This is a genomic window from Aquimarina spongiae (assembly GCF_900141785.1).
Taxonomy (GTDB): domain Bacteria; phylum Bacteroidota; class Bacteroidia; order Flavobacteriales; family Flavobacteriaceae; genus Aquimarina; species Aquimarina spongiae.
The window spans coordinates 57,672-173,014 of the sequence record NZ_FQYP01000003.1 but is presented as its reverse complement, the minus strand read 5'-3'; the positions used below and the strand labels follow the sequence as shown (position 1 = coordinate 173,014).

The following is a 115,343-nucleotide window of genomic DNA, read 5'->3' as shown; positions in this document are numbered from 1 at the left end:
AGAGGGGTTTGGGAGTAAAATAGGTTTTTTATAAAGTGCTAGTTGTCAATGTGTAAACCGATTAATTTAGTTACATTTGCCATTTTTTTAACAATAATATAACTCGAAACCCGTTTTCGAGGTAACTAACCAAAACCAATATTTATGAACAAGCCAGCCGGGCGGTTGCATTTTCTAGATGCAATCCGTGCTTTTGCTATACTTATGATGCTACAAGGACATTTTGTTCATGCGTTACTAGAAGATGTGTCTAGGAACAAAAACAATCTTATATATTCTATTTGGGAGTATATGAGAGGTATGACAGCCCCCACTTTTTTTACTATTACAGGGTTTATTTTTACATATTTATTAATCAAACAAAAGACTTCGGGATTAGAAAATCCCAGAGTTATAAAAGGAGTAAAGAGAGCAGTAAAAGTTATTTTTTGGGGATATTTATTACGTCTTAGTTTGTTTGCTCTTGCAGAGGGAACACTTAATCCTTCGTTCTTTTATGTAGATGTTTTGCAGTGTATAGGAACTTCACTATTGTTACTTATTGGTGTGTATTTGATTTCGTGCAGAACTAACCAGTGTGCGTTCAAATACGGCGTATTAGGTATTGGGATAATAGTTTTTCTTTTGCAACCTATTTATAATACTTGCGTGTTGGCCTATTTGCCAGATACCATAGCCAACTACTTCACCAATAAAAATGGATCTGTTTTTACCTTATTTCCTTGGTTTGGATACGTTTGTTTTGGAAGTTTTATCGCTACAATGTTTTTAAAGTACAAAGACCATAAGATGTTTTACGTTTATGGCATTCTGATTTCTTTGTGCTTAGGAGTTTTTCTGATGTATTATTCTTCTGCGGTATTAATGGATATATATCACTTTACCAAAGTAGGGGTTTTTAAGGCAGTAGCTTACAATAATTTCTTGTTTATTCGATTGGGTAATGTGTTTGTTCTTTTTTCGGTGTTTATGCTTTTGAGAAATTACTTGAAACATCCTCTGATTAATAAAATCGGAGGTAAAACACTTTCTATTTATATCATTCATTTTTTTGTACTCTACGGAAGCTGGTTTGGATTAGGTTTGAGTCGCTTTTTTTACCATGATTTATCTCCTGTAGAAGCTGTTATTGGAGCTTTATTATTTATGATTGGTATTTGTGCATTAGTATTGAATTATTATCGATACGAAGACGATATCAAAACCAAGGTATATCCTTTGTGGGAGCAAGCGTATGCCAAAGTAACCTCTAATCCCTATTTCTTAGATCTAATTTCTGGAGTTAAAAGTAATCTGGTAAGAACGTTTCGTTTTTTTAAGCATGCTTTAAAAGGGTAAACGCTTTTTTATCGGTCTAAAAATCAGTATCTTATACTAGTCTAATCAATACTGTTTTGTTATGCCAACAATAAAGTCATTAAATAAATGGGCAAATGCTCATTCGTATTATCCGATAGACCTATTAAGAATTGCGCTTGGGGTGTTTTTGTTCATCAAAGGAATAAACTTCATCAGTAACAGTCAAATTCTTGTTGATTTAATTAAACCGGTTCAAAATCTTGCTGGTTCTATGATTGTTATTCACTATGTTGCTCCTGCCCATTTAATAGGAGGGGTTTTGATCGCATTTGGGTTATTAACAAGATGGTCTGTAACGGCTCAACTTCCTCTTTTGATAGGAGCGGTACTGATCAACTTTTTAGGAGAAATGAATCCTGCAAATCTTGTGATAGCAAGTGTAATATTGTTATTGTGTGTTTTCTTTATGTTTTATGGTTCAGGAAAACATTCGGTGGATTATTATCTAAAAATGCAACAGTAACATTAAAGTAATATAGCATAAAAAAAGCCGCTAATGAAGCGGCTTTTTTTATGTAATTTGTATTTGTTTATCTACCATCCAGAGATCTGTGATTCACGTCTGGGATCGATAGGTATATTAAGAAAGATAGTATCCATCACTTTGGTAGTGTGAATGCTATTTTGTTCTCCTAAGATTTTCTTTTTGTTTTTTTGGATTTCCTTTTTAATTTTTCTCCATTCTTTTCTGCTAAAAAACTGCTTATCCTTTTCAGTAATATTCGCTACTGGTGTAGTTAGTAATAATCGATCTACAGCAACCTGATCTGAACTGTATTTTTCATCCTGAAGTTGATTGTCAATAGTTTTAACCGAGGTTAAATCGTTTTTATACTCCTGGCCAAATGCAGTGCCAAGTATAAAACAAAAAGCGATCATTAAAAATGCTTTTAATTTCATTTCCCTGAATTTTAATTAGTAGTGCGTTTAATTTGTAAACCTATTCCACGTTTATAAAACACTTCAAAAGCCATTTGCCCTATGAATAGTGTAATAAACTTATTAAAAATACATAAGTTATTTCCCCCGAAACAGTAACCTTATGTATCTATTCATTAACGCAGTAAAAATAGTAATATTACATGAGTTTTATCTGCGGAAAAACCACATTTTTTTTGCAATAAGTCGTTAAATCGATAAAGCGCTATAAAGGTTCGGTGAACTAGATATTAAAAGCCTCTTTTACGGCTTCTACATAGTCTAATTTTTCCCAAGTGAACAACTCAACTTCTCGTTCAACATTACCAGAATATGGACTGTTAAATACCTTGGTAACTGTCACAGGTTCTTTACCCATATGTCCATATGCGGCGGTTTCCTGATAGATAGGATTACGTAGCTTGAGGCGGCTTTCAATTGCTGCCGGGCGCATATCAAAAATCTCACCAACTTTTTCAGCAATTTCACCATCGGTAAGTGCTAAATTGCTCGTTCCATAAGTATCCACAAAAATAGAGGTCGGTTCTACTACACCAATAGCGTATGATACCTGGACCAAAACTTCCTTAGCTACTCCTGCAGCTACTAGATTCTTAGCAATATGTCTAGAAGCATAGGCTGCAGATCGATCTACTTTACTAGGATCTTTTCCAGAGAAAGCACCACCTCCATGAGCGCCTTTTCCTCCGTAAGTATCTACAATAATTTTTCTTCCTGTAAGACCAGTATCTCCATGAGGCCCACCGATTACAAATTTACCAGTAGGGTTGATATGATATACAATATCATCGTTGAATAATTTTTGAATATACTCCGGGAACTGAGCGATAACTCTTGGGATCAAAATGGATACAATGTCCTTTTTAATTTTCGATAACATTACATTGTCATCCTTGTCAAAATCGTCATGCTGAGTAGATACAACAATAGCAACAATACGTTGCGGAACATTATCATCACTATACTCTATGGTTACCTGACTTTTAGAGTCTGGACGTAAGTAAGGAATTTCGTTCCCTTCTCTTCTTAGTTTTGCAAGTTCGATCAGAATCTTGTGAGATATATCAAGAGCCAACGGCATATAATTCGCCGTTTCTTTGGAAGCATATCCAAACATCATTCCTTGATCTCCAGCTCCTTGCTCTTCTTTTGTCTCTCGGTCAACTCCCTGGTTGATATCTTGAGACTGCTCATGAATTAGTGAAATCACGCCACAAGAATCGCCGCTAAACTGGTAGGCACCTTTGGTATATCCAATTTTGTTAATGACATCTCTGGCAATTTGTTGTACATCAAGATAAGTATTGGATTTTACTTCTCCGGCCAAAACTACCTGACCTGTAGTTACCAGAGTTTCGCAAGCTACTTTTGATTCTGGATCAAAAGCCAAAAAGTTATCTAATAAAGCGTCACTTATTTGATCTGCTACTTTATCTGGATGTCCTTCAGATACACTCTCTGAGGTGAATAAATATGCCATTCTTTGTTGTTTTGTATGTTTTAGATACTTCAGACGAAACTATCGTGATAAACTTTCGATTATCAGGCTAGTTTGTTGAATAGGTAAGGTGTTTTTGTGACCTAACTAACAAATCTACATGCTCGTAATTAACCCAATCTATTTCCAAAAATATCTCGGCAAAGGTAAAAAAAATGACAATATGCAAAAGTATTTAACGAATCATTAATTCTTCTGCAATGGGTAGCATTCAATGATTGAATATTTTCAAAATTCATAATTTTTTTGGAGATCATGTTGCAGTTCCAAAATAATTACTAGCTTTGTTGCGAAGTTTCTTATACATTTTAGTAAGTTATTAAGAAAGGTGGAGGGAATAGACCCTGTGAAACCTTAGCAACCCTTTAACTATTAAAGAAGGTGCTAAATTCTATCCTGAGATTCAGGAAAAGATAACTCGATGTAATTACTGTTTAGGTAATTCTAATATCCTTTCTTTTTAATTTTCTATATCTACTCAATAGTGTTTGAGTGTTTGATGTATTTGAATTTTAAATCAATATTAAAATTTAAAGTAGAAAATTATGAGCACACAAAAATTTGCAACAGAAGCTTTACATGCAGGTCATGATGTAACCGTAAATGGGGGGACAAGAGCAGTTCCGATCTATCAAACAACCTCGTATGTATTTAACAATGCAGATCATGCAGCTAATTTGTTTAACCTCTCTGAGTCGGGATTCATTTACACTCGATTAAATAATCCTACCAACGATATCTTGGAGCAACGCCTAGCAGCCTTAGAAGGAGGTATTGCATCGGTCGTTACTGCTTCAGGAACTGCGGCCATCAATACCACGTTGTTGACTTTGTTGAAAGCAGGTGACCATATTGTGGCGTCCAGCAGTTTGTACGGGGGGACCTATAATTTATTGAATGTCACGCTGCCTAGATTTGGGATTACTACCACTTTTGTGGATCCGTCTGATGCCAAAAATTTCAAGGATGCAGTACAAGAAAATACCAGAGTTTTTTTTGTAGAATCTTTGGGGAATCCCAAGTTGGATGTGTTGGATCTAAAATCCATTTCGGCAGAAGCCAAGGCATACAAAGTGCCTTTGATTGTAGATAATACAGTAGCTACTCCTGCTTTGCTGAATCCAATAGGGCACGGCGCCAATATTGTAATCCATTCTTTAACCAAGTATATAAGCGGTAACGGAACCTCTCTGGGAGGAGTAATTATTGATGCAGGTACTTTTGATTGGTCAAGCGGAAAGTTTCCAGAATTTACAGAACCTTCTCCGGGTTATCACGGACTGGTATACCATGAGGCATTAGGTGCTGCTGCATTTATTGCCAAAGTGCGAATTGAAGGATTAAGAGATCATGGAGCCGCACTTAGCCCATTTAATGCGTTTCAAATTCTTCAAGGGTTGGAGACATTAGAAATCAGAATTAAAAAGCATAGCGAAAATGCATTAGCACTAGCAAAATGGTTGCAAGAACAAGATGAAGTGACCTGGGTACGATATCCAGGCTTACAAGATGATGAGTACCATGCTTTAGCCAAAGAATACCTTCCCAAAGGACAAAGTGGAATTATCACTTTTGGAGTAAAAGGAGGATTCGATTCCGCAAAAACTGTGGCAAACGAAACTAAGATTTTCTCTTTGTTAGCTAACATTGGAGATTCCAAATCTTTGATTATTCACCCAGCTAGTACGACGCATCAACAACTTACGGATGAGCAACAGCAATCCACAGGGGTAACTCAGGATTTAATTCGATTATCTGTGGGATTAGAAGATATCGATGATCTTAAGACAGATTTGCAAGCTGCTTTTTCTAAAGTGAGAGAGACAATACAATAACTTAATAGAATACGTTTGCATGCTGCAAAAAATAGACATCTCAAATTTTACAACAGTAAAAGGGAAACATATCGATCATATTCCTCTGACCTACGAGGTTTTTGGAGAACCGATTCATCAAGCTCCCGTGGTACTGGTGAACCATGCGTTAACGGGTAACTCTACAATATGCGGAGATGATGGGTGGTGGAATGGCCTTATTGGGGCGGGGAAATGTATTGATACCAATAGATATACTGTGATTTCATTTAATATTCCGGGAAACGGATATGATGGAGTAGTAGAGAATTTGATTGATGACTATAGGTTGTTCAATGCAAGAGATATTGCTGTTCTTTTTGCAGAAGGGTTAGAAGCACTAACTATTCATGAATTATATGCGACAATAGGAGGATCTGTAGGAGGAGGTATTGCCTGGGAGTTGGCGGCACTGCGCCCCGATTTGATTAAAAATTTAATTCCCGTAGCTACCGATTGGAAATCCACAGATTGGTTAAAAGCCAATTGCTTGGTGCAAGAACAAATATTGCTTAATTCTAGTAATCCAGTTCATGATGCCAGACTTCATGCGATGCTAATATATAGATCTCCAGAATCCTTTAAGCAAAAGTTCGATAGGACCTATAATACAGACAAAGACATGTTTAATATAGAAAGTTGGTTATTGCATCATGGAGAAAAATTGAAGCATCGCTTTACTCTTTCGGCATACAAAGAGCTGAATTATATCCTTGCAAATATAGACATCACAGCATCAAGAGGAAGTTTTCTCGAAGTTGCTGGTAAGATTTCATCCAATATTCATCTGGTGAGTGTTAATTCTGATGTCTTTTTTACAGCAGCTGAAGATGTAGCTACCTACAATGAATTGAAGAAAGTGAAAAAAAATATTAGTCATAGTATCATTGACTCCGTACATGGGCATGATGCATTTTTGATTGAGTTTGAACAAATGAACGAATTGTTGAAAGAGATTTTTTAAAGAAAAGAAAAATGAAAGTTCTAAAATTTGGAGGAAAATCGTTAGCCAACGGAAAAGGAATTAAAACCGTGGTTACCATTATAGAAGATAAAGTCAAACAAGGAGAAAAGATCACCGTTGTTTTATCAGCAAGAGGAAATACAACCAATGAGTTGGAAAAAATATTAGAAAAAGCCAGAAAAAATGAAAGTTACAAGGCACAGTTAGAAGCTTTCAAGAAATATCAACTGGCAGATTTTGAAAATGTTCAGTTTGAGAATGAATTTAATACGCTGGATAAACTTTTTGAAGGGGTTTCCCTATTGGGTGATTATAGCAAACGGATAAAAGATCAGGTGTTGTCTCAAGGAGAAGTAATTTCAGCAAAACTGGTCACTCAATTGCTGAAGGCTAAAAATATCAATGCAAATTTTACCGATAGTAGAGAGTTGATTGTCACCGACGAACAGTTTGGAGATGCACAACCCCTGGATCGATTGTCGAAAGAAAATATTTTGGCACATTTTGAAAAGCACAACGGCAATACCGTTAATGTGGTTACCGGTTTTATTGCATCTAATGCAAAAAAGGAAACAACTACTTTGGGAAGGAACGGGAGTAATTATACGGCCTCATTGTTGGCAAATTACCTCGAGGCCGAAGAGTTGCAAAATTTTACCCACGTAAATGGAATTTATACAGCTAATCCTGACCTGGTTCCGGAAGCGCAAAAAATAGAAAAATTATCTTTTGCTCAGGCTAACGAACTGGCCAATTTTGGGGCTAATATTTTACATGCCAAGACGATTATTCCTTTGCTGGAAAAAAATATTCCGTTACGTATTTTGAATACTTTTGATCATGGTAACAAAGGAACTTTAATTACTTCAGAAGAAAGTGAAAAAGGAATAAAATCATTGTCTGTTCTTGATAATGTAGCTTTAATTCATTTGGAAGGTAGAGGGTTACTAGGTAAAGTAGGAATCGATGCTAGAATATTCAGAACTCTGGCACAACGCAATATTAGCGTAAGTATTATTTCTCAAGGATCTTCAGAAAGAGGGATTGGTTTTGTGGTTCAGGCGGATCAAGCCAATGAAGCCAAATTTATTCTCGAAGAAGAATTTGAAGCCGATTTTTACAAACGAGATGTAAGTGCCATTACTATAGAAGATCAAGTCGCTGTCATTTCAATTATAGGTCAGGATTTGAGTACTTTTCATAAACCTTATAACGCACTGATCAAGAATCAGGTGATTCCGTTACTGTTTAACAATACGGTTTCGGGAAAAAATGTAAGTCTTGTAGTCAAAAAAGAGCAGCTACATAAGGCACTTAATGTGATTCATGGTGAGATTTTTGAAATTTCTAAAAAGATAAATATTGCCATATTTGGACACGGTTTGGTAGGAGGAACTTTAATTGATCAGATCTTGCAATCTGCCAAGCAAATCGAAAGCAGAAAACATATCAAGTTGAATGTTTTTGCAGTAGCCAACTCCAAAAAGATACTACTAAAGCGAAATGGCATCGATGCCGGATGGAAACAAGAAATTAAAGATAGTGGAGAACCATATGCAATTCAGGATGTGATTGCTTTTGCAAAGCAACATCATCTGGAAAATTTAATAGCTATCGATAATACGGCTAGCCAAAGTTTTGTGTCTAACTATATTGAATTGATTGACCACGGTTTTGATTTGGTGTCCTCTAATAAAGTAGCAAACACACTGGAGTTTGATTTTTATAAAGATTTGCGAACAAAGCTTAAAGAAAATCAAAAGCAATACCTGTATGAAACCAATGTAGGAGCAGGGTTGCCACTAATCGATACCATAAAACTGTTGCATTTGTCTGGTGAGAATATTACCAGAATCAAGGGAGTGTTTTCTGGGTCATTAAGTTATTTGTTTAACACTTTTTCTGTAGAGGATAGGCCATTTAGTGAAGTATTACAAGAAGCAATTGATAGTGGATATACAGAACCAGATCCTAGAGAAGATTTGTGTGGTAATGATGTGGGGAGGAAGCTGTTGATTCTAGCTCGAGAATTGGATTTGAGTAATGAATTTGATGATGTGCAAATCCATAATTTAATTCCAGAAAATCTGAGAGAAGGAGAGGCTAGTGATTTTTTAAATCGGATTGCTGAGTTGGATGAGGAATATCAAAAAGTTAAAGAAGCGCAAAAGCCGGGTTGTGTATTGAGATATATTGGTGATCTTTGGGGGGATCTCTCTCAGGAAAAAGGGAATTTGGATGTGAAATTGGTTTCGGTTCCGGCAACAAGTGCGTTAGGACAAGTAAAAGGTTCCGACTCCATATTCGAGATTTATACCGAATCTTATGGAGATCAGCCGATCGTTATTCAAGGTGCTGGTGCCGGTGCAGCGGTTACCGCCCGAGGTGTATTTGGCGATATACTTCGATTGGCCGAAAAAGGAAATCATTAAAAAATTAAACAAATGAAAATACAGTTAAAAAGAATAGATAACGATTATCACTTCGAATTAAAAAACGAAAGAGGGCACGTTACCCATATCGATAGCAAAGCAGCAGTTGGGGGCCATGATCTGGCTCCAAGCCCAATGGAATATGTATTGATGGGAGTAGCAGGATGCAGCGCGATAGATGTGATTTCTATTCTGAAAAAACAAAGACAAGACATCACAGATTATAGAGCAGAGGTAGATGGAACGCGCGTAGAAATTGATGGAGCGAAGCCATTTAAAGAAATCGATGTTACTGTGTATCTGGAAGGAGATATTGCTCCAGAAAAAGCAAAACGAGCAGCGCAATTATCATTCGAAAAGTATTGTTCAGTATCGAAAACCCTGGAGCCTACGGCAACCATCAATTACAAGGTGGTTGTAAATAATAAAGAAGTATGAGCAAAAACAGCCAACATTTTGAAACACAAGCGGTAAGAACGCAAACGGAAAAAACACAATTTTTGGAGCATTCGACTCCCATGTATTTGACCTCAGGGTTTACTTTTGAAGATTCTGAAGAAATGAGAGCTTCTTTTGCTGAAGAGAAAGAAAGAAATCTGTATAGTCGTTTTAGCAATCCAAATACTTCAGAGTTTGTAGATAAAATTTGCAGACTGGAAGGTGCGGAAGATGGTTATGCTTTTGCAACGGGGATGGCAGCAGTTTTTTCCACTTTTGCAGCTTTGCTGGATGCTGGAGATCATATTGTTTCGGCTAGATCGGTGTTTGGTTCTACGCATACTTTGTTTACCAAATATTTTCCAAAATGGAATATAGAAACTAGCTATTTCAGAGTGGATGAACTGGAAAAGGTAGAAACGTTGATACAACCTAATACCAAGATCATTTATGCAGAATCGCCTACCAATCCTGGTGTTGATGTTCTGGATTTGGAAGCATTAGGTAAAATTGCAAAAGAACATAACCTACTTCTGGTTGTCGATAATTGCTTTGCTACACCATACCTTCAGAACCCAATTACTTTTGGTGCTGATTTGGTGATCCATTCTGCTACCAAATTGATTGATGGACAAGGGCGAGTTTTGGGTGGAGTTACCGTGGGTAAAAAAGAGTTGATCAGAGAGATCTATCTGTTTTCTAGAAATACTGGACCCGCATTGTCGCCATTTAATGCTTGGGTATTATCCAAAAGTTTGGAAACGTTGGCAGTTCGGGTAGAAAAGCATTGCGAAAATGCCCTGAAATTAGCACAATTCCTGGAGTCACATCCTAAAGTGAATTGGGTGAAGTATCCTTTTTTAAAATCTCATCCAAAGTATGATATTGCCAAAAAACAAATGAAATTAGGAGGCAATATCGTAGCTTTTGAAGTTAAGGGAGGTGTACAAGGAGGAAAAACATTTTTTGATAGCATACAAATGTGTTCTTTGTCTGCAAATCTTGGAGATACCAGAACTATTGTTACCCACCCAGCATCAACAACGCACAGTAAATTGGCACAAGAGGATAAGGCAGTGGTTGGAATAACGGATGGAATGGTTCGATGTTCTGTAGGGCTGGAACATGTTGATGATATCATTGCTGATATAGAACAGGCTTTGGCTAGGATATAACAAAAAAGAGAGGCAGTTCATCATCTGCCTCTCTTGGTGTAAATGCATTTTGTTACCTATACTATTGTTTGGTAAGCACAATAAATTGATCACCGGTTACGGCAACAGTAAGGTTTTCTATAGTACGTTCTTCATCAATAACAATTTTTAAAGTCATAGACTGCTCTGTTAATGAAGTAATTTCGTACGAAGTAGTTTCGTTTTGAACGGTAACCGTAAGTGTATTCCCAGATACGGACCATTCTCCGGCACCTATAAATTCAGGTATATTTTGTTCTACTTCAATAGGATCTTGTGTAGGAATCGTAACACTAGCGACAAGTGTAAATCCTCCAGATCCTGTAACAGTGTTGGGTTCGTTTTCTGCAGTAGCTTCCGCGAAGGTAACTGTAGCAGTATAATCTTTACCAGAAATACTGTAATCTCCACTTACCGGAACACCTTCAATAGTTGTAGAAGCTTTTCCATTTTCGGATCTGATCTCGGTCAAATTCCATTCTCCTGGGATTAGAGATTCGTTAATTTCAACTGCGTCATCATCGTCACCACATGAAACGAATAATGTCGAACCTGCTAAAAATAATAATAAGGCTAATCTTTTCATCTTGCTTTTAGGTTTTTTAAATATATACATTCATAAACGCTTTGTTTACAGTCATATTGTTTATAAAAGTACTTAGGTTTTGTTAATATAACATCTAAGATTTAACATAAAAGATAGAGAAGGGTAATAATATTCATGAATTTATATAGGCTTTGTTAGTAATTTCATAAAAATCGACCAAGGGTATGTACTATGTAAAATTTTATGTATACATTTGTTTTAAATCCTAGTATTCCGATAGGGTAATAGAATTGGCAAAAAAAAGTATGATTGTTGATCAAATGATATTAGATAAAGTAGCTTCCAAGAAAACGACCTATGACAGCGATAGGACATCAGAAAAGCCTATTCGTAGTATAGCAAAAGCGATTAGCTGGAGAGTTATAGGAACATTGGACACGCTTGTAGTTTCTTACTTGTTGACTGGAGAGATCGTATTGGCTACTTCTATCGCATCTGTTGATTTTGTCACCAAAATGATTCTGTATTTCTTCCATGAAAGAATTTGGAATCGTATCAAATGGGGAAAATAATTGTGATTTTGAAAAAGAAATAAGGTCCTGAATCAAGACGATAAAATGAGCTTTACAGAAAAAGAAATTGAAAATTTAAATAAGGAGCTTAAAGAAAAGACTCCTTTAGAAATAGCACAATGGGCTGTTGCGCAAGCAAAAAAAGCTGTGGTGACTACTAATTTTAGACCTTACGAGGCGGCTATACTTAATGTTTGTGTTGGTGCACAAAAAGATATGCCTGTGATTTGGTGTGATTCTGGGTATAATACTCCAAATACATACAGACATGCAGAGCAGGTAATTGAACAATTAGCGCTAAACGTCAAATTGTATGTGCCCAAGCAAACTACTGCGCATCGTGATGTTGTAATGGGTATTCCTGATATCGATGATCCAAAGCACAAAGAATTTACCGAGCAAGTAAAGTTAGAACCTTTTGGAAGAGCAATGGCAGAACATGCTCCCGATGTATGGTTTACCAACTTGAGAAAAGGACAGACTGCATTAAGAGATTCTCTTGATATTTTGAGTGTGGGGAAAGATGGAGTACTGAAAGTAAGTCCTTTCTACTATTACAGTGATGCAGAATTAGATGTGTATTTAGAAGAAAACAATTTGCCTAACGAATTTAAATATTTTGACCCAACCAAGGTGTTAGAGAACAGAGAGTGTGGGTTGCATACTAATTAATAATAACGAAGAACGAAGCATGGAAATACTAGAAAAGAAAGTAGAGCAACTAAACGGATTAAAAGAGGATTTGGGTAGTGCTTCATTGTTGAATGTAAATGCCTTAGAAAGTGAAGCGATTTATATTCTTAGAGAAGTTGCAGCTCAATTCGAGAAGCCTGTACTTCTGTTTTCTGGAGGAAAAGATTCGATTACCTTGGTGAGATTAGCTCAAAAAGCTTTTTATCCAGCAAAAATTCCTTTCCCACTTTTGCATATTGATACTGGTCATAACTTTCCAGAGACTATAGAATTCAGAGATAGATTGGTAGAAGAATTAGGAGTAGAACTTATCGTTCGAAATGTTCAGGATTCTATTGATCAAGGAAAGGTAGTAGAAGAAAAAGGAAAGTATGCAAGTCGTAATAGTTTACAAACTACTACGCTACTAGATGCGTTAGAAGAATTTAAATTCGATGCTGCAATTGGTGGAGCCAGAAGAGACGAAGAGAAAGCTAGAGCAAAAGAACGTATTTTCTCGGTTAGAGATGATTTTGGACAATGGGATGAAAAAAATCAACGTCCAGAATTATTTGATCACCTTAACGGGAAAATAGATTTAGGACAAAATGTACGTGTATTCCCAATTAGTAACTGGACAGAACTTGATGTTTGGAGTTATATCCAAAAAGAAGAGATAGAAATACCATCAATTTATTTTGCCCACAAAAGAAAAACATTTATCAGAGATGGTATGATCTGGTCTGCAGAAGACGATGTGGTATTTCGCGAAGAGGATGAAATTGTAGAAGAGAGAATGGTACGTTTTCGTACTGTAGGAGATATGTCTTGTACCGCTGCTGTATTGTCTGAAGCGGTATCTATAGACAAAGTAGTGGCAGAGATAAGAGAGTCAAAAATTTCGGAGCGAGGAGCGCGTATTGATGATAAGCGATCTGAAGCAGCGATGGAAAAACGTAAACAACAAGGATATTTTTAATGAGTTGATCATTTTAGACTGTAGATAAAATAACAGTTTTGATTTTCAAACATCAACCAAATATAGTAGGATGGAAGTACTAAAAATAGCAACAGCAGGAAGTGTAGACGATGGTAAAAGTACCTTGATAGGTAGAATTCTATACGATACCAAGTCATTAACGACTGATAAATTAGAAGCTATTGAGGCAAAAAGTAAAGCTAATGGATTCGATTATTTAGATTTCTCGTTAGCTACCGACGGATTAGTTGCTGAGCGTGAACAAGGAATAACAATCGATGTAGCACACATATATTTTTCAACAAAAAAGAAGAGCTATATCATCGCTGATACTCCGGGTCATATTGAGTATACTCGAAATATGGTAACAGGAGCATCAACTTCGCAAGCATCTATTATTTTGGTAGATGCCAGAAAAGGAGTGGTAGAACAAACCTATCGTCATTTTTTTATCAATAATTTATTGAGAGTAAAGGATGTGATTGTAGCGATCAACAAAATGGATTTGGTAGATTATGCAGAAGAAACTTACGAAGCGGTAAAAGCAGATTTTCAGAAACTTATTGATAAGAGCGAATATAAAGATCAAAATATCACCTTTATCCCTGTAAGTGCTTTACAAGGAGATAATGTGGTAGAAAAATCAGAAAGTACTCCTTGGTACGAAGGACAAACATTACTGGAACACTTGGAAAAACTAAACGCTCAGGATGTTTATGAAAAAGCGCAAGTTCGTTTCCCGGTGCAAACAGTAATTCGACCAAAGACTGAAGAATTTCATGATTTCAGAGGATATGCCGGGAAATTATACGGAGGAGATATTTCTGTAGGAGATGAAGTAACTGTACTACCTTCACTAACTTCTTCAAAAATAAAAGAGATTTATTTCTTTGATAAAAAGTTTGACACAGCAGGAAGAGGAAGTTCTTGCACCATAACTCTGGAAGATGATATCAACATTAGTAGGGGAGATATGATTGTAAAATCAGAAGAGCAACCAAAAGTTGAAAAACAATTAACGGCAACCGTTTGCTGGATGGATAGCAAAGCACTAAATCCGGGGAGCAATTATTTTGTGCAAAGTGGGAGCAATCGCATTTTAGCCAAAGTGAAAAACATAAGTGGAACTATTGCGACAGATTTCTCTGGAGAAGATACTTCAAAGAATACGCTTACACTTAATGAAATTGGTAAAGTGCAGATCCAGTTAAGTAAGCCATTGGCATTTGATTCATATAGTAAAAATAAAGCCTCGGGCTCTTTTATATTAATAGATTCACAAACCAATAATACATCAGGAGTTGGATTTATAGAGTAAAAATAGAGTCGATTTTCACAGAATAAAATCATAGGATTTTTGCGGTAAAAAATAGATACACAAAAGTCATAATTATGTCCTTTTTTGAAGGGCCGAAACACCAAAAAAGATGCAAAGTTTTAGAACTGAAATAGAAAACCCAGTTGTTGAGAAAGACATCATCGAATTGGCTAATAAAATAGAGCAATTCCATAAGGGTAAGATTGATGAAGAGAAGTTTCGTAGCCTTCGTTTGGCTCGCGGAGTATATGGTCAGCGTCAGGAAGGAGTGCAGATGATTCGTATTAAACTGCCGTATGGAAAAGTGAAATCCAATCAATTAAAACGTATCTGCGAGGTTTCTGATGAATATTCTAGAGGGCGTTTGCATATCACTACACGTCAGGATATTCAGATTCATTATGTAGATCTGAATAGAACTCCAGAGTTATGGGCAGAACTGGAAAAAGATGATGTGACCCTAAGAGAAGCTTGCGGAAATACAGTACGTAATGTAACGGCTTCAGAAACGGCTGGGATTGATGTAAATGAACCTTTTGATGTGTCTCCCTATGCACATGCAGTGTTTCAAAATTTCTTGAGAAATCCGATTTGTCAGGAAATGGGGCGTAAATTCAAAGTTTCCTTTTCTGGAACCGATGAGGATACAGGACTATCTTATATGCACGATCTTGGTTTTATTGCCAAAATTGAAAATGGAGTTAGAGGTTTTAAAGTAATGTTAGGTGGTGGATTAGGATCACAGCCTCGACATGCAGATGAATTATACAGCTTTTTGCCTACCGATAAAATTATTCCTCTAATGGAAGGGGTATTGAGAATCTTTGATCGTCACGGAGAGAGAAAGAGTAGAGCCAAGGCCAGAATGAAGTTCTTGATTAAGGATATCGGTCTGGAGGCATTCAAAGAGCTGGTAGAAGCAGAGCAAAAAGCAATTGTAAATAAAACGGTACCTATCGATGCAGAGGCGTACGAAGTTTCAACTCCAGTTATTGTAGAAGCCCCTCAGGTAGTTATTAAAGATCAAAAAGCCTTCGAACTTTGGAAGTCAACGAATGTTATTCCTCAAAAGCAAGAAGGATATGTTGCGATAGGGATCAAAGTGCTGTTAGGAGATTTTTATACAGACAAAGCAAGATTATTAGCAGACTTAGTAGAACAATATGCAGCTGGAGAGCTTCGATTGTCTTTACGCCAAAATATATTGATTCCTTTTGTGAAAGAAGATTTGGTTCCATTTTTCTATCAGGAATTAGGAAAACTTGGTTTCACCGAAGCGGGATACAACAAAGCGGTAGATATTACTGCATGTCCAGGAACGGATACTTGTAACTTAGGAATTGCTAGTAGTACTGGTATTGCCGATGAGTTGGAGCGAGTGCTTAAAGCAGAATATCCGCAATATTTGGAAAAAGAAGATCTAGTGATCAAAATTAGTGGATGTATGAATGCCTGTGGACAGCATAATATGGCTAATATAGGCTTTCAGGGGATGTCTATTCGTACTAAGGATAAGTTAGTAGCACCAGCACTTCAGGTATTGCTAGGTGGAGGGAATTTAGGAGACGGAAATGGTCGTTTTGCAGACAAAGTAGTTAAAATCCCAAGTAGAAGAGGGCCAGAGGCTTTAAGACGTATCCTTAATGATTTTGAAGCGAATGCCAAGGATCAACTTTTTGTAGATTATTATGCAGAAAAGGGAGAAAAGTATTTTTATGATTTGCTTACAGATCTTTCTGAAATAGATAACCTTACTCCAGAAGATTTTGTGGATTGGGGTAATGAAGAAAAATATGTAAAAGCTATTGGTGTAGGAGAATGTGCGGGTGTAGTAATCGATTTGGTAGCTACGTTATTTTTAGAAAGTGAAGAGAAAATCCAAAATGCCAAAACTTCTTTTGATAGTGGGGTGTATTCTGATGCAGTATATCACACCTATAGTTCTTTAGTGAATTCTGCCAAGGCATTATTAATTGCAGAAAACAAAAAGACCAATACGCATGCAGGAATTATCAGACAGTTTGATGAACTTTTTGTTGAGACTAAAAAGATAAACCTGGAAGGAACCTTTGCGGATCTGGTATATCAGATTCAGAAAAACGCACCAACAAAGGACTTTGCTTTGGATTATATCAAAATTGCACAGCAATTTTTGCAAAAAGTACAATCTTACAGAGCACTTGAGGTAGAAAGTGCTTAAAGCTATACATTTGCTTGATTCGTAGAGGGATAAACCTGTGATCAAGTAAGTATAAAAATAAAGAAAGGAATAAACGATGAGTATTCATAAAACACCAAAATTAACAGTAGTGGGAGCAGGCCCTGGGGATCCGGATTTGATCACGCTGAAGGCAATAAAAGCTATAGAAGCTGCGGATGTGGTGTTGTATGATGCACTCATTAATGAAGAGTTATTGAATTACGCTCCTAATGCCGAAAAAATATTTGTAGGTAAGAGGAAAGGGTGCTATGCCTACAGGCAAGAGCAGATCAATGATTTAATAGTGGCGAGAGCAAAAAGCCATGGTCATGTAGTAAGACTCAAAGGAGGCGACCCATTTATTTTTGGTCGTGGTGCTGAAGAGATCGATTATGTTAAACAATTTGGTATTGTAACGGATATGGTGCCTGGTATTTCGTCTTCATTGGCGGTACCAGCATACCAAGGAATTCCGTTAACCCGAAGAGGAGCTTCAGAAAGCTTCTGGGTAATTACCGGAACCACAAAATCCCACAAATTATCACAGGATGTTTACCTGGCGGCAAAATCAAAAGCAACTGTGGTAATTTTGATGGGGATGAGTAAGTTAAGCGAAATAGTTCGTATTTTTGCAGCCGAAAATAAAGAAGAGGTGCCTGTAGCGATTATTCAAAATGGAACTACAGAAAAAGAACAATTTGGTATAGGGAGCATACAAACAATCGAGCGGGTTGTTGCTGATCAAGAATTGTCTTCGCCAGCTATAATTGTGATAGGAGAAGTAGTTCGACAGAAAGTGCAACTGGCTTCAATTTATGAAGAGGTAAATAAAATAGAAGCATCTGGATCGTAAGGATGACAGTGATGGAAGAAAGAAATAATCTATATCCGGTTTTTTTGAAGGTTAGAAATCTTGAGGTGCTCATCGTTGGAGGAGGAAATGTAGCTGAAGAGAAACTAACATTCTTGACAAAATCCAGTCCTGATGCTAAGGTGACTATGGTGTCGCCTATGTTTAGAGAAGGAACCATTGCTCTGGCTAATAAGTTTGGAGTAAGAATGATAGAAAAGAAATATCATAGACGATTCCTTAAAGATAAACATATAGTGATTGCAACTACAGACGTGCCAGAAGTGAATATGAAAGTGTACAAAGACTGTAGAAAAAGAAGCAAATTGGTGAATGTAGCAGATAATCCCCCATACTGTGATTTTTATATGGGAGGAATCGTTACAAAAGGTAATGTAAAGGTGGCGATTTCGACTAACGGAAAGTCGCCTACAACAGCCAAAAGATTGCGTCAGTTTTTTGAAGAAGTATTGCCAGAAAACATAGACGACTTGGTAAAGAATTTAAATGAATATAGAAAAACAATAAAAGGTGATTTCGAAGAAAAAGTGGAAACGCTAAACGAATTCACAAAAGGATTAATAGGAAAAAAAGAAGTTGAACATGATCAAGACTGATATTTTAATCATCGGAGCTGGACCTACAGGGTTATTCACTGTTTTTGAAGCAGGATTATTGAAGTTAAAAACGCATTTAATTGATGCGCTTCCACAACCAGGTGGACAGTGCTCAGAAATTTATCCTAAGAAACCTATCTATGATATCCCAGGATTTCCTGAGATTTTGGCAGGACAATTAGTAGATAACCTAATGGAGCAAATTAAGCCTTTTAATCCTGGATTTACCCTTGGTGAGAGAGCAGAAACTATTGAAAAATTAGAAGATGATACCTTTTTGGTAACGACCAACAAAGGAACTCAACATAATGCCCCTGTTATTGCAATTGCAGGTGGTTTAGGTTCTTTTGAGCCACGTAAACCTCCTATTCCAAATATTCAGGATTTTGAAGACAAAGGAGTCGCCTATATTATTCGCGATCCCGAAGTGTATAGAGACAAAAGAGTAGTGATCGCAGGAGGAGGAGATTCTGCATTGGATTGGACTATTTTCTTGGCAGATGTAGCAAGCGAAGTAACGCTAGTACATAGACGTAACGAGTTTAGAGGAGCGTTAGATTCTGTAGAGCAGGTTGGTGAACTATCCAAATTAGGTAAAGTAAATCTGATTACAGAAGCAGAAGTTAAAGAATTAGAAGGAGGAGACCACTTGACAGCTGTTGGGATAAAACATAAAACCAAAGGTGATATCCGATTAGAAACCGATTATTTTATTCCTTTATTTGGACTATCTCCAAAATTAGGACCAATGGCTAATTGGGGATTAGAAATAGAAAAGAACGCTATAAAAGTTGATAATTCTTATGATTATCAAACCAATATCCCTGGGATCTACGCCATAGGAGATGTAAATACCTATAAAGGAAAGCTTAAACTCATTCTTTCTGGTTTCCACGAAGCTGCTATCATGTGTCAGAGTGCGTATCAAAGAATTCACCCAGACAAGAAATACGTAATGAAGTATACAACGGTAGGGGGTGTAGAAGGATTTGATGGTACCAAAAAAGAGGCAAAGAAGGAAGTTGTAAAAGCGATCATATAAGACAATTTGAGTTTTCTCTTTTCTGAAAAGAGAAGAGAAAACTTAAGTATATCTTAAATAATTCTTCAGAAACACAAACACCACTATATTTGTTGAATTTTTAAAGCATTAAGGACAAGAAATATGTCAGACGTTACCATAAAGATTAAGGATAGAGAAGGAGTAGTGCACGAAGTGCAAGGACCAACGGATATGAATATGAATCTGATGGAGGTTTGTAAAGCTTATGAGCTTCCAGTAGAAGGAACGTGTGGAGGAATGGCGATGTGTGCTTCTTGTCAATGCTACGTATTATCAGATCACGAATTACCAGAAATGAGTGATGATGAGGATTTAATGCTGGCAGAGGCTTTTTATGTAGAAGATAATAGTAGATTAGGATGCCAGATTCCAATCACCCCAGCATTGGATGGGTTGGAAATTGAGTTGGCTCCAGAATCATAAAAGTAGTAAATAAACTTGCATAACAAATGGCTATGCCTTTAATTTGTATGCAATTAATAGCAAAAGCTATTTAGTTCATAAATTCATGTAATTGTTATCAAGAAAGGTGGAGGGAGTAGACCCGATGAAACCTTAGCAACCCTTTATCTGTTAAAGAAGGTGCTACATTCTATCCTGAAATTCAGGAAAAGATAACCCAAAGAAAGGTCATGATGCCTGCCTTTCATTTTTCTTGATATCATAATTATTTAATAATGCATAGACTCTTACAAAAGAAGTTTATCGTTTTTGTTATGGGGTTCTCCCATGCAAGGATCTAATCTCTGGGAAAAGAGCACTATTTTGTATGATAAAAGATAATGAAAGATATTAGAGAAATATTAGAAGAACGAATCCTTGTCCTTGATGGGGCAATGGGAACCATGCTGCAGCGTCATAAATTTACTGAAGAAGATTTTAGAGGAGATCGATTTAAGGATTGGCAAGTTCCTTTACAGGGAAATAATGACTTATTAAGTATTACACAACCTGAAACGATTAAAGAAATACACCGTTTGTATTTTGAAGCTGGGGCAGATATCGTTGAAACTAATACATTTTCGGGGACAACAATAGCAATGGCAGATTATGAAATGGAAGAATTGGCGTACGAGCTGAACTATCAATCCGCTAAAATAGCAAAAGAGGTGGCAGACGAGTTTACCAAGGCCGAACCTCACAAACCTCGATTTGTTGCCGGTGCTATCGGGCCTACAAACAAAACAGCAAGTATGTCTCCTGATGTAAATGATCCTGGATTTAGGGCAATTAGTTTTGAAGAGTTGAAAATAGCATATAAACAACAAGTCGAAGGCCTTGTAGATGGAGGTGCTGATATATTGCTGGTAGAAACCATTTTTGATACTCTTAATGCCAAAGCAGCTCTTTTTGCTATAGAAGAAGTGAAAGATGAAAGGGGAATTGATATTCCGATAATGGTGAGTGGTACGATTACGGATGCTAGTGGTAGAACCTTGTCGGGACAAACTGCCGAAGCTTTTTTGATATCGGTTTCGCATATCCCAATGCTATCCGTTGGATTTAACTGTGCCCTGGGAGCGAAGCAACTTACTCCGCATTTAGAAGTATTGGCCCAAAAAGCACCTTTTGCAGTGTCGGCGCATCCTAATGCAGGATTGCCTAATGCGTTTGGAGAGTATGATGAAACTCCAGAACAAATGGCAGATCAAATCAAAGAATATTTGGATAAAAGTTTGGTAAATATTGTTGGAGGATGTTGCGGAACTACTCCAGAACATATCAAAGCTATAGCAGATTTGGTAAAGGACTACAAACCTAGATCTGCAAAAACTATTGAGACTATATGAGTAAAGAAGTACGGTATATGAAACTATCGGGACTGGAACCATTGATTATTACTCCAGAGTCTAACTTTATTAATGTTGGTGAGCGAACCAATGTTGCTGGGTCACGTAAATTTTTGAGATTGATCAAAGAAGAAAATTACGAAGAGGCCCTCACTATAGCACGTCATCAGGTAGAAGGAGGAGCACAAATCATCGATATTAATATGGATGATGGTTTGATCGATGGAAAGGAAGCTATGGTAAAGTTTCTACACCTGATTGTTTCAGAGCCAGATATTGCTAGGGTGCCAATAATGATTGATAGCTCTAAGTGGGAGATTATTGAAGCTGGTCTTCAGGTGGTGCAGGGAAAGTGCGTAGTAAATTCAATAAGTCTCAAAGAGGGAGAAGCCACATTTATAAAACAAGCTAGGGCCATAAAAAGATATGGTGCTGCTGTGATTGTTATGGCTTTTGATGAGGTTGGGCAAGCAGATAACTATGAGCGTAGAATAGAAATAGCAAAACGCTCTTATGATGTTTTGGTCAATGAGGTTAATTTTCCTCCAGAAGATATCATTTTTGATCTCAATATATTCCCGGTAGCAACCGGGATGGATGAACACCGCAAAAATGCTATAGATTTTATAGAAGCTACAAGATGGGTGCGTAACAACTTACCTCATTGCAGTGTGAGTGGTGGAGTGAGTAACGTTTCTTTTTCCTTTAGGGGGAATAATGTAGTCCGAGAAGCAATGCATTCGGTATTCTTATTTCATGCGATTAAAGCAGGAATGAATATTGGTATTGTAAACCCTGCTATGTTGGAGGTGTATGATGATATTCCTAAAGATCTTCTGGAGCATGTAGAAGATGTTATTTTGGATCGAAGAGCGGATGCTACCGAGAGATTATTGGATTTTGCCGAAACGGTTAAAGGAACCAAAAAGGAAAGAACAGTCGACCTTTCCTGGAGAGAAGAACCGCTTCAAGATCGTGTGACCAGAGCTTTGGTTAAAGGAATAGATCAGTTTATAGAAGAAGATGTTGAAGAAGCCAGGCAAAATGTGAGCAAGCCCATAGAAGTTATCGAAGGGCACCTAATGACAGGTATGAATGTGGTTGGTGACCTTTTTGGATCTGGAAAAATGTTCCTTCCACAAGTAGTAAAGTCAGCGCGTGTAATGAAAAAAGCAGTGGCTTATTTATTACCTTTTATAGAAGAAGATAAGGGTTCGGTTACTGAATCGAATGGTAAGATTTTGATGGCTACAGTAAAAGGAGATGTGCATGATATTGGAAAGAATATTGTTTCTGTAGTCCTTGGATGTAATAATTATGAAATTGTTGATTTGGGAGTGATGGTGCCTCCCGAAAAAATCATACAAACAGCAATTGATCAACAAGTGGATATCATTGGGCTAAGCGGACTAATTACACCTTCACTCGATGAAATGGTGTATCTGGCCAAGGAAATGGAACGTAAGAATTTCAAAATCCCATTGTTGATAGGAGGAGCGACCACATCCAAAGCGCATACTGCGGTAAAGATCGACCCTCAATACAAGAATGCTGTGGTTCATGTAAATGATGCATCCAGGGCAGTTACTGTAGTGGGGGACTTGTTGAATAAAAGGAATTCTGGGAAGTATGTGGGAGATTTAAAGGATGATTATGAAAAATTTAGAGAGGGTTTCTTGAAAAGAACGAAACAAAAAGAGTATTTGTCCATTGCTGAAGCCAGAAAGAATAAGTACAAAATTGACTGGTCAAAATCCAGAATTAAAGTTCCCAATGCTCTTGGAGTGACTGTGATCGAAGATTTTGAACTTGCTAAACTAATCGACTATATCGATTGGACACCATTTTTCAGATCCTGGGATCTGCATGGCAAGTACCCAGGGATTCTTACGGATGAAGTTGTAGGCGAGCAAGCCACTTCTCTTTTTAAAGATGCACAAGAATTGCTTAACAAAGTGATCGATCAAAAATTATTGAAGGCAAAGGCAATTTACGGTTTGTTTGAAGCAAATACGGTGAATGATGATGATATTGAAATCGTTCATCAAGACGAGATATTTACGTTTAGAACATTAAGACAACAATTAAAAAAACACGCAGGCAAGCCTAATTTTGCCCTATCTGATTTTATAGCTCCAAAAGAAAGTGGACTACAAGATTATATGGGGTGTTTTTGTGTAACTACAGGTTTTGGAACCCAGGAATTAGCAGCTCAGTTTGAAGCAGATCATGATGATTATAACTCGATTATGATCAAAGCATTGGCGGATCGATTGGCAGAGGCTTTTGCTGAATTTTTACACGAAAAAGTTCGTAAAGAAGATTGGGGTTATGCAAATAATGAACTTTTGACTAACGAGGAGTTGATCAAAGAGGAATATGAAGGTATTCGACCAGCACCTGGATACCCAGCATGTCCTGATCATTTGGAAAAAATAACGATCTGGGAGTTGTTACAAGTAAAAGAAGCTATTGGAGTCGAACTTACCGAAAGTCTGGCCATGTGGCCTGCCGCTTCAGTTTCTGGATATTACTTTGGGAATCGAGAGGCAAGATATTTTGGTTTAGGTAAAATCAAAGAAGATCAGGTTGAGGATTTTGCAAACCGAAAGAATATTGATCTAGAGTATGCTAAGAAATGGCTGAACCCAAACATAATTGAACAGTAATGGATATAGAAGATTGTATTTCACGTCTCGAAGAGGTTTTTGATGGTCAACCTTGGTTTGGTCCTTCGTTTTTAAGTAGTCTGAAAAAGATCCCGGTGGACTTCTGGAATGAAAAACCAAAGGGAGGTGTACATTCTATTGCAGAACTAGTTATTCATACCATAGATTGGAAAAAGTTTGTGGTAGAAAAATTACAGGATAATGAAACCTATAGCATAGAGATGAATTCAGACAAAGATTGGCGACCAGATATTTCGATTGCTAGTCAAGAGCAGAAAGATGAAATTATCGATCAGATTGTGGTATTGCAAGACACTATATGTCAGTTGTTAGAAGGTAAACGGGATTCCTGGTTATACGAATTTGTTTTAGGGAAAGATTACACCAATCTATATATGGTCAATGGAACCGTTGACCACGATATCTACCATTTGGGTCAAATTAATTTGATCTATAGTCAAGTAAAAAATAATCATCAATAAAAATATATACATCACTAATGAAAGTTACCGATCATATAAAAAGAGCAAAAGACAAAACCTTGTTTTCTTTTGAATTAATTCCACCGCAAAAAGGAAGAAGTATTCAGGAGTTATATGATAATATAGATCCATTGATGGAGTTTAATCCTCCTTTTATTGATGTTACGACCTCTCGAGAAGAGTTTATTTATATCGATAGAGATGGGCTTTTGGATAAAAAACTAACCCGTATGCGACCGGGTACAGTTGGTATCTGTGCTTCGATTACACACAAGTATAATGTGGATACTATACCGCATGTATTATGTGGCGGTTTTACCAAAGAGGAAACAGAATATCTGTTGGTGGATTGTCATTATCTGGGGATAGATAATGTGATGGCGCTTCGAGGTGATGCAATGAAGGAGGAAAAGTATTTTACACCTACCAAAGGGGGACACTGTTATGCCAATGAATTGGTGGAACAAATTGTCAATATGAACAAAGGACAGTTTTTACATGAAGTAATAGAAACTGATAATCAATCCGATTTTTGTGTGGGAGTAGCAGGGTATCCTGAAAAACATTTGGAAGCTCCTTCTATGGATTCTGATATTAGAAGGTTAAAGGATAAAGTAGATGCTGGAGCGGATTATGTAGTTACACAAATGTTTTTTGACAATAAAAAATATTTTGAATTCGTAGAAAAGGCAAAGGAAGCTGGGATTAATGTTCCAATCATCCCTGGGATCAAACCTGTAGCCGTAAAAAGACACCTTCAGTTATTGCCGCAAGTGTTTAAATTAGATATCCCAGACGAATTGGTGAAAGAAGTGGAAAAATGTAAAACCAATAAGGAAGTTCGAGAAGTTGGGATAGAATTTGCAATTCAACAGTCCAAAGAATTGATGGAATACGGAGTTCCTGTGTTGCACTATTATTCGATGGGGAAATCGGATAATATAAAAAAAATCGCTTCGGCAATTTTTTAGTTGTTCAAAACGTTTTGAACATTGTGTATTTCAGGTGTTGGTAATTTTACCAATATTACTACTTTTACCCGATGATTAAACGACTGGCTTTCGTATTATGCATTGTTAGCTTTCAACTGTATGCTCAAAATGAGTCTAAATCTTGGTATACAGTAGATGTTAATAATTTTTACGGGACCATTTTAAAACACAATCCAGATATATCTCACCTGATTACTGGACATCCTTCTGGGGTTATTTTCTCTTTTCAGAAAAAGACATTTGGAGACGAAGAGTGGCAAAGGTTATATAATAATCCAGAGTATGGTGTTTCATTTATTTATAATGATTTGGATAATACATACCTAGGGGAACATTTTAGTCTTTTTGCACATTATAATTTTTATTTTCTGAAACGACATCTCATGTTCCGTTTAGGGCAAGGGTTTGCGTATAGTACCAACCCCTATGACGAAGATGATAATTTTAGGAATGTAGCACATGGTTCGCATTTTACAAGTGCAACGTATTTTTTACTAAATTTTAAAAAGGAAAACTTACTGAAAGGCTTGGGGCTACAAGCTGGACTTGGTATTGTGCATTATTCTAATGGTAATGCCAAGGCCCCCAATAAAAGTACAAACACTTTGTTTTTGAATGCTGGGATCACCTATCAATTGGATGCAGATATCCCAGAATATCAGGAAAAAGAAAAAGGATTGGTAAAAGGTAGTGAGCCTTTTGGATATGGTTTTTTGTTTCGCAGTGGTATTAATGAAAGCGATGTAGTAGGATCTGGGCAGTTTCCATTTTATACGTTGGGAGCCTTTATAGATAAGAGAATCAACAAAAAAAGCGCCTTTCAATTAGGAACGGAAGTTTTCTTCTCCAAAGCGCTAGAACGATTTATAGATTTCAGGGCTAGTGGAGGTTTTAATGATGGTACCACTGGAGATGAGGATTCCAAGCGTGTTGGATTGTATGTAGGTCATGAACTAAGGGTGAACAAGGTGTCTGTTTTAACACAATACGGATATTACGTATATTATCCTTTTGATTTTGAAGGACAAACCTATTTACGTGCGGGGTTACGATATTATTTTTCCAAAAATTGGATAGGCGAATTTACTGTTCGATCCCATGCGGCCAAAGCCGAAGCAATGGAATTTACAATAGGGTATAGATTATGAAAAAGATAGGATACTATATAGGATTAGTGCTATTGCTGTTTGGTTGTGATACCGAAGATGCCCCTGATTGTTTTCAGCGAACTGGAGATATTGTTCGGCAAGAAGTGGAAATCCCTGATTTTTCAAGGATTTTGGTGAACCCAAATGTTGAGTTGGTTATTAGACAGGGAGAAAATAGAGCTGTTGTTATAGAGACAGGCGATAATTTGATTAACGAAGTGACTGCTGTTGTAGAAGGTGATCGACTAGTACTTCAAGACGATAATGATTGTGCTTTTTTTCGAGATTTTAATCAGACCAAAATTTTTGTTACCGCACCTAATATTACCGAAATACGAAGTGCAACCCAGTTTGACATTTCTTCTGACGGAGTTTTGAATTACCCAACACTACGATTGTTGTCAGAAGATTTTAATGAGAATACCGGAACGACAACAGGAACTTTTCATTTGAACATAAACTCTGACGATTTAATAGTGGTCGGAAATAACATTACTTCTTTCTTTATTTCTGGGAGGACCACAAATCTTAATGTAGGTATTTTTTCTGGCACAGGAAGATTTGAAGCGGCAGAATTAGTGGCAGATGATGTTCAAATTTTTCATAGAGGAACGAATAAGGTTATTATTAATCCTCAACTTTCTTTACGCGGTTCAATACGAAGTACTGGAGATGTTATCGCAGTAAACAGGCCTTCAGTAGTGGAGGTAGAACAGTTCTTTACTGGAGAGCTTATTTTTCAATAGAATTTTTACGGCATTAACATCTAAATACTGAGGTTTTGTAGCAGTAGGTTCTGTGAGATTATTTATAAATTTATATGTACCCCAGGTAAACACATCTCACAAAGGACGAAAAGATGAAAGAAGAACAAAAGATTTTAGAGGGTTCCTTGTTGGGTAACGAAGAAAACTATCTCAAAAAAGAATTATACGATTTAATTAGATCCGATACTTCTATATTGGATTTTTTGCAGGAAGCTATACTTGATGGTATATGGTTTTGGGATCTTGATAATCCCGATAACGTATGGATGAGTCCAGAGTATTGGACTACATTTGGATATGATCCAAAGAAGATGCCGCATAAATCCTCTTCGTGGCAACCCATTGTTTTTGAAGAAGATCTAAAAAACATATATGCCAATTTTGCTGCCCACGCCAAAGATCCAAAAATTCCATATGATCAGATCGTTAGGTTTAGACATAAGCTAGGGCATACCGTATGGATTCGGTGTAGAGGGATGATGTTTAGAGATGCCGATGGGAAGCCTTTGAAAATGTTGGGAGCGCATACAGATATTTCAAAGGTTAAAGAAAAAGAAGAGGAGTTACGATTGCAAAAAGCTTTTTTTGAACAAGTAATTACAGGAACTAATCTTGGAACCTGGAAATGGAACGTGAAAACAGGCGCAACTATTTTTAATGAGCGTTGGGCAGAGATCATAGGATATAACCTAGAAGAGTTAGAACCTGTTTCTATTGATACCTGGATGAAATATGCTTATGAAAAGGATCTGGAAAAATCGAATAAACTTTTAGAAGACCATATTACTGGTAAAACAGAAGTCTATGAGTATGAAGCTAGAATGCATCATAAAAATGGAAATTTGGTTTGGGTTTTGGGTAAAGGTAAAGTCGTGAGTTGGGACGAAGAAGGAAACCCAGAATGGATGGTAGGTTCTCATCAGGAAATTACAGATAAGAAAAAGGCATATGAACGCAATAGGCAATTTATCAAACAAGCGCCTACTGCTATTGCTATGTTTGACAGAAATATGGAGTATTTGGCGGCTTCAGAAGAATGGCTGAGTGTTTTTAATCTCGAAGGTCAACAGGTATTAGGGATGTCACATTATGAGGTACTGCCTATCATTGGTAATAAATGGAAGGTAAGTCATAAAAAGTCTTTGCAAGGTAATGTGATTAAAAATAGTGAAGAACGCATTGAGAAAATTGAAGGATCTATTCAGTGGTTATCCTGGGAGTTTCGTCCCTGGTATACTGATGAAGATGAAGTGGGAGGGATTATTATTCACGCCAATGATATTACAAAAATCAAGAAAAAGGAAGAGCTAAAATCCCTACTGGCGGTAGCAGAAGACCAAAATAAACGATTGAAAAACTTTGCACATATTGTTTCGCATAATTTGAAATCTCATTCTGGTAATTTTGAGATGCTATTGGATTTATTCGTACAGGAAAATCCCGAGTTGAAATACAACGAAATTGTCAAGTTGTTTAAAACCGCTTCCGGGCATCTTACAGAAACGATTTCTCATCTTAATGAAGTTGTGTTAATGAATACTTCATTAGACGAGAATTTGATAGGTCTAGATATTTATGATGCAACAAATAAAACTATAGAGGGCGTAAAGGCCATAGCAACCGAGGCTGAGGTCGAAATCAGAAATTATGTGACACCAGATATTAGAATTTTGGGTATTTCGGCTTATTTGGATAGCATCTTATTAAATTTGATCACTAATAGTATAAAGTATAGTGCAAAAAATAGAGATAGTTATGTAGAGTTGAGCACCAAAATTGAGAAAGGTTTTGTGGTTCTTAGCGTAGCAGACAATGGTCTGGGTATTGATTTAAAAAAGCATCGTTCAAAACTGTTTGGAATGTATAAAACATTCCATCATAATAAAGACGCCAGAGGTATAGGGCTTTTTATTACTAAGAATCAAATAGAAGCCATGGGAGGAAAAATTACAGTCAAAAGTGAAGTAAATCTAGGTACAACGTTTAAAGTTTATTTGAGATATGAAAAAAATTGACATTGCATGTATTATAGATGATGATCCTATCTTTATTTTTGGAGTTAGGAAAATAATGGACCTTATTGATTTTTGTAAAAGCCTAATGGTTTTTAGAGATGGAGAAGAGGCACTGCATAATTTAAAATCCATAATATCCAACAATGAAAAGTTGCCTGATGTTATTCTGCTAGATCTTAACATGCCGGTTCTAGATGGATGGCAGTTTCTGGATGAGTTTATCAAAATCCCATGCGATAAAAAAATCGTCATTTATATCGTTTCCTCTTCTGTAGATCCAGAGGATATGCATAGAGCAAAATCCTATGAGTTGGTTAGCGATTACATTGTGAAACCAGTTACCGTGGCAAAGTTAAAAGAAGTGCTAAATGATTTGGAAAAGGCAGTGTAAGTCAAATGTGAATTTTGGTAATGCAAGAAGATTTATAAAGGGCTAAAAAGAAAAACGAACCACAAAATCAGGAGTGAATCGCAAGGATTCACGCTGGAAACTTTCAATATATTCGGTTAAGTCTTGGGTGTCTGCTCTTCCCAGAAAACCTTGACTAATCGTGTTTTTGCGATCGTAGATGTTTCTTAAAGAAAAACCAACCATTCCTTTCCATCGGCTATCTTTATTAGGGTTGAACCGGTATAGCACTGAGGCATCAAGTCGATGGTAATCTTTAAATCTATTTCGATTGATTCCTTTTTTATCAATTCGTACCCCAAAAGCAAAGTTTTCTGGGTCTCTAACGATATTGGTAAATGGCCTTCCTGTGGCATAATTCCACCCCAAAGAAAACTCAAAGTCTTTAACTTTGAGCGTTTGAGAAATATTGAATACATGGCGTTGGTCAAAATTTCCTGGAAAGAAAGTTTCTTGTACATCTGGAAATTTAACTTCTGTATTACTAAGGGAATACCCCAACCAAAACCTGTAATTCCTAATTCGCTTTTTTATTAGAAGGTCAACTCCTATTCTATTCTCTTCACCGGTAATTACAAATTGATTAGAATCAGAAAGAGCAATATCGAGAATTAGGTTGTTGAAAGACGAGATGTTGCCTAATCTTTTGTAATAAGCTTCAACATCAAAGTTCCAGCCATTAATGGAATATAATGACCCAAATGTAAATTGAGAACTCCTAAATACAGGTAAACTAATATCGATAGATTCTAGAGTTCGATAACTTCCAGAATTTACCCAAAAATCATCTGCCACCGGTAAAAAACCAATATCAGCAGCAGTGCTATTAAAACTAAGGTATCGATTTAATTGTTGGTTTTTAAGTTCTGCGGAAGCTGTAATCCTAAAATTTTTAAAAACTTCAAAGGAGGAAAATATTCTGGGTTCCGCCAAAAACCGATTGGTGTTACTAAGCAATGAATTTCTAAGGCCAATGCTTAGGTATGATTTTGGGGTTTTGAAAAGATACTCTAGATATAACGTATGGCTATTGTTTTGATTTTTGATTTCATCCATGAATGGATTTTCAGTCCCATCAAATCGTTCATCAGTTATGGCTTCGTTGTCATTCTCATTATAAGTAAACTGATAACCAACACCTAACTGTTGATTGTTTTCAAAGGGTATGTTTATCGAATATTCTCCACCTATATCTTTTACGACTATATTTCGATCAAATTCCAAAAAAGTACTTGGATTTCTATCGTCAACATTTAGCGTGTATCTCTTGTCATAAAGAGAAACATAGAAATTAGCATATTGTTGTACTCCTCCCTTGTGGTTTGCAGTCCAATTGATACTAGAACCAAAGTTTCTAAGTTTTAAAACATCCTTTAAACGTAGATCACCTCTTGTCTCGCTTTCTACATCCCGAATAATATCTAATCTGTTTTCTACAAACAAGGTGCTTGCCTTAAAGATGTGATTTTCGTTGGGTTTCCAGACAAACTTGAAATTGCTATCCGAAAATGAGAAATCATCTTTTTCCATTTCATCGGTACCATTTTTATTGTTTTCAGGAATATTCGCTCTTGTATTCTGAAAAACTTTACGTACCAGATTGTTGTAACTAATATTTTGATAGATATCTGTTGAAGATCTACGGCCAGCAAGCATAATACCTACTTTTTCTGACAGCGGTACTTTTACAAAAAGATCTCCGTGGGTAAGATTAAGTCCTCCGCCGGTTTGAAATCTATCGGTAAGATCATTGGCAGATTCTATTTCAATAACCCCAGATAGGCGATCTCCGTATCGCACACTAGTCCCCCCTCTATATACATTGACACTCTCGACAATATAGGGGTTAAATGTCGAAATTTGATCAAAAAAATGACCTGTATGATACATCTTGATACCATCCCATAGTACAAGGTTTTGATCCGGTGTACCCCCACGGATATATAAGCCAGCTGGATCTTCGGTAGGGCTACTAATCCCCGGTAGGAGTTGTAAACTTTGTAATACATCGGGTTCGACCAAACCTGGTAAAATTCGTAATTCTTTTGTGGATATTTTTACAGAGGCGTCTTTATTTTTTTGAATCCCTCGTGTAAGATATTCTTTAATAACAACTTGATTTAAACTTTCGATTTTTGGTTGTAAACGAATAGTGTCACAAGTACTGGAGAACGTATTTGCAGCGATGGATTTAGAATAGTATCCTAAATGAGAAAGCGTTATCGTATCGCCAGGTCGTAACTGAATGGAAAATGCACCAGAATTATCAGTTAGTTTTACCGTTGTTTTATTTTTAATAACATCCGCTTGCACTAGTTCAAAAGACGTGACATCATCGATTACGATACCACAAACTTCAATCAAAGTGTCATTTTCAATCACGATATAACTCGTGTCATTGATCTTTTGTAATCTGTACTTTGTTTGTACTTCAATGATGCTTTGAAGTTCTTCTATAGAAAGAAGATTCTGGTCCACATCGATGGTAATATCTTTAATGGTATCCGCATCAAAGGAAAAGTTGAATTGATGATTCGTCTGAAAGCTTTCCAGAACTTTGGTTATCGGTATTTTTTTTTCAGAATTAGCAATAGTGATCTCCTGCGTGTATCCTAGAGATACCAGTAGCAGAAAAAAACACACTAATTTTTGATTAATCACTTATTTCGGAGTTCAATGGTATTATCATTTGTAAATGTATAATTAATATTCATGGGTTCAAAACAAGTTTGCAAGGCTTTTTTGATGTCCTGATGATCAAAAAATCCAGTAAACATACGTTGTGAATCAATGTTACCAGGTTTGATCTTAACGTCAAACTGTCGTTCTAATTCACTAATCACCTCTTTAAGTTGAACTTCTTTAAAATGTGTTATTCCATTCACCCATGAAGGGTTTTGATTCTGAATGTCAAACAATAGGAGTTTTTGCGCAGGAGTAGATTTTACCGCTTTGCCCCGGGTAAGAATTACTTGTTCCTTTTGTTGGGATACCTGTACTTTTCCTTCAAAACAGTGTACCTCCAGTTTTTGAGTTCTTGAAAACACATCAAATTGCGTCCCCAAAACTGCGATATCTCCATTTTTGGTTTTTACCACAAATTTTGATCCTTTGGCAACTTTAAAATAAGCCTGCCCTTTTAGGGTAAGTTCTCTTTTTTCTAAAAAAGATTCAGCTTCATAGGAGATAGAAGATTCAGCATTCAAAACTACTTCAGAGTTATCTGGTAATTTCAGGGTTTGTGTTTGAGCCATTTCGGTAGTAACCACTGTTTGATTCGGGTTAAATACTCTGATACTTACAATGACCAAAAGTATTGCTGCTGCGGCGTAAAGCCATGGCTTAAAAGAAATCACTTTTGTTTTTTTCTCCTGATACGTTTTGTTGTATTCCTTTTGCTTAATCAGGTTTTGTATGGTGTCAAAAGTAGGTTGATCAAAACGTTCAACGCCGTTAAGGATATCTTTGTAAGCCAAGTAATCTTTTGACTTCTCAAAAACTTTCTTTTCCTCTTCTGTAATTTCTCCCGCTAACCAACGTGCCAAAAAATTATTATCTTTTTTATAATCTGACATTGTATAGACTTTTATAGTGTTTTATTAACTTCTTTTGATGATACTAAATTTCTATACAGCTTAGAATTCTGAAAAGAAGTGAATTCTTCTGTAGATAAAGTACCATGTATCCATTTAATCAAAAATTCATTTTGTGAATATTTATCTGATATATTCATGATATAATTGTTTAAATATTTGGGATTGATTTTCTTAAATTTAATAATGCCAATTGCATTCTTTTTTCTACTGCTTTTACTGAAATATCTAATATTTCTGCAATTTCCCGGTAGGTCTTTTTTTCCATTCTACTTAATAAAAAGACTTCTCGTTGTCGATCTTTTAAATTGCTAATTGCTCTGTTTAAACGATCCATGAACTCCTTTTCTTCCATTTGAAACTCTGGAGATTCATTGGTATAGGTCTTTTGAGTAGTTGCTTGATATTTCAGCATTGTCTTTTGAGATCGTATTTCGTTTAAAGAAGCATTGTTCGCCACTTTGTACAAGAAACTTTTGGCTGCTTCAAAAATCACTTTGGAACAGTTTACCCATAGTTTAGCAAAGCTATCTTGCACGATATCATGAGCTTTTTCAATATCTCCATATCTATAACACAGATAGCGATATATTTTTTCTGCATGATCATGATAAAGTTGTTCGTATACTTTTTCCTCGCAAACACTTACAGTTTTTTTGGTCATGTACAGCTATATTTAATTAGTTCATGTTGGTTTTCACCTATTAAGATATTCATATTACCATGAATAACCTACAGAAAAATTAAGATTTGGTCGTATGCTACTCGAGTTAATACTGTGATCAATAGGTATTCTTAAATCTGCTCCTCCAGAGAGACCAATGGTAATACCATTCTTGAACACCCATTGATATCCAGTATCTACTGAGACTCCTGTGGAAAAGTAATCGCGATCAAAATTTGGATCCACAGTTCCTCTTATATTTTTAAAACGATCTAACTCATAAAGTCCAAATATTCCTGCTCCGGCAAACCATCCTCTCGGAGCAATTTTATCTTTTGAAAAATAACGCCTGTAATCCACTTCTAAGAATGAGGTGTGATTTTCTACTGTTCCTCCTACCAACAGACGATCTTTTTGATACCCTTGCCCTGCAGTAATATGTAAAGAACTTTTTGGATCGATCATCCTTTCGTAATCCAAAACCAATTCGTTAACAAAAAAATTTAACGGACGGATTTTAATACTATTTTTAAACGTTTTAGGTTTTTCGTTTTTAATATCCTGCCCCATTATCCCACAAGTACACATGATCAACAGCATAGTCAATACTTTGTTTCCCATTTTTGTATTCCGAATTAATTAAATTACAATCCTAAAACACAGGAGAAATAAAATACCCTAATTTTTATTTTTGTTTCCTTGTCTGCCTAAAGAGTAAATTAGAGTTGAAGTATAAATAATTGATTTTGAAAAGAGTGTAGTGCTATCGTCTGGTTTAACTTTCAGAAGAAGTAAGCTCTCTGAATAAACTTTCCAGATTTTTGTTTTTTCGTGATAGTTGAAGAATTTTTAATTCGTTATCATGCGCAAAATCAAAGACTTTTGGTCTCATGTCATTGGCAGTGTCAAATGTGATGTGATAAGTGAACCCGACAATGTTTTTTACTTCAGATACATGAGGTAGTTTTAATAAAAAGGCTTCTTCGACTCTGTAGTCAAACTCGACTTCAATGATTTGTGCTTCTTCATTGAGTAGATCTTTCAAAAATTTGTCACTCGCTATCTCACCTTTGTTAATAATGATCACTCGATCGCACATGGCTTCGACTTCTTGCATGATATGAGTAGAAAGTAAAATGGTCTTTTTTTTGCCAATTTCGCGTATAAGTTCACGAATGCCTACCAATTGATTAGGATCTAACCCAGTGGTAGGTTCGTCCAAAATAAGTACTTGAGGATCGTGCAGTAGAGCAGAAGCTAGACCAACTCTTTGTTGATACCCTTTGGAGAGCTGATTTATTTTTTTGTTAGCTTCAGGGGTAAGACCGGTAAGTTGTATGACTTCTTCTATTCTGGAAGCTTTTACGCTGTGGACCTTACCATTAAAAGCGAGATATTCTCGAACAAACATATCTGTGTAAAGGGGATTGTGTTCTGGAAGATATCCAACACTTTTTTGAACCTCAATTGCCTCTTTGTTTACATCATATCCATTAACCATAGCCGAACCACTATTTGCATCCAAATACGAGGTTAATATTCGCATCATGGTGGATTTTCCTGCTCCATTTGGCCCCAAGAAACCAACAATTTCTCCCTGTTTAATTTCAAAAGAGATATCATTTAACGCTTTTTGGTCTTTATAGAATTTGGAAATATTAGATACAGATATGGACATAAATAAAAGTGCTTTTACGTATCAAAAGTAATAATTCCTGATTTATTGTTTTAATGATCTTAAAAAACAATAGAGATTAACACTTTGGTAATATTTAGATAATGGAGTTGCCGTCTTTTGTTTATAAATTTATTGCAATACAAAAGGTGTTGTTATGGTTTCGTTTTTGAAGCAATTATTTAAGAAAATCGCTCGAGAACTCTTTTGCTCGATGCAAAGGTTATTCTTTGTACTACTATATTCTTTTTTTGGAAAAAGTTTATTCAAACATTAAACCTCACAGCTTAATATTTTGTGAGATTTATGAATGATCTTATCTGGGGAGTTACCATTGCTGCTGCTCAAACTGAAGGAGCTTATAACCTGGACGGTAAAGGTGCTTCTATTTGGGACAAGTTTACAGAAAAACGCAGAAAAATTAAAGACGGATCTAATGCCAGAGTGGCCATAGATTTTTATCATCGTTACCAAGAAGATATTGATTTGGCCGCGCGTATTGGGTTAAAAATATTTCGATTTTCAGTCTCTTGGCCCAGAATACTACCTGAAGGAACCGGAAAAGTCAATCTCAAAGGAATTGAATTTTATAATAAAGTTATCAATTGTTGTCTAGAAGCTGGGCTAGAGCCTTGGATCACCACCTATCATTGGGATTTACCACAAAAACTTCAAGAATTAGGAGGTTGGACCAATAGAGATGTGGTGAGTTGGTATACAGACTATGTAAGTATACTTAGAGAACATTTTGCAGATAGAGTTACTCATTGGATTTTGATAAATGAAGGAATTGTGTGTATGGGAGGTGGATATTTTTTGGGCGTGCATGCTCCGGGAAAAATAGGAATTAGTAATTTCTTAGCCAGCACGCATCATTTGTTGCTTGCACAGGCAAAAGGATTTAAGGTTTTAAAACAGAAAGAAGGATTGCAAGTAGGAACCGCAATAAGTTGTACCAAAATAGAACCTTATAAAAATACTTCGAGAGACGTCCAAACCGCAAAACGTATCGATACACTTATGAATCGCTTGTTTATAGAGCCTCATTTGGGTATGGGATACCCCGAAGAAGATTTACCAATACTGAAAGGAATGTCAAAATATTGCAAGAAAAACGATATTCAAGATCTTACTACAGATTTTGATTTTTGGGGGATACAAACGTATACCAGAGAAGTGGTGAAAAGTGCTTGGTATATCCCGTATTTGGGAGCTATGCTGGTCAAACCAAAACATAGAAATGTAGAAACATCTATAATGGGGTGGGAAACATATCCAGATGGGATTCCCTACTTTTTGGAACGATTTGCAAAGTATGATCCCGATAAACCATTGTGGTTGTCAGAGTGTGGTATGGCATTGGCTGAAGATGAAGATGATTCCAAAAGAATTGACTATTACAAAAAAGTGATAATAGGCATGGATACCGTTTTGAGAAAAGGAGTTCGTCTACAAGGAATTTTACTATGGACTTTGGTAGATAATTTTGAATGGGCCGAAGGGTATGTACCTAAATTTGGTATTATAAGTTTTGATCCTACTACGTTGGATCGAACCTTCAAGAAAACAGCGCATTGGTTGCAAGACTATTTGTCAAATGTAAAACTCTGAAGTGTGTTTGATTTCCTTCAATACAAACGTACTGTTTAGAACTCCAATGTTTTCAATTTTGGATAGTTTGGATTTTACAAAATCATGATATTCCTCTAGACTTTTGGTGTGAATCTTTAAGATAAAATCTACTTGCCCAGCCATGTGATAACATTCTTGTACCTCTTGCAAATTTTGGATTTGTTCTTCAAATTTTTCGATAAAAGCTTCATTGTGATACCTCATAGATACCTGGCAAATGGTAGTAATTGATCTATCGATTAATTTTTTGTCGAGAATGGCTACATATTTTTTGATAAATCCTTGATGTTCCAACCTGCGTATTCTTTCATAAACCGGAGATGGCGTAAGATTTAGAATTTTTGCAATCTCTTTTGCAGTTTTTTTAGAATCCTCTTGTAGTATTCGAAGTATAGTGATATCCGTTTGATCTAATTGTTCCATGCTAAAAAAATTACTATTGACCACCTATTTTTAACTTTTTAAAAGTAAATAATATGGTCAAATGTGTTTCTTGTAGTAAAAATAACTTAATTTTTTATAATTCATGGCTGATATATGGTTATTTGTTACTTTAGTAAGTAAATAACGCTTTTTGTAAAAGGAATACAATATGAAGACGGTAGTTTTAATAATAGGAGCAAACGGACAATTAGGATCCGTACTTACTACAGCTTTGCAGGATAAATTTGGAGCCAATAATGTTATTGCTTCAGATTTAAGAAAGAGAGATGGGTATAAGGAAATTTTTGAAGTTATCGATGCTACAGATATCCAGCGTATCGAGGAGGTAGTTCAAAAGTATAAAGTGACTCAGATTTATCATCTGGCGGCCATCCTTTCTGCTAAAGGAGAAGAAAATCCGCTGCAGACCTGGGATATCAATATGAAAACCCTTTTTAATGTTTTGGAGGTATCCAGGAAACAACATATAGAAAAGGTATTCTTTCCTAGTTCAATTGCTGTTTTTGGTGAAGGAGCTCTTTTGGACAATACACCCAATACTTCCTATTTGGATCCTGCAACGGTTTATGGTATTAGTAAGGCAGCCGGAGAAAACTGGGCTCAATATTATTTCTTAAAGTATGGGTTAGATGTAAGATCAATAAGATATCCTGGAGTTATTGGGTATCAGTCTTTACCAGGAGGAGGAACTACCGATTATGCAGTAGATATATACCATAAAGCAGTGCTGAATGAAAAATTTGATTGTTTTTTGAAAGAGGATGCTACGCTGCCTATGATTTTTATGGATGATGCTATTCGAGCAACTATAGAGTTGATGGAAGCGCCAAAAGAAGCGATCACCATGAGAACTTCTTATAATATTGCTGGAGTAAGTTTTTCTCCTTCAGAAGTCGTTGCAGAAATTCGTAAATTATATCCTGATTTTGATGTGGTATACAATCCAGATTTCAGGCAAGAAATTGCTTCAAAATGGCCAAGGTCGATAGACGACTCCAAAGCAAGGCAAGATTGGGGTTGGAAAGCTTCTTATGATTTGGAAGGAATAACTACAACAATGATAAATCAACTCAAGAAAAAGTACAAAACAGGTTCAAAAAACCTGGAAATGCTAGCGCTCTAAGCCTTCATTATTTTAAAAACAACAGAATAACAAAACAACAAAAACATGTTTACCAATATAAAAGAAGATATTCAAAAGGAGCTTGACGAAATTAAAGAAGCTGGGCTGTATAAGTCAGAACGAATTATAACTACACCACAAGGGGCAGAAATAGATACTACCAAAACACAACATGTACTTAATTTTTGTGCTAATAATTATCTGGGGCTTTCATCGAATCCAGATGTTATAGAAGCAGGAAAACAAGCGATCGACTCCCATGGATATGGTTTGTCTTCGGTGCGTTTTATTTGTGGAACACAAGATATTCATAAGGAATTGGAGCGTAAAACCGCTGAATTTTTGGGAATGGAAGATTGTATTCTTTACGCTGCTGCTTTTGATGCTAACGGAGGAGTTTTTGAACCCATACTAGGTCCGGAAGATGCGATCATTTCTGATGCACTTAATCATGCTTCCATTATTGATGGAATACGTTTATGTAAAGCAAAACGCTTTAGATACGAGCATAATAATATGGTAGACCTAGAAAAGAAATTAAAAGAAGCAGAAGGGAGTAGAAGAGTATTAATCGTTACCGATGGTTCTTTTTCTATGGATGGTACCATAGCTCAGCTAGATAAAATTTGTGATTTGGCTGATCAGTACGGAGCTATGGTCATGATAGACGAATGTCACTCAACTGGTTTCTTGGGTAAAACAGGACGAGGTACCCATGAGTATAAAGATGTGATGGGGCGCGTAGATATCATTACAGGGACCTATGGTAAAGCGCTTGGAGGCGCTTCTGGAGGATTTACCGCTGCTAGAAAAGAAATCGTGGATATGCTCAGACAACGTTCCAGACCCTATTTGTTTTCAAATACTGTGGCTCCTTCTATTGTTGGAGCTTCGATCAAAGTTTTGGATTTGTTAAGTGCCTCAACAGAATTGAGAGATAAGCTAGAAAAGAATACAAAATATTTTAGATCCGAAATGACCAAAGCAGGGTTTGATATCCTGGCAGGAGATCACCCCATCGTTCCGGTAATGCTGTACGATGCCAAATTGGCTCAGGAGTTTGCTGCCAAACTGTTGGATGAAGGGATTTATGTAATCGGATTCTTTTATCCTGTGGTTCCTAAAGGAAAAGCAAGAATTAGAGTTCAGTTATCCGCTGGGCACGAGCAACACCACTTGGAAAAAGCGGTTGCTGCATTTACCAAAATTGGTAAAGAACTGGGAGTGATTTAATTACGAACGTTTGTTAGTGCTTCAAATACTGAAAAATTTATAACAGACTAGCATTTTTGTTTCGAATATAATAGCAATAGCTACTCTTTGTTTAGAATTTGATGATAATGTGTTTTTGATAGTGAAAAAAATGAAAAAATATTTTGATTCATTATAGATTTAACTACTTTAGCACTGTAATACTGAAAGAAATGAGCAACGTATTTACTTGGAACCGATTTTATTTTTTCTTCTTTTATTTTAAAAGTAAGATCGGGATTGCTATGTAAATATTAGTAAAAACATATCATAAGAATCCCGATGAAAAGTCGGGATTTTTTTTTGACATAAAATAAACAACGGTTGAGAAAAAAAGTTGCAATACAAGGAGTAAAAGGATCTTACCATCATGGGGTGGCACAAGCCTATTTCGGAAAAGATATAGAAGTAGATGAGTGTATGTCATTTCAGGAATTAGTGGTGAGTTTAGAAAATAATAGAAGCACGGATGCTGTTATGGCGATAGAAAACTCTATTGCAGGATCAATTATTCCTAATTATGCATATATAGATGAGCATGATCTCACGATCAATGGGGAGTATTTCTTACCTATACATCATTGTTTGATGGCAATAGAAGGGCAGCAAATTGCTGATATAAAAGAGGTGTATTCTCATCCAATGGCTTTGTTACAATGCAAGGATTTTTTTAGGAAACATCCTCATATCAAATTGGTAGAGGATGCAGATACTGCCGATGTGGCTCGTAGGATTGGTGAACAACAGTTGATGGGAGTGGCTGCAGTAGCAGGAGAAACTGCAGCGTCTATTTATGAGTTGAGTATTTTAGCTCGAGAGATTCAGACCATTAAATCCAATAGTACACGTTTTTTTGTACTTAATGCAAAGTCTGAAGCAAAAACGCCAAAGGATCAAATCAATAAAGCTTCGCTAAAGTTTCATACAGACCATAAAAGAGGGAGCCTGGCCACAGTGCTTAATGTAATGAGTGATTGCAATTTGAACCTAACAAAGATTCAATCCTTACCTATTATTGATATGCCCTGGAAATATTCATTTTTTGTAGATGTTACTTTTCACAATTATGAAGACTACCAAAAGGCAATGTCGATTTTAAAAATAATGGCATTAGAATTAAAGGTATTAGGAGAATATAAAAATCAAAACGGATGAACATTCAAACAGCAAAAAGATTAGATACGGTAGAAGAGTACTACTTCTCGACCAAGTTGAGAGAAGTGCGTGAGTTAGCATCTTCGGGAAAACCTATACTTAATATGGCTATTGGAAGTCCGGATTTAGATCCTCCGGCAGAAGTGGTAAAAGCAATTCAAGAAGCTGTCTTAAAACAGGGAGCGCATAAATATCAAAGTTATCAGGGATTGCCAGAGTTGCGTGAAGCTATTGCAGATTTTTATAAAACAAAGTATGCGGTTGATTTGAACCCAAAAAATGAGATCCTTCCGCTTATGGGATCCAAAGAAGGGGTAATGCATATTTCTTTAGCATACCTCAATGAAGGAGATGAGGTACTGGTGCCAAATCCCGGATACCCAACGTATACCTCGGTGACCAAATTGGTTGGAGCAACACCTGTTTTTTATGATTTGGTTGAGGAGAACGGATGGGAACCTGATTTACATAGCCTTTCAAAAAGAGATTTGAGCAAGGTTAAACTGATGTGGATCAACTATCCACATATGCCTACAGGAGCTTCGGGGAGTGTAGAAATGTTTCAAAAAATAGTGGATTTTGCAAAAAAACATAGCATCTTATTGGTAAAAGATAATCCATACAGTTTTATATTAAACGATAGTCCGGTAAGCATTCTATCTGTCCCAGGAGCTAGAGAAGTTGCGCTAGAGCTTAATTCTCTGAGTAAAACTTTTAATATGGCGGGTTGGCGAGTAGGTATGGTGAGTGGTAGTTCTGATAAAATAGAGGCTATTCTCAAGGTAAAAAGTAATATGGATAGTGGGATGTTTCAAGGGATACAAAAAGGTGCCATAGCAGCGTTAAAAATTTCGAATGGGTGGTACGATAAAATGAATGCAATTTATGCCGAAAGAAGAGTGCTGATCTGGGAACTAGCTTCAAAATTAGGATGTACTTTTGATAGAGCTGCCAAAGGAATGTTTGTATGGGCAAAATTACCCAACGGGCTGGAAGCAATACCTTTTACAGATTATGTATTGTATAAAAAAGACATCTTTGTTGCTCCAGGAGATATTTTTGGTAGTAATGGGAAAGGATATATTCGTTTCTCCTTGTGCGTTTCAAAAGATAATATACAAGAAGCTATTCAACGGTTTGGAAATCAAGAATTAGAGCTTAATAATGAACTTATGAATCAAAAGGCATAACATACAGGTATGAATGTATTTATTATTGGGGTAGGTTTAATAGGAGGATCCTTTGCGATCGATATCAAGGCGGCTTTTAATGATGCCAAAATATTCGGTATTGATGGTAATCCAGAACATTTAGAAAATTCGGTTTCTTTAGGTTTTATAGATCATGCTTCTGATTTTGATCAACTTGATCAAGCCGATGTAGTAATCATTGCAATACCTGTAGATGCAACAGTCAAAGTGCTACCGCAAGTTCTTGATCAAATTAATGATGATTGTTTAGTATTTGATGTAGGTTCTACTAAGAAAAAACTGTGCAAAACTGTAGAAGATCATCCCAAGCGAAGAAATTATCTAGCCGTACATCCAATAGCAGGTACAGAGTTTTCTGGACCAAAAGCGGCAATTGCTAACTTATACCGTGGCAAAACCAATATTATTTGTGAGGTAGAGAAAACAGCTTTTAAATTACAGGAAAAAGGCATGGAAATTTTTTCTAGATTAGGTATGCGAATTCGTTATATGGATCCGGTATCTCATGATAAGCATATTGCATATGTGTCTCATTTGTCTCACATAAGTTCATTCATGCTGGGTAAAACCATAATAGAGAAGGAGAAAAACGAAAGAGATATTTTTGATATGGCCGGAAGTGGTTTTGCCTCTACAGTGAGATTGGCCAAAAGTTCTCCGGCAATGTGGGCTCCTATATTTAAGCAAAATAAGGAAAATGTTATCGAAACATTACAAGAGTACATAACTAACCTTAATCAGTTCAAAGAATTAATGGAAAATGATAAATTTGATCAAATCTATCAGGAGATGGAAAATACAAACTATATTAAGACAATTTTGAAAGGAATTTCATAACAATAAATAAAAACGACTATAAACATAATGCATAAAAGATAGCAATGGAAAATAAGAAGGAACTTAGAACATGGTTAGATGACTACAATCTGGATCACCCTTTGGTAATCGGAGGCCCTTGTAGCGCAGAGACCGAAGAGCAAGTATTAAAAATTGCACATCAGCTTAAAGATTCTGATGCCACAGTATTACGCGCAGGAATTTGGAAGCCCAGAACCAGACCTGGTAATTTCGAAGGTGTAGGAGCTTTAGGATTAAAATGGTTGCAAAGAGCAAAAGAAGAAACGGGTCTTAAAATTGCTACCGAAGTGGCAAATCCACATCATGTAGAGTTAGCTTTAGAACATGGTGTAGATGTGCTTTGGATCGGAGCAAGAAGTACTGTTTCTCCATTTATTGTTCAGGATATTGCAGATGCTTGTAAAGGAATCGATAATCCGGTTTTAATAAAAAATCCAATCAATCCTGATCTCTCGTTATGGTTAGGTGCTGTAGAACGTTTTTACACGGCTGATGTAAAGAACTTGGGTGTGATTCATAGAGGGTTTTCAACTTATGAAAAAACAAAATATCGTAACATCCCAGAGTGGCAAATTCCAATTGATTTGCAAAATCGTTTTCCAGATTTACCATTGATTCTGGATCCTTCACATATTGCAGGAAGAAGAGATCTTATTTTTGATCTTTCGCAAACTGCATTAGATCTTAATTTTGACGGATTGATTGTAGAAACACATTTTGATCCGGATAATGCTTGGAGTGATGCAAAACAGCAAATTACACCAGAAACATTAATTCAATATATGAAAGATTTAAAAATCCGAAAAGAAGTTGGTGTGGACGAAGCGTATCAAAAAGCACTAAGTGAATTGAGAGCAAAAATAGATGTTGTAGATAATCAGTTGCTGGATGTATTGTCTAGAAGGATGAAGATTTCTGATGAAATTGGTAAAGTCAAAGCAAAACAAAACGTAGCGATCCTGCAGTCTAAAAGATGGAATGAAATTTTAGGAAAAATGATTCTTGAAGGAGAAGAAAAAGGATTAAGTGAAGAATTTATGCTTAGGATCTATAAGGCAATTCACCAAGAATCGATTAATCATCAGAAAAAAGTAGCACGTTCATAATAAAAAGCCACTCAAATACGTTTGAGTGGCTTCTTTATAAAGTTGTAGTCTATTTTTTTCTTTTGAAAGTATATCGGGTTATATAAATTCCATTACCGTCGCCTTTACCACCAAAACTTTCAACACCACTGTTTACAAAAGTTAGTTCCCAACCTTGAGTAGACATTTCGTTAAGTTTTGAAGTAACGATAGCGTCGTTTGCAGCGATATTTTGAAAACGGATTCCACCAAGATTAAAGAAGTTTAAAAGTTTGGTTTCATCAAAGCCTTTTACTCTAATTTCGCCTCGGTTGGATTTATTTCTTTTGTCATCTTCCCCTGTACGTGTAGAAGTGAATTCTTTGTAATCTCTAACTTCATTGCTGGTAAGCATTCTGGATCTACCCAAACCACTAGGAACAATAGATTCGATAACCGTTACGATTTGGTATTCATAGACATCTTGAGCAAAAGTTGTGTTTAAACCAAGCATAAAAAGTGCGACTAGTACTAAGTTTTTTTTCATAATGGATTTTAATTTTAAGATTAATATCTGCTAACTTATCAATTGGTATGCCATATTTTTTGAACAAAGAAAAAAATAGGTCTTAAATAAATTTTAATATTCGCATCTTTGTGCTTATGACAGGTACAGTTTATAAATCTACCGGGAGTTGGTATACCGTTAAAACACAGGATGGTAATGTCTATGAATGCAGGATAAAAGGGAAGTTTAGGATTCAGGGCATAAAAAGTACAAATCCTGTATCGGTTGGAGATGTTGTAGATTTTAAATTAGAGACTAAAAATGATCAGGAAACAGGGGTTATAGAACATATACATGAGCGCCGAAATTACATCATTAGAAAATCTGTAAATCTTTCTAAACAAACCCATATTATCGCGGCAAACATTGATATGGTCTTTTTGTTAATTACATTAAATAATCCACCAACTTTTACAGCATTTATTGATCGTTTTTTGGTTACCGCAGAAGCATACGGTATAAGGGCGGTGTTACTTTTTAATAAAATAGATACCTATAATGAGGAAGAGCTTTTAGAAATAAAATATCTCGCTGCATTATATAGAGATATAGGATATGAATGCATTGGTGTTTCTGCAAAAACTGGAAAAAATATTGATAAGGTAAAAACTTTAATGGAAGATAAAGTCTGCATGTTTTCTGGGCATAGTGGTGTGGGGAAATCTACCCTGGTCAATTTGATTGAACCAAATTTATCATTAAAGACAGCGGCAATCAGTGAACAGCATCAACAAGGACAACATACTACAACTTTTGCAGAAATGTTTGACTTGAGTATAGGGGCAAAAATTATTGATACTCCGGGGATTAAAGGGTTTGGAGTAGTTGATATGGATAAGGAGGAGATAGGAGATTATTTTCCTGAATTTTTTGCCTTAAAAGCTCAATGTAAATTCAATAATTGTTTACATATTAATGAGCCTAAATGCGCAGTCAAATTAGCTCTGGATGACGGAGAGGTTGCATGGTCTAGATACAAAAGTTATCTTCAAATACTCGAAGGGGATGAGGAACACTACCGTAAAAATAATTATGATGAAGAATAATTATTTTTCAAGAGTAGGGTAACATTTTGGAAATTCATGAAATACATAAATAGGAAAACAAAAAACTAAGTTTCAAAAAATGAAACTGGTATAGTGTATACTTGCAAATACGCGAGATAATTTTCGGTCGTATTGTAGGTTGAAGTTGTAAAAGCTAAGTAAGATATGAGAGCGGTGATACAAAGGGTAACCGAAGCCTCAGTTTCGGTAGATCAAAAAGAGATTTCTAACATACAATCTGGGTTGCTCATTTTAGTAGGAATAGAAGAGCAAGATACAGAAGAAGATATTATTTGGTTGTCTGGAAAAATTGCACGATTACGAATTTTTGGAGATGAAAAAGGGGTGATGAACAAGAGTCTACTTGATGTAAATGGAGATGCGATTGTGGTAAGTCAATTTACCTTACATGCAAGCACCAAAAAGGGAAATAGGCCTAGTTATATTAAAGCTGCAAAACCTGATATAGCTATACCAATTTATGAGCGTTTTGTTAACCAACTTGAAACCGAATTAAACAAAAAAGTAGGGACCGGGATCTTTGGAGCAGACATGAAAGTTGCGTTGCTTAACGATGGACCAGTAACGATCATAATAGATACCAAAAATAGAGAATAACCACCCCAAAATAAATAGATATGCTAAAAAAAATACTACCCTATGTGGTAGCAGTTTTTGTACTGTATTTTTCTAAAACTTCAGCGCAAGAAGAAGTAGATTTGAAGTTCTCTTCAATAGACACAACGCTTCTTAAAGATGCAAATGCGGTAGTTCTGTCTGAAGATGTACAGATAGAAATTAATGCTATCAACTCCATTACCGTTAAAAATAAAAGGATTGTCACAGTCCTTAATAAATATGGGCGAGGCTACGCAAACTCTGCTGAAGGGTATGACCCTTCTATAAAAATTAAAAAGCTTGAAGCTACGGTCTACGATGCCTACGGAAAAGAAACTAAAAAATACAAAAAGAAGGATTTTAAGGATAGGAGTAGACATGATGGTATTTCTTTGATGAATGATGATCGAATGTTGTATTTTGATTATACTCCTGTAGACTATCCTTATACGTTGGTTTTTGAGAGTGAAGTGCAAAAATCATCCACTGCATTTATTACTCCTTGGTTGCCACTATTGGGGTATAGATTGGGCGTGCAAAAGTCTTCTTACACGATAGTGAATAATACGGATATTTCTATTCGATATAATGAAACAAATTTTGAAGGTTTTCCCGTGCAAAAAGACGAATCTGATGGTCAAAGAAAATATACCATTGATCGGATGCCTTCAAGATTACGAGAAGTACTAAGTCCGTCATATAGAAACACAGTCCCTATGGTAAGGGCGACCTTAAATGAATTTTATCTCCAGGGAGTAAAGGGAGCTGCTACAGATTGGAAGACCATGGGGAAATGGCAATATGATAAGTTGCTGACCGGAAGAGATGAATTGTCGCAAGAAACGATAAACGAAGTTGGAAAACTAACAGAAGGTTTAACTACAAAAAGAGAAAAGGCAAAACGAATTTATGAGTATGTGCAAGGCAAAACCAGATACATCAGTGTGCAGTTGGGAGTTGGGGGTTGGATGCCTTTTTTGGCGAGTGATGTAGACCGATTGGGATACGGAGATTGTAAAGCACTTACCAATTATACCAAAGCCCTATTGGATAGTCAAGGGATATTATCATATTATACAGTGGTTTTTGCAAACGAAAGAAGAGATATTGATCCAGACTTTGCGGCTATGCAAGGAAATCATGTCATTCTTAATATTCCAGAAGAAGATGAGGATATATGGTTAGAATGTACCAGTCAAACAGCTCCTTTTGATTTTATTGGTGATTTTACAGATGATCGAAATGTGCTGGTAGTAACCCCAGACGGAGGAGAAATTAAAAGAACCAAACGATACGAACCTGAAGAAAATATGCTTCATACTCAGGCCACTATTAATTTGGGGGCAGACGCTTCAATGGTAGCGGAAATTAAAAGAGAATCCAAAGGATTGGAATATGATTGGAATAATGGTATTCGATTCGAAACACCAAAGGATCAAAAGGTGTATTATAAGGAGCTTTGGGGATATGTAAATAACCTGGAAATTAATTCGCTAAATTTTGAAAACGACGTAGATGCGATCACATTTAACGAAGAGGTCAAAGTTTCATGCAGGAATTATATGAAGAAGGTAGGCAGCCGTTTATTGGTGGCTCCAAATGCATTTAGTTGTGATCAAAGTAACCTTCCAAAATATGAGGATAGAAAAATGCCTTTAGAAATATCCAGAGGTTACGTTAACACTGACGAATATATTATTCATGTCCCTCAGGGATATACGGTTTCTAGTGTTCCGGACAAAAAAATAATAGAAACAGAGTTTGGGAAATACTCTTGGGAATTAGAAAAAATAGATGACGCCAGTTTAAAGTTCAAAAGATACCTCAAGATCAAGGATGGTACATTCCCAAAAGAAAAATACGAAGAGTATCGCAAGTTTAGAGCAGATATTAAGAAAATAGATAAATCCAAAATCGTACTAAAACAACTTTAATGAAGAATTTTAATTACATAATTGCCTGTTTCATTTTGGTTTTTGCAGTCCAAACTTCGTATGCCCAGAAATACGAATTTGGTAAGGTTTCCAAAGATGAGCTGCTGGAAAAGTCCTATCCATTGGATAGTAATGCTAATGCTGCGGTATTGTATAAAAACAAAAAAGTATGGTATGAATATTCGCAGACACGAGGATTTCAATTGGTTTCAGAAGTGTATCAGCGAATCAAATTGTATAACAAAAATGGATTTGAACATGCCTCACATGAGGTGCTACTGTATAGAAATAATAGCAATAAAGAAAAAGTAAGTGGTTTAAAAGGAATGTCTTACAGTTTGGTTGGTAATAAAATCAACGAAACAAAATTGGACAAAGATGAGGTTTTTGAAAACGAATACTCAGAGAACTATAACGAGGTAAAGTTTACGATGCCATCTTTATCAGAAGGATCAATAATTGAGTTTAAGTATAAAATCATTTCTCCTTTTATATACAATATTGATAAGATATACTTACAACAAAGCATACCTATTAAAAAACTGGAAGTCTCAGTAAATACCCCAGAATACTATAATTTCAAAAAATACACTACAGGGTATTTGCCGGTTAATCTCAAAGAATCTAGTCGCAATAAGAATATTTCTATTAACTCTAAATCAGCGAATACTTTTGGATCCAGAGAGACTAAATATTCTGTAGACCGAATTGATTATAAGGTTAATATAAACAACATTACGTCTACCAATGTTCCGGCATTTATAGAAGAGCCGTATTCGGGCAATCCAGAAAACTATTTGTCTTCCATACTTTTTGAGCTTCAGTATACACGCTTTGGTAATTCAATTGAAAATTATGCCACTACCTGGGAGGCGGTAGCAAAATCTGTCTTCGAGAATCCTAGATTTGGGAATGAATTAGAAAGAACTGCTTATTTCAAAAAAGATATTGACCAGCTTTTGGGAACGACTACCGATCCTATCAAAAAGGCACTTTTGATTTATAGTTTTGTGCAAGGAAAAATGAATTGGAATAATAAGTATGGGGTAGTAACAAGAAATGGAGTAAAAAAAGCGTACGCAGATGGCGTTGGGAACTCTGCAGAAATCAATTTAATGTTGATTGGGATGTTGAAATATGCAGGTGTAGAGGTTAACCCCGTATTGGTAAGCTCCGTTCGAAAGACGATCTCATTATTTCCAACATTAGAAGGATTTGATTATGTAATTGCAAGAGTAAAATCAGGAGATCAAATTCTGTTCTTGGATGCTACAGATAAATATGGAGAACCCAATATTCTTCCCTATAGAGTAGTACATGGTTCAGGTAGAATAATATCCGAAAAAGGGACATCTCAGTTAATAGATTTTCGGCCAAAGCAACCCGCTATGGGAAGGTTTAGCCTGCAATGCAAATTGGATGAGGATGGGGTAATCACGGGAAAAACGAATTTATATCACAAAGATTATCTGGCACACTCATTTCGTACTGCCCATGCGATAAAGGATAAAGAGACCCAAACAAAAAGGCTTAAAAAGAGATATGAAATTACCGATTTAAGTAATTACGAATTAAAAAGTGTTGATAAATTAGGGGAGCCTGTAACAGAAAGGTTCGAGTTTACCGTAGAGGACCAGGCAGAAGTAATCGAAGACGAAATATACTTTGCACCCCTACTTTTTTTGAGAGATAAAGAAAATATCTTTAAGTCCAATGAACGTTTATATCCAGTAGATTTTGGATATGGGTATGCTAATCAAATGATGGTTTCCATTCAAATACCTGAGGGTTATGAGGTTTCAGAAATACCCAAAAGTCAGGCTTTTAAATTACCAGGTGATATGGGGAGTTTTGTTTATAGATCAAATGTAAATGCTGATAAAGTTCAGATCACTATTTCTGAAAATTTGAAAACTCCCTTTATTCCTGCAGAATATTACCCCACGCTAAAACAATTTTACAATCAGATCATTCAAAAAGAAAATGATCAGGTAGTCTTAAAAAAAATATAAACCAATCAAATAATTATGAATCCTATAAATAAACTGCTGTTAACAGGAATATGTATACTATCCTTTCATATCTCTTCCGGACAAGAATATAAGTTTGGAAAGGTGTCCAAAGCAGAATTGGAAGAACAGTCTTATGAAGCAGATAGTACTGCAAATGCGGTGATTCTATATGATAAAAAAGAAGTGTACTACGAATACAACCCTACCGTACGATGGTTTCTTTTGATAACTGAAGTGCATCGACGGGTAAAACTATATAACAAGAATGGATTTGATTATGCTTCGGATGATTTTTTATTGTATAAGAATGAAAGAGCAGAAGAGAGAATGAGCGATTTAAAAGGCTTTACCTATTCTCTCGAGGGAGGCAAAGTGATCAAAACAAAGTTGCAAAAAGATGGGATTTTTGAGAATGAGTATTCTGAAAATTATAATCAGATCAAATTTACCATGCCAGAGCTTAAGGATAATTCGGTAATAGAATATAAATATAAGATCATTTCACCTTTCGTTTATAATATTGATAGAGTGGTGTTGCAGGATCAAATACCAATAAAGAAGTTAGAGGTTTCTATAAAAACTCCAGAATATTTTAATTTTAAAAAACATACTACAGGATATTTACCAATAGATTTGAAAGAAACATTTTCGAATGGACAATTCGTATATGTTCCTGAAAGAACAAAAGCCGCTGATGTATTGAAGCAAGGAGGAGGAAACGTAAGAGGGCAATCAGGATTTTCTTCAAAATATAGAGGAAAACAAAACGTAATTGATTATAAGATTACCACTGATAATTTTAGTATGTCAGATATTCCTGCATTTAAAAATGAAGCTTATTCTGGTAATATCAACAATTATGTGTCTTCAGTGGTCTATGAACTCCAATATACCAAGTTTGGAAGTTCTATAGAGGATTATGCAACCACCTGGGAGGAAATTATCAAGAAAATGTATTCCAGAGGCGATTTTGGTGGGGAACTAAATAAAACAAATTACTACAAAGAAGATATTGATCAATTAGTTGGAGGGATTAGTGATCCTATAAAAAAGGCGGGATTGATCTTTGGTTATGTAAAACAAAAAATGAATTGGAACGGCAATTATCGCGCTACAGTGCAATCTGGTGTGAGAAAAGCGTATAAAGAAGGTACAGGTAATGTGGCTGATATTAACCTGATGCTTACTTCGATGCTAAATCATGTGGGAGTAAAAGCTAATCCAGTCTTGGTCACTTCGAATCAAAAAGTAACGTCTCTGTTTCCTACATTAGGTGGATTTGATTATGTGATCACCAGAGTTAAATTGCCTAATGGCAATAGTATTTACCTGGACGCCACAGATAAATATGGGGAACCTAACGTACTTCCCAATCGAGTAATACAGGGGACCGCTAGAATTATAGCAGAAAATGGAAAATCACAACGTTTGAATCTCAGACCAGGCAAGCCTTCATTAAACCGAAGTAGCTTACAATATGAAATTGATACCGATGGAACGATTAAAGGAAAATCCAATATGTATCATTTGGATTATCTGGCCCATAATTTTCGTGACCGATTCGGAATTTATGACCAGAAGTCTCATGAAAAAAGAATTCTTAAAAAATACGAAATAGATGAATTGATAAATTATGAGGTGAAAGGTGCTAATCAATTGGGGAAACCGGTTAATGAACGATTCGAATTTGTAGTTGAAGATCAAATAGAGGTCATAGATAATGAAATGTTCTTCTCACCTTTATTATTTTTGCGTAATAAAGAGAATATATTCAAATCTGATGATCGAAGATATCCGGTTGATTTTGGATATGGTTTTTCAGATGTGTATATGGTAAATATTAAAATACCAGAAGGATACCAAATAGCTGAGTTGCCTGAGTCAGGAGGATTTAAATTGCCTGATGATTTAGGGTCATTTTCGTTTAATGCTAAAATCGTAAATGGAATGATTCAAATTTCAGTTACCGAAACCATTAATTCGGCGCTGATATTACCAGAATATTATCCTTCGATCAAAGAGTTTTATAACAAAATCATTGAAAAAGAGAGCGATCAGGTGGTTCTTAAAAAAATATAAGTATGAATATTCAAAATGCACAGCAAGCCGTAGATGATTGGATCAAAAATCATGGAGTACGTTATTTCAATGAGCTCACCAATATGGCTCAACTTACTGAAGAAGTAGGTGAAGTAGCACGAATTATTGCTCGACGTTATGGAGAACAAAGTGAGAAAGAGAGTGATAAAAATAAGGATCTGGGAGAAGAGTTGGCAGATGTGCTTTTTGTAGTACTTTGTCTTGCCAATCAAACAGGAGTGGATCTGCAGGATGCTTTTGATAAAAAATTGGATCTCAAAACAAAAAGAGATCACGATCGTCATCATAATAATGAAAAATTAAAATAATGTTTTTCTCTATAATATCTTCAAAGAAATATTGGATGACCGTTGGTTTTATAGGACTTGGGTTTGTCATTATTTTTAGCATTATCGAGCATTTTATGCATTTTAAGGGGTTGGCTTTTAGTGCTTTTGTCGAAGAACGAGTTACAGATGGCAGATGGATACGTTATGTATTTTCCCGCTTGGTTGGAGGCTTAACCTATGGAATGATCATGGGGTATTATTTAGAATTTAGAAAACGCAAATCAAATCGACAATAATGAATTTGAAATTACAGCAAGTATCAGCTATAAAAAGTGGTGCTTTACAGATAACGGGGTCAAAAAGTGAAACCAATAGACTTCTTATTTTACAAGCGTTATATCCCAATATAAAGATTGAAAACGTATCTAATAGTGATGACTCTGTACTTATGCAAAGAGCTTTGGCTAGTACAGATGAAACCGTAGATATTCATCATGCGGGAACAGCGATGCGTTTCTTAACAGCTTATTTTGCTTTGAAAGAAGGTAGGAAAACTACGCTCACTGGAAGTAAAAGAATGCAGGAAAGACCTATAAAAATTTTGGTAGACGCCCTTCAGCAATTGGGATGTGATATCCAATATGAAAAAGAAGAAGGGTATCCCCCAATTAATATCCTGGGAACAAAGCCGGAAGCGAATAAGGTAGAGTTACAGGCCAATGTAAGCAGTCAATACATTTCTGCCTTGATGTTAATGGCATCCTCATTACCAAATGGATTAGAGATAGCGTTAAAAGGTAAGGTGACCTCGGTACCATATATCAATATGACGCTTAGTTTGCTTGAAGATGTTGGAATTAAAGGTGCTTTTAAAGATAATGTAATAACCATACCGGAAAATAAAAACGATATCGACAATACTATTGTCGTAGAGTCGGATTGGAGTTCTGCGTCTTATTTTTATAGTATTGTTGCACTGTCTCAAAATGCAGAAATCACTTTAGGAAGTTATAAGAAGAGAAGCTATCAAGGTGATTCTTCTTTAGCCACTATTTACAAGAATCTGGGAGTAGAAACGGTTTTTGGCGATCATACGGTAACACTTAAAAAAAATAATATCACCAATTATGAAGCGCTTCATGGTTTGGACTTATCCAATTCGCCAGATATAGCGCAAACCATTGCGGTAACCTGTTTTGGATTAGGGATATCTTGTTATCTAACTGGTCTGCACACTTTGAAAATCAAAGAAACAGATCGATTAGAGGCTTTGAAAACCGAAATAGAGAAATTAGGAGGAGAGGTTGAAATAACAGAAGACAGTCTGCGATTGGCAGCTTCTAATCGTATGGAAAAAGATATATTAATCGGGACATACCATGACCACAGAATGGCAATGGCATTTGCTCCTCTGGCACTTAGAACTTCATTGTCGATAGAAGACGCCGATGTAGTATCCAAATCTTATCCAGATTTTTGGAGAGATCTCGAGAAGTTAGGTTTTGCACTAGGGTAGTATTTATTGCGGTTCTAAAGCGCTTACAACAGAAGAGTTAAAATATATGTCATTTTACTTGACAACCCCTGTCACGAGATTGTATATTTGCATCTTCAAAAAATAAATCTAATGAAGTTATCGCATTTCAATTTTAACCTTCCACAGGAGTTGTTGGCCGAATATCCAGCAGAGAATAGAGACGAAGCTCGTCTTATGGTTCTTAATAGAAAGGATCAAACCATCGAACATAAACAGTTCAAAGATCTTATAGATTATTTCGAGCCTAATGATGTAATGGTCGTGAATAACACCAAAGTTTTTCCTGCCAGACTGTATGGAAATAAAGAAAAAACAGGAGCTAGAATTGAAGTGTTCTTACTACGAGAATTAAATTCTGAAACTCGCCTTTGGGATGTATTGGTTGATCCGGCAAGAAAAATTCGTATCGGAAACAAACTTTATTTTGGAGATGACGAGAGTCTAGTAGCAGAGGTAATTGATAATACAACTTCGAGAGGACGTACGTTACGTTTTTTGTATGACGGTTCTTATGATGAGTTCAGACAGAAACTAACAGATTTAGGAGAAACGCCACTTCCTAAATACATCAAAAGAGATACGGAGCCAGAGGATGAGACACGTTACCAAACCATTTACGCAAAAAATGAAGGTGCTGTAGCAGCTCCTACAGCTGGACTTCACTTTTCTAAACATTTGATGAAACGTTTAGAGATAAAAGGAGTAGATTTTGCAGAAATTACTTTACACGTTGGTTTAGGTACATTTAATCCGGTAGAGGTAGAAGATCTATCAAAACATAAAATGGATAGCGAAGAAGCATTCATTACTGCTCAGGCAACCAATGTGATCAACTCAGGTATTGCTAATAAGCAAAGAATATGTGCTGTAGGAACTACGGTGATGAGAGCTTTAGAGAGTTCGGTTTCTTCAGAGAAAACGCTAAATGAATTTAGAGGATGGACGAATAAGTTTATCTTCCCGCCATATGACTTTAGTATTGCAAATAGTATGATTACCAATTTTCATACACCAAAATCTACATTGTTAATGATGGTTTCTGCATTTGCAGGACATGATTTTGTAAAAGAAGCTTATGAAGAAGCGGTAAAAGAAAAATATAAGTTTTATTCCTATGGAGATGCAATGTTAATCTTGTAATCAAAATAGCAAAGTATTGAGGAAAACCCTGTTTAACGATATTTTGAGCAGGGTTTTTTGTTATATTCTTAAAAATTAAGGTGTTAAAGTGGTTTTTATGAAAAAAAAAGTGTTATTTTCGCGGCGACAAAAATTTACGGTTTTACCGTAATGACATAATGCATTTTGTCGATGATTTGTGTTTTTTGTCGAAAATAACATATTGAATACAGAATATCGGGGTACTTTTTATAGAATTGGACCGTTTTTTGTTTTCCTGTTAAAAAACCTTGAACAAAACCTAAATAGATAATGATGAAAAAAGTATTGTGTTACCTTACATTTTTTACTGTTGTATGCTCTTTGGCCCAAACAAAAGTCGGTGTAGTTCGTTTTAATGATACTGATAAATTCGGAGAAACGGAATTGATGCTTAATGGTGCCGGAGAACGAGAAAAATTATATGCAATTGGATTATATCTGGACTTCGAAGTAGAAGGACCAGAAGATGGAGTAAAAGTAGCCGAAAAGGACAAAGAAATGGCGGTTACGATCAAAGTACTATCTTCAATGAATCAGAAAGGCCTTGAAAAATTAATCAGAGGTGGAATTGAAGTAGCTACAAATGGTAATAGCTTCAAATTAGAAGATCATATTCGCAAGTTTATTGGACTTCTTCCCAATGATGTTAAGAAATTTGATATCATCAAAATATTACATACCAAAGGCGGGAAATTAACTGTGTTCAGAAATAGAACCATTCTAGGTACCATGACCAACATGGAGTTCAAAACTGCACTGTTTAAAATTTGGTTAGGTGAAAATCCTGTAGATTATGATTTGAAAGAAAATCTATTGGCTGCCTATAAACCAAATCCTGTGTTAGGGAAATGGAGAATGATCGATAAAGAATCTGGAGTAGCTTTAAGCGTGGTTCAGGTGTATATCATCGACGGTAAAGTTTTTGGTACTATCGAAAAAATGATGAGAGAATCTGAGAGAGATGATGTTTGTTTCAAATGTACTGGAGAAGACAAAAACAAAAAGATAGAAGGGATGACTATTCTTAAGAACCTTCGTTTTAGTGGTGATAAATATGAAGGAGGTACCTATACTAATGTATGGACTGGAGAAAAAGCCGACTGTCAAATTTGGACCGAAGAAGAAAAACGTGATGTACTTTATGTAAAGTACAAAGGCGGAGGAGGAATACATGAATGGAGAAGAATAAAAGATTCTAAGAAATAATTCCTGGAGAAATAAAAAAATAATGAAGCCCTCAGCACTTTACTGAGGGTTTTTTGTTGTGAATAATATTTGTGTCGGTAGCACAATATCATTTACTTTTGCAAAATATGGCAGTAAAGAAAAAAGACATACGAGCATATACAAAAGATCAATTGCGATCTTTTTTTGAGGAACATGGAGACAAAGCTTTTCGTGGGAATCAGGTATATGAATGGCTTTGGAACAAAGGAGCTCATAGTTTTGATGATATGACCAATATCTCCAAAGCAACGCGGCTCATGTTGGAAGAGAACTTTGTGATCAATCATATTCGAGTAGATCAAATGCAGCGCAGTGCAGATGGTACCATAAAAAATGCAGTAAGATTGCATGATGGTTTGATTGTAGAATCTGTGCTTATTCCAACTCCTACAAGAACTACAGCTTGTGTTTCTTCTCAAGTAGGGTGTAGTCTGGATTGCAAGTTCTGCGCAACAGCACGTTTAAAAAGAATGCGTAACCTTAACCCCGATGAGATTTATGATCAAGTGGTAGCCATTGATAAGGAAAGCAAATTGTACTACAATCGTCCATTGTCTAATATCGTGTTTATGGGGATGGGAGAGCCTCTTATGAACTATAATAATGTGATTAAAGCAATTGATAAAATTACATCACCAGAGGGATTAGGAATGTCTCCCAGACGAATTACCTTGTCTACCTCTGGAGTGCCAAAAATGATCAAAAAAATGGCTGATGATGAAGTGAAGTTTAGGTTGGCAGTTTCTTTACATTCGGCTTTGGATGAAGTAAGAACGGCGATCATGCCTTTTAATGAGACCTTTCCGCTCACAGACCTTAAAGAAGCTTTAGAATACTGGTATGCCAAAACAAAAAGCAGAATTACTTACGAGTATGTAGTTTGGAAAGGTATCAACGACAAGAAAAAAGATATTGATGCACTAATTAGGTTTTGCTCTTACGTACCCTGCAAGGTAAATTTAATAGAATATAACCCTATTGATGATGGTGAATTTCAGCAAGCATCATCGGCTGCAATAGATCAATATATTTCTGCATTAGAAAATAAAGGGATTGTAGTAAATGTTCGTCGAAGTAGAGGAAAAGATATCGATGCAGCTTGCGGTCAATTGGCTAACAAATCTTGATTTTTCTTTATTAACACTATTAGGGTTTATCAAAAAACAAATTATACTATCTTCGTAGCAAATTTTAGTAGAACCATAATACTTCCTGTTGAAAGTTGTTGAGCAAATAAAACTGCCTATTATTGATGAAATGGAACTTTTCGAGAAAAAGTTTTCAGATTCAATGTCTTCAAAGGTGGCGCTCCTTAATCGTATTACACATTACATCGTAAACCGTAAAGGAAAACAGATGCGACCTATGTTTGTGTTTTTGGTTGCCAAACTGGTTTCCGGAGGAGAAGTAAACGAAAGAACTTATCGCGGCGCTTCGGTAATAGAATTAATTCATACCGCTACGTTAGTACATGATGATGTGGTGGATGATTCGAATCGTAGACGTGGTTTTTTCTCGATTAATGCACTATGGAAGAATAAGATTGCAGTTTTAGTAGGTGATTATTTGTTGTCCAAAGGGCTATTGCTATCCATTGATTATGGAGATTTTGACTTACTTCGAATTATTTCGGTAGCAGTACGGGAAATGAGTGAAGGAGAATTACTACAGATAGAAAAAGCAAGAAAACTAGATATTACCGAAGAGATTTATTACGAGATTATCCGTCAGAAAACAGCAACATTGATTGCAGCTTGTTGTGGCCTGGGAGCTTGTTCGGTTGTGCCAGAAACTGAGGATGTCGAAAAGATGAGAAAATTTGGAGAGCTTATAGGAATGGCATTTCAAATAAAAGATGATCTTTTTGATTATGGTGATACAGCTATCGGAAAGCCTACTGGAATTGATATCAAAGAACAAAAAATGACCTTGCCATTGATTTATACGCTCAACAATTGCAGTAAGGATAAAAGAAAATGGCTGATTAACTCTGTAAAAAATCATAATAAGGACAAGAAACGGGTAAAAGAGGTAATCGCGTTTGTAAAAGAAAGTGGTGGCTTAGAATATGGGATCAAAATCATGAATGATTTTAAGGATCAAGCCTTGTCCATTTTGTCCGAATATCCAAATTCTGATTACCGATCTTCACTAGAGCTTATGGTAAATTACGTAATTGACCGAAAAAAATAAATTATTTTTTAAAAATTTACTTACCTTTTAATCAGTAGTTTACATAGGTTTTTTGGTGTTTTTTTGTGATTTATCAAAAATAATAATGACATAGGCAACCATTTTATTTTCTTTGACGTCTATGCTAATAGAAGATCTAATTAATCACTCTTTACGTTGAAAGTAATTCAATTTTATAAAAGCGAAACGCAACTTATCAAAAAGGCCGCCAATCAGCAGCGGGATGCTCAGCATCAGCTATACACCAAGTATGCACCAAAAATGCTTAGTGTATGTAGGAGGTATGTTAAAGATATCCAGTTTGCAGAGGATGTTATGCTCAATGGTTTTTTGAAAGTATTCTTAAACCTGAATAAATTTAAGTTTGAAGGAAGTTTTGAAGGTTGGGTACGAAGAATTATGGTTAACGAATCGATTTCATTTTTAAGAAAAGAAAAGAAAATTTTCTTTACCGAAGAAATGCCAAATTATAAAGAAGAGTCCTGGAATAATATCAATACAGAATTAGAAGTAGAGCAAATTCAGGAATTAATTGATGGTCTTCCAGAAGGATATAGAATGGTGTTTGTATTGTATGCTGTAGAAGGGTACAAACATAGCGAGATTGCAAAAATGTTGGAGATTTCAGAAAACACATCGAAATCACAATTGTTTAAAGCAAGAAAAATGCTACAGCACAGAGTGAACCAACAAAATAAATTAAGTAATGGCGCCATTGAAATTTGAAGATAATATAAGAGAGAAGCTCGAAGAACGCGCTATAGAACCTACAGTAAGTTCTTGGGAGAAGTTAGCGTCTCAACTGGATGTACACGAGGCCAAGAAAAGAAAAAAAGATAACAAAATCTTATGGTACAGTATAGCAGCTGTTTTTGTAGGAGTATTAGTGATAACAGCCGTATGGAGAAACAAAAGTCTTTCGGAAGAACCTAATAAGATAGAAATTGTAGATAGAAGTGATGAGATTTTGAAAAAAGACCAAACAGAAATCACACTTAATGAGCAAAAGGAGAAGGAGATTATTCCCGTAGAAGAGAAGAAGGACGAAACAGTAGCCATAGAAAAGAAAAAGTCTGAAGCAATTTCTGTAAAAAAACAACTTGCTGTAGACAATAAAGTAGCTGAGGCTGCCAAAAATAATGGTACTAAAGTAAAAGACACTTTTGAAAAAGTTGATCGAGTCGATTTAAACAAACAATTTGATACTAAAGAAGCTGTAGCAGGGACTTTAAATGAAAAAGAGGTTTTACCTGTAGATGCCAATGTAATAGAGGAAAAAATAGCAGACGTATTAGCACAGGTAGATGAGCTCCAAAAAGATCAAAACGAAGTTACCGAAGAGGAGATCAACCAGCTATTGCGTAACGCACAACGAGAAATAACATCACAAAGAATATTAAATTCTAATACGGTTAGTGCATCGGCACTTCTGCAAGATGTAGAAGAAGAAATCGATGAAACTTTTAAACAACGAGTTTTTGAAGCGCTTAAAACTGGTTTTAAGAAAGTAAGAACTGCTGTAGCAGAGCGGGAAAATTAAGAATCATTCATCAATCAAGTTCTGCATAATCCCTTGATAAAAAGGGATTGTGCAGAATATCAAAATCAATTTAAATGAAGACATTAGTTACTATAGCTACAATCGTAGCCATGACATGTATTGCCCAGTTTTTGGGGGCGCAAGAAACCATAGACAATACAAAAATTGGAAGATTAAAACAGCAAAAAGAGCAAATTATCACTGCAGAAAAAGAGGCGCTTAAAGAAGAGGTAGAGTCGATAAATAAACGGTTAGAGAATAACGAAATTACCAAAGCAGAAGCACAAAAATTAAAAGAAGAAGCGGCCAAAGTTCATGCTTTAAATATCGAAAACGGATTGGCTATTTTGGATAATCGAATTGCACTTTTGGAGAGAAATGGAGACGAATTCCTCGGGACGGATACCGAAAAACTAGAAATTGGATTGGGAGCCAAAGATTTGGAAGATGGAGATATTTTGTTTGGAATTCAGATTAAAAACGTAAAAGAGAAAGAAATAAAATATGACCGAAGAACCACATCAGATCTGGTAGTAGCTTTTGGATTGAATAATGCTATTGCAGAGGACCAGTCTTTAGATGATCTTGATTATAGGATTGCAGGAAGCCGATTTTTTGAGTTAGGTTGGGCCTGGAAGACAAGAGTATTTAAGAATACTAATTTCCTAAGGTTTAAATATGGAATCTCTTATGTGTCAAATGGGTTAAAACCTACAGGAAACCGATATTTTGTAGAAAATGGTAATCAAACCAATTTAGAAGAGTTTCCTGTAGAGCTAGATAAGTCCAAGTTTAGAATGGACAACATTGTGGTGCCTGTGCATTTTGAATTTGGTCCTTCGAGGGTAAAAGAAACCGAAAAAAGTATTAGATATTATACCGCTCGAAAATTTAGAATCGGAATTGGAGGATACGTAGGAGCAAATATAAGTACTCGTCAAAAACTGAAATTCAAAGAAAATGGCGATAAGGTAAAGGATAAGATCAAAAGAGATTACAATACTAGTGATTTAATTTATGGGGTAAGTTCATATTTAGGTTTTGGAGATATGTCTTTTTATTTAAAGTATGATATCTCTCCGGTTTTCAGAAACGCTGAAATTGAGCAAAATAATGTATCCCTTGGATTGCGATTCGACCTTTAATCGATTAATATTATCGATGAACTATCTTAGTAGTTAGAAACCAGTGAAATTAAACCTTTAAAATATTTTTAAAATAGTTATTAGACATTAGCAAATGTTCTCACGGGGAAAGAGTGGTTTTTTTGAGGCCACTCTTTTCTTTTTTTGTTGGCAGTATTTTTCTTACATATTGCTAATTCTGGGCTTCCCAAAGATTTGTTAAGTTAGTACATGTTTATGAAAAAGTATTTGTTAAATAATATACTAATATACATCAATCTGTTATATATGTAAATTTGGAAATAAAGCCTCATTAAGAGTACGGTTTTAGCACAATTATTTGATTGTAAGTATTTTATGACATCTTATTTTTTTGTTTCTAGGCGAATTATTCTATATTTAACAATGTCATAATTGAAGTAATTCTTCACGATAATTATAAACGAGTTTTATCTTTTATTCAACCTAAAAACAAATCTTCAAAATTGCACTCATTTAAATCATTTTATACTAATTATAATTCACACAAACAATTAATCAAATTTCACACACATGAAAACAAAACTCTTTTATGTAACACTATTTACTTTATGTAGTTTTGGGCTATTTGCTCAAAAAGGAGCCCCGATGAAAGCCAGTACTGTTGGTAAAGCGGCCTACGTAAGAAGTATTCCTGCTATCGCAGAAATGGATAACGTAATTTCAGCAGAAGGATTTGCACATGTTGCTCCTCCTAAAATGCGAGGTACTAATACTTTTGTACCTGGTAAAGGATTTCAACCTGCAGGTGGTATCGACCCTCTTGTAGCCAAGCAGAAAAATGCCACAAAAATGGCTACCACTTCTCCTTTGGCATCCTTTGATGCTCATATCGGAACTGTACTGAATGATGCAACTGGTGCCATTGGGCCAAACCATTATGTATATGCATTCAACTCTGGTTTTGGTATTTTGGATAGAGCAGGTAATGTGCTTGTTCCAGAGGCTTCATTAGGAACTATCTTTCCGGGAGAAACGCTGGGAGATCCTATTGTAGTATTTGATAATTATGCAGATCGCTTTATTATCATGCAATTTAGTAATACTCCAAATGGAATCCTGATTGCTGTAGGGCAAGGACCAGACCCTGTAAATGACGGTTGGTTTACTTACCGATTTAATACAGGATCATTCCCAGATTATGAAAAACTATCAATCTGGAGCGATGGATACTATATCACTGCAAACAAGGATCAGAATAACCCTAGTGGTAATGATGTAGTATTTGCGGTAGAAAGGGATAAGATGTTGGTAGGAGACGCAAGTGCAGGATTAATTGGTTTCCCTCTTCCAGGAGCAGAAACTAACGGATTCTATAGCCCAGGTGGATCTCACTCTACAGGACCTAATTTACCTCCGGTAGGTGTAGGACATTCTATTTTGTATTTACAGGATGATAGCTGGACTGGAATCTCTCAAGACCATATCAAAGTATGGACAACTAATGTAGATTGGACAAATCCTGCAAGTTCTACGATTTCACAGCCACAAGAAATAACAACTACACCATTTGATAGTGTATTTGATGGTGGATCATTCCAAAACTTAGATGAGCCAGGTAACGGACCAGATATTGATGCATTACAGGCAACTATGATGTATATGACAAACTACAGACGTTTTGGTACACACAACTCTATTGTATTAAACTTTGTAGTGGATTTGGATGGTACTGATAGTTTAGCAGGTATCCGTTGGTACGAATTAAGACAAACTGGAGATGGACAGCCTTGGACTATTTTCCAGGAAGGAACATATGTACAGCCAGATGGTCTTAGTGCTTTTTGTGGAAGTATTGCACAAGATGCTCAAGGAAATATAGGATTAGCATATACTGTTGTAAGTAGCACTGTATTTACTTCTTTAAGATTTACAGGAAGATTAGCTAGTGATCCGCTAGGAACGATGACAGCTGCCGAGCAAGTTTCTGCAGATGGAGATGCTCAAAACAACAGAGGAGATGGACGTTACGGAGACTATGGTCAAATTACTATTGACCCTACAGATGACTTAACGTTCTGGCATATTAGTGAGTATATGAAAGGGCCAGCGCCAAACGTAAGAAGAAGTCACGTGGTAGCTTTCAAAATAGAGCCTGATACTCCAGATACTGAGGCACCAACTGCTCCTACTAATTTAGCAGCTTCCTCAGTAACAGAATCTTCACTTACTTTAAGTTGGGATGCTTCTACAGATAATATCGGTGTTACTTCTTATGATGTGTATCAGGATGGAGCTGTAATCGGTTCTTCTGCAACAACAAACTTTGATGTTTCTGGATTAACTGCAAGTACCTCTTATGATTTCTTTGTAATTGCAAAAGATGCAGCCGGAAATGAATCTCCTGCAAGTGCAACATTAACAGTAACCACTGCGGACCCAGATGTAGAGGCTCCTTCTATACCAGCTAACTTAACGTCTTCTAATTTGGCTGCAAATCAGGTTACTTTAAGCTGGGATGCTTCTACAGATAATGTAGGAGTTACAGAATATGATGTTTTACAAGACGGAGTAGTAGTAGCTACAGTGGCTGGAACAACAGCTACGGTTTCAGGATTAACTCCGCAAACAACATACGAATTTACAGTATTGGCTAGAGATGCAGCTGGTAACGAATCTGATGTAAGTAGCCCACTTCGTGTGACTACACCAGAAGCTACTGGGTGTTTAAATGGAGTTAGTACTCCTTATGGAGAAGGATTTGAAACTGGTATCGGAGCATGGACTCAGGATAGTGGTGATGATCTTGACTGGATAAGAGATGCCAATGGTACTCCATCTAGAAATACAGGACCAGCTAGCGCGGTAGAAGGTTCATTCTACTTATACGTTGAAGCATCTGGAAACGGAATAGGGTACCCTAACAAGCGTGCAATTATTACATCTCCATGTATTGACCTAGGGCCAGCTACAGAGGCTACATTTTCTTTCAAGTACCATATGTTTGGAGCTAACGGATTCGGTTCATTAGATCTTGAGGCTAGTAATGACGAAGGTGCAACTTGGACAAGTATCTGGAGCAGAAGCGGAAACCAAGGTAACTCTTGGCAGACGGCTACAGTAGATCTTGCTGCATATTTAGGTACAGGAGTTCAATTGCGATTCAACCGTTTAACAGGAACAACCTGGAGAGCAGATGCTGCAATTGACGATATTTCGCTTATTACTGATGGTGGATCTGGTAGCGGTTGTGTATCTGGAGACTTAACATTGAGCATTACCTTCGATAATTTCCCACAAGAAACATCTTGGGAGGTTACTGATTCTAGTGGTGCTGTTGTAGCATCAGAAAGCTACTCTACTGCAAACCCTGATGGTTCTACAGTAACTGAAACTATCAGTGGATTAGCTGATGGAGATTATACGTTTACAATCTTTGATTCTTTCGGTGATGGAATCTGTTGTGGATTTGGTAGCGGTTCTTATGCATTATCAAGCAGTGCAGGTACAATTGTTACTGGAGGAGAGTTTACTAGTTCTGAAGCGACTACATTCTGTGTAGAAGGTGGAGCAAGATCTGTAGACACATATCCATTATCTGATGTAGGTGATGAGTTATTTATGGTATTCCCAGTTCCAACAAGTGATATCTTAAACATTTCTGTAGGTAAAATACCTTTAGAAAATGTTGAGATCTTCTCAATGTACGGACAAAGAGTATACCAAGGTAAAGAGGCACAGATTAATGTAAGTTCTTTCCCTGCAGGAACGTATTTCGCAAGAATTACTGGTCCTGAGGTTATGAAAACAAGAAAATTCACTATAGAGTAATTTTAGAATAATTAACCAACTTAAAAACCTGGTAGTTTCGGCTGCCAGGTTTTTTTATTTTAGTATGGATCTAAATGGTGTCTCAAGAATTATATTATTTTTGTTGGACACAAAAAGGAGACCCTTTCATGATCCATAAAGCCACCGTAGATGCTGTATTTGAAGCTGCTCGTGTAGAGGAGGTAATTGGAGATTTTGTTCAATTAAAAAAGGCTGGGAGTAATTTTAAGGGACTCAGCCCTTTTAGTGAAGAAAAGACCCCTTCCTTTATGGTTTCGCCAGTAAAGCAAATCTGGAAAGATTTTTCGAGTGGTAAAGGAGGGAATGTTGTAGCTTTTTTGATGGAGCATGAGCACTTTACTTACCCCGAGGCTATTAAATATTTAGCCAAAAAGTATAATATCGAAGTAGAGGAGACCGAGCAGACCGACGAACAAAAACAGCAAGCAGACGAGAGAGAAAGTATGTTTTTGGTAAGCGAATTTGCCAATACATTCTTTCAAAATTCATTACACAAAACAGAGGAAGGCAAGGCAATAGGGCTTACGTATTTTAAAGAGAGAGGTTTTACCGAGGATACCATAAAAAAGTTTAGTCTGGGGTATTCTCCTAACTCATGGGATGCGTTTACCGCAGAGGCTATTAAAAAAGGGTATAACCTGGATTATCTTGAAAAAACAGGATTGACCATTGTAAAAGAAGAGAAGCAATTTGACCGTTTTAAAGGGCGTGTCATGTTTCCTATCCAATCTATGTCGGGTAGAGTTCTGGGTTTTGGAGGTCGAATCTTATCTAATGAAAAGAAGGCTGCAAAGTACCTCAATTCCCCAGAAAGTGATATCTATCATAAGAGTAAGATTTTGTACGGTATTTCTCATGCCAAACAGACGATTGCCAAAGAAGATAATTGCTATTTGGTAGAGGGGTATACCGATGTGATACAGTTCTATCAGACTGGGATCAAAAATGTAGTGTCTTCTTCGGGAACAGCTTTGACTACCGATCAGATTCGATTGATTAATCGACTTACCAAAAATATCACCGTTTTATTTGATAGTGATGCAGCGGGTATGAGGGCATCTATTCGCGGGATTGATTTGATTTTGGAGCAAGGGATGAATGTGAAAGTATGCAGTTTCCCAGAAGGTGAAGATCCTGATAGTTTTGCAAAGCAAAATACATTAGAGGAGCTTACTACATATTTGGAAGAAAATGCTCAGGATTTCATCAGTTTTAAGGCCTCTTTATTGCAACAAGAATCCAAAGATGACCCCATAAAGAAGGCGGAGTTGATTCGGGATATGGTGACCAGTATTTCTAAGATTCCTGATGTAATTAAGCGTGAAATATACGTTAGAGAGTGTTCACGCATTATGGATATTTCTGAAGAGGTGCTTTTTGATACCTTAGCTCAGATCCGTAATGTGGATATCAAAGACCAGCGGAAACAACAAAAGCAATCTCAAAAATCGATGGAGGTAGTAAAACCTGCCACCGAAAAACCTCAAAAAGTAGATAGGCAGCATTTGTTGGAAAGAAGTATTATCGGAGTGTTGTTGTTATATGGTGCACAAGAGGAAGAATTTGAAGATATGATGCTAAAGGAGAATGAAGATGGAGAGCTAGTGATGGAGCCAGAAGTACATACTGCCAAAGTTTTTGAAAAGATATACCTGGATCTTCAGGAAGATGAGATAGAATTTGCTCACGATAATTTTCAAGAGATCTATGGAGCTATTATCAATCAGTTACATCAAACCGAAGAATTTAAGGTAGATGTTTTTGTAAATACAGTTTCTCCTGAAATTGCTTCAGAAATCACCGAGATATTGATGAATGAGGAGAAGTATAAAATTGATCGTTGGCATGATAAAGAGATACATGTTAAGCTCAAAAAACATTCCGTGTCTCAATATGTAAACGACATTATCCTCAATCTTAGAGGCCATCTGGTAGGTAAGAAAATAGAGGAGTTAAAAGAGTCCTTAAATAGTCCAGAAAACAACGAAGGTAACCACGATATCTTATCGGATATCAGTGATTACCTTTATCTTAGAAAAATATTATCTGATAAGTTAAATAGGGTGATTTAACTTATGTGTAATAGCCTCGACTGATGAATTAAATCAGCAAGATTATCTACTTTCAACTTTTTTAATAGTCGCGTTTTGTAAGTGCTTACAGTTTTTTCGTTGATAGATAGTGTTGTGGCAATATCCTTGTTTCTTTTACCAGAGGATAAAAGATTGAGGACTTCAATTTCTCTCGAGGATAGTTTTTTATATTTCACAACCATGTTGTTTTCATTGGCGTTACCATTTGCAAGTTGCTGAGTTAGATTATCATTAAGATATATTCCTCCTCTGGCAACACGCTCGATAGCCTTTTTTAACGTCTTGGTCGGAACGGTTTTAGAGAGATATGCAGAGGCGCCTGCTTTAATGGCACTCAAAGCATACATTTCTTCTGGATGTGAGCTAAAAATAATTACTTTTATTCCGGTAAATTCTTTTTTGATGGTTCTTAAGGCCATAATTCCGTTGATCTGCGGAAGGTCCAACTCCATGATAAGTACATCTGGAGTATTAGACTTCAACACATCATACATTTCGTTTCCATTGCTCACTTTGCCAATGATCTCATAATCTTCCGAATTGCGAAATAAAGAAACGATCCCCTTCCTAGTAATTGGGTGATGATCAGCGATTAGTACGGTTGTCATTCTTGTTTACGATTGTTAATGTTATTTTAATTTTAAGAGTTTAACATTCTCAGGCTAGGGGTAATTCTTAATCTTACTGCAAAATTACTAAGAACTAGCCCTCGTAAACTTTTTTTTATTCATTTATCGACAAAGTGTTGATTATAATAGATTAACGGGTATTTTACAGACAGGTATGGGATTCATTTTATGCTGATTTACGGTATTTAATCGAATAAAAATCTTAAATACTTCTTGCTCTCTTCCTTCAAAATCTTCCGTTTTCTTTCCTTCATCTTTCATTTTCATTGCCCATTCCAATTCATCATAAGAGGCTCCAATTTGATCTTCATCACTACGGCTATCGCCGAATAATCCATCAGTAGGTGCTGCCACTTGAATAGATTCTGGTACACCAAGCACTTTTCCTATTTGATATACTTCGCTCTTTAATAAATCAGCAATAGGACCAAGGTCAACTCCTCCATCACCATATTTTGTATAAAAACCAACTCCAAAATCTTCTACTTTATTACCTGTACCTGCTACCAGATATTTGTGTAAACCTGCAAAATAATACAGCGTAGTCATTCGTAAACGCGCTCTGGTATTGGCAAGAGACAAATCAAGCTGTGCGCTGGGCTCAACCTCCGGAACTACAGATTTTATTTGCTCAAATACTGGAGTGAGATCTACTCTTGCGTCGGACACGTTAGGAAACCTTTCCTTTAATTGAGCAATATGTTCCTGAGCTCTGGTTACCTGACTTTGCGCCTGGTGTATTGGCATTTCGACGCATAGGGTTTTCAAACCAGTTTTTGCACATAGAGAAGAAGTAACGGCACTATCAATACCTCCACTAACACCAACAACGAATCCTGTAATATTAGCATTGTTAGCATATTCTTTTAGCCAGTTTGTAATGTGATCAATTACTTTTTCTGTTTGCATATCTTAGTCTTTTATTTGAAATGTAATGAATAAAGAAAATTCGTGTTAATAAATTAGAGTACGAAAAGGTTAAAATAGGAACAAACTATAGTGAATAGATTGTAAATCGATATATTACCTTTGCGGTCATAAAATTAATAAAAAAAGATGGCGTTCTACAGGAATGGAAATTATTTGAAAAGTTCTCTGAATTTGGTTATGAAAAGTTTAAAATTTTTAAAATGTGCCCTCGTATTTTGTGTTTTATTCTCTTGTAACAAAGAAAGTAAGATCGAAAAGGAAATCGAAAAAATACCGGTTAAAATTACGATAGAACGATTTGATCGTTTATTTGCAGATGTAGATGAAGAAAATTTATCGGATCTGAAAAGAGATTTTCCGTTCTTATTTTCAGCCAAGTATGCGGATAGTGTTTGGTTAAAAAAAGCAAAAGATACGATTCAGCAAGAAGTCAATCGAGAAGTAGAAAAGGCGTTTCCAGATCTTACCGCAGAGATAGATGAACTTCATTCCTTGTTTCAACATATTAAGTTCTATTTTCCTGAAATCAATGTGCCTAGAGTTATTACTATAACCTCTGATGTGGATTATAGAAATAAAGTAGTCATCTCTAAGGATTTATTGATTATTTCGTTAGATACCTATCTTGGTGCCGATCATCATTTCTATGAGGCGATCCAAAAATATCTGAAAAGAAACTTTATACGTGAACAAATTATAGCTGATGTTGCAGGAGCGTATGCCAAAAATCAAGTGGGACCCATTCGTGAAAGAACATTTTTGGCCAATATGATTTCTTTTGGGAAAGAATTGTATCTCAAAAACCTTTTCCTTCCAGAAACCGATGATGCGGTAAAATTAGGGTATACCAAAGAGCAGTTCAATTGGGTTCAGGATAACGAAGAGCCCATTTGGCGATTTTTTATAGACAAACAATTGTTGTATAGTACCGATAGTAGTTTAATGCCAAGATTTTTGTATCCAGGGCCTTTTTCCAAGTTTTATTTAGAAGAAATCGATAAAGAAGCACCAGATAAGGTAGGTCAATTTATAGGATGGCAAATTGTTGCTTCATATATGAAAAATAACAGCGTATCTTTGCGCCAATTATTATTGGCAGATGCCGAAACAATTTTTAACAATTCAAAATATAAACCAGCACGATAATGACGAGCGCACATACTTCAGAAATAAAGATAGATGTAGAATTAGACGAGAATCGTATTCCAGAAAAGTTGCATTGGACAGCTAAGGATGGGGGAGTAGAAAATGAAGAAACAAAGGCGGTATTGCTGTCGGTTTGGGATAGTGCAAACCAAGAAAGTCTTAGAATAGATTTATGGACCAAAGATATGCCGGTAGACGAGATGAAAGTGTTTTTTCATCAAACTCTAGTGTCTATGAGTGATACTTTTTTCAGAGCTACACAAGACGAGAAAATGGCAGCAACCATGAAGGACTTTTGTGATTATTTTGCAGAAAAATTAGAGTTGAAACAACAGTAGTTCGAAATGTTTTTCTGGTTAGTCAGACTAATACGATAAAAACATTGAATAAGACATTACTTTTTGTTTATAATGCGCAGTCTGATTTATGGAGCAAATCTCTCGATATTGCGCATAAGATCATCAGCCCTGCTACCTATAATTGTGAGCTCTGTGCGCTTACGCATGGTAATTTTTCAGAAAGAAAAGTGTGGGCTGCCTTCAAAAATAGTACTGATTTTCAGTTTGTCTTTATGTATAAGGATGAGTTTTTGAAACAATATGGTGAGGACTTAGGATTTGAATTTCCTATAATACTTGATAGTGATCACAAAGAACAGCTAGAAGTAGTTTTGGATGCACAACGCTTAAAACAATTTAGCTCGGTAGAAGAACTTATTGAAGTACTGCAAGGCTATATGATTACTGTGAATTCTTAAGTTGATTGTTGATATCTTCGATGTAATTGAGTACTTCATCTTTACCCATTCCTGAAGATGATGATGTAATGAAGTAATTAGGCATTTCTTCCCAGTATTGCAGCATGGTCTGGATATAGTTATTGATCTGTACAGGGAGCTTGTTTTTTGATAGTTTATCGGCCTTAGTGAAGATAATAGAAAACGGTATCTGATTTTCTCCTAACCATTGCATGAATTCCAAATCTATTTTTTGAGGTTCATGACGGCAATCTACCAAAACAAATGCGCTAACCAATTGGGTTCTTTTTGAGAAATACGCGGTAATGAATTTCTGAAAGACTTTTTTGGCTGATTTGGACACACGCGCATATCCATAACCAGGTAAATCTACCAAAAACCAAGTTTTGTTAATGATAAAATGATTGATCAACTGCGTTTTACCTGGTCTTCCCGAAGTTTTTGCTAAACTTTTTCGGTTGGTCAACATATTGATCAAAGAAGATTTTCCAACATTCGATCTGCCGATAAATGCATACTCAGGGAGTTTTTCTTTTGGGCATTTAGCGACATCGCTGTTACTTATCACAAATTCAGCGCTGCTAATCTTCATGGTCGTAGGGTTAGAATTAGAATTTTCGTTCTTTCAACCAATCGTGAAGTAATCGGTTAAATTCATCTGGATGCTCCATCATTGCTGCGTGTCCACATTTATCAATCCAATAGAGATCAGAATCAGGTAGTAAACGATTAAAATCATCGGCAACTTCTGGAGGAGTTACATTGTCATTTTTACCCCAGATAATACACGTGGGAGTGTGCATGTTGGGTAAGTCTTTTGCCATATTATGGCGAATTGCACTTTTGGCAATTGCCAAAGTTCGGATTAGTTTATTTCGATCGTTAACTGTGGCATATACCTCGTCAACAATTTCTTTGGTGGCTATGGCAGGATCGTAAAACACATTTTCGGCTTTAGCTTTAATGTATTCATAATCACCTCGCTTTGGGTAGCTTTCACCCATGGCGCTCTCATAAAGACCAGAGCTTCCAGTAATAACTAACGCCTTTACTTTTTCCGGATACATTTTGGTGCATAGAAGTGCGATATGACCACCAAGCGAATTACCTAAAAGAATAACTTCTTTGTTGCCATACCCGAGATGATCAATAAAATCCTTAAGGTATTTGGCATAGGTGCTTACCTTGGTTTTTATCAACGATAACGTGTAAACAGGAAGTTCCGGAATTAAGACTTTGTATCCTTCTTTTGGGAAATAAGAACCAACGCCTTCAAAGTTGCTTAGCCCTCCCATCAAGCCGTGCAAAATGATTATTGGCGTGCCCTCTCCTAAATCCAGATAACTAAATTTTCCGTCTTTTTTTAATTCGTTCTTCATTAATACTTCTTACAAGAATTAAAGCAAATATAGCATTTTCATAATTAGTTTGGAGATTTTTTATCAATACTACAGAATGAATTTTTACAATTCTTTTTTTCATGCATTATTTGAGTCTCATGCATGAGGAATACAAGATTTACTTGACTTTTTGTTAGTGCCCTGATAAACAAAAAATTAAAGTTTTTGGCTTTCCGAATTCCCCGTTTTAAAGAATAACTTATCAACAATGTGGTAAAATGTGGTAAAAAGTGGTAAATTTTTCAATATATTTGAATAATTAAACGTTTAAGGGAATTGAAGTGGTAAACCTAATCGGCACATACGAATGTAAGGCAGACGCTAAGGGACGTCTTATGATGCCTGTTGCTTTCAAGAAGCAGCTTTCGCCTGTGTTGCAAGAGGGTTTTGTTTTGAAAAGATCTGTGTTTCAGCCGTGTTTGGAGTTGTATCCCATGGAAGAATGGAATCTTTTGATGCAAAAAATCAATAAGCTGAATCGCTTCAAGAAAAAAAATAATGACTTTATCAGGAGGTTTACTGCAGGAGTAAAGGTAGTCGAAATTGATAGTGCAGGTCGATTGCTGATACCCAAAGATCTGATCAATTTTGCCGAGATCACCAAAGAGCTGGTGTTGTCTTCGGCGGTTAATATCATTGAGATTTGGGATAAAGATAAGTATGAAAAGGCAATCGATGATAGTGCAGATGATTTTGCAGACTTGGCAGAAGAGGTGATGGGCTTTGATGATGATATGGAAGACTAAAGGTCTAGTGAGAGAACTTTAAAGGATTAAGTGCTTTAAGAATAGTTGTGGAAGAAATGGAACAAACTGAATATCATAACCCTGTTTTGCTGAAAGAAACTGTCGATGGTCTCGATATCAAACCAGAGGGAATATATGTAGATGTGACTTTTGGTGGAGGAGGGCACTCCAAAGAGATTTTGAAAAGACTTGGAGAAAACGGAAAGTTGTTCGCATTTGATCAAGATCCAGATGCCTTAGAGAATGATATTAAGGATGAAAGATTTACACTGATCAATGAAAACTTTCGATTTATCAAGCGATTCTTGAGATTCTATGGGGTGAGAAAGGTAGATGGGATTTTGGGGGATTTTGGAGTTTCTTCTCATCAGTTTGATGTCGCAGAAAGAGGTTTTTCGACACGCTTTGAAGGGGATTTGGATATGAGGATGAATCAAAAGAAAGAGGTGTCGGCCTATCATGTGATTAATGAGTATGAGGAAGTGGATTTGAGAAGAGTCTTCTTACAATACGGAGAGTTAAGAAATGCGCCAAAACTAGCTAGGGTAATAGTAGGTGCTAGGTCTAGTGAAAAGATAAAAACAAGCTCGATGCTTAAAGAGGTTTTGAAGCCACTTTTGCCGAGGCATAAAGAGAACAAAATATTGGCTCAGATTTATCAGGCGATTCGTATTGAAGTAAATGAGGAGATCGAAGTGTTGAAAGAGTTTTTGGAACAAACTGCAGAGCTTTTGGATGAAGGAGGAAGAATCAGTTTAATCTCCTATCACTCACTCGAGGATAGATTAGTAAAACGTTTTATCCGAAACGGAATGTTTGAAGGGGAACCAGAAAAGGATTTGTATGGTAATGTGTCAGTTCCATTTAAGAAAGTAGGTGGGTTGATCATACCTTCAGAAGAAGAAATTAAAGAAAACAATAGGGCACGAAGTGCTAAGCTAAGAATAGCAGAAAGAATTTAAGCGAGTAGGATTGTGAGACAAACCATGTATGACATATTAAAAGGAAAGTTTTTGATCGCAGACGATGCGATGAAGAACTGGCGTATGTTGCTGTTTCTTTCCTTGTTGGCTATTGTAATGATCGCTAGCTCACATAATGCAGAAAGTAAAGTACATGAAATTGCAAAATTGAATAATGAAGTAAGAGAATTGAGAACACAATTTGTTGACGGCAAAACAGAATTGATGCGATTGAAGATGGAGTCTTCAATTATAAAAAAAATGACACGAAAAGGGTTGAAAAGACCAACAAGTCCACCAAGGAAGATAATTGTAAAAAACTAGAATTTGGCGATTAAAGAAAAAAACATATTAAATCGGTTGTATTTCATTGCGGCATGTATGTTCTTCTTTGCCTTAGCTGTTTTGGTGAAGTTGGTCAATATTCAGTTTGTAGAAGGAGATGTATATCGTCAAAAAGCGCAGGATCGAGTGTTTAGGACTTTCGATATTCCAGCAAATAGAGGGAATTTATATGATAGTAAAGGGAATCTGCTAGCTACTTCTGTTCCTAAGTATGATATACGATTTGATGCCTTAACGGTTACTGATAAGGATTTTAGAGCGAATATTAAACCTTTGTGCGAAGCACTTTCCAAAGAATTCAATAAACCAGTTTCTTACTACGATAAGTTGATTAGAACAGCAAGAGCTAATAAGAACAGGTATTTGCTGATTCGAAGAGGACTTGGATATTCAGAATATATGAGGGTGAAAAAGTTTCCTCTGTTTCGATTTGGTGCTAATAGAGGCGGATTAATCGTAGAACAACGAACAGTAAGAGAGCATCCTATTGGTAAAATAGCCGAACGTACAGTTGGGTACGAAAGAAGAGATGATCAAGGATATTACACCAGAGTTGGATTAGAAGGAGCTTACGGTCCGTTTTTGCGCGGGAAAGAAGGAAAGCGCAAAAAACAGAAGATAGCAAAAAACCAATGGAAACCTATTGGGGATGCTAATGAAGTGGAGCCACAAGACGGATACGATGTGGTTTCTACTATTGATGTAAATATCCAGGATATCGCACATCATGCTTTATTGGCACAATTAGAAGATTTTGAAGCAGAACACGGTACTGTGGTGGTTATGGAAACCAAAACAGGAGAGATCAAAGCCATTTCGAATTTGGGAAGAACCAAGGCGGGGAAATATTATGAAAAATTAAACTATGCGGTAGGAGAATCTCATGAGCCAGGTTCGACATTCAAATTAATGACGATTGTAGCAGCGCTAGAAGATGGTAAGATTGATTCTAGTTATGTGGTGGATACCGAAAAAGGGCGTGTTAAATTTTATGATCGTGTAGTGAAGGATTCAAGATGGGGTGGTTACGGAAAAATTTCTATGGCAAAAGCTTTTGAAGTGTCTTCGAATACAGCTTTTGCAAAAATGATCAATGAAAATTATAAGGATAACCCTAGAAAATTTGTAGATAGATTGATCAATATGGGACTTGCCGAAACGTTGGGGGTTTCGATCAAAGGAGAAGGAGTGCCAAAAATACCATATCCAGGTGATGATGATTGGTATGGTACCACATTGCCTTGGATGGCGCATGGTTATGGTGTGGCAATTACTCCATTGCAAACTTTAGCTTTTTATAATGCGGTTGCAAATGATGGCGAGATGGTAAAACCAAGATTTATCAAAGAGGTTAAAACATGGGATAAAACCAGAGAACGATTTGATAAAGAAGTGTTGAATCCAACGATCTGCTCAAAGAAAACAGCCAGAATCGTCCGCGAGATGATGAAAAATGTGGTAATGAGAGGTACAGCAGACAATATCAAGACAAATAATTTCATGATTGCAGGAAAAACGGGAACCTGCTGGGGGAATTATGGTAAGGACAAAGAGAGAGAATACATCTCTTCGTTTGCTGGGTATTTTCCTGCAGACAAGCCTATTTATTCTTGTATTGTGGTAATACATAAACCGAATAAGGAAAAAGGATATTACGGTAGTGAAGTAGCGGCTCCTGTTTTTAAAACGATTGCTACCAAAATATACAATGATATTCCTGTGATTGATGAAGTGCCATATCTGGTAGAGGAAAGCAGTACGGTAACCAAGAGTTATGATGCGTACTACGAAAAGGCTCAAAAATACAAAACTATAATGCCGAATGTAAAAAACATGCCAGCAATGGATGTGATTTCACTATTGGAAAATATGGGACTCAAGGTCGAAATAAAAGGATCAGGAAAAGTAAGAACACAGTCTATAGCTCCGGGAACCAAAGTGCAAATAAATCAAACTGTTAAGCTCGAATTATCGTGATAGAACTAAAAGACATTTTATATAAAGTGGCAATCGATACCGTGGTAGGTGATACTTCTGTAAGTATTGAGAAAATTGAGTTCGATTCTCGTCAGATCGGGAAGGGTGATTTGTTTGTGGCGATCAAAGGAGTAACAGTAGACGCTCATAAATTTATTGATACTGCGATTCAAAAAGGAGCAGTTGCTGTTATTTGTCAGAAACTGCCGGAGCAGAAAACAGATGGTGTTACTTATGTAAAAGTAGAGGACTCCCAATCGGCCTTGGCTATCATGGCGGCCAATTACTATGGTTCTCCTTCAGAGAATTTAAAATTGATAGGAGTAACAGGGACCAATGGTAAAACTACAATTGCAACCCTCTTGTTTCAACTTTTTAAAAATGCGGGTTACAAGGTAGGCTTGCTCTCTACAGTGAAGGTGCTGGTAGATGAAGAAGAGTTTGCAGCAACACATACAACTCCAGATTCATTGACGATCAACAAATACCTCAAGCAGATGAACGATGCCGGTGTTGAGTTTTGCTTTATGGAGGTGAGCTCGCATGGTATCCATCAAAAACGTACCGAAGGTTTGTCGTTTGAAGGAGGGATTTTTACAAATCTATCTCATGACCATTTGGATTATCATGATACCTTCAAAGAATACCGTGATGTAAAGAAAGCATTTTTCGATGGTTTATCGGCCACAGCTTTTGCACTGACAAATAAAGATGATAAGAATGGAGAGTATATGCTTCAGAATACCAAAGCCAAAACATATAGTTATGCTTTGCGTTCGTATGCAGACTTCAGAGGGCAAATTTTAGAAAGTAGCTTAGAAGGATTGTTGTTGAAATTTAATGATCATGAAGTTTGGGCAAAGCTAATCGGAAGTTTCAATGCCTATAACCTGCTGGCAATTTTTGCCACGGCGGAATTATTAGGGTTAGAGACCCTAGAGACCTTGCGATTGATGAGCGACCTGAAAAGTGTGAGCGGAAGATTTCAGTATTTGATTTCTGAAGACATGAAAATCACAGCCATTGTAGACTATGCGCATACGCCTGATGCTTTGAAGAATGTTTTGGAAACGATCAACGATATACGTACCAAAAATGAAACATTGATCACTGTTGTGGGATGCGGAGGTGATCGTGATAAAATGAAAAGACCAGTAATGGGTAATATCGCTGCCAAATTAAGTAATAAAGCAATTTTTACGAGCGATAATCCAAGAACCGAAAATCCGGATCAAATCATAGAAGATATAGAAAAGGGAGTAGAACCTCAGGACTATAAAAAAACATTGTCAATAACCGATAGGAAACAAGCGATCAAAACTGCTTGCCAGCTAGCAGAGAGAGATGATATCATCCTTATTGCAGGAAAAGGGCATGAAACCTATCAAGAGGTAGATGGGAAACGATTTGATTTTGATGATTTTAAAATTGTAAAAGAAGAATTAACCAAGCTAAATAAATAAACCCACATGCATCGAGATGTATGAGAGATAGAAACTTATGTTATACTATTTATTCGAATATTTAGAAAACCAATATCAGTTCCCGGGGGCTTCCTTATTTCAGTTTATTACGTTTAGGGCAGCCATGGCGATTATATTGTCACTGCTGATTTCTACCATCTATGGTAAGCGAATAATTGCATTCCTGCAAAAGAAGCAAATGGGAGAGACTATCCGAGAACTAGGGTTAGAAGGACAGGCTCAAAAGGCAGGGACTCCGACTATGGGAGGTGTGATTATTATACTGTCTACTTTGGTTCCGGTATTGCTTTTTGCTCGATTAGATAACATTTATGTACTTCTGCTTATCGTTACCACCATATGGATGGGGATTATAGGGTTTACGGATGATTTTTTGAAAATAAAAAGAAAAGACAAAGAAGGATTAGCGGGTAAGTTTAAGGTGATTGGTCAGGTTGGTCTTGGACTTATTGTTGGGTGTACGATGTATTTTCATAACGATATAACAGTAAGGCAAGAAAAGGTAAATGCAGATACAGAACAGGTGGTTGTAGATGGAGAGCAATCTGATTTCAAACCTGCGGTAAAATCGACTAAAACTACAATTCCTTTTTTTAAAAATAACGAATTCGATTATTCGGATTTGATCACTTGGATAAGCCCAGATCTAGCCAAATATGCATGGTTGATCTTTATCCCTATTGTGATTTTTATTGTGACCGCAGTGTCCAACGGAGCAAATTTGACTGATGGTATTGATGGATTGGCAGCGGGTTCCTCGGCCATTATTGTACTTACACTAGCCTTGTTTGCCTGGGTGTCTGGTAATATCATTTTTTCAGATTACCTGAATGTGATGTATATCCCCAATTCAGGAGAAATGACGATTTATATCACCGCTTTTGCAGGAGCTTTGGTTGGATTTTTATGGTATAATACCTATCCAGCACAAGTGTTTATGGGGGATACGGGAAGTTTGACTATAGGAGGTGTAATTGCAGTGATTGCAATTGCTATTCGCAAGGAGTTTTTGATACCAATTTTGTGTGGAATATTTTTTATCGAAACCCTGTCGGTTATGATGCAGGTGAGTTGGTTTAAATATACAAGAAAAAAATATGGTGAAGGGAGAAGGATTTTCTTGATGTCTCCATTACATCATCATTATCAAAAGAAAGGGATACATGAGAGTAAGATCGTAGCTAGATTTTGGATTGTGGGTATTGTACTGGCAATTATAGCTGTGATCACTTTAAAAGTAAGATAGATGAAACGATTGGTGGTATTAGGAGCTGGAGAAAGTGGAGTAGGAACTGCAATCTTGGGGAAGAAAGAAGGATTTGAGGTATTTGTTTCTGATAAAGGAACAATCGCCGATACGTATAAAGACGTTCTTATAAATTTTGAAATCGAATGGGAAGAGCAACAACATAGCGAGAATAAAATCTTGAATGCTGATGTAGTCATGAAGAGTCCAGGGATACCAGACGGAGTTCCTTTAATTCAAAAACTACATGAAAAAGGAGTTGAAGTGATTTCTGAAATCGAATTTGCATCTCGATATACGGATGCTCAAATGATTGGGATCACCGGGAGTAATGGTAAAACCACCACAACTATGCTTACTCATCATGTGTTGAAACATGGTGGCTTAACGATAAATATGGGAGGTAACATTGGGGATAGTTTTGCAAAGCAAGTGGCAGAAATGAATACTCCTTATTATGTGTTAGAGATTAGCAGCTTTCAATTAGACGGGATCATCAATTTTGCGCCACATATTGCGATTTTGACCAATATCACTCCTGATCATTTGGATCGATATGACAATAAGTTTGAGAACTACATTGCCTCAAAATTTAAAATTGCGATGAATCAAACTGAGGAAGATTATTTCATATATGATGCAGATGATGAAGTGATCACAACCTATTTGGAGCAACATCCGGTTCGATCAAAATTATTGCCTTTCTCTTTAACTAGAAAGGTGGAGAATGGAGCGTATTTAGAAAACGAAAACATTAACATACTAATAGATAACAACAAAGTAATCATGCCAACATCAGATTTAGCATTAAAAGGTAATCACAACGTAAAAAACGCAATGGCGGCTGCTACAGTAGCGCAGTTATTGAAGATCAGAAAAACAACAATTAGAGAGTGTTTAGAGAATTTTCATGGAGTAGAACATCGGTTAGAAAATGTACTAAAGATCAATAACGTTCAGTACATCAATGATTCGAAGGCTACCAATGTAAATGCAACCTTTTATGCTTTAGATGCTATGAAATCGTCTACGATATGGATAGTTGGTGGAGTAGACAAGGGAAATGATTACTCAGAGTTGTATCCGTTGGTCAACGAAAAAGTAAAAGCAATCATTTGCTTGGGAGTAGATAATTCCAAAATTATCAATGCATTTGGGAATTGCGTAGATAATATTACAGAAACGCAATCTATGAAAGAAGCAGTGAATCTTGCATACAAAATAGCTGAGAGAAATGATAACGTATTGTTGTCGCCAGCTTGTGCAAGTTTTGACCTATTTAAAAATTATGAAGAGAGGGGAAGGCAGTTTAAAGAAGCGGTTAGAGAATTATAAGAATATAGGATTAAAAGATGACTAAAGTATTAGCAAATATAAAAGGTGATAGAGTGATATGGGCAGTGGCTGCCCTGTTGGCGTTATTTTCTTTTTTACCGGTTTATAGTGCTAGTAGTAATTTGGCGTATTTGTATGGAGATGGAGATACCTTTAGTTTTTTAGTGAAGCATTTTGCGCACTTGGTGCTAGGGTTTTTGATTATTTATGTGGTGCATAAGATCCCATATCATTATTTCAAAGGATTGTCTATTATTATGATCCCTGTGGTTTTGGTGTTGTTGTTGGTAACCATGGCTCAAAACAATACGATAGAAGGAGCAAATGCAAGTCGATGGATACGTATTCCTTTTGTTGGAGTAACTTTTCAAACTTCTACACTTGCGGCAGTAGTGCTAATGGCCTATGTTGCACGATATCTATCTAAAATAAAGGATCAAACCGTTTCCTTCAAAGAAACGTTATTACCGTTGTGGTTGCCCGTGTTTTTGGTGTTGATGTTGATTTTACCTGCTAACTTTTCTACAGCGGCTATTATATTTTCGATGGTGATGATGTTGGTTTTCTTGGGTGGATATCCTTTACGGCATATCGCTGTGGTTTTAGGAACCGGACTTTTGGTGCTTACGTTCTTTATATTATTCGCAAAGGCATTTCCAGGGATGTTTCCAAACCGTGTAGATACTTGGGTAAGTAGGATAGAAAATTTTGCTGATAACAAAGAAACGCAAGAAGATTATCAGATAGAACGCGCTAAAATAGCAATTGCCAGAGGTGGGGTTATTGGAACAGGACCAGGAAAAAGTGTGCAAAGAAACTTCTTACCGCAATCCTCTTCAGATTTTATTTATGCAATTATTGTTGAAGAATGGGGATTTGTAGGAGGTGTGTTTTTGATGCTACTCTACCTGTTATTGCTGTTTCGATTAGTAATAGCCGCCCATAAATGTGGTGATGTATTTGGTAAACTACTGGTGATAGGTGTAGGCCTGCCGATAGTGTTTCAGGCATTGATCAATATGGCAGTAGCAGTAGAATTGTTTCCGGTAACGGGTCAAACCCTTCCTTTGATTAGTAGTGGAGGAACATCGATTTGGATGACCTGTTTGGCTATTGGTATAGTACTTAGTGTAAGTAGTAGAAGAGAAGCAATTGTAGAAGAAGAAGTAGAAAAAGAAAAAGAAGAAAACCCTTTAGAGGTGTTACAAGAAATAGTATGAGTAAGACTCTCAAAGTCATATTATCTGGTGGAGGAACAGGAGGACATATTTATCCTGCTATAGCTATTGCAAACGAGCTGCAGAATAGATTTCCTAATGCAGAGGTGTTGTTTGTGGGTGCAAAGGATCGAATGGAAATGCAAAAAGTACCACAGGCTGGGTATAAAATTGTTGGGCTTTGGATTAGTGGGATACAGAGGAGATTAACATTGAGTAACTTATTGTTTCCATTAAAACTAATAAGTAGTCTTTGGAAATCGAGAACCATTATCAAAAATTTCAAGCCAGATGTGGTTATTGGAACTGGAGGCTTTGCAAGTGGACCATTGTTGAAAATGGCAAATGCTAAGAAAATCCCTACAGTGCTTCAGGAGCAAAATTCGTTTCCGGGAATCACCAACAAATGGTTAGCCAAAGAAGCCAACAAAATTTGTGTGGCCTACGATAACATGGATCGATTTTTTCCGAAGGATAAGATCATAAAAACGGGGAATCCTGTTCGTCAGGATTTATTAAGTATTAGTGGAAAAAGAGAGCAGGCTATAGCAAAGTATCAACTGGCATCAGATAAGAAAACAATTTTGATCATAGGAGGTAGCCTTGGTGCTCGCAGAATAAATCAGCTCATAGAAAAAGAACTAGATTTTTTTGCAACCCGAAATGTACAGTTGTTATGGCAATGTGGGAAGCTATACTATGGGGATTATAAGAAGTATGACGATATGGAGAATATACAGGTACATGAGTTTTTGGACACTATGGATCTGGCATATGCAGCAGCAGATATCATTATCTCTCGTGCAGGAGCAGGATCGGTTTCAGAGTTGTGTATCGTGGGGAAACCGGTATTGTTTATCCCATCTCCTAATGTGGCCGAAGATCATCAAACCAAGAATGCTTTGGCAATAGTTGATAAAGGAGGGGCAAAGATGTTGAGAGAAAATGAATTGGATGCAGAGTTTGAAAATACAATGGCAGGTTTGATGGCGGCAAAAGAAGAACAAGAGGAATTAGGAATTGCTATTAAAAAAATGGCATTACCCAATGCGACATCAGAGATTGCAGACGAAATTGAAAAATTAATATAATAGGAGTTGGTAGAAACTAAAGTATATATGAATAGCACCTTAGCGCACATAAAAAACATTTACTTCATAGGTATAGGAGGTATTGGTATGAGTGCCCTGGCTCGCTATTTTAAGTTTCTTGGAAAAGAAGTAGCGGGGTATGATAGAACATCTACCCAGATTACCAATGATTTGATTGCTCTTGGTATCGATATTCATTTTGATGATAGTGTAAATGCTATACCAGAATCGTTTTTGGATAAAGAGGATACATTGGTGGTGTATACCCCTGCGATACCTAAAGATCATAAGGAGTTGAATTATGTACAAGATAATGGCTTTCAGATCAAGAAGAGAGCAGAGGTTTTGGGGATTATTACCAAAGAGGTATATACACTTGCAGTGGCAGGAACTCATGGTAAAACCACCACTACAGCAATTTTGGCACATTTATTAAAGGAAAGTGGTGCAAAGGTAACCGCATTTTTGGGTGGAATTAGTGAGAATTACAACTCTAACCTTGTGTTAGAAGGTAATGATGTGGTTGTAGTAGAAGCCGACGAATTTGATCGCTCATTTTTACAATTGCATCCTGATATTGCAGCTGTTACTTCAATGGATGCAGATCACTTGGATATTTATGGAAAGGCTGATGAGTTAGAAGTATCTTTTAGAGATTTTTCTGCTAAGGTAAAAGATCATCTTTTGATTTGTAATGGATTGCCTATTGATGGGATGACATTCGGTATAGAAGATGATGCAGACTATTGTGCGCAAAACGTAAAGGTTGATAATGGCACGTATATTTTTGATTTAAAAACACCAACACAGTATATAAAAGATTTGCATTTAAACCTGCCAGGTAGACATAACTTGTTAAATGCTATAACAGCCTTTGCCATCGCGTTGCTATACGGCTCCCCGACCGCCTCGCTGGCAAAGGCTTTATTTTCTTTTAAGGGTGTTCAACGCAGGTTTAGTTATAAAATTAAGACAGAGAATTTGGTGTATATAGATGACTATGCGCATCATCCAACAGAGATCAATGCTTTGCATCAGGCTGTAAGAGAAATGCATCCAGGCAAAAAGGTATTAGCAATCTTTCAACCACATTTATTTAGTCGAACTCAGGATTTTGCTGTGGATTTTGCGTCCAGTCTTACTCAGTTCGATGAGATCATGCTGTTAGATATTTATCCGGCGAGAGAATTGCCCATCGCAGGAGTGACCTCAGATTGGTTACTGAGTTTGATTGCAAATGAAAATAAAAAGCTAGTGGCAAAGAGCGATTTGACAACCGAAATTTTGAAAAGCGATGCCGAGGTGATTTTAACCATTGGTGCAGGAGATATAGGAGAAGAAGTAGAACGTGTTAAAAATGAGTTGTTAAGATGAAAAAAATGATTTCATATATACGATTTGTGGGATTGATTGTGCTAATCGTTGCCCTTTTTGCGTTCACAAGTGAGCGAAATAAGCAGCGAAAAATCAATCGAGTGCAAATAGAATTCATTGAAGAGCAGGATCCATACGTGAGTGAACTGTCGGTTAATAAATTGTTAATACAAAATCAGGAAAGAGTTACGAACGTCGGTAAAGAAATTTTAGTTTTGAATACTGTAGAGCAGGAGTTGGATTCGCACAAAATGATCGAACACTCTGATGTATATCTTACTGTAAATGGAGAACTTAGGGCGCAAATAAAGCAACGCACCCCGATTGCTAGGGTTAATGCGGTGACTCCTTTTTATGTAGATGCTACTGGAAATACGATGCCTTTGTCTGATAGTTATTCGGCACATGTGCCTTTGGTGCATAATGTATCCGAAAGAGAAGTCAAAGAAGTTTTTCCATTGTTAAAAATGATACAGAAAGATGATTTCTTAAAGAAACACGTAGTTGGAGTCTTTAGAAATCATAAGGGTAATTATGAGCTAGAGGTAAGGGTCTACTCATTTAGAACCGTGATAGGGAAGATAGAAAATTTAAATAGTAAGGTTAAAAACTTTAAGGCTTTTTATCAAAAGGCACTCAAAGACAAGAGCCTTGATAAGTATAAAAAAGTCAGTTTACAATTTAGTAATCAGGTGGTGTGTACTATAAAATAATACCAATATGGAAAAAGCAACAAATGAAATAGCGGTAGGACTGGATATTGGAACAACCAAGATTGTTGCAATGGTAGGGAAATACAATGAATATGGTAAGATGGAAGTCCTTGGAGTTGGTAAATCCAAAAGCTTGGGTGTACATCGCGGTGTAGTGAATAATATTACACAAACCATCCAATCCATACAACAGGCCGTTCACGAAGCAGAAAGTGTAGCAGGAGTAAAAATAAATGATGTTACAGTAGGGATTGCAGGACAGCATATCAGGAGTTTACAACATAGCGATTATATCACCAGACCCAATGCAGACGAGGTGATCGATGATGATGATATAGACACATTATGTAATCAAGTGCATAAGTTGGTGATGTTACCTGGAGAAGAGATTCTGCATGTACTACCTCAAGAATACAAAGTAGATGGTCAGGCCGAAATAAAAGAGCCTGTGGGGATGTATGGAGGGCGATTAGAAGCCAATTTCCACGTAGTGGTAGGTCAGGTAACTTCGATTCGTAATATCGGTAGATGTGTAAAGAGTTCTGGGTTAGAATTGTCTGATGTTACGCTAGAACCATTAGCGTCTGCGAATGCAGTTTTGAGTCAGGAAGAAAAAGAAGCAGGTGTAGCGTTGATTGATATAGGAGGTGGAACTACGGATCTAGCCATTTTCAAAGATGGAATTATTCGTCATACGGCGGTGATTCCTTTTGGAGGTAATGTGATTACCGAGGATATCAAAGAAGGATGTTCGATTATAGAGAAGCAGGCCGAATTATTGAAAATAAAATTTGGATCCGCCTGGCCAGGAGAAAATAAAGACAATGAGATTGTCTCTATCCCTGGATTAAGAGGAAGAGAGCCTAAAGAAATTACTTTAAAAAATCTATCAAAGATCATCCATGCACGAGTAGTGGAAATCATCGAGCAGGTGTTTTTAGAGATTAAAAATTATGGCCATGAATCCCCAAAGAAGAAATTGATCGCGGGGATCGTACTTACTGGAGGAGGCTCACAACTGAAACACTTGAAACAGTTGGTAGAATATATCACAGGTATGGATACTCGTATTGGATATCCTAATGAACACCTAGCAGGTAACAGTGATTCAGAAACAACAAGCCCAATGTATGCTACAGCTGTTGGACTAGTGATGGATGGTTTGGTACATATGCAAAGACAACGAAAAGTTGTGCAAAGCAAAGCTGCAGCCAAAACCGAAACAGCCGTTCCTATAGAAGCGGATACAGATACAGAAGAGATGATTAATGAAGAAGAGCAACCAAAAGTGGACCTTAAACCAAGAAAAAACATCTTGGAGAAGTGGACAGAGAAATTTAAAGAATTCTTGGATAATGCCGAGTAGTGCTTTGCAGTTGTAAGAATTCAATACGATATATAAAAAAATAGAAAAAGTAGGAGAACCAGAAAATTAGCCATTATGAGTAATAACGAAGAGTTTGAGAATATTTCTTTTGATTTACCTAAAAACCAATCAAATGTGATTAAGGTGATTGGTGTTGGAGGAGGTGGTAGCAATGCGATCAACCACATGTTCCAACAGGGGATCAAAGGAGTGGACTTTGTGATCTGTAATACAGATTCGCAAGCGTTGGAGAACAGTTCAATTCCTAATAAAATACAATTAGGAGTTTCATTAACAGAAGGACTAGGTGCGGGTGCGAATCCGGAAGTGGGAGAACAAGCGGCTGTAGAGAGTTATGAAGAGATCAAAACGATGTTGGATACCAATACCAAAATGATCTTTATTACTGCAGGAATGGGTGGTGGTACCGGTACTGGTGCAGCTCCTATTATCGCAAAAATGGCAAAAGAATTAGATATCCTTACTGTGGGTATCGTTACTATTCCATTCCAGTTTGAAGGACGTATGCGAAACGAGCAGGCGCAGCTGGGAGTAGAGCGATTACGTGCTCATGTGGATTCATTGATCGTGATCAATAATAATAAGTTAAGAGAAGTATATGGTAACCTCGGATTTAAAGCTGGTTTCTCTAAGGCCGACGAAGTACTTGCTACTGCTTCTCGTGGTATAGCCGAAGTAATTACGCATCACTATACGCAAAATATTGACTTGCGAGATGCCAAGACAGTATTAAGTAACAGTGGTACAGCAATAATGGGTTCTGCTCATGCTTCTGGTAATAAACGTGCACATGACGCGATTGTAAAAGCGTTGGATTCTCCACTACTGAACGATAACAAAATTACAGGGGCTAAGAATGTATTGTTATTGATTGTTTCTGGTAGAGAAGAGATTACAATAGATGAAATAGGAGAAATTAATGACCATATTCAGCAAGAAGCTGGTCATGGTGCCAATATCATTATGGGGGTTGGTGAAGATGAGTCACTAGAAGATGCTATCTCGGTAACGGTAATTGCTACTGGTTTTGATGTAGAGCAACAAGATGAAATCGTAAATACTGAAACCAAAAAGATCATTCATACTTTAGAAGATGAGCAAAAGGCAACGGTGCAGGATTTAACACCAAAATCTACTGGGCCGGTGACACCAATTACATCTTCACTGCCAAAGAATGATAAAGTAGAAGAACCAAAGGTTATCAAGCACGAATTGATAGATGATACAGAGGAAGAGACTTCTGATCTGATCAAAACTACCGATTTGCTTAAGAATATTGATGTAGAGTATGAGGTAGTAAGTCCATTTTCCTCGGAAAATGATTTTGTGATTATCAATGCTCAGGATATTATCAAAGAAATCGAGGTAAAAGATGCAGAAGAAGTAGAAGAGCAAAAAGAACCTGCAGCTGATCAATTCTCGTTGTCTTTTGACATGCCAGCTGGAGAAATGAAGAAAGAAGAAGAGGTGAAAGAGGTTCCTTCTCAAAACAATCAAATTGTAGAGGATGAGCAACCAATTATCTTTGATCTTAGTGATGATATTTTGGACATGGAGGTAAACGAACCTATAGAAGTTGTTCCTCCTAGTGAGACGATTTCAGGTGGTGTTCGTAAGTATAGTCTTGAGGACTATATGGAAGAAGAAAAACGATTGACCGAGGCACAGCCTGCAGAAGTCATGGAAGAAGAAGATGAAGAAGTAGTTTTTGAAAAGAAAGTTGTAGCTCCGGCTCCAGAAACTGAAGAACAGGGAGAGGTAGATCCGGTAAATCAGCCTATTTCAGAAACTTTAAAGGCAAGAGCTGCAGAACGAAGAGCTAAGATGAAAGAATTTAATTATAAGTTCAGAAATAGCTCTTCGAATATCGATGATATCGAAAAAGAGCCAGCATACAAAAGAGCTGGAATTGATGTAGATGCTAAGCCGGAAGATTCTGGATTGTCCAGAACATCATTGGGAACCGATGATAATGACGATATCCAGTTACGAAAAAACAATTCGTTTCTACATGATAATGTAGACTAGTAAATTTTTGAGTTAAATACACAGATAACCGATAATCCGATCATGGATTATCGGTTTATTTTTTATCTTCGCAATCCAATAGTTTAAAAACGGTAAAGATGAGTTTACAGAAGCAAGTAATGACCGCTATGAAAGAAGCGATGAAAGCCAAAGACACAAATGCGCTAACGTCGTTGCGAGCTATCAAATCAGCTATTTTATTAGCACAAACTGAAAGTGGAGCTAAAGAAGAATTGACTGAGGATGAGGAGCTTAAAATCTTGCAAAAATTGGTAAAGCAACGTAAGGATAGTGCCGCTATTTTTACAGAGCAAGGAAGAGATGATTTGGCACAACCAGAATTGGATCAAGCCAAAGTGATCGAGCAGTTTTTACCAGAACAACTAACCGAAGAAGAAATCGAGAAGGTTGTGGTAATGACTATTGATGATATTGGAGCATCAGGAATGAAGGATATGGGTAAGGTGATGGGTATCGTATCCAAAGAATTGGCAGGACAAGCCGATGGAAAAACCATTTCTGCAATTGTAAAAAGTAAATTGTCTTAATAGTAAAGATCATAAAGGCCGCGTAGTTCAACTGGATAGAATATCAGATTTCGGCTCTGAGGGTTGAGGGTTCGAATCCTTCCGCGGTCACATCAAGCAGAAAACCACGTCATTGACGTGGTTTTTTATTTTATGGAAAAACCCAAAGCCATGGGCTTTAAGGTTTTGGAGTAAAATAAAAAATCAGAGCGCTAGCTCGGGGTTTTCTATTTGCAGCAGTGAGTTTTTTAGGATCACCGAAGGTAATCCAATAGGAATTAATCCTTACTTTTCTGGTTCAATAGATGTGCGTATATCTTGTATTTGAGAAATATAGTTACCTTTAGTAACTATATACATACGTTCCCAACATTTGACACCAATTGAAAAATAGAACAAAATATATACTTCTGATTTCATCAATTATCGGATTTTCATTATTGATTTTTAATTCAATAAAAATGCAATATTGGTATAATGTGAAATTGGAATTAGACCTTTCTAAGGTATTATTTGTTATAGGTCTATTAAGTTTTGGGCTTTATTTTCTTGCTAAAGATTGGCACAAAGTTTTGACTAAAATAATGATTGGTGCATTCGGAGTTTGTTTAGTCTTAAATTTACACTTATGGACTGAATATTATAAAACTGTACAACGTCAAAATCGACTCGCTGAATATTATGAATTGGAAACTTGTGAAAAAATGGAAAATAGATTTTTGACTGACTTGAAAAATGAAAAACTCAAATATTTTCAGTTTGGAATTGGATTTGATTTGGAGTTGCAAAAAACTCTAAAATCAAAATACGGAATTGAATCTTACGGAATGGGCTGTATGGTTCAATCTGAATTTGATTGCTATAATGAATTGGTCAATAATTATCTGAAAGAAAACACAACGACGGAATAATTGATTATTAAAAACAATAAAAACGTTGGGTAACAATGTATAACCGCAATTACGGCGGATTCGACTATGTCCGAATCCACTCAGAATTGCTAACGTCTGTGCTAAACCGAAAACAAGGCTAATTTAACCCGTAACTGACGGTTATACGAGACCGTTAGCAACAAGCAAGATCAAACTTTATGAAAAAATTAATTTTAGGGATAATTACTTTACTCATCATTTCTTGTAATGAAACACCAAAAGTCAAATTTTCTTTAACCGGAATAACAAGAGGCCTTGAAAATGGGACGGTTCTTTATCTTTACAATAAAGAGATTCAAATCGATTCTGCTGTAGTTGAAAACAACTCTTTTAGCTTTAAAACTAACTTACCAAAATCACCAATACAAGTAGTTTTGAGAACAAAGAACTTTTCAAATTATCGATTCCTTTGGGTGGAAAATAATCCTATGTTCTTTGATGCAACCCAAATGGATTTTAGAAATGCAGTTGTGGTTGGCTCTGTAGAAGAAAATTTAAGTCAGACCCTAAGTAAAGAAACCGACTCCCTTTCTAGAGATGAACGTTTAAAAAAGGATATCGAGTTTATAAAAAAACATCCTAAAAGTATTCACAGCGCATATATACTTTCGATTTATTCCACAACTTGGGGGAAAGAAAAGACGAAAGAACTATATGATAATTTTTCAACTGAAAATAAAAATACGGAATATGGAAAGAATATTGCTAAATACATTGAGTTGAATAAAAACCCAAAGATAGGGGGAAGTTATGTTGACTTTGAAATGGAAGACATAAACGGAAAAATAAGAAAACTATCCGATCTCAAAGATAAATTGGTTTTATTGGAATTTTGGTCATCTACTTGTGTCCCTTGTAGAAAAGAAAACCCAAACTTGGTAAAGACGTATAAAAAATTTAAGCCTAAAGGGTTTGAAATTTTTGCCGTGTCACAAGATATCAAAAAAGAAAGCTGGTTAAAAGCAATAGAAAAAGATAAATTACCGTGGTTACAAGTTAGTGATTTACAAGGGAGAGATAATTCTGCATCTTTAATTTATGGGATTAATGGAATTCCTGACAACTTTCTAATTGACCGAAAAGGAACAATTGTTGGGCGAAATTTACGTGGAGAAAAATTGAACGAAAAATTGAATGAATTACTGAACTAATGTGAGTTGCTAACACTGTACAACGAATCATAACTGCCTACCGGCATGCTACAATTGTTATACGGAACGTTAAGTACAATAACTAACTGAATTAAATTTAGGAATGATAAAATTGAACAAGATAATCGGATTAATTATTATTTTATTCAATATTTATATTGTTTGGATGTATCTTAATTTATTTTACCAATACCATTTTACTATGATACTTTTCTCATATAAGATTCCTGATTTAATTTTATTTTGTTTGGTTTTGATTGGACTAATTGGAATTTTTATTGGTAATAGAGTATATACCTCCAAATGGTCAATCAAAAAAGGTGTATTAATAGATCTAAGTCTAATTGCTTTAGTCTTTATTATTGGTCAATTGACGAATCTTTGATTAAATTAATTAATGTATGGCAACACAAATATGTCCAAAATGTAAAGAGGACTTATTTACTTGGAGAATTGATGACGAAATATCGGACTTGACAATTTGGGGTTGCTATAATTGCTATTATGAAGCATTGGAGGACGAATCAAATGAACGGAATTGCCGAAAATGCGGAAAGAAAACCGAATCTAAACTAAAAGATGATAAAAAAACAGTATTGGTGGCGTTCAGATTGTAACACGATTGAAATAATAAAAAACACCTAACAATTCATACACGCAACGTTAGCATCAATTAGAAAATAAATATGGCAATATGGCAACAAGGAATGATAGTAATACCTGCTGTTTGGGACATCTTACCCAAACCGAATAAGGACTTGCATTTTGAATATGAGGAAGCTTGGAGAACACTCAACATTGACCATAAAAAATTTGTGGAAGAAATAGATTCCTTTATTCCAAGAGCGGATTGGGTAAACTCTAAAGTTCACTTCTCTTGGAAAGGGAATACTGAAAATAAAGAAGATAATGATATTGACCTTTGTATTGACCCAGAATTAGGAATTATAATTTCACTTGTTTTCAGATTCGACTTGAGAACTGATTCACCTTATTTTCTTGAAAAAATATTTGGATTGTGTAATGAGAACGGATGGAAATTAGAAACCTTTGGAGGTAAATTATTTCAACCTGACATTTCAATAATTCCTGAAGTAATAAAACAATCAGCTTGGAGAGAATTTCTTTCTGACCCAGAGGCATTTGTAGAAAAAATAAAAGACGAACCTTGGAATAAAAAGGAATAAAAGATGCTAACACGGTGTATAAAACATAGCTAATAAGTGCTAAACCGTAGGTTTGGTTTACATTTACAAAGTCCGCCAAATTTTTAATTTGGCTTTTAAGATTGAAAAGTTAAAAATAAAATATAAAAATTCGGCTCTGTGTTAATCCGAAAAGTTAGTGTCATTTTGTACGCTACGTTCCATACACAAACCGTTGTGTGTAAGTTGAGAAAAACTGAACTCTAAATGAAAAATAGATTTCTGAAAATAATAAAACGAATTTTAATAACAATTTTGATTCTTTTTGTTGTTGTGGTTATATCAAATGAAGTGGTCTATAGAAGTTCAATTCCAAAGAACTTTACAGAATCTAATTGGGATGGAAATTGGAATAGTTCTGAATATGCACTTGTTAGTGGAAAAGTCTTGACAACAATTCCTGAAAATAATAATTCGGAATTTAAAAGTGAAACGTTTATTTACTATAATCTTTGGAGTCTTTATAAACCTGGACAAAATAAAACAGTGGAATTATCAGGTAACTTTTCGGAATCGTATTTTAATGGAAATAACATTGGACAAAAAGGACGACGGAATGAAAACCCTGAATCCAATCGTAGATTCTTTAAAGCTAAAATGTCAATTGGAAATGGACAGTTCATTGAATATGATGGAATGAAAAATATTCACGGAATTGAAATAAGTGGTGAATACGATTCAAGCTACCCAAGAGACAAAGGAACGTTTGAATTGAATAAAAAATAAAACCTACACAACAACATTTGTATATTGCATATGTCGCCTTAAGCAGACAAGCGTTTCATACAAGAGAGGTTACCATTCATCCCAGAGCACTATTGGAATAAAAAAAACGAGTTTGTTTTTTTGAACTTATTTCGAACTTTAAGAATGAAAAGTCTCAAAAAGAAGCCTACACCCTGTATTTCTCTATTCTACTTGAAAAAAACTCTGCTCATAGACAAATACCAACGAGATTACAACAACATTTATATAATTTATTAAATGCTTAAATTAGTCCCGAACTCAAATGTTATTTGCAAATGAATAAACTTAATCCGTCCATAAAACATCACTTACTGATAGGGGTATTTATAGGGATTTGGATATTCTGTTTTGTTTACTTTATAAGACCATTTGAAATTGAGACTTCTTCAAATACTAATTGGGCAGGCCTCGGAATTGGGTTTTCCTTTCTTACATTTTTGTGTTACGGTATTGTGGCTGTGATCCAAAACAAGGTTTATAAAAAGATATTGAGGTGGAATGTCGCTTTTGAGATGGTAACTATTCTATGTTTATGCTTGATTTTGAATATTGTTTTCTATAAGTATTCAAAAAGTTCAATTATAAATAGTGTCTATAATTTTTCTTTCTTTTCTTTTCTATTTGCTAAGACATCTATTGTATTAGTCCCGCTATTAATATTCTCTAGACTATACGTTGTAAGACTCATTCCTCCTAAAGAGACCCAACTCACCATAAGAGGAGATAATAAACTGGATATTCTTAAAGTGTACCCTTCAGAATTAATAAGCGCATCTAGCTCTCAAAACTATGTAGAGATTTTCTATTTAGATGGTGGGGAGTTAAGTTCGAAGCTTATTCGATCTTCATTAAAAAAGCTGCATCAAGAGATCCCTTTTCTAGTACAAGTACATCGTTCTCACTTTATAAATCCAACACATTTTAAATCTTGGAAAAACCAAAATACGATTTACCTTACCCAAATGGAGATTAGTGTTTCCAAAAATTTTAAAGACATTATTTTATCCTTATAATTTTCGTACCTGAAAAATCACATTTAGTACCAAACCCTCATTATTTAAGGGTTTGAAGCTTTTTAAAATGTATTTTTATCCCGTAATAATAGTACAAACGATTCTTCAAAAAAGCTTCATCAATGAAAAACATATCATTATTCCTCTTTCTTATAAGCATACATTTTCAGATCAATGCCCAGTTTTGTGAAAACGAAAAAAACGAAATAGTTATTGGGATAGCAGATTCTTTATATTCTCATGTTCTTAAAGAACAACGCGATATTTGGATACATCTTCCAGAAGAAATAGAAAAAGGAAAAAAATACCCTGTAATATATGTATTGAATTCTCCTAGACATTTTTACCCAGTGACAGGCATGTTAAAATTATTAGAAGAATTTGATATCCCAAAATCCATAGTTGTGGGGATTACAAATACAGATAGCACTAGAGATTTTACTCCTACAAATGTCCTTAAAGGACGTCAAGGGCGATCCGTAGAAACTTCGGGGGGCGCTTCTAATTTCCTGGAATTTATGCAATGTGAACTGGCTCCATTTCTTGAGAACAAATACCCCGCAGATAAAATGAGTACCATTGTAGGGCATTCTTTGGGAGGGCTTTTTACGATTTATGCCTATGTAAATCATCCAGATGTTTTTGACAATTATCTAGCTATAGACCCAAGCCTTTGGTGGGATAAAGAAAATCTGGTAAAGCAATCTAAAGAGTTACTTGAAAAAGATAATTATCAAAACAAATCATTACACCTTGCTGTAGCCAATAGTTACAAAGTAGACACTGTAAAAGTTAGGAGAATGGATGATGAACCCACTGAAGGGTTAAGAGCCAATCTTAAATTTCACGACATACTAGTAGAAAACCAAAAACATCTTGAAACCTCTTGGAAATATTATCCAGAAGAAGATCACGGAGGTATTGTAACACTGGGAATGTATAATGGTTTACGATCTGTATATAAATGGTATAAATTTGAAGAAAGATGGCGTTTTAATACTCCAAAAAGATATAGTAAAGAAGAGTTGACACAACCTTTTTACGATCACTTTAACAAACTTAGTGTTAGGTTTAAACGTGACAAGAAACCAAATTGGGAATTTGTTAATGAATTAGGATTCTTCATGTTAGACGTACACGATTTGCCCAAAAAAGCCAAAGCTTATCTAGATATTAATTTACATTTTTACCCAGAAGAATCTAGAAGTTATGTAGCAATGGGTGATTTTTATTTAAAAACAAAAGAAAGGAAAAAAGCCATAGAGCACTATCAAAAAGCTATTGGAATAGATGGTAATAAGGATGCTCAAAAAAAACTAAAAAAACTTACTAAATAAAAATTGTGATCTAGGACAATACAGTTTTCCAGATCACTAAAAGTACCTGAAATGTTAAGGTGTTGCGTAATAATTTGAACTTAAAAAGTTAACGAAAAGACGATACAGTATAAATTTAATTGTTATTACAAATCTACTTTTGAAGATTTTTTTGAATTTCATATTATGCTCCTATTTGCTAAATTAGTTGCTAAAACAATGCAACCAATCTCATACCAAACGCTGGTAGCAGGTTGAAAAAATAGGAATTTAATGGCAGGAGAAACAAACCTATCTGAATTAATAAAAGGAATGACTCCAAAACTAAATTTGGGAGATTATGTATTTTCTACCATCAAGGATTTGAGCAAAATTGATCGAGCCGATACTGTTTGTGAATTTCAGGAAATAGAAGGAACAACCATAGTTATTAAGAAAGAAAAAGCAGACGAATTAAACTTGAATTATGAGTATATTGCTTCATGGATTACTCTTATGATTCACTCCTCTCTGGATGCTGTAGGTTTAACGGCTATATTCTCAACAGAATTAGCAAAGAATAATATTAGCTGTAATGTAATAGCAGGATATTATCATGACCATATTTTCGTTGATAAAAATGATGCTAAGAAAGCAATTGAAGTTCTGACAAAACTATCCAAAGACGAACAATAAGACCGCCTGCTAACAATGTATAAAAATAATAGTGGTCTAATTGGCAAAACGATAGTGAGTAAATAAAAAAAGATCAATGTTTAACCGAGAAGTCAGTGTATAAAAATCAATACTATTCTTATATGCGAGCTTTCATTGAGAAAAAATTAACTAATAGTACTTAAGTTATATCAAGAATGTATCAAAATTATAAGTCATTCGTCTTGAATATATGAAGAAAACATTTCAATTTATATATTTTTCTATTCTCTTACTTCTGCCACTTACAATAGTAGCTCAGAGTAATGATAAAAAGATTTCGGGTCAACTATTAGATAAAGAAACTAAAGAGCCCATAGTATTTGCTTCTATTTATCTAAAAGGAGGAACAATTGGAACAACCTCAAATGAAGAAGGATATTTCACCTTTCATTTTCCATCTTTTAATCATTCTAATATTATCATAATATCTAGTATCGGGTATGAGTCAATTGAAAGAAATGCTAATGACTTTATTTCGAATCAAAAAATATTACTCAATTCTAAGATTGGTAAATTAGAAGAAGTTGTAATTACAAGTACTAAAAAGAAGAGACTTACTGCCAAACAAATTGTAAAAAAGGCATACAAACAAATAGAACATAATTATCCTCAAGAACCTTATATAACTGAAGGTTTTATAAGGGATCTTCAAAATGAAGACGGTACATATGTGGAATATCTGGAGTGTGCTGCAAAATTTTATAATGAAGGGCAGAATATTCCTAGAGAACCTCAAGTTGAATTAGTTGAAGTAAAAAGCAGTCATATTGCTAACAAACATCCTTGGAATGAAAAGTGGGAGCGAAAAAATTCAATTATTGATTTAGTTGAAGATGATTTTATTCGATTTGATTATGGACCTATTAAAGCTAAAGGCAATTGGAAATATGAACTTGAAGATATATTACTTTATAATAATAAATATGTTTACAAGATAGTTGGTGTCGACAAACCTTTTCAAAAAGCAACACTATATATAGATACCGAATCTTTTGCCTTTGTAAAATTAGAGCTTACAAGAACAAAAAATAATGGGAAATCTTGGAAAAGACGGTTGTCAAATGGTCAACAAGTTGTTCACTATAATTTAATTATTGAATACCAGGAGTTTAAAGGAAAAATGTATTTGAAGTATAAGAAAGAAGAAGACACTTGGGAAATATATGATATACAAAATCCAAAAAAACTCTTATTTACTAAGAATCCCAAAAAAGAACTTTTTGTGAACAAAGTAGTAATCGAAGACGTTGAAAATTATCCTTTTGAAGGAAATATGAAAATTAATAAAAGTCTGGAAAATCAAGCGAAAGTGTATAACGCTGAGTTTTGGTCAAATTATAATGCTCCAGAAAAAACAAAAACTATAAGTAAAATTGAGCAATATTTGAAAACGAAAACTAAATAATAGAACAACGAAATGCCAACAATGATTAGTTAAACGTAACGCTGCCACAAGCAAAAAAAAACCTTAAATGAAAGAAATCAGAAAGTTTATTGAAAATATTACTCCAATGAATGATTCTGATTGGCAGTTTTTCTCTTCAAAATTGCAAGAAGTAACACTTAAAAAACATGCTGTTTTATTGAAATTTGGTGAGATTGAAAATCATTTATACTTTATAACAAAAGGTATAATTAGATTTTATGTTCCGGGAGAAGAAGTCGATTTAACCTTTGGTTTTGTATTCGAAAATGAATTTGTCACGGGTTATGATTCATTTTTGACACAAACCCCTTCAGAATACCAAATTGAAACATTGACAGATACCATTTTGTGGAAAATTTCGCACAAAGACTTAGAACAAGTCTATGAGCGAACAAGCAGTGGAAATATCATCGGACGAAAAATGGCCGAAAATATGTTTTTAATAAAGTCAAAAAGAGAACTTTCTTTATTGAGTAAAACAGCAGAAGAACGATATCTAGACTTATTCTCAGACAGACCAAAATTGTTAAAACAAATTCCACTAAAATATATTGCATCATATATTGGTGTAACTCCACAGGCATTAAGCCGAATAAGAAAACGCATTACTTAACCTGGGTTCATTGTTTTTACTTCGGTGTTTTCTAACCTTTGTACTTCAATAATTCCGAAAAACATGAAACCACTACTTGTACTATTATTAAGTTTCACGATCTCTATTTTTGTACTTAAAATCATTAAAAAAGAATATGATTTTGCGCTATCTGCAAGAATTGCAATGTCAATAATGCTTGTATTTACAGCTATTGGACATTTTGTATATACCAAAGGAATGTCGATGATGATTCCTAGCTTTATTCCTTACAAAGAAGGTTTTGTTCATCTCACAGGAGTATTTGAAATTCTTTTAGCAATTGGCTTACTCATTCCTAAATTGAAAGTGATAAGTGGATGGGCTTTGCTTATCTTTCTGGTATTAATGCTACCTGCGAATATTTATGCTTCAATACATAATATAAATTATCAAAAGGGGACATTCGATGGAAACGGTCTTGCATATTTGTGGTTTAGAATTCCTTTACAAATATTTTTTATAGCTTGGATTTATATTTGTTCCATCCGAATGTGATCTCAGGGGAAAACTGGTGGTGAACAATGTGTATAGTTCATTGAAGATTTACTACCTTAGTGACTTATCAGAATGTTTCCTTTGGAAATTTCTATAACAAGCCGTAAACAAAGCGTTAGGCAACACGAAAATGGATGAATGAGATTTCAACTGAAACCAATATTGTCTGAAATCAAAGACTTATACGCAAAGCCAATATCAACAGAAAGGTTCAAAGCGTATATTTCAAAACTTCAAGGAGGCACAAAAGGAGATATGGCCTTGCCTATTGGCGGATTTAACCCTATGGCAAAAGAACATATCTTACAGAAAATATCGGAATTGGAAAACCTTAATGCTGAAATAGTGATGAAGGAAATCATTGCGAAATTTAATTCGACGCTGGATAAATCTCCCTCAAAAGAAATAACTGTTGTTCTCAATATTGCAGATGATTTAAAAGGAGGTTGGACAAATTTCTTTTCTACCGATTTTGATAGTAAGTTTAAACTCAATGCTTTTGTTAACCGTCAATTTTGTGTACCCTATTTTTGGACGAGTGAATCGTATTCAAGAGCATTAATTGCAAGTAGAACTTTAGAATATTTGAAGAGGACACTTTACAGAGTAAACCATCCACAGCCAAAAACACTTGAGGAGCATTTGGAACAAGAGGTTTTTTCTGCGTCAATCGAAAATGATGATGATCAAAGCTACAAAGAAGCCAACTTTAGAAAAATAGAGAGTTATTATTCAGAAAATAAACTATCAGAAGAATACGATAGAATTTTTAATTTCTTTTACGGTGATTCAGGGTCTGAAAGTTTAGGATATAAAAAATATGGAATCGAACGCCCTTTAGGGTATGAGTATGCGAAACAAATCGCGAAAATAAGAAAAAGAACTACTTAGCTTGATGTGCAAGGAATAGTGGTGCAAGTGAATAAAATAAGAAACCTGTAGTAGCAAGTACTAGCTCAGATCATCGCCTCTTTTATATTCCGCAAAGACTGATATTTAAAATAGTATAGCCCAGTATTGCGAATTGTACAGGAATTGATAATTAAAAACTAAAAGAAATGGGAAAAAAAGGAGCAATGCCCAATTACAAGACGATAGACCACTATATAGACAATCAATCAAGTGAAGCGCAGTTAATTTTACGTGAACTAAGAAGTTTGATCAAAGAAGCTGTTCCAGAAGTTGTAGAAATCCCTAATTATAAAGTTCCTTCTTTCACGCTTATCAAGGGAATAAAACCTGAACAGCAATTGATGATAGCGGCATATACTAAATACGTGAGTTTTTATCCCTCAGAAGCTACAGTAAACCATTTTGCCCAACAATTGAAGGGTTTTGATGTAGGGAAAGGAACAGTCAAATTTTCATTCAATACACCGCTGCCAGAAGAACTAATTCGTCAAATGGTAAAATTTAGACATGAAGAACTTCAAAAAAAACAGAAGTTATGATCATAAACTAACCAATTCCTAGATAAAATATGGAACAATATATAGATGGCTTCGTTTTTCCGATACTTCGAGTTTATTTGGAAGAATACAAAAAAGTAGCAGAAAAAGTAGCTGAAATTTGGAAAGAGTACGGCGCAATAGCGTACTTCGAATTTGTTGGAGATGATTTGTTTTTAGAAGGTACAAGATCCTTTGTAAAAACTGTAGATGCAAAAGAGGATGAAGAAATTGTATTTGGGTGGGTTGTTTTTCCTTCAAAAGAAATACGGGAAACTGCCAACAAAAAAGTACCTGCTGACCCAAGAATGGCTTCATTAGTTTCGCCATTGACCCATCCAGAAAAATTGATTTTTGATGCCAGTAGGATGGTCTATGGGGGATTCAAACCTCTTGTGCAATCGAATGAATAAGTTGGAAGTGAAAAATAGCATACTATAACAGGATGAACAATCCATTCGCTCTCAACAATCTTTGTATATTTAGTAAGTGAAAAACCATGCTAAAAGACAATTCGATTAAGAAATTATATACGAACTATTATAAAAATGAATCTCTCTAATCCAGTTACAATATGAAAAATCTAAAATTGCTAATAGGTATTTTAATCTTTAGTATCTGCATATCGTTTGTTGAAAAGAAAAGTGATAAGATGGATCCTATTGTAGGTGTTTGGAGAATAGAAAAAACCGTTCATGTCTTTAAAGATGGTAATACTGAGATCGAATATCCGTCAGAATGCTTTAAAAATAGTAGATATGAATATAAATCAGACGGGAGTCTTATTTTTAAAAGAACAGAAGGAGAAAAGTTAGAGGAGTGCATTAACAGACCAAAGGATTTTTGGACTGGAAAGTGGAAAAAAGTTAATGAGAAAACTTACCAGATGGATTATAGGGTTATGTTCTCTGATAAAAGTATAAGTAATTACTCTAATAAGACCAATACTTTTTCTTTTTCGAATAATAACAACACACTGAACATCTATGATGATTACTCTAAATCTGAAACATCATTCGTAAAAAGTCCAGAGGGAGTTATTGTTGCCGATTATTCGGTTTATAAGAGAGTGAAGTAAGAAAGGCATTTAGTATGTTTATAGTGTCTTGAATTTGAATTCTCTGTTACCACCAACTTCCCTTGATTATAATGGGTAAGTACATATGCATTCATTACAATTTTGTTACCGTGAAACTCTCGTGAAATTCCTCAATAGAATTTTTAATGATGTATAGACTTAGCATAATAAAGCATTTAAAAAATCAAAATATAAGTATCCTTGAGAAAATTCTTTTTTGAAAAAAGGAAATACGGCTTTGAGCTGTTGATGGATGTACACACTTTTGAGAACAATCCCAATGTGTTCTTTGAGTCTGATCCTCATACCTGCGATTTTTTTGAGATTATGATTTTCGAAAAAGCTTCGGGAACGATGGATTTGAACGGACAGCTATTAGAGGTTGCTGAGAACAGTATATTTTTTATTTGTCCCTTTCAAAAAAAGTCCTGCAAAATCCCTCTCGAGGATATCAAAGGGTTTCATTTGGTGTTTCAAAATAACTTCTTGTCTGATTTTTTTGACGACAAACTGTTTGCATACCGGTTACAATACTTTTATAACTCCCAACAACCGCAATATCTACTGCTGAAAGATGAAGAATATGATATTATCCAATTTGCTTTGAAAGAGATAATTGCCGAGATCAACCATTATCATAATGATAGTTCTCATATCATACGTTCATTGTTGTATTTTTCTTTATCAAAACTTAATCGATTCTATTCCACCTTTTATAATATTTCTCCAGATACACAATCTGACACCAGAATTCACAAATTCAAAGAGTTACTCGAGTTAAATATTCGCAACACACATTCGGTGAACAACTATTGTGAAATGCTGCAATTAAACCGGCATAAACTGAACAAGTTGGTAAAGGAACATACAGGGCACTCTTCAAAAGAAATCATCAATAACAGGCTACTGCAAGAAGTAAAGCGGGAACTTCGGTATTCTGCCAAAACGATAGCCGAAATCGCCTATGATTTAAATTTTAGTGAGCCCAACAATTTGACCAGATTTTTTAGAAAGATGGAAGGCGTTAGTCCTGTTGCCTACAGAAAAAGTGCTCAAAATGATAGTTTTTAGGATTGAAATGATATGACCACAAAGACTGGTATCCTTGATATTTGTAAATAAAAAATCATGACAAAAATCCTGTTTTCTATTATTTTGTTGTTGAGCCTTCAAATAGCTTTTGGACAAAGTTCATTGCAAAAAATTGATATGATTCCTGCCAAATGGAATGTTCCCAAAGATGCGCTTTTTGAAAATTTTGACAATCGAGAAACTCTTGTCCTGAAAAAAGGGAGGGCTACGGTCAAAAATCTGAGTTTTACAAATGGGACAATCGAGGTAGATATATATGCTAACCCCAAGAGAAGCTTTGCGGGTATCAATTTCAGAGAACACAACAATCATCTAGAAGAGGTGTATATGCGAATGCATAAATCAAATCAGGTAGACGCTGTACAGTACACTCCCATGTTTAATAATGAGTCAAATTGGCAATTGTATAGAGAACACCAGGCAAAAGTGCCTTTTAGGGATACAGGATGGAATACCCTGCGAGTTGAGGTGCGTAATCAAAGTGCTGAAATCTTTGTAAATAATACAAGGGTAATGACCGTAGGCAAGCTGAAAACAGAACAATACCAGGGAGGAGTAGGGCTTTGGGCTTTGTTTGGAAATCGGTTTTCAAACTTTAAGGTCTCACATAGGAATATCGATCAAAAACCTGACCTCGCTAAACCAGCAAATGGAGATCCTAACATCATTACCAGTTGGAAGATTACTACCTCCTTTCCCTATGAAGAAAATAAGCTTAATTTTTCGTCTTTTGCCAAAGAAGAATATACTTCAGTATCTACGGAAGAGTCAGGCTTATTGCCCATATCAAAATATGTTAAAAAGTCTTCTGCTGGTAGTTTTGAACAAAACAAGGAAGATTATATAGTTGCAACCAAAACCATCGAATCGGAGAACAATGAAACTCGGCTCTTTTCATTTGATTATAGTGACAAAATAATGGTATACCTGAATGGTAAACTTATTTTCAAAGGTAATAATGCTTTTAGGGCCAAAGGCATTCAACATACGGGACATGTGGATATCAATACCAACAAATTGTATCTTGAACTTGAAAAAGGGATAAACAATATTCACTGCGTAGTGATAGACAAGGCAAACGGATGGGGATTGATTGGTAAATTAGAATAAAAACCCATACCATCCGTATGGGTTTTTAATTTCATGATAAGGTTTATTAAAGATTAATTCTATTCTCCTTGTCCTAAAGAAAAACTACGTTTCTCATTAAACTTATATAGATTCTCTGTTTTGATTATATCAAAACCTGAAGTGTTTAATGTGGATAAGAGGGCTAATATTTGTTCAAATTCAATTTGAAAATATTGAGGTTCTTCGCTTTTTATTTTAGCATCTTTTCCTACAAATCTACAACGCCAGTGATCTGTGCAATAAGTCTCTTTTAACCCGTTTGGATAAACTTTTACACCTCTATTGGTGATCATTTTAAGCTTTAGTTTGCTCGTTTTTAATGATGATAGTGCATCACCTAGTATATTTGGGTTATCTCCAGACCAATCTAAAAACACATCTATTCCTACAAGTTCTTTGTGTTCTTCTTTGCGAACGTATTCTGGTATTTGGATCTTTTTGCCCTCACAATTTAAAAGATTTTTATTAAGTTTTTTAGGACTTTTGCCAAGGTTGGAAATCACTTTTTCGGCGAACTCATTTGTTCCAACCTTTTTGAGGCTTTTACCCTTTTGATAGATATCTGCAGTATGATAACCTTCCTCAAGGGTTACAAGCCATGCATTCTTGATTTTGTTCGCTATTTTAGCTTGCCCAATATGACCTAACATGGCAACAGCTGCATTAATTAGACCCGAAGGATTCGCTATGTTTTGTCTTGCGATATCTGGAGCAGAGCCATGTATAGCTTCAAACATCGCTACATCCCTACCTATATTTGCCGATCCACACATACCTACAGAACCTCCGATCTCAGCCGCTATATCCGAAATAATATCCCCATACAGATTTGCGGTTACAATTACATCATAGTTCTCTGGTGTAGCTGCTAAGCGTGCTGACCCGATATCGATAATCTGAGTTTCACTTTTTATCTCAGGATATTCATTTGCAATTTCTTCAAAAACTTGGTGAAATAGCCCATCTGTAATTTTCATAATATTATCCTTGACCATACAGGTAACCTTCTTCCTTCCGTAAGCTTGGGCGTATTCAAATGCGTAGCGAATTATTCTTTCTGATCCCGGACGAGTAATTAATTTCAAGCATTGATAAACATCTTGTGTTTGTCTGTGTTCAATTCCTGCATATAAATCTTCTTCATTCTCTCTAATGATCACAACATCCATATCTGGAAAATGACTTTGTACATAAGGAGTATAAGATTCTACTGGTCTTACATTAGCAAAGAGTCCGAGAGATTTTCGTAAAGTCACATTCAAACTTTTATAACCTTTTCCTTGAGGAGTAGTTATAGGAGCCTTGAAAATGATTTTGTTTGACCGAATCTTTTCCCATGCAACGCTATCAATTCCTGCCGTGTTGCCTTGTAGGTATTTTTTTTCTCCCAACTCTATATATTCATAATCCAACTTGGCCTCTGCTGCATCAAGAATGCGTAGCGTCGCATTCATTATTTCTGGGCCTATACCATCTCCTTTTGCAACGGCGACTTTTGTCTTTGATGGAATACGAATAGGTTTTTTTTCCTCGATATCTTTTACAAAATCTAAATTCATAGGTATAAAGTTTTAATTTATAAGTACAAATATCGGAACAATTAATCATTTATTTTTATTTATATATTTAATGAAAAACATAAATTTTTTATATGAATATTGGCTTTGCATATAGACTCTTATGTTCCTTTTTTAGAAAATGTAGTTGCTCTAATAGAGTATATTTAAGATATTTAAATCGGGAAAAACTGGTCGCAGAACTTCAAGATATAAATTAGGCAAAAAAAGTAGAATTCTAATTACTAATTGAGTATGATGCTTTTTAATCCAATGGAGATTAATTCGATTGCTATTCAGGCATTGCAAGAAATTAAGGCAATATGATTATTGTAATTAGGGTACAATTTGGGTTATAAAACGTTTACATAAAATTCCATATATTTAAGTCTCATAAATAACTCATATTTTGAAAGTGATTCTGAAACTTATAGTAGCTTAATAATTAGCCAGTAAACACCTAAGGCTAATCATTCTTTCTTCGGATATTCTTCCGAACCAACTTTCATTTCATCTATGTATTCGTGTGTTGTTTGATCGGCATTACTAAGGATTCTAAGGTTTTTTAGCAATGTTTTCGATAGGTACTAATGCTATGATCACGCTCGAATCTTACATCAATTAAGCAAAAAATATAAGTACTCATGAAAAATCAAGAAGTCAAAAAGAATCCAGAATTTTTAGAATATGTTTTTAAGTTAAATGGGGATATTCAACTCACTGAAGCGTTTAAAAGTAGTTTGAAAGAAATTGATGAGATTGATATCGAGCAATTCAATAGGATCGGTTTAAAAACTTATGAAAAAGGAAAATGGACCATTCATAAAATCCTACAACATCTCATTGATTGGGAAAGAATTTGGTGTTTTAGAGCTATAATTTTTGCTCGTGCAGAAGGTACCATCCCAGACGCACACGATCAGGAAATTATGGCTAAAAACTCAAACGCAGATGAGCGTTCCATAGAGCAGTTGATCAATGAGCTTAGAACGGTACGCCAATCGACGATCCTATTGTTTGCATCTTTCAACGAGAAAATGCTCCAAACCAATTGCGTGTTTTTTGAATATGAAATGCCTTTGTATACGATTGGATTGACCATAACGGCGCATCAAATACATCACTTTAACGTAATAAAGGAGAGATATATACCATTAGATATGTAAAATTTATATCTATTACGGTTCATACAAAGCTAATATAGAATATAGCGCATGCCTCTTGGAGAATGCTTGATACTTTTCCATAAATCTGATATTTTAGTGGAAATTTAAAACGTTCAGAGGCCTGCGTTGTATCTGGATGTTAGCTATAATTTAAAAAATGCCAAGAACCATATTTGAAAATATCGTAATAAAAAAATTTGTAGAAGTAACCCATTTGGCCTTTTGCGAATATACCAGCATCCGATTTTTTGAAATATTGTTCATCGAAAAAGGCTCAGGTACTTTGGTCATTAATAAGCACAGGGTAAGATATAACGACAATCAAATTTTTATTTTAATTCCCAATGACCAGTATAATTTTGAAATAGAAACACCTACCACAGTATCGGCGATTAAATTTCTGAACAGTTTTTTTGGTGATATGCTATCCGATGAACATCAAATTCATCGAAAACAATGGTTTAAAAAAATTGAAACCATACTGCACGGCACAAATAGGACATCTCATTTAAACTTTCAATCAAAAACCGATGAAAGTAGTGTACTTTCCTTATTTATCGTATTGTGTAATGAGTATAATGATGAGAGTTTGAAAAGTGAAACTATTTTAAAATCTACACTATATGCTATACTTCACATTATATCTAGAAATGTAAGCTTTGTATCCACCAATGTTGTGGAATCCAAAATCCAGAGTATTATAAATTACATTCATTATCATGTTCATGATTCTGAAAAACTCTCCAAAAAGGCATTGTCAGACCAATTCCATATGTCTGAAAATTATGTTAGCCAGTATTTTAAAAGTAAAATGGGAATGGGGTTAAAAAAGTATATTCTCAACTACAAATTAAAATTGGCAGAAACACGTCTCAAGCACACTAATTTAACGGTTTCCGAAATTTCTCAGGAGTTAGGTTTTACGGATAGTAGCCATTTGGATAAGACTTTTATGGCATACAAAGGAACAACTGCGAGAGCTTATCAAACCAGCCTGAAAGCTCATAAATAATAACATCCTCGTTTTTTACTAAAACCTCTTTTTTTCTTACCAAAAGAAACCGTAGGTCCTATGGTAATTTTGCATTGTAACTTCAAAACAGCAGTTATAATGAAAAATTCACAGGACGTTTTTGAAAGCCATATGAAGGCTGTTGATACCTTAAATGCCTTCAATGTAGCAGAGGATTATACAGAGGACGCTTTGTTTATTACTCCCAACAAAACCTATAAAGGGAAGGGCGAAATCTTTGAATTCTACAAAGAGTTCTTACCCAATTTCGAAGATTTCCAATTCAACACTATTAAGCAAGAAGCTCATGGTAACGTAGTTTATTTTGTTTGGAATGGAAAAAATAAACATATCGATGTGCAATTAGCTACGGACACTTATATCATAGAAAACGGAAAAATAAAACAGCACACATTCGCTGCGGTAAATCATTAATAACAATTAAAAATTAAAACCATGGATTATAAAAATTTTCAAACATTCACAGCAGAACAAAAAGAGGGGATTTTGTACGTAACGATCAACTTTGGACCGGTTAATGTACAAGGACAAGAAATGTTGGCAGATTTAAGCAGTCTTTGTTTGCGATTAGAGCGGGATAGAAGCGTCAAAGTGGTGGTGTTTCAATCATCAAACGAAGGATATTGGGTGTGTCATTATGATACCAATTTATTACGAGACATGTCTGAAGAAGCTATACCTAGAAATGAAGTTAAATTACTTGATTTGCAGGCTGTTTTAGAACGATTAAGTAATGTTCCCCAAGCTACTATTGCAAAAATTGAAGGTTTTGCACGTGGTGGTGGACATGAAATGGCGTTAGCATTGGATATGCGTTTTGCCGCTCGCGGAAAAGCTAAGTTCATGCAAATGGAAGTAGGTATGGGTATTTTACCATGTGGAGGAGGTGCTTCACGTATGGCACGTCAAGCAGGACTAGGAAAAGCTCTGGAAATTATCTTGGGAGCAAGAGATTGGGATGCTGATGAAGCTGAGAAATTTGGTACTATCAATAAAGCTTTGGATGCAGATGAGATTGGACCCTACGTTGACGCATTGGCAGAACGAATTGCAAAATTCCCAGCAGAATCTATCGAAGCTTGTAAGCGCGCAGTGTACGCATCTATCGATCTTCCAATTGCCGAAGCTTTAAAAGAGGAAGCATATCAATTATACCAAGCAACGAGTAAAACACCGGCGATTAAACGTTTTACCATTGCCGATGAAAATGGAGCACAATTTGACCATGAAAATCAAAAGAATTGGGAAAATATGCTTATCGATTTACAAGAAATAAATTAAGTCACTATTAAGACTTATCCTGATATAAACGAATGTTCTTTTTAAGGGCATTCGTTTTTTTGTGGGCAAAAGTCAATTCGATTACAAAACCATAATAAAGTAGTCAAGATTTTTGGGATATACCGAAAAGAGGGATGTATACATAGGCTAAAATTATTTTTTCAACGGCTATCGCTATAAAACCCAATCACTTTTTATAAATTTAGCAAATAACATGTGGTGGGGCTTCAATTTCTAGGTAATCAGAATTCAAATCTAGGACTCTTGTCTCTGCACTTAATAGAGGCTGTTATACTTCACAATAATATATCCATATATAATGAATACATTTTTCACACGTTCATCTACATCCCAAACTAAACACAACTTAGGCAAAACATTGAAATTTCTTCTTATCTGCATGCTGCTACTACCGGTAAGTCATCATGCGCAAAAAAGGAAAAAGAAAACTCAAGAACCTATTTTGGAGCTTACTGATTCTTTGTTTCATGGTTTAAAATGGAGAAATATAGGTCCGTTTAGAGGAGGTAGAAGTGTTGCGTCTTCTGGAGTTATAGGGAAACCTCATACCTATTACATGGGCTCTACAGGAGGTGGTGTGTTTAAAACTACGGATGATGGTATTACCTGGAAAAATGTTTCAGATAAATTTTTTAAAACAGGATCTGTTGGAGCAATCACTGTATCAGAAAGTGATACCAATATTGTAGTCGTAGGAATGGGAGAACATGCAGCCCGAGGTGTGATGACTTCAATGGGAGATGGGGTATACAAATCGATGGATGCAGGAAAAACATGGACTCATACAGGACTAGAGAAAACCCGCCATATCTCAGATGTGATTATTCATCCCACGAATCCAGATGTCATTTATGTAGCGGCACAAGGAGCACAATATGCACCTACCAAGGAAAGAGGAATTTACAGAAGCGTAGACGGAGGTAAAAGCTGGGAACAAATACTATTCATAAATACAAATACTGGAGCATCTTCATTATCTATGGATATGACAAATCCACGTATTTTGTACGCATCCATGTGGCAACATCGTCGTTATCCTTGGCTTATAGAATCTGGAGGGGAACATTCTGGCTTGTATAAATCTACTGATGGAGGTGATACCTGGACCAAAACGAAAGAGGGATTGCCAACAGAATTTGGTAAATCTGGGATTTCTGTTTCACGAGCAAATCCAGAACGGGTTTTTGCGGTGATAGAAGCCGAAGGTGAAAAAGGAGGAGTGTATCGCTCTGATGATGCTGGTAAAAAATGGAAACAAGTAAACAAAAACCGTGTAAACATAGCCCGCTCCTGGTATTACATGGAGATTTTTGCCGATCCGCAAAATGAAAATGTAGTCTATGTTTTAAATGCTCCAGTGATGAAATCAATAGATGGAGGTAAAAGCTTTTCTAATATCCCGGTTCCTCATGGGGATAATCATCACCTATGGATCAATCCATACGATAACAACAACCTAATCAATTCTAATGATGGAGGAGCCAATATTTCTTTTAATGGGGGGAAGAGTTGGAGCACTCAACAAAATCAGGCTACATCTCAATTCTATCGAGTGATCACTGATAATTTGGTGCCTTATAATGTCTACGGAGGGCAACAAGATAATTCGGCAATTGCCATTACAAGTCGTACCAATGACCAAGGAATTGATTGGAAGGATTGGTATTCTGTAGCTGGGGGAGAAAGCGCTTTTATTGCATTTGATCCAGATAATCCAGAGACGGTGTATGGAGGAACGTATCAAGGTAATATCAGCAAGTGGACCAAATCGTCGAGAGAACAGAAAGCGATCAAGGAGTATCCAGAATTGGGATTGAGCATAGCCCCAGAAGATTCGAAATATCGTTATAACTGGAATGCGCCAATCATTTCATCACCTCATAATAGAAAAACCATTTATCATGCAGGAAATGTGGTTTTTAAAACAACAGATGGAGGTCTAAGTTGGACCACAATCAGTCCTGATTTGACAAAAAACGAAAAAGAGAAACATGGTCCCGGTGGAGGACCTTATACTAATGAAGCAGCTGGTGGAGAAAACTACAATACCCTTACTGCATTGGTAGAGTCTCAGCATCAAAAAGGTGTGCTCTATGCCGGTAGTGATGATGGTTTATTGCACATCACCAAAAATGGAGGTGAGAGTTGGGAAAATATAACACCTGCAGGTATTTCTGATGGTATTATAAATAGTATAGACATTTCTGAACATGATCCTGCGGTAGCGTATATAGTAGTGATGCGATACAAATCATTAGACCTTAATTCTTATATTTTTAAAACAAGTGATTATGGAAAAACCTGGGTAAAAATTGTAAATGGGTTGGAAGATCCTAATGGATTTGCCAGAGTGGTCAGAGCAGACAAAAAGCGAAAAGGGCTGTTGTATGCTGGTACAGAGACTGGTTTGTATGTTTCCAACGATGATGGAGCACATTGGCAACGCCTTACATTAAATTTACCAGTAGTTGCTATTAATGACCTCATCATTCAGGATAATGATTTGGTGGCTGCGACATCTGGTCGTGGGTTTTGGATCCTAGACGATTTGGGTGTTCTTCAGAATATGACTACAGCACAAAAAGCTGTTCAATTATTTCAACCAAAAGCCAGTTATCGCATTTTTGGAGGTGTTTCCAAGGCTGTAGGTCAAGGTCAAAATCCTAAAAGTGGAGTAACATTTGATTACTACTTGGGTAAAGATACGGATTCATTAGATCTTAAGTTGGATATTTTACAAGGAACAGAGGTCATAAGATCCTATACTAATAAGAAACCAAAAGACTTTAAAACTTGGCCAGGAGGTCCTTCCAAACCTCAAATCTTACCTTCAAAACAAGGATACCATAGATTTACCTGGGATTTTGATCGAGAGGCCATTCCTGCTATCAAAAAACTTTTTGTTTTTGGAGGCCATTCTGGATCAAGTGTTGCTCCTGGTACGTATACTTTGAGATTATCTCTAGAGGACGAAATTGTAGAAACGAAGGCAACGATTCTTTCCAATCCAGCAATTCAATCCACTCCTGAAGCTTTTGTAGAGCAACAAAATATCTTGGTGAATATAGAAAACACCTTGAGGGATATGCATGAATCTGTTATTCAAATGCGCTCTGCGAAATCGCAATTAACTCATTACGCCAAACTTTTAAAAGAGGAGGAGAAAGCAAAGGAACTCATTGAAAAAGGAGAAGAACTGCAAAAACGGATCAATAGTTGGGAAGAGCACCTGGTACAAGAGAAACAAAAAACATTTCAGGATGTCATTAATTTTAATAACAAACTCAATTCACAACTCATACAACTCCTAAACTATATAGACCAGGCAGATCCAAAAGTAACCAAAGGAGCCAAAGAACGGTTTGACGACCTTATGAAAGACTGGCAGGTATATAAAACCGAAAGAGATGCTATCATCAATACTGAGATGAATGCTTATAACAATTTGTATAAATCATTAAATATTCCGGCCTTAATAATCGAAAAGAATTAGATTAGTAATGAATAAGATATAGAGGAATTAAAGCCATAAATTGACGCAACCGATACTAGATTTTTTGATCTTTTAATAAACCTAGCGTTATGAAAAGTTATGCTCCTGTCAAAGTTTTTGTTCTCATAGTAACTTTAGTATTCATTATTGGAAGTTGTTCAAAGGACGATGGAGAAACATCTTATGATCTGAGTGGAGATTGGAAAGTGGCTTACTATATAGAGAACGGGAGAAAAATTACTAAAGCGGATAAAAATACATGGCCAGACTCCAATAATGGAGATATCACTGCAAGTTTTTCTAAACCCGATATTGAAGGCAAAGGAACTATTTCGGGAATAACGGTTACTAATAGTTATCAAGGCGAATATACTATTGATGGTATCGGGAAGATAACAATAGGATCGGTATACTCAACATTGATCAATGAGCCAGAATGGACTCAATTGTATAATATAATCGCTGTTCAAAGTTTTGAAATTCGAAATTCAGAACTTTTAATGTATTACAACGATGGTGAGATTATCATTGTTTTTGAACGCAATTGAAACTTGTTAAAACTTGTATTTTCTAGAGATTCTTATGTTCAAGTTCTGTAGTTTTTACCCACTCTCATAAGGTGCAGAAATTATCAGTTCTTTTTGTTAATTACTGTATCGACAATACCTTGGTTTCTAACCTTTTTACTAACTTAGTAGCTATTACAACCTATCATACGCAAACCATTGTACCACATATAAACCAACGATATGGGAAGAATACATTTGTTTGAATTCGAAGACCAGAAATGGTTCCCAAGTTTCCTAAGAAATTATGGAACTGATTTTTTACAATTTTTGTCCAACAAAACAAAAATGTATCAACCTGTTATCCCAATCCTTAAAAAAGGGCTGCAAAAAAATAAAACGAATCAAATCATCGATCTAGGTTCGGGAGGTGGCGGTGGACTTATTTGGTTAAATACAGAACTGAAAAAGGAAATCCCGGATTTGAAAATAGTGCTCACCGATTTGTACCCAAATGTTTCGGCGTTCAGGTTTACAAAAAAGCAGGCAGATAATTTTGAGTTTACAGAAACTCCAGTAGATGCACGAAATGCACCTTCTGAATTAAATGGATTGAGAACGCAATTTTTGTCACTACATCATTTTCAACCAAAGGATGCAAAACAGATTCTTCAAAATGCAATCGATACGAATAGTTCTATTGCAATTTTTGAAGCTCAGGAGCGAAGTGTACCTAGCATTATAGCCATGATTTTTTCACCAATTAGCGTCTTATTAACTACACCTTTTATAAGACCATTTAAACTGGGACGAATTATTTTTACTTACCTCATTCCAATTGTTCCATTATTTGTGCTTTGGGATGGAATTGTTTCTTCATTGCGAACATATTCTATTAAGGAAATGAATGCACTTGTAGAGGATTTAAAAGGAACAGAAAATTACGATTGGGAAATCAATAAAGTAAAATCGGGTCCAGGTGTTATTCTATATTTATTGGGGACGAAAAAAGAATGAAACTACCAGTTGCCGCATGGGGTAAAAGTTTACTAGGGACCTTTTACTTTACCCTCTAACAGTTAAAAATGATATAAAACTTAGCATAGCCAGGTCGTATGACCTCGTTTTTTGGTTGTATATTATTACTTTTATATCCGAACAACTATTACAGTTTTTTCCATAAATCTTAATCTAAAGGGCTACTAGAATGCGGACCATAACTTTATATCTTACCCTATTCTTTGTAACACAGCTCGTTACTTCTCAAAATGAATTTCAAAAGGCCTTTAGTTCAAGCACAAGACCAGGAATAGAGAACATTCGAATTAATTTTTCGGATACTGCGGGAAATGCTACCCATCTACCAATAACTATTATAAAAGGTAAAAATGAGGGACCTACCTTTACTATCGTGGCAGGAGTACACGGTTTTGAATATCCTCCAATTGTTGCTACACAAGCCTTGATGAAAGAAATTAATCCGGAACAACTTAGTGGAACTCTGGTTATTATCCCCATCGCCAGTATGGGCGCATTTTTTGCACGTACGCCCTTTATTAGTCCCGAGGATCAAAAGAATCTAAACAATGCATTTCCTGGAAAAGCTGAAGGCAGTGTAACCTATCAAAAAGCACACTTTATTACGACGAATATTATTCCGGTTAGTGATGTTTTTCTGGATATCCACGGGGGAGATGCTCCCGAAGATTTGATTCCGTTTGTGTGTTATTACAACAGTACCAAAAAGCCGGAACAAACGGCTTTGGCCAAAAAGCTATCGGTAAATAGTGGATTTGAATACGTGGTATCTTATCCCTATACCATTTCAGATACCGAACCTGCCAAGTATACTTTTAAACAAGCGGTACAAGATGGAAAAACAGCATTGAGTATCGAGTGCGGTAAATTGGGTAATGTTCAGGAAGATAATGTGAATCTAATTAAAAAGGGCGTATACAATATGTTGGCAACCATGAATATGTATTCTAGCAATACCACTGGAGCTCATCCTGATATCGTGTATTGCAATAGCCAAAGCTATATCAAGTCCAATGTACAAGGCATTTTTTATAGCCAACACAAAGCAGGAGATATGGTGAAAAAAGGAGACATAGTAGGGCATGCTACAGACGAATTCGGGACTGTTTTAGAAGAGTACAAATCTCCCAAGGATGGAGTGATTCTCTATAACCTGGCTACACCACCTATCAACATTAATGATACAGTGATGTGTATTAGTTCACAAGAAAAAGAATAGTGTGTATAGTTGCCTTTAGTACACTACAACAATCGTTAGCAAGTATTTCTTCAGTAATGAATAAACTTTTATTAATTTTCGTAATCATCTCAACACTTTTTAGTTGTAAAAAGAATACTATTTCGTATTTCGATGAAGAACTTCCTTCAGCAAGCCCTAAATTATTTTCCCCATCAATTGTTAATACTGACAGTATTGAACTTAATGTGGTTTTTAATTATGAGCATACAGAAATGTTCTTTTCAAGAATTATGAACAACAGTTTTGTTATTCACCATTCTGAACTGATCAATGGAAAATGGTCAGAAATTAAACCCATTAAGATGTATAACGACAATGTTATCGTTTCAGTTGCTTGTGACCCTACAATTACTAAAGACGGAAAAACAATGTATTTTCTTGGTGTTGACCCTAAGCTTTACAATAATGATGTTACCCGAGAAGAACTTTATACGATACCACCTGACATTTATATGAGTAAAAAAGTGAATGGTAAATGGCAATTAGCTTCTAAAGTAGATTTTTTGGTTTCCACCGAATATTTAGAAACCTATCCTGTTGTTACAGCAGATGGTAGCTTATATTTTCGCTCGAATAGACCAAGTAGTAAAGGAGGAATGCAGACATATCGTGCACAATATTTAGGGAATGAAAAATTTGAAACACCTGTTATCGTAACTACT

At 35.8% G+C, this 115,343-nt stretch carries 106 protein-coding genes, 1 tRNA gene and 2 riboswitches (1 of these 109 only partly in view); of the genes, 92 read left to right on the top strand and 15 right to left on the bottom strand.

Translation table 11 applies throughout. From position 1 onward, the window contains the following. Nucleotides 1-144: 144 nt before the first annotated feature. Nucleotides 145-1,338 carry a heparan-alpha-glucosaminide N-acetyltransferase domain-containing protein gene (locus BUE24_RS08185; RefSeq protein ID WP_073315519.1) on the top strand — a complete coding sequence of 398 codons (1,194 nt, stop codon included), beginning with the start codon at nt 145-147 and terminating at the stop codon, nt 1,336-1,338. A gap of 61 nt (nt 1,339-1,399) precedes the next feature. Then, the gene (locus BUE24_RS08180; protein WP_073315518.1) at nt 1,400-1,822 is read left to right on the top strand and encodes a DoxX family protein; all 423 of its coding nucleotides are present in this window, start codon (nt 1,400-1,402) and stop codon (nt 1,820-1,822) included. Nucleotides 1,823-1,893: 71 nt separating this feature from the next. Here the strand turns inward: BUE24_RS08180 and BUE24_RS08175 are convergent, their stop codons facing one another. Further along, the gene (locus BUE24_RS08175) at nt 1,894-2,259 is read right to left on the bottom strand and encodes a hypothetical protein (RefSeq protein ID WP_073315517.1); all 366 of its coding nucleotides are present in this window, start codon (nt 2,257-2,259) and stop codon (nt 1,894-1,896) included. Between the two features lie 262 nt (nt 2,260-2,521). Then, nucleotides 2,522-3,778 carry a methionine adenosyltransferase gene (gene metK, locus BUE24_RS08170; RefSeq protein ID WP_073315516.1) on the bottom strand — a complete coding sequence of 419 codons (1,257 nt, stop codon included), beginning with the start codon at nt 3,776-3,778 and terminating at the stop codon, nt 2,522-2,524. Between the two features lie 331 nt (nt 3,779-4,109). Continuing rightward, nucleotides 4,110-4,216, top strand: a riboswitch (SAM riboswitch). Between the two features lie 125 nt (nt 4,217-4,341). Here metK and BUE24_RS08165 point away from each other — a divergent pair. Genes BUE24_RS08165 through BUE24_RS08145 form a run of 5 tightly spaced genes read left to right on the top strand, consistent with a single transcriptional unit; the run spans nt 4,342 to nt 10,658 of the window. Continuing rightward, nucleotides 4,342-5,631, top strand: a complete 1,290-nt coding sequence (locus BUE24_RS08165) for an O-acetylhomoserine aminocarboxypropyltransferase/cysteine synthase family protein (protein WP_073315515.1) — start codon at nt 4,342-4,344, stop codon at nt 5,629-5,631. A gap of 19 nt (nt 5,632-5,650) precedes the next feature. Then, nucleotides 5,651-6,613 carry an alpha/beta fold hydrolase gene (locus tag BUE24_RS08160; protein WP_073315514.1) on the top strand — a complete coding sequence of 321 codons (963 nt, stop codon included), beginning with the start codon at nt 5,651-5,653 and terminating at the stop codon, nt 6,611-6,613. Between the two features lie 11 nt (nt 6,614-6,624). Continuing rightward, nucleotides 6,625-9,045 (top strand): bifunctional aspartate kinase/homoserine dehydrogenase I, encoded by a 2,421-nt coding sequence (gene thrA / locus BUE24_RS08155; protein WP_073315513.1) that lies wholly within the window; start codon nt 6,625-6,627, stop codon nt 9,043-9,045. Nucleotides 9,046-9,057: 12 nt separating this feature from the next. After that, entirely contained in the window at nt 9,058-9,483 is a 426-nt protein-coding gene (locus BUE24_RS08150; RefSeq protein ID WP_073315512.1) for an OsmC family protein, read from the top strand. After that, nucleotides 9,480-10,658: a trans-sulfuration enzyme family protein gene (locus BUE24_RS08145; RefSeq protein ID WP_073315511.1), complete on the top strand. Its 1,179-nt coding sequence runs from the start codon at nt 9,480-9,482 to the stop codon at nt 10,656-10,658. Before BUE24_RS08150 ends, BUE24_RS08145 begins: the two co-directional genes overlap by 4 nt. Before the next feature lie 61 nt (nt 10,659-10,719). On the opposite strand, the gene BUE24_RS08140 is transcribed toward BUE24_RS08145, so the two are convergent. After that, nucleotides 10,720-11,262, bottom strand: a complete 543-nt coding sequence (locus BUE24_RS08140; RefSeq protein ID WP_170864572.1) for a lipocalin family protein — start codon at nt 11,260-11,262, stop codon at nt 10,720-10,722. A gap of 266 nt (nt 11,263-11,528) precedes the next feature. On the opposite strand from BUE24_RS08140, the gene BUE24_RS08135 reads away from it, so the two are divergent. From BUE24_RS08135 to BUE24_RS08055, 17 genes are all read left to right on the top strand, one after another. Beyond that, nucleotides 11,529-11,795, top strand: coding sequence for a DUF2061 domain-containing protein (locus tag BUE24_RS08135; RefSeq protein ID WP_170864571.1), 267 nt, complete (start codon nt 11,529-11,531; stop codon nt 11,793-11,795). A gap of 45 nt (nt 11,796-11,840) precedes the next feature. Continuing rightward, a complete protein-coding gene (locus BUE24_RS08130; protein WP_073315509.1) occupies nt 11,841-12,467 on the top strand; it encodes a phosphoadenosine phosphosulfate reductase domain-containing protein in 627 nt (208 codons plus the stop codon). A gap of 19 nt (nt 12,468-12,486) precedes the next feature. Further along, entirely contained in the window at nt 12,487-13,446 is a 960-nt protein-coding gene (gene cysD / locus BUE24_RS08125; RefSeq protein ID WP_425290158.1) for a sulfate adenylyltransferase subunit CysD, read from the top strand. A gap of 70 nt (nt 13,447-13,516) precedes the next feature. Further along, nucleotides 13,517-14,764, top strand: coding sequence for a sulfate adenylyltransferase subunit 1 (locus BUE24_RS08120; RefSeq protein ID WP_073315508.1), 1,248 nt, complete (start codon nt 13,517-13,519; stop codon nt 14,762-14,764). 109 nt (nt 14,765-14,873) lie between these two features. Beyond that, nucleotides 14,874-16,964 (top strand): HEPN domain-containing protein, encoded by a 2,091-nt coding sequence (locus BUE24_RS08115; RefSeq protein WP_073315507.1) that lies wholly within the window; start codon nt 14,874-14,876, stop codon nt 16,962-16,964. Between the two features lie 76 nt (nt 16,965-17,040). Next, on the top strand, nt 17,041-17,817 hold the full coding sequence (cobA, locus tag BUE24_RS08110; protein WP_073315506.1) for a uroporphyrinogen-III C-methyltransferase: 777 nt from the start codon (nt 17,041-17,043) through the stop codon (nt 17,815-17,817). Nucleotides 17,818-17,828: 11 nt separating this feature from the next. Further along, the gene (locus BUE24_RS08105) at nt 17,829-18,431 is read left to right on the top strand and encodes a precorrin-2 dehydrogenase/sirohydrochlorin ferrochelatase family protein (RefSeq protein ID WP_073315813.1); all 603 of its coding nucleotides are present in this window, start codon (nt 17,829-17,831) and stop codon (nt 18,429-18,431) included. Then, a complete protein-coding gene (locus tag BUE24_RS08100; protein ID WP_073315505.1) occupies nt 18,418-19,473 on the top strand; it encodes an NAD(P)/FAD-dependent oxidoreductase in 1,056 nt (351 codons plus the stop codon). The genes BUE24_RS08105 and BUE24_RS08100 overlap by 14 nt, the downstream gene beginning before the upstream one ends. Nucleotides 19,474-19,596: 123 nt before the next feature. Then, nucleotides 19,597-19,917 carry a 2Fe-2S iron-sulfur cluster-binding protein gene (locus BUE24_RS08095; protein ID WP_073315504.1) on the top strand — a complete coding sequence of 107 codons (321 nt, stop codon included), beginning with the start codon at nt 19,597-19,599 and terminating at the stop codon, nt 19,915-19,917. Nucleotides 19,918-20,008: 91 nt separating this feature from the next. Further along, nucleotides 20,009-20,115, top strand: a riboswitch (SAM riboswitch). A 161-nt stretch (nt 20,116-20,276) separates the two neighbouring features. Next, on the top strand, nt 20,277-21,284 hold the full coding sequence (locus BUE24_RS08090; protein WP_073315503.1) for a homocysteine S-methyltransferase family protein: 1,008 nt from the start codon (nt 20,277-20,279) through the stop codon (nt 21,282-21,284). Then, nucleotides 21,281-23,953: a methionine synthase gene (metH, locus tag BUE24_RS08085; RefSeq protein WP_073315502.1), complete on the top strand. Its 2,673-nt coding sequence runs from the start codon at nt 21,281-21,283 to the stop codon at nt 23,951-23,953. Before BUE24_RS08090 ends, metH begins: the two co-directional genes overlap by 4 nt. Then, nucleotides 23,953-24,435: a DinB family protein gene (locus BUE24_RS08080; RefSeq protein ID WP_073315501.1), complete on the top strand. Its 483-nt coding sequence runs from the start codon at nt 23,953-23,955 to the stop codon at nt 24,433-24,435. Before metH ends, BUE24_RS08080 begins: the two co-directional genes overlap by 1 nt. Before the next feature lie 17 nt (nt 24,436-24,452). Next, complete coding sequence (gene metF, locus BUE24_RS08075) at nt 24,453-25,406, top strand: methylenetetrahydrofolate reductase [NAD(P)H] (RefSeq protein WP_073315500.1); 954 nt, start codon at nt 24,453-24,455, stop codon at nt 25,404-25,406. Nucleotides 25,407-25,477: 71 nt separating this feature from the next. Then, nucleotides 25,478-26,575, top strand: a complete 1,098-nt coding sequence (locus tag BUE24_RS08070) for an acyloxyacyl hydrolase (RefSeq protein ID WP_073315499.1) — start codon at nt 25,478-25,480, stop codon at nt 26,573-26,575. Then, complete coding sequence (locus tag BUE24_RS08065; protein ID WP_073315498.1) at nt 26,572-27,321, top strand: head GIN domain-containing protein; 750 nt, start codon at nt 26,572-26,574, stop codon at nt 27,319-27,321. Before BUE24_RS08070 ends, BUE24_RS08065 begins: the two co-directional genes overlap by 4 nt. A 113-nt stretch (nt 27,322-27,434) precedes the next feature. Further along, entirely contained in the window at nt 27,435-29,357 is a 1,923-nt protein-coding gene (locus BUE24_RS08060) for a PAS domain-containing sensor histidine kinase (RefSeq protein ID WP_073315497.1), read from the top strand. Further along, on the top strand, nt 29,344-29,748 hold the full coding sequence (locus BUE24_RS08055) for a response regulator (protein ID WP_073315496.1): 405 nt from the start codon (nt 29,344-29,346) through the stop codon (nt 29,746-29,748). Before BUE24_RS08060 ends, BUE24_RS08055 begins: the two co-directional genes overlap by 14 nt. 42 nt (nt 29,749-29,790) lie before the next feature. On the opposite strand, the gene BUE24_RS08050 is transcribed toward BUE24_RS08055, so the two are convergent. The 5 genes from BUE24_RS08050 to gldA form a co-directional block, all read right to left on the bottom strand. Continuing rightward, complete coding sequence (locus BUE24_RS08050) at nt 29,791-32,409, bottom strand: TonB-dependent receptor plug domain-containing protein (RefSeq protein ID WP_073315495.1); 2,619 nt, start codon at nt 32,407-32,409, stop codon at nt 29,791-29,793. 14 nt (nt 32,410-32,423) lie between these two features. Continuing rightward, on the bottom strand, nt 32,424-33,341 hold the full coding sequence (locus BUE24_RS08045; protein ID WP_073315494.1) for a FecR family protein: 918 nt from the start codon (nt 33,339-33,341) through the stop codon (nt 32,424-32,426). 169 nt (nt 33,342-33,510) lie between these two features. Beyond that, nucleotides 33,511-34,023, bottom strand: coding sequence for an RNA polymerase sigma factor (locus BUE24_RS08040; protein WP_073315493.1), 513 nt, complete (start codon nt 34,021-34,023; stop codon nt 33,511-33,513). Nucleotides 34,024-34,077: 54 nt separating this feature from the next. Further along, the gene (locus BUE24_RS08035; RefSeq protein WP_073315492.1) at nt 34,078-34,644 is read right to left on the bottom strand and encodes a hypothetical protein; all 567 of its coding nucleotides are present in this window, start codon (nt 34,642-34,644) and stop codon (nt 34,078-34,080) included. 154 nt (nt 34,645-34,798) lie between these two features. Next, nucleotides 34,799-35,701, bottom strand: coding sequence for a gliding motility-associated ABC transporter ATP-binding subunit GldA (gene gldA / locus BUE24_RS08030; RefSeq protein WP_073315491.1), 903 nt, complete (start codon nt 35,699-35,701; stop codon nt 34,799-34,801). Nucleotides 35,702-36,004: 303 nt separating this feature from the next. Between gldA and BUE24_RS08025 the strand changes: the two genes are divergently transcribed. After that, nucleotides 36,005-37,309, top strand: coding sequence for a glycoside hydrolase family 1 protein (locus BUE24_RS08025; protein ID WP_073315490.1), 1,305 nt, complete (start codon nt 36,005-36,007; stop codon nt 37,307-37,309). Here BUE24_RS08025 and BUE24_RS08020 read toward each other — a convergent pair. Continuing rightward, the gene (locus BUE24_RS08020; RefSeq protein ID WP_073315489.1) at nt 37,292-37,753 is read right to left on the bottom strand and encodes an Lrp/AsnC family transcriptional regulator; all 462 of its coding nucleotides are present in this window, start codon (nt 37,751-37,753) and stop codon (nt 37,292-37,294) included. The two genes, BUE24_RS08025 and BUE24_RS08020, sit on opposite strands and share 18 nt — an antisense overlap. Nucleotides 37,754-37,922: 169 nt before the next feature. On the opposite strand from BUE24_RS08020, the gene BUE24_RS08015 reads away from it, so the two are divergent. From BUE24_RS08015 to BUE24_RS07990, 6 genes are all read left to right on the top strand, one after another. Continuing rightward, entirely contained in the window at nt 37,923-38,897 is a 975-nt protein-coding gene (locus BUE24_RS08015) for an NAD-dependent epimerase/dehydratase family protein (protein ID WP_073315488.1), read from the top strand. Between the two features lie 45 nt (nt 38,898-38,942). Further along, nucleotides 38,943-40,130 carry a glycine C-acetyltransferase gene (kbl, locus tag BUE24_RS08010; protein ID WP_073315487.1) on the top strand — a complete coding sequence of 396 codons (1,188 nt, stop codon included), beginning with the start codon at nt 38,943-38,945 and terminating at the stop codon, nt 40,128-40,130. A 342-nt stretch (nt 40,131-40,472) separates the two neighbouring features. After that, entirely contained in the window at nt 40,473-41,303 is an 831-nt protein-coding gene (locus BUE24_RS08005; RefSeq protein WP_073315486.1) for a prephenate dehydratase, read from the top strand. Continuing rightward, a complete protein-coding gene (locus BUE24_RS08000; protein ID WP_073315485.1) occupies nt 41,300-42,493 on the top strand; it encodes a pyridoxal phosphate-dependent aminotransferase in 1,194 nt (397 codons plus the stop codon). The genes BUE24_RS08005 and BUE24_RS08000 overlap by 4 nt, the downstream gene beginning before the upstream one ends. Nucleotides 42,494-42,502: 9 nt before the next feature. Further along, a complete protein-coding gene (locus tag BUE24_RS07995) occupies nt 42,503-43,351 on the top strand; it encodes a prephenate dehydrogenase (RefSeq protein ID WP_073315484.1) in 849 nt (282 codons plus the stop codon). Nucleotides 43,352-43,395: 44 nt separating this feature from the next. Further along, nucleotides 43,396-44,478 carry a bifunctional 3-deoxy-7-phosphoheptulonate synthase/chorismate mutase type II gene (locus BUE24_RS07990; RefSeq protein ID WP_073315483.1) on the top strand — a complete coding sequence of 361 codons (1,083 nt, stop codon included), beginning with the start codon at nt 43,396-43,398 and terminating at the stop codon, nt 44,476-44,478. A 49-nt stretch (nt 44,479-44,527) separates the two neighbouring features. Here BUE24_RS07990 and BUE24_RS07985 read toward each other — a convergent pair whose 3' ends face one another. Further along, nucleotides 44,528-44,983, bottom strand: a complete 456-nt coding sequence (locus tag BUE24_RS07985) for a hypothetical protein (protein WP_073315482.1) — start codon at nt 44,981-44,983, stop codon at nt 44,528-44,530. A gap of 116 nt (nt 44,984-45,099) precedes the next feature. On the opposite strand from BUE24_RS07985, the gene rsgA reads away from it, so the two are divergent. The 17 genes from rsgA to dnaG all read left to right on the top strand — a co-directional run bounded on the left by rsgA (nt 45,100) and on the right by dnaG (nt 67,668). Continuing rightward, on the top strand, nt 45,100-46,050 hold the full coding sequence (gene rsgA, locus BUE24_RS07980; protein ID WP_073315481.1) for a ribosome small subunit-dependent GTPase A: 951 nt from the start codon (nt 45,100-45,102) through the stop codon (nt 46,048-46,050). 165 nt (nt 46,051-46,215) lie between these two features. Beyond that, nucleotides 46,216-46,668 carry a D-aminoacyl-tRNA deacylase gene (gene dtd, locus BUE24_RS07975; protein WP_073315480.1) on the top strand — a complete coding sequence of 151 codons (453 nt, stop codon included), beginning with the start codon at nt 46,216-46,218 and terminating at the stop codon, nt 46,666-46,668. Between the two features lie 20 nt (nt 46,669-46,688). Continuing rightward, nucleotides 46,689-48,602, top strand: a complete 1,914-nt coding sequence (locus tag BUE24_RS07970; protein WP_073315479.1) for a DUF3857 domain-containing protein — start codon at nt 46,689-46,691, stop codon at nt 48,600-48,602. Further along, nucleotides 48,602-50,614 carry a DUF3857 domain-containing protein gene (locus BUE24_RS07965; RefSeq protein WP_073315478.1) on the top strand — a complete coding sequence of 671 codons (2,013 nt, stop codon included), beginning with the start codon at nt 48,602-48,604 and terminating at the stop codon, nt 50,612-50,614. Before BUE24_RS07970 ends, BUE24_RS07965 begins: the two co-directional genes overlap by 1 nt. Nucleotides 50,615-50,629: 15 nt before the next feature. Further along, nucleotides 50,630-52,693 carry a DUF3857 domain-containing protein gene (locus BUE24_RS07960; RefSeq protein ID WP_084549453.1) on the top strand — a complete coding sequence of 688 codons (2,064 nt, stop codon included), beginning with the start codon at nt 50,630-50,632 and terminating at the stop codon, nt 52,691-52,693. Nucleotides 52,694-52,695: 2 nt separating this feature from the next. After that, complete coding sequence (locus BUE24_RS07955; RefSeq protein ID WP_073315477.1) at nt 52,696-53,022, top strand: nucleotide pyrophosphohydrolase; 327 nt, start codon at nt 52,696-52,698, stop codon at nt 53,020-53,022. Further along, a complete protein-coding gene (locus BUE24_RS07950; RefSeq protein WP_084549452.1) occupies nt 53,022-53,279 on the top strand; it encodes a hypothetical protein in 258 nt (85 codons plus the stop codon). Before BUE24_RS07955 ends, BUE24_RS07950 begins: the two co-directional genes overlap by 1 nt. After that, entirely contained in the window at nt 53,279-54,499 is a 1,221-nt protein-coding gene (locus BUE24_RS07945; protein WP_073315475.1) for a 3-phosphoshikimate 1-carboxyvinyltransferase, read from the top strand. Before BUE24_RS07950 ends, BUE24_RS07945 begins: the two co-directional genes overlap by 1 nt. Nucleotides 54,500-54,610: 111 nt before the next feature. Continuing rightward, on the top strand, nt 54,611-55,660 hold the full coding sequence (queA, locus tag BUE24_RS07940; protein WP_073315474.1) for a tRNA preQ1(34) S-adenosylmethionine ribosyltransferase-isomerase QueA: 1,050 nt from the start codon (nt 54,611-54,613) through the stop codon (nt 55,658-55,660). 291 nt (nt 55,661-55,951) lie between these two features. Beyond that, complete coding sequence (locus BUE24_RS07935) at nt 55,952-56,887, top strand: chalcone isomerase family protein (protein ID WP_084549451.1); 936 nt, start codon at nt 55,952-55,954, stop codon at nt 56,885-56,887. 107 nt (nt 56,888-56,994) lie between these two features. Beyond that, a complete protein-coding gene (rlmN, locus tag BUE24_RS07930; protein ID WP_073315472.1) occupies nt 56,995-58,035 on the top strand; it encodes a dual-specificity RNA methyltransferase RlmN in 1,041 nt (346 codons plus the stop codon). An 88-nt stretch (nt 58,036-58,123) separates the two neighbouring features. Then, nucleotides 58,124-59,101 (top strand): polyprenyl synthetase family protein, encoded by a 978-nt coding sequence (locus BUE24_RS07925; protein WP_073315471.1) that lies wholly within the window; start codon nt 58,124-58,126, stop codon nt 59,099-59,101. Nucleotides 59,102-59,257: 156 nt separating this feature from the next. After that, nucleotides 59,258-59,827 (top strand): RNA polymerase sigma factor, encoded by a 570-nt coding sequence (locus tag BUE24_RS07920; RefSeq protein ID WP_073315470.1) that lies wholly within the window; start codon nt 59,258-59,260, stop codon nt 59,825-59,827. Continuing rightward, entirely contained in the window at nt 59,808-60,641 is an 834-nt protein-coding gene (locus BUE24_RS07915; RefSeq protein ID WP_073315469.1) for a hypothetical protein, read from the top strand. Before BUE24_RS07920 ends, BUE24_RS07915 begins: the two co-directional genes overlap by 20 nt. Before the next feature lie 74 nt (nt 60,642-60,715). Beyond that, nucleotides 60,716-61,786 carry a coiled-coil domain-containing protein gene (locus BUE24_RS07910; protein ID WP_073315468.1) on the top strand — a complete coding sequence of 357 codons (1,071 nt, stop codon included), beginning with the start codon at nt 60,716-60,718 and terminating at the stop codon, nt 61,784-61,786. A 531-nt stretch (nt 61,787-62,317) separates the two neighbouring features. Then, nucleotides 62,318-65,575, top strand: coding sequence for a fibronectin type III domain-containing protein (locus tag BUE24_RS07905; protein ID WP_073315467.1), 3,258 nt, complete (start codon nt 62,318-62,320; stop codon nt 65,573-65,575). A gap of 128 nt (nt 65,576-65,703) precedes the next feature. Continuing rightward, a complete protein-coding gene (gene dnaG / locus BUE24_RS07900) occupies nt 65,704-67,668 on the top strand; it encodes a DNA primase (protein ID WP_073315466.1) in 1,965 nt (654 codons plus the stop codon). Here the strand turns inward: dnaG and BUE24_RS07895 are convergent. Continuing rightward, entirely contained in the window at nt 67,665-68,297 is a 633-nt protein-coding gene (locus BUE24_RS07895) for a response regulator (protein WP_073315465.1), read from the bottom strand. The genes dnaG and BUE24_RS07895 overlap by 4 nt on opposite strands. Before the next feature lie 141 nt (nt 68,298-68,438). Further along, nucleotides 68,439-69,227, bottom strand: coding sequence for an NAD(+) synthase (nadE, locus tag BUE24_RS07890; RefSeq protein ID WP_073315464.1), 789 nt, complete (start codon nt 69,225-69,227; stop codon nt 68,439-68,441). A gap of 198 nt (nt 69,228-69,425) precedes the next feature. Here nadE and gldB point away from each other — a divergent pair, with 198 nt between their 5' ends. From gldB to BUE24_RS07875, 3 genes are read left to right on the top strand one after another with little or no spacing between them, the layout of a single operon-like run. Then, nucleotides 69,426-70,394, top strand: a complete 969-nt coding sequence (gene gldB / locus BUE24_RS07885; RefSeq protein ID WP_073315811.1) for a gliding motility lipoprotein GldB — start codon at nt 69,426-69,428, stop codon at nt 70,392-70,394. Beyond that, a complete protein-coding gene (gene gldC / locus BUE24_RS07880) occupies nt 70,394-70,732 on the top strand; it encodes a gliding motility protein GldC (protein ID WP_073315463.1) in 339 nt (112 codons plus the stop codon). The genes gldB and gldC overlap by 1 nt, the downstream gene beginning before the upstream one ends. Nucleotides 70,733-70,776: 44 nt before the next feature. Continuing rightward, the gene (locus tag BUE24_RS07875) at nt 70,777-71,151 is read left to right on the top strand and encodes a hypothetical protein (protein ID WP_073315462.1); all 375 of its coding nucleotides are present in this window, start codon (nt 70,777-70,779) and stop codon (nt 71,149-71,151) included. Here the strand turns inward: BUE24_RS07875 and yihA are convergent. Together yihA and BUE24_RS07865 are read right to left on the bottom strand one after the other, a co-directional pair. After that, complete coding sequence (gene yihA, locus BUE24_RS07870; protein WP_073315461.1) at nt 71,135-71,743, bottom strand: ribosome biogenesis GTP-binding protein YihA/YsxC; 609 nt, start codon at nt 71,741-71,743, stop codon at nt 71,135-71,137. The genes BUE24_RS07875 and yihA overlap by 17 nt on opposite strands. Before the next feature lie 16 nt (nt 71,744-71,759). Further along, on the bottom strand, nt 71,760-72,530 hold the full coding sequence (locus BUE24_RS07865; protein ID WP_073315460.1) for an alpha/beta fold hydrolase: 771 nt from the start codon (nt 72,528-72,530) through the stop codon (nt 71,760-71,762). Between the two features lie 302 nt (nt 72,531-72,832). Here BUE24_RS07865 and mraZ point away from each other — a divergent pair, with 302 nt between their 5' ends. The 32 genes from mraZ (at nt 72,833) to BUE24_RS07705 (ending at nt 103,326) form a co-directional block, all read left to right on the top strand. Further along, nucleotides 72,833-73,297 carry a division/cell wall cluster transcriptional repressor MraZ gene (mraZ, locus tag BUE24_RS07860; RefSeq protein WP_073315459.1) on the top strand — a complete coding sequence of 155 codons (465 nt, stop codon included), beginning with the start codon at nt 72,833-72,835 and terminating at the stop codon, nt 73,295-73,297. A gap of 56 nt (nt 73,298-73,353) precedes the next feature. Next, on the top strand, nt 73,354-74,259 hold the full coding sequence (rsmH, locus tag BUE24_RS07855) for a 16S rRNA (cytosine(1402)-N(4))-methyltransferase RsmH (RefSeq protein WP_073315458.1): 906 nt from the start codon (nt 73,354-73,356) through the stop codon (nt 74,257-74,259). 24 nt (nt 74,260-74,283) lie between these two features. Further along, entirely contained in the window at nt 74,284-74,583 is a 300-nt protein-coding gene (locus BUE24_RS07850) for an FtsL-like putative cell division protein (RefSeq protein ID WP_342039423.1), read from the top strand. A 3-nt stretch (nt 74,584-74,586) separates the two neighbouring features. Further along, complete coding sequence (locus BUE24_RS07845) at nt 74,587-76,581, top strand: penicillin-binding protein (RefSeq protein WP_073315456.1); 1,995 nt, start codon at nt 74,587-74,589, stop codon at nt 76,579-76,581. Then, nucleotides 76,578-78,044 carry a UDP-N-acetylmuramoyl-L-alanyl-D-glutamate--2,6-diaminopimelate ligase gene (locus tag BUE24_RS07840; protein ID WP_073315455.1) on the top strand — a complete coding sequence of 489 codons (1,467 nt, stop codon included), beginning with the start codon at nt 76,578-76,580 and terminating at the stop codon, nt 78,042-78,044. Before BUE24_RS07845 ends, BUE24_RS07840 begins: the two co-directional genes overlap by 4 nt. Before the next feature lie 37 nt (nt 78,045-78,081). Then, nucleotides 78,082-79,311, top strand: coding sequence for a phospho-N-acetylmuramoyl-pentapeptide-transferase (gene mraY, locus BUE24_RS07835; protein ID WP_073315454.1), 1,230 nt, complete (start codon nt 78,082-78,084; stop codon nt 79,309-79,311). Continuing rightward, nucleotides 79,312-80,646 (top strand): UDP-N-acetylmuramoyl-L-alanine--D-glutamate ligase, encoded by a 1,335-nt coding sequence (murD, locus tag BUE24_RS07830; protein WP_073315453.1) that lies wholly within the window; start codon nt 79,312-79,314, stop codon nt 80,644-80,646. A gap of 17 nt (nt 80,647-80,663) precedes the next feature. Then, complete coding sequence (locus tag BUE24_RS07825; protein ID WP_073315452.1) at nt 80,664-81,866, top strand: FtsW/RodA/SpoVE family cell cycle protein; 1,203 nt, start codon at nt 80,664-80,666, stop codon at nt 81,864-81,866. Beyond that, a complete protein-coding gene (gene murG / locus BUE24_RS07820; RefSeq protein WP_073315451.1) occupies nt 81,863-82,954 on the top strand; it encodes an undecaprenyldiphospho-muramoylpentapeptide beta-N-acetylglucosaminyltransferase in 1,092 nt (363 codons plus the stop codon). Before BUE24_RS07825 ends, murG begins: the two co-directional genes overlap by 4 nt. 27 nt (nt 82,955-82,981) lie before the next feature. After that, nucleotides 82,982-84,328 (top strand): UDP-N-acetylmuramate--L-alanine ligase, encoded by a 1,347-nt coding sequence (murC, locus tag BUE24_RS07815; protein WP_073315810.1) that lies wholly within the window; start codon nt 82,982-82,984, stop codon nt 84,326-84,328. Further along, nucleotides 84,325-85,041, top strand: coding sequence for a cell division protein FtsQ/DivIB (locus BUE24_RS07810; protein WP_073315450.1), 717 nt, complete (start codon nt 84,325-84,327; stop codon nt 85,039-85,041). Before murC ends, BUE24_RS07810 begins: the two co-directional genes overlap by 4 nt. A 7-nt stretch (nt 85,042-85,048) precedes the next feature. Then, entirely contained in the window at nt 85,049-86,407 is a 1,359-nt protein-coding gene (ftsA, locus tag BUE24_RS07805) for a cell division protein FtsA (protein ID WP_073315449.1), read from the top strand. Nucleotides 86,408-86,482: 75 nt separating this feature from the next. Then, nucleotides 86,483-88,456: a cell division protein FtsZ gene (gene ftsZ / locus BUE24_RS07800; RefSeq protein WP_073315448.1), complete on the top strand. Its 1,974-nt coding sequence runs from the start codon at nt 86,483-86,485 to the stop codon at nt 88,454-88,456. A gap of 98 nt (nt 88,457-88,554) precedes the next feature. Further along, the gene (locus BUE24_RS07795) at nt 88,555-89,004 is read left to right on the top strand and encodes a GatB/YqeY domain-containing protein (RefSeq protein WP_073315447.1); all 450 of its coding nucleotides are present in this window, start codon (nt 88,555-88,557) and stop codon (nt 89,002-89,004) included. Nucleotides 89,005-89,020: 16 nt separating this feature from the next. Continuing rightward, a tRNA-Arg gene (locus BUE24_RS07790) sits at nt 89,021-89,094 on the top strand. 272 nt (nt 89,095-89,366) lie between these two features. Continuing rightward, a complete protein-coding gene (locus tag BUE24_RS07785; protein ID WP_139241940.1) occupies nt 89,367-89,894 on the top strand; it encodes an FEKKY domain-containing protein in 528 nt (175 codons plus the stop codon). A 179-nt stretch (nt 89,895-90,073) separates the two neighbouring features. Then, complete coding sequence (locus tag BUE24_RS07780) at nt 90,074-91,066, top strand: AhpC/TSA family protein (RefSeq protein WP_073315445.1); 993 nt, start codon at nt 90,074-90,076, stop codon at nt 91,064-91,066. Nucleotides 91,067-91,467: 401 nt separating this feature from the next. Continuing rightward, nucleotides 91,468-91,683 carry a hypothetical protein gene (locus BUE24_RS23710; RefSeq protein WP_139241939.1) on the top strand — a complete coding sequence of 72 codons (216 nt, stop codon included), beginning with the start codon at nt 91,468-91,470 and terminating at the stop codon, nt 91,681-91,683. A 69-nt stretch (nt 91,684-91,752) separates the two neighbouring features. Next, the gene (locus BUE24_RS07770) at nt 91,753-92,253 is read left to right on the top strand and encodes a hypothetical protein (RefSeq protein WP_073315443.1); all 501 of its coding nucleotides are present in this window, start codon (nt 91,753-91,755) and stop codon (nt 92,251-92,253) included. 225 nt (nt 92,254-92,478) lie between these two features. Continuing rightward, nucleotides 92,479-92,997: a hypothetical protein gene (locus BUE24_RS07765; RefSeq protein WP_073315442.1), complete on the top strand. Its 519-nt coding sequence runs from the start codon at nt 92,479-92,481 to the stop codon at nt 92,995-92,997. A gap of 296 nt (nt 92,998-93,293) precedes the next feature. After that, complete coding sequence (locus BUE24_RS07760; protein WP_073315441.1) at nt 93,294-94,031, top strand: LytTR family DNA-binding domain-containing protein; 738 nt, start codon at nt 93,294-93,296, stop codon at nt 94,029-94,031. Nucleotides 94,032-94,153: 122 nt separating this feature from the next. Next, nucleotides 94,154-95,368, top strand: coding sequence for an alpha/beta hydrolase-fold protein (locus tag BUE24_RS07755; RefSeq protein WP_073315440.1), 1,215 nt, complete (start codon nt 94,154-94,156; stop codon nt 95,366-95,368). A 252-nt stretch (nt 95,369-95,620) separates the two neighbouring features. Then, entirely contained in the window at nt 95,621-96,022 is a 402-nt protein-coding gene (locus BUE24_RS07750) for an ACT domain-containing protein (protein WP_073315439.1), read from the top strand. Nucleotides 96,023-96,233: 211 nt separating this feature from the next. Continuing rightward, a complete protein-coding gene (locus tag BUE24_RS07745; protein WP_073315438.1) occupies nt 96,234-97,448 on the top strand; it encodes a carboxypeptidase-like regulatory domain-containing protein in 1,215 nt (404 codons plus the stop codon). Nucleotides 97,449-97,515: 67 nt separating this feature from the next. After that, nucleotides 97,516-98,082, top strand: coding sequence for a Crp/Fnr family transcriptional regulator (locus BUE24_RS07740; protein ID WP_073315437.1), 567 nt, complete (start codon nt 97,516-97,518; stop codon nt 98,080-98,082). Between the two features lie 63 nt (nt 98,083-98,145). Then, nucleotides 98,146-98,598, top strand: a complete 453-nt coding sequence (locus BUE24_RS07735) for a DoxX family protein (RefSeq protein ID WP_073315436.1) — start codon at nt 98,146-98,148, stop codon at nt 98,596-98,598. Nucleotides 98,599-98,736: 138 nt separating this feature from the next. Continuing rightward, entirely contained in the window at nt 98,737-99,489 is a 753-nt protein-coding gene (locus BUE24_RS07730) for a hypothetical protein (RefSeq protein WP_073315435.1), read from the top strand. Between the two features lie 167 nt (nt 99,490-99,656). Further along, complete coding sequence (locus tag BUE24_RS07725) at nt 99,657-100,049, top strand: iron chaperone (RefSeq protein WP_073315434.1); 393 nt, start codon at nt 99,657-99,659, stop codon at nt 100,047-100,049. Nucleotides 100,050-100,078: 29 nt separating this feature from the next. Next, nucleotides 100,079-100,459, top strand: a complete 381-nt coding sequence (locus BUE24_RS07720; RefSeq protein WP_073315433.1) for a DUF1428 domain-containing protein — start codon at nt 100,079-100,081, stop codon at nt 100,457-100,459. A 239-nt stretch (nt 100,460-100,698) separates the two neighbouring features. Continuing rightward, the gene (locus BUE24_RS07715; RefSeq protein ID WP_139241938.1) at nt 100,699-101,124 is read left to right on the top strand and encodes a hypothetical protein; all 426 of its coding nucleotides are present in this window, start codon (nt 100,699-100,701) and stop codon (nt 101,122-101,124) included. Nucleotides 101,125-101,325: 201 nt separating this feature from the next. Beyond that, a complete protein-coding gene (locus tag BUE24_RS07710; protein ID WP_244548133.1) occupies nt 101,326-102,195 on the top strand; it encodes an AraC family transcriptional regulator in 870 nt (289 codons plus the stop codon). 57 nt (nt 102,196-102,252) lie between these two features. Further along, complete coding sequence (locus tag BUE24_RS07705) at nt 102,253-103,326, top strand: 3-keto-alpha-glucoside-1,2-lyase-like domain-containing protein (RefSeq protein ID WP_073315430.1); 1,074 nt, start codon at nt 102,253-102,255, stop codon at nt 103,324-103,326. Between the two features lie 59 nt (nt 103,327-103,385). Here the strand turns inward: BUE24_RS07705 and BUE24_RS07700 are convergent, their stop codons facing one another. Further along, nucleotides 103,386-104,906: an NADP-dependent isocitrate dehydrogenase gene (locus BUE24_RS07700; protein WP_073315429.1), complete on the bottom strand. Its 1,521-nt coding sequence runs from the start codon at nt 104,904-104,906 to the stop codon at nt 103,386-103,388. A gap of 641 nt (nt 104,907-105,547) precedes the next feature. On the opposite strand from BUE24_RS07700, the gene BUE24_RS07695 reads away from it, so the two are divergent. From BUE24_RS07695 to BUE24_RS07655, 9 genes are all read left to right on the top strand, one after another. Continuing rightward, nucleotides 105,548-106,069, top strand: a complete 522-nt coding sequence (locus BUE24_RS07695) for a DinB family protein (protein ID WP_073315428.1) — start codon at nt 105,548-105,550, stop codon at nt 106,067-106,069. A 157-nt stretch (nt 106,070-106,226) separates the two neighbouring features. Next, complete coding sequence (locus tag BUE24_RS07690) at nt 106,227-107,081, top strand: AraC family transcriptional regulator (protein ID WP_073315427.1); 855 nt, start codon at nt 106,227-106,229, stop codon at nt 107,079-107,081. Nucleotides 107,082-107,180: 99 nt separating this feature from the next. After that, entirely contained in the window at nt 107,181-107,516 is a 336-nt protein-coding gene (locus tag BUE24_RS07685) for a nuclear transport factor 2 family protein (RefSeq protein WP_073315426.1), read from the top strand. A gap of 21 nt (nt 107,517-107,537) precedes the next feature. Beyond that, nucleotides 107,538-108,383, top strand: a complete 846-nt coding sequence (locus BUE24_RS07680) for an enoyl-CoA hydratase/isomerase family protein (protein ID WP_073315425.1) — start codon at nt 107,538-107,540, stop codon at nt 108,381-108,383. Nucleotides 108,384-108,783: 400 nt separating this feature from the next. Beyond that, nucleotides 108,784-111,897 (top strand): VPS10 domain-containing protein, encoded by a 3,114-nt coding sequence (locus BUE24_RS07675; protein ID WP_073315424.1) that lies wholly within the window; start codon nt 108,784-108,786, stop codon nt 111,895-111,897. Nucleotides 111,898-111,986: 89 nt separating this feature from the next. Continuing rightward, nucleotides 111,987-112,445 carry an META domain-containing protein gene (locus BUE24_RS07670; RefSeq protein WP_073315423.1) on the top strand — a complete coding sequence of 153 codons (459 nt, stop codon included), beginning with the start codon at nt 111,987-111,989 and terminating at the stop codon, nt 112,443-112,445. Between the two features lie 201 nt (nt 112,446-112,646). Further along, nucleotides 112,647-113,420, top strand: coding sequence for a hypothetical protein (locus BUE24_RS07665; RefSeq protein WP_073315422.1), 774 nt, complete (start codon nt 112,647-112,649; stop codon nt 113,418-113,420). 190 nt (nt 113,421-113,610) lie between these two features. Further along, the gene (locus BUE24_RS07660; RefSeq protein ID WP_073315421.1) at nt 113,611-114,660 is read left to right on the top strand and encodes a M14 family metallopeptidase; all 1,050 of its coding nucleotides are present in this window, start codon (nt 113,611-113,613) and stop codon (nt 114,658-114,660) included. A 56-nt stretch (nt 114,661-114,716) separates the two neighbouring features. Further along, a protein-coding gene (locus BUE24_RS07655; protein ID WP_073315420.1) for a TolB-like translocation protein crosses the window boundary here: on the top strand, nt 114,717-115,343 show its 5' portion. The gene runs 303 nt beyond the window's last position; only the first 627 of its 930 coding nucleotides appear in the window; its start codon is at nt 114,717-114,719; the stop codon falls past the right edge of the window.

Bases quoted from the DNA above. Each gene is read 5' to 3' on its own strand.
- BUE24_RS08135 (WP_170864571.1), top strand. From the start codon at position 11,529: ATGATTGTTGATCAAATGATATTAGATAAAGTAGCTTCCAAGAAAACG.
- BUE24_RS08040 (WP_073315493.1), bottom strand. From the start codon at position 34,023: ATGACCAAAAAAACTGTAAGTGTTTGCGAGGAAAAAGTATACGAACAA.
- yihA (WP_073315461.1), bottom strand. From the start codon at position 71,743: ATGAAGATTAGCAGCGCTGAATTTGTGATAAGTAACAGCGATGTCGCT.
- BUE24_RS08160 (WP_073315514.1), top strand. From the start codon at position 5,651: ATGCTGCAAAAAATAGACATCTCAAATTTTACAACAGTAAAAGGGAAA.
- BUE24_RS07740 (WP_073315437.1), top strand. From the start codon at position 97,516: ATGAAAGAAATCAGAAAGTTTATTGAAAATATTACTCCAATGAATGAT.
- murC (WP_073315810.1), top strand. From the start codon at position 82,982: ATGAATAGCACCTTAGCGCACATAAAAAACATTTACTTCATAGGTATA.
- BUE24_RS07910 (WP_073315468.1), top strand. From the start codon at position 60,716: ATGAAGACATTAGTTACTATAGCTACAATCGTAGCCATGACATGTATT.
- BUE24_RS07750 (WP_073315439.1), top strand. From the start codon at position 95,621: ATGGCAGGAGAAACAAACCTATCTGAATTAATAAAAGGAATGACTCCA.
- BUE24_RS07720 (WP_073315433.1), top strand. From the start codon at position 100,079: ATGGAACAATATATAGATGGCTTCGTTTTTCCGATACTTCGAGTTTAT.
- BUE24_RS08000 (WP_073315485.1), top strand. From the start codon at position 41,300: ATGAACATTCAAACAGCAAAAAGATTAGATACGGTAGAAGAGTACTAC.
- BUE24_RS08060 (WP_073315497.1), top strand. From the start codon at position 27,435: ATGAAAGAAGAACAAAAGATTTTAGAGGGTTCCTTGTTGGGTAACGAA.
- metH (WP_073315502.1), top strand. From the start codon at position 21,281: ATGAGTAAAGAAGTACGGTATATGAAACTATCGGGACTGGAACCATTG.
- BUE24_RS07700 (WP_073315429.1), bottom strand. From the start codon at position 104,906: ATGAATTTAGATTTTGTAAAAGATATCGAGGAAAAAAAACCTATTCGT.
- BUE24_RS08015 (WP_073315488.1), top strand. From the start codon at position 37,923: ATGAAGACGGTAGTTTTAATAATAGGAGCAAACGGACAATTAGGATCC.
- BUE24_RS08140 (WP_170864572.1), bottom strand. From the start codon at position 11,262: ATGAAAAGATTAGCCTTATTATTATTTTTAGCAGGTTCGACATTATTC.
- BUE24_RS08130 (WP_073315509.1), top strand. From the start codon at position 11,841: ATGAGCTTTACAGAAAAAGAAATTGAAAATTTAAATAAGGAGCTTAAA.
- BUE24_RS08100 (WP_073315505.1), top strand. From the start codon at position 18,418: ATGATCAAGACTGATATTTTAATCATCGGAGCTGGACCTACAGGGTTA.
- BUE24_RS07730 (WP_073315435.1), top strand. From the start codon at position 98,737: ATGAGATTTCAACTGAAACCAATATTGTCTGAAATCAAAGACTTATAC.
- BUE24_RS07985 (WP_073315482.1), bottom strand. From the start codon at position 44,983: ATGAAAAAAAACTTAGTACTAGTCGCACTTTTTATGCTTGGTTTAAAC.
- queA (WP_073315474.1), top strand. From the start codon at position 54,611: ATGAAGTTATCGCATTTCAATTTTAACCTTCCACAGGAGTTGTTGGCC.
- cobA (WP_073315506.1), top strand. From the start codon at position 17,041: ATGAGTATTCATAAAACACCAAAATTAACAGTAGTGGGAGCAGGCCCT.
- BUE24_RS07795 (WP_073315447.1), top strand. From the start codon at position 88,555: ATGAGTTTACAGAAGCAAGTAATGACCGCTATGAAAGAAGCGATGAAA.
- BUE24_RS08020 (WP_073315489.1), bottom strand. From the start codon at position 37,753: ATGGAACAATTAGATCAAACGGATATCACTATACTTCGAATACTACAA.
- BUE24_RS08165 (WP_073315515.1), top strand. From the start codon at position 4,342: ATGAGCACACAAAAATTTGCAACAGAAGCTTTACATGCAGGTCATGAT.
- dnaG (WP_073315466.1), top strand. From the start codon at position 65,704: ATGATCCATAAAGCCACCGTAGATGCTGTATTTGAAGCTGCTCGTGTA.
- metK (WP_073315516.1), bottom strand. From the start codon at position 3,778: ATGGCATATTTATTCACCTCAGAGAGTGTATCTGAAGGACATCCAGAT.
- BUE24_RS07895 (WP_073315465.1), bottom strand. From the start codon at position 68,297: ATGACAACCGTACTAATCGCTGATCATCACCCAATTACTAGGAAGGGG.
- BUE24_RS07960 (WP_084549453.1), top strand. From the start codon at position 50,630: ATGAATCCTATAAATAAACTGCTGTTAACAGGAATATGTATACTATCC.
- BUE24_RS07970 (WP_073315479.1), top strand. From the start codon at position 46,689: ATGCTAAAAAAAATACTACCCTATGTGGTAGCAGTTTTTGTACTGTAT.
- BUE24_RS07915 (WP_073315469.1), top strand. From the start codon at position 59,808: ATGGCGCCATTGAAATTTGAAGATAATATAAGAGAGAAGCTCGAAGAA.
- BUE24_RS07695 (WP_073315428.1), top strand. From the start codon at position 105,548: ATGAAAAATCAAGAAGTCAAAAAGAATCCAGAATTTTTAGAATATGTT.
- BUE24_RS07675 (WP_073315424.1), top strand. From the start codon at position 108,784: ATGCTGCTACTACCGGTAAGTCATCATGCGCAAAAAAGGAAAAAGAAA.
- BUE24_RS08070 (WP_073315499.1), top strand. From the start codon at position 25,478: ATGATTAAACGACTGGCTTTCGTATTATGCATTGTTAGCTTTCAACTG.
- BUE24_RS07935 (WP_084549451.1), top strand. From the start codon at position 55,952: ATGATGAAAAAAGTATTGTGTTACCTTACATTTTTTACTGTTGTATGC.
- BUE24_RS07905 (WP_073315467.1), top strand. From the start codon at position 62,318: ATGAAAACAAAACTCTTTTATGTAACACTATTTACTTTATGTAGTTTT.
- rlmN (WP_073315472.1), top strand. From the start codon at position 56,995: ATGGCAGTAAAGAAAAAAGACATACGAGCATATACAAAAGATCAATTG.
- BUE24_RS07945 (WP_073315475.1), top strand. From the start codon at position 53,279: ATGAATTTGAAATTACAGCAAGTATCAGCTATAAAAAGTGGTGCTTTA.
- kbl (WP_073315487.1), top strand. From the start codon at position 38,943: ATGTTTACCAATATAAAAGAAGATATTCAAAAGGAGCTTGACGAAATT.
- BUE24_RS07660 (WP_073315421.1), top strand. From the start codon at position 113,611: ATGCGGACCATAACTTTATATCTTACCCTATTCTTTGTAACACAGCTC.
- BUE24_RS08115 (WP_073315507.1), top strand. From the start codon at position 14,874: ATGCAAAGTTTTAGAACTGAAATAGAAAACCCAGTTGTTGAGAAAGAC.
- BUE24_RS07765 (WP_073315442.1), top strand. From the start codon at position 92,479: ATGAAAAATAGATTTCTGAAAATAATAAAACGAATTTTAATAACAATT.
- dtd (WP_073315480.1), top strand. From the start codon at position 46,216: ATGAGAGCGGTGATACAAAGGGTAACCGAAGCCTCAGTTTCGGTAGAT.
- BUE24_RS07955 (WP_073315477.1), top strand. From the start codon at position 52,696: ATGAATATTCAAAATGCACAGCAAGCCGTAGATGATTGGATCAAAAAT.
- BUE24_RS08065 (WP_073315498.1), top strand. From the start codon at position 26,572: ATGAAAAAGATAGGATACTATATAGGATTAGTGCTATTGCTGTTTGGT.
- BUE24_RS07810 (WP_073315450.1), top strand. From the start codon at position 84,325: ATGAAAAAAATGATTTCATATATACGATTTGTGGGATTGATTGTGCTA.
- murG (WP_073315451.1), top strand. From the start codon at position 81,863: ATGAGTAAGACTCTCAAAGTCATATTATCTGGTGGAGGAACAGGAGGA.
- BUE24_RS23710 (WP_139241939.1), top strand. From the start codon at position 91,468: ATGGCAACACAAATATGTCCAAAATGTAAAGAGGACTTATTTACTTGG.
- BUE24_RS08055 (WP_073315496.1), top strand. From the start codon at position 29,344: ATGAAAAAAATTGACATTGCATGTATTATAGATGATGATCCTATCTTT.
- BUE24_RS07725 (WP_073315434.1), top strand. From the start codon at position 99,657: ATGGGAAAAAAAGGAGCAATGCCCAATTACAAGACGATAGACCACTAT.
- BUE24_RS07850 (WP_342039423.1), top strand. From the start codon at position 74,284: ATGTATGACATATTAAAAGGAAAGTTTTTGATCGCAGACGATGCGATG.
- BUE24_RS07670 (WP_073315423.1), top strand. From the start codon at position 111,987: ATGAAAAGTTATGCTCCTGTCAAAGTTTTTGTTCTCATAGTAACTTTA.
- BUE24_RS08145 (WP_073315511.1), top strand. From the start codon at position 9,480: ATGAGCAAAAACAGCCAACATTTTGAAACACAAGCGGTAAGAACGCAA.
- BUE24_RS07665 (WP_073315422.1), top strand. From the start codon at position 112,647: ATGGGAAGAATACATTTGTTTGAATTCGAAGACCAGAAATGGTTCCCA.
- mraY (WP_073315454.1), top strand. From the start codon at position 78,082: ATGTTATACTATTTATTCGAATATTTAGAAAACCAATATCAGTTCCCG.
- BUE24_RS08035 (WP_073315492.1), bottom strand. From the start codon at position 34,644: ATGGGAAACAAAGTATTGACTATGCTGTTGATCATGTGTACTTGTGGG.
- BUE24_RS07760 (WP_073315441.1), top strand. From the start codon at position 93,294: ATGAATAAACTTAATCCGTCCATAAAACATCACTTACTGATAGGGGTA.
- BUE24_RS08025 (WP_073315490.1), top strand. From the start codon at position 36,005: ATGAATGATCTTATCTGGGGAGTTACCATTGCTGCTGCTCAAACTGAA.
- BUE24_RS07950 (WP_084549452.1), top strand. From the start codon at position 53,022: ATGTTTTTCTCTATAATATCTTCAAAGAAATATTGGATGACCGTTGGT.
- thrA (WP_073315513.1), top strand. From the start codon at position 6,625: ATGAAAGTTCTAAAATTTGGAGGAAAATCGTTAGCCAACGGAAAAGGA.
- gldC (WP_073315463.1), top strand. From the start codon at position 70,394: ATGACGAGCGCACATACTTCAGAAATAAAGATAGATGTAGAATTAGAC.
- BUE24_RS07735 (WP_073315436.1), top strand. From the start codon at position 98,146: ATGAAACCACTACTTGTACTATTATTAAGTTTCACGATCTCTATTTTT.
- BUE24_RS08080 (WP_073315501.1), top strand. From the start codon at position 23,953: ATGGATATAGAAGATTGTATTTCACGTCTCGAAGAGGTTTTTGATGGT.
- BUE24_RS07685 (WP_073315426.1), top strand. From the start codon at position 107,181: ATGAAAAATTCACAGGACGTTTTTGAAAGCCATATGAAGGCTGTTGAT.
- rsgA (WP_073315481.1), top strand. From the start codon at position 45,100: ATGACAGGTACAGTTTATAAATCTACCGGGAGTTGGTATACCGTTAAA.
- BUE24_RS07690 (WP_073315427.1), top strand. From the start codon at position 106,227: ATGCCAAGAACCATATTTGAAAATATCGTAATAAAAAAATTTGTAGAA.
- BUE24_RS07705 (WP_073315430.1), top strand. From the start codon at position 102,253: ATGACAAAAATCCTGTTTTCTATTATTTTGTTGTTGAGCCTTCAAATA.
- BUE24_RS08185 (WP_073315519.1), top strand. From the start codon at position 145: ATGAACAAGCCAGCCGGGCGGTTGCATTTTCTAGATGCAATCCGTGCT.
- metF (WP_073315500.1), top strand. From the start codon at position 24,453: ATGAAAGTTACCGATCATATAAAAAGAGCAAAAGACAAAACCTTGTTT.
- BUE24_RS07715 (WP_139241938.1), top strand. From the start codon at position 100,699: ATGGATCCTATTGTAGGTGTTTGGAGAATAGAAAAAACCGTTCATGTC.
- BUE24_RS07990 (WP_073315483.1), top strand. From the start codon at position 43,396: ATGGAAAATAAGAAGGAACTTAGAACATGGTTAGATGACTACAATCTG.
- BUE24_RS07680 (WP_073315425.1), top strand. From the start codon at position 107,538: ATGGATTATAAAAATTTTCAAACATTCACAGCAGAACAAAAAGAGGGG.
- nadE (WP_073315464.1), bottom strand. From the start codon at position 69,227: ATGCAAACAGAAAAAGTAATTGATCACATTACAAACTGGCTAAAAGAA.
- ftsZ (WP_073315448.1), top strand. From the start codon at position 86,483: ATGAGTAATAACGAAGAGTTTGAGAATATTTCTTTTGATTTACCTAAA.
- BUE24_RS08175 (WP_073315517.1), bottom strand. From the start codon at position 2,259: ATGAAATTAAAAGCATTTTTAATGATCGCTTTTTGTTTTATACTTGGC.
- murD (WP_073315453.1), top strand. From the start codon at position 79,312: ATGAAACGATTGGTGGTATTAGGAGCTGGAGAAAGTGGAGTAGGAACT.
- BUE24_RS07825 (WP_073315452.1), top strand. From the start codon at position 80,664: ATGACTAAAGTATTAGCAAATATAAAAGGTGATAGAGTGATATGGGCA.
- BUE24_RS07755 (WP_073315440.1), top strand. From the start codon at position 94,154: ATGAAAAACATATCATTATTCCTCTTTCTTATAAGCATACATTTTCAG.
- BUE24_RS07995 (WP_073315484.1), top strand. From the start codon at position 42,503: ATGAATGTATTTATTATTGGGGTAGGTTTAATAGGAGGATCCTTTGCG.
- BUE24_RS08095 (WP_073315504.1), top strand. From the start codon at position 19,597: ATGTCAGACGTTACCATAAAGATTAAGGATAGAGAAGGAGTAGTGCAC.
- BUE24_RS08045 (WP_073315494.1), bottom strand. From the start codon at position 33,341: ATGTCAGATTATAAAAAAGATAATAATTTTTTGGCACGTTGGTTAGCG.
- BUE24_RS07865 (WP_073315460.1), bottom strand. From the start codon at position 72,530: ATGAAGAACGAATTAAAAAAAGACGGAAAATTTAGTTATCTGGATTTA.
- BUE24_RS07770 (WP_073315443.1), top strand. From the start codon at position 91,753: ATGGCAATATGGCAACAAGGAATGATAGTAATACCTGCTGTTTGGGAC.
- BUE24_RS08105 (WP_073315813.1), top strand. From the start codon at position 17,829: ATGGAAGAAAGAAATAATCTATATCCGGTTTTTTTGAAGGTTAGAAAT.
- rsmH (WP_073315458.1), top strand. From the start codon at position 73,354: ATGGAACAAACTGAATATCATAACCCTGTTTTGCTGAAAGAAACTGTC.
- BUE24_RS08150 (WP_073315512.1), top strand. From the start codon at position 9,058: ATGAAAATACAGTTAAAAAGAATAGATAACGATTATCACTTCGAATTA.
- BUE24_RS07965 (WP_073315478.1), top strand. From the start codon at position 48,602: ATGAAGAATTTTAATTACATAATTGCCTGTTTCATTTTGGTTTTTGCA.
- BUE24_RS08180 (WP_073315518.1), top strand. From the start codon at position 1,400: ATGCCAACAATAAAGTCATTAAATAAATGGGCAAATGCTCATTCGTAT.
- BUE24_RS07745 (WP_073315438.1), top strand. From the start codon at position 96,234: ATGAAGAAAACATTTCAATTTATATATTTTTCTATTCTCTTACTTCTG.
- gldA (WP_073315491.1), bottom strand. From the start codon at position 35,701: ATGTCCATATCTGTATCTAATATTTCCAAATTCTATAAAGACCAAAAA.
- BUE24_RS07780 (WP_073315445.1), top strand. From the start codon at position 90,074: ATGAAAAAATTAATTTTAGGGATAATTACTTTACTCATCATTTCTTGT.
- ftsA (WP_073315449.1), top strand. From the start codon at position 85,049: ATGGAAAAAGCAACAAATGAAATAGCGGTAGGACTGGATATTGGAACA.
- BUE24_RS08120 (WP_073315508.1), top strand. From the start codon at position 13,517: ATGGAAGTACTAAAAATAGCAACAGCAGGAAGTGTAGACGATGGTAAA.
- cysD (WP_425290158.1), top strand. From the start codon at position 12,487: ATGGAAATACTAGAAAAGAAAGTAGAGCAACTAAACGGATTAAAAGAG.
- BUE24_RS08090 (WP_073315503.1), top strand. From the start codon at position 20,277: ATGAAAGATATTAGAGAAATATTAGAAGAACGAATCCTTGTCCTTGAT.
- gldB (WP_073315811.1), top strand. From the start codon at position 69,426: ATGAAAAGTTTAAAATTTTTAAAATGTGCCCTCGTATTTTGTGTTTTA.